Below are 112,724 nucleotides of genomic sequence, written 5' to 3'. Positions count from 1 at the left end.
GGCGTGGGGTTGTTTGACCAAAGAAGATGCGGTCGCCTATCGCAAAGACTTCGGGCAGCGTGAACTGATGCTGATCTGGCCGGACTTTGTCAGCTGGGATACGGCGACCAATGCTGAGGCCAGCATTCCCGCGGTCGCCTATGCACTGGGATTACGCGCCAAGATCGACCAGACCATCGGCTGGCATAAAACCTTGTCGAATATGCCGGTCAATGGCCCGACCGGGATTTCCAGCGATGTGTTCTGGGACTTGCAGGATCCGGCCACCGACGCCGGATACCTGAACGGCAAAGAAGTCACCACGCTGATCAACAATGGCGGCTTTCGCTTCTGGGGTTCGCGCACCTGTGAAGTGCCGGAATTCTTCTTTTTTGAAAACTACACCCGCACGGCCCAAGTGCTGGCCGACACGATAGCGGAAGCGCATTTTACGTATGTCGATAAACCGTTGCATCCGTCGCTCGTCAAAGACTTGATCGAAAGCATCAATGCCAAATTCCGCGACTTGAAAGCACAGGGCTACATCATCGACGGCAGTGCCTGGTACGACGAAGCGTTCAACAGCAAAGACACCTTAAAAGCCGGAAAGCTGGCGATTGATTACGACTACACACCCGTTCCCCCGCTAGAAAATCTGGTATTCCAGCAACGTATTACCGACCGCTATCTGGCCGATTTCGCGAGCCGCATCACCGCGTAATCAGCCACTACAGGCAACCCTTTATTTGGAGAAAGACCCATGGGCTTACCCAACAAACTCAAAGACTTTAATCTGTTCAACGATGGCGCATCCTACATGGGACTGGTGCCAGAATTAACGTTACCGAAACTCAGCCGCAAGATGGAGGAATACCGTGCCGGTGGCATGAGCGGCCCGATCATGGTCGATATGGGGAACGAAGCGCTCACCCTCGAATGGACCGCTGGCGGCTTAATTGTCGACGCCTTAAAACAGTACGCCGCCAAGGCCCACAACGCGGTGCAACTACGCTTTGCCGGTGGCTACCAAAATGACGATACCGGTGAGGTGGCAGCGGTCGAAGTCGTCGTGCGCGGACGCCATAAAGAAATCGATATGGGCTCCAGTAAAGTCGGCGACGACACCACCCACAAGTACAGCACCGCCGTCAGTTATTACAAACTCACCGTCGACAACGTGGACCTGATCGAACTCGATTTTATGAACTGTATCGAGAACATCAATGGCGTGAGTATGAACGATGCGTTGCGTGCAGCCATCGGTTTGTAAACACCAGGTCAACCGTATCAACCCTTTATTTATTTCATTTAAAAAGAGCACACCATGTCCACCGTCAAAACTTTCGCCGCACCTGTTTCCTCCAACCACGTCACCGTCATCCTGGACGAACCGCTACAGCGCGGCGACACCGTCATCACCGAGATCCAGTTACGCAAACCAAAAGCCGGAGAGTTGCGCGGCGTCTCACTGGTCGATGTTGCCAACCTCGATGTAATGGCCCTGCAAAAAGTATTACCGCGCATCACGCAACCAATTTTAACTATGCAGGATGTCAATAATCTCGACCTTGCCGATCTGATGGCGTTGGGGGCCGAGGTAGCGTATTTTTTAGCGAAGAAAGCGGATCGGAACATGGTCTCCCCGACCGCGTAGAAAACGCCATGGCCGATATCGCCGTGGTGTTCCACTGGGATCCGGCGGCGATGGCAGATTTTACGTTAAACGAACTGATGGACTGGCGCGAACGCGCACGCTTGCGCAGCACCGCAGAACAATAAATAAAGAAGTTATAGAAAGCAACCATGGCGGACCTCCGACTACAAGTGATCATGACCGCGCTCGACAAAGTCACCGGTCCGCTCAAAAAAATACAGGCTGCAGCATCGCCGACCGCCAAAGCCATCAAAGCCACCAGTGACCGCCTCAAAGAACTCGGTAGCCAGCAAAAGAAACTCAACGCATTTCTCGAATTGAAACGCGGCCTTAAAACCACGTCGGTCGAACTACGCAATGCGCAGCAGCACGCCAAAGCCATCGGCGATCAACTCGGCACGCTGACCACCCAAGCGACTCCGGCCGCTGCCGCAGTAAAAAAACTGAGCGCCGAATACAAGAAGTCACAAGCCGTCGTTGAAAAATTGAAGAGCACCTACCGCGCCAATCTGGAAACCAATAAGCAACTCAACACCGCGCTCACCGCCACCGGCATGAGTACCAAAAATTTAAGCAAGGCACAGGCGTGGCTCAAAGACAGCGTGGCCTATGCCAACGCCGAATTAGCGGCGCAACAAAAGAAGCTAACTAGCATTGCCCGTCAGCAAGAGCGCATGGGTGCGGCACGGCAGCGCCTGCACACGACCCGTGCCACAGCGGGCAATGTCGCCATGGCGGGCGCAGGCATGACCGCAGCAGGCGTGGCCAGCGGTATGCCTATCCTTAAAACAGTCAAGGACTTCATGCGCTATGAGGACAGCATGGTCGGGATCGCCAAACAGGTCGACGGGGCACGCGATGGCAATGGCAAGCTGACTGCCACCTATTACGACATGGGCAGCGCGATGCGCGAACTGGCCACCCGGATTCCGATGGCGACGACGGAACTGATCGACCTGACAGTCGCTGGTGCGCGCATGGGCATTCAGGGCAAAGACAATCTGCTGGCCTTCACCACCAACAATGCCAAGATGGCGACGGCGTTTGAGATGCCAGCGGGCGAGATCGGCGACCAGATGGGCAAGATCGCCGGAATTTTTAAGATTCCGATCCAGAGCCTCGACAAGCTCGGAGATGCGATCAATTATCTGGACGATAACGCGATCTCCAAAGGCGCCGATATCATTGGTGTGTTACAAGGCGATCTGGCTGGTGCCGCGTCCACCATCGGCCTGTCGGTAAAAAATGCCGCTGCCTTGGCGTCCACACTACTAACACTGGGCGAATCCCCTGAACGGGCCGATACCGCCTCGTCCGGCATGCTGCGCCAGTTGCAAATAGCGAAAATGAATCCTGAACGGTTTCAGGTCGGTGCCAGGATGATCGGCATGCGCAGTAAAGATTTACAACTTGGCATGATTACCGATGCGCAGAAGACCATCCTGACGGTGCTCGATAAAATCAACGCACTACCGACCGAATCCAAGATGGAAGCGGTGACCCGTTTATTCGGCAAAGACTGGGGCGGCGCGATTGCCAAGCTGGCCGGTGGCGTCGGCGAATACCGGCGACAGTTAGAACTGGCCAATGGTGAAGCCGCCAAGGGCAGTATGGACCGCGAGTTTCAGGCGCGGCTCGATACCCTATCGGCCAAATGGCAACTTTTACAAAACAAAGTGTTCGGCTTCTCGGCCATGACCGGTAGCACCTTAAAACCGGCACTGACCGACATCATGGAGACCATCGGGCGCGTGACCGAACGCCTGTCCTTCTGGATTGAGGCGAACCCGCAACTGACGGGTACGCTCCTCAAAATTGCCGCCGTGCTGGCCGTCATACTGGTGGTGCTGGGCGTGCTGGCGCTCGGTGTCGCCGCCATCCTCGGCCCGTTTGCGATCATGCGCTTTGTGCTGAGCGCCATCGGGTTACAAGGTGGGATCGTGATTCCGGTATTAAAAGGTATCGGCGCAGCCTTGCTGTTTGTCGGCGGTGCCATGAAAGGCGCGTTCCTCTTCCTGCTAACCAATCCCATCGGCTGGACCATCCTCGCGATTGTGGCAGCGCTGGCCACACTCGCTGGCGCGGGCTATTTGATCGTTAATAACTGGACGTCGATTAAGAGCGTGTTATCCGATGCGTGGGCAGGCATCACCACCGTGTTTAGCGGTGGTATCGGTGCCGTCAGCGCCCGGATTCTGAACTGGTCGCCACTCGGGCTGTTTTATACCGCCTTTGCGGGCGTGCTGCGCTGGTTCGGGATCGATCTGCCCGCCACCTTTACCGGTTTTGGTAGCAACATCATGCACGGCTTAGTCAACGGCATGTCCGGCGCACTGGGGGCAGTCAAAACGACGATCACCGGCGCGGGGGAAAACGTCATTGGCTGGTTCAAAGACAAGCTCGGCATCCGTAGCCCGAGTCGAGTCTTTGCCGCCTTCGGTGACGATACGATGCAAGGCCTCGCCCTCGGTCTGCAGCGCAGTGAAGACGCACCGGTCAGACAGGTCGGTACCATGGCAAAACGCCTCACGCAACTCGGCGCGGGTATTGCCATCGGTGCTGCCGCAATCCCCGCGATGGCGTTTGATACCCGCACACCAATGGCAGCGCGTGGCAGCAACAGCGGCACCGTGTTCCAGGGCGACACGATCCAGATCATCATCCAGACCACACCCACCATGGATGGCAACGCGATTGCGCAAGCGGTGGCAAAAGCACTCGACCAGCGCGACCGCGAAAAGCGCGCACGTCAGCGTTCCAGCCTCCATGACTATTAATTTACTATAAGGACTCACCGCATGATGATGGCCCTCGGCATGTTCGTCTTTAGCCTCCCCACGCTGGCCTATCAGGAACTGCAACGCCAGACCGAATGGAAGCACGTCAGCAACGCCCGTGTCGGGGCGCGTGACGCGTTTCAGTTCACCGGCAAGGGCGACGACACCATCACGCTCTCCGGCTGGATAGCGCCCGAACTGACCGGTTCGCTCTATGCGCTCGACGCATTACGACTGATGGCAGATACCGGCAAGTCATGGATACTGATTCAGGGAACCGGACGGATTTATGGCGCGTATATCATCACCAGCATGACCGAAGGTAAAACGCATCTCGGAGCCGACGGCAATCCGGGCCGCGTCGAGTTTGCGATCACCCTCAAATGCACCGATGACGATGTGCGCAATACGTTGCGTAACCTGGGCAACATCGGCACCCTGCGCGATATGCTCACCCTCGATGGGCTGGCCAACAATGTGAACGCGGTCAATGGGATAGGCGACATCGTCAACGGAATCGTCAACCGATGAACGACCTTATCCCCGACTTCCGTGTCACCTTAGATGGACGTGACCTGACCGATATCATCCGTCCACGCCTGATTAACCTCACGCTGACCGAATGCCGCAAGGAGTCCGCCGACCAGCTCGACCTTGCACTAGACGATACGGACGGTCAACTTGCCATTCCCTCCAAAGGCGCAAAGATCCATTTACACATCGGCTGGAAACATAGCGGCCTGGTCGACAAAGGCACGTTTACCGTCGATGAAGTCGAACACAGCGGCGCACCCGACACCATCACGTTACGCGCCCGGACTGCTAATCTGATCGACACCTTTCGGCAAGTCGAAGAACATAGCTTCCATGACACGACGCTCGGCGCGATCATTGAAGTCATTGCTTTTAGGCAGCAACTCACAGCCGGGATTGCCGATGGGTTACGTCACGTCGCGGTCAAACACATCGACCAGACGCGCGAGAGTGACGCGGCGTTTTTGCGACGACTCGGCAAGCAATACGATGCTGTTGCGACCGTTAAAAACGATACGCTGATTTTTATGCCCGCCAGCCGCAGCCAGACCGTCTCCGGCAAGCCATTACCCCCAATCGATATCACGCGGCAATTCGGTGACAGCCACCGCTATCACAGTGCCGAACGCGACAGCTATACCGGTGTGCGAGTGTTCTGGCAGGATGATAAGCAAGTCCTGCGTCGTAGCGTGGTGGCGGGGACAGCAGGCAACGCCAAACGCCTGCGCACCACCTATGCCAACGAAGCGGATGCCCGCACGGCAGCGGTCGCCGAATGGCTGCGCATCCAGCGCGGACTGGCGACGTTTGAACTAACACTGGCCGTAGGTAATCCCGAACTGATGCCGCAATCACCGGTCACGGTATCGGGCTTTAAAGCGGCGATAGACAATGTCGAATGGTTGACGGCGAAAGTCACGCATAGCATCGGCAGCAATGGCTTTACCACCGCTATCGAACTGGAAACCAAAACGGAGGAAGCGGAAGTGCAACGCGAAGAACAGACTGATCCGGACGAGGGAATCACTGGCGTCACGGCAGCGTGGCGCGATAAGGTCAGCAAGCGTCAAGGGGAGGAACTGGCGGGCGCTCGTGGCAATCCGAAGGCACTGCAACACCTCTACGTCAGTAAGCAAAGCGCCACCCGCGCCGCCCAACTCGAATGGGAAAAGATACGGGAGCGGCGGGAGATTATTAAAGAAAATAGCCTGCAATGACGGGTTCGTTGAATAGAGACGATACACTCATCGTCCGTTAACCTAGAAGTTGTAAATTCAATGCGAAGGTGGGAATCTAATAATATAGTCTTCGCCTTATAAAAAAAAGGTTATCCGTTTTTCAATATTTAAATGTACTGTCACTGGTACTGTCAAAAATAATTCCTTGAGGCTTGGCCATTCTCGTAATACATCGCACATTTTTGCGCCACTGCTGAATAAAACAAGAAAAGTTAAAATCTTTCAAGACGGCGTATATCGCATCGAATGTCCGTCATTTGAACACTCTACGTGGAGCTTAGCGAACCCACATCGTTCAAAAAATTTACGGCGCTTTGTGCCGTCACATCGCAAAACCATTGATTTACCGATTGCATGTTTGGCTATTAAATCCTGCACAAACGATTCTCCATTACCTTTTTCTCGGCACTCTTCAGAAATATAAAAATACCAGAGAATTATATGGTCGGACTTGTTGGAATCTCGGGGCGGACGTAAGATCGCAAAACCATGCGGGCGCTTCTCAATGAATGCTCCATCAGCCAATATTGCTTCAGTTATTTTCTGAGCCGTTGTTGGGTCAAATTCCTCACCAAAATCCTGAGAGTGATCTTGGACAAATTGTGCAAGTTTTTCGTCTGTCTGGTCGATAAACATCATTTATCTTTCTTTTCGCTTCACCTGTTGTGACGAAAAGATATGCCGAACCGTCTTGGTTCATTATTGCCAAAGAGCCGCAGCATACCAATAGTGTTTTATTTTTCCAATTATCGTGTCAGTTCGCATTAACGGGGAATACGTATTGGGAATCAGTCCATGACTGTCAATAACGGTGTAAGAAATAGCTCCGTTATCCATCCCAACGCCAGACTGAAGATCCAGCATGGATTTAGGAAGCGAACATTTCCAATTATCCTTATCCACAAAAATCAAAGAGCCCAAAGAATGATTTTCTACCTGACCTCGATCCTCATTGAAAATCGCGCAACCCCCAGTCAGAGGATTGGCCTTAACTAAAATTTTGCGAGTAACACCCTCTTCTGCACATGTATCTAGGGACCTAGTTGAGTATTTAATGCATCCAAATTCATCACCACTAAAAGATTCCGATGAAAATCCAGTGCTGGGCCATCCTGAAAATAAAATCAAAGAAAAAATAATCGCAGTTACATAATCAGTTGTATCCATTTGTCTACTTTATGTTTGTTTTTAAGTAATGCAACACCCCTTTGGAGGTTGCTGATGGGTAATTTCCTTTGTAGCAAGAGCTTGTCCCATATAAGGACAAATAACTTAACAAAATACACTATTGATTGCTGGAGGACAGCACTATTCCGAAGTATGACTTTTATGTTTAAAAAATAGTCCCTTACATTTTGGTCATCCTCATATTTATGCGCACCCTTAATGAACGCTTTTAAGCGTACTTGCATTGCCTATAGTCAATTTGGGGACTGTGAGTTATAGGTGGCATAGGGGCTTAGCTCAAACCAGAGTTGACATTCTAGAAGTGTCTGTACCAAAGCGATCCAGTACGACCACAAAAAATAGATTAGCTCCACGTCTGCAAAGCAGTCCGAATAGGATAGTGATTTGCTGTCGCGACCGACGGCAGTCGATCCACAAGAGTCTTTCACGTTTTTCGTACCATCGGCGGCAATGCAGCGATTGCTGTCGCTGGTCATCAATGAGGCGGCCATTAATGACTAATTGTATTCGGTTTCCTCATATAGGATTTCGGGATGCTACTCAAGGGTGCTTTACGGCCATTCGCCGCTTTAGGGGCAGCTCACGAAACGGGAAAAATTGTACGCCAAAGCTGATTGTTCTCGATTGATCAAGTTACGGTATTGATGCGCGAGTGCTGTGGAATAGGCAACAATCATAAAAATAGAAGAGAAATTGCCATTCATATTAATTGAAGCGTTATTTCTGCTGGTGCCAAAGAGACTAGCTTCCATTCCTGCTGCGAAGCGACCAGCAACGTCCTTGGCAGGAAATGCTGCGCGCTGCGTACGAGATGGTGGAATATACGTTCACCATGCTGCAATCTCGAGCATGCTGATGCGTGGCAATAAGTTATCGAGGAATAATGCCAAAATGACTATTTTAAAAATACAAGCGTTGCTTTTAAACAGTTACTATAAGGTAATAATTAAATTCTACGATATTGTCAATTTCACTAATTTTAAATCTTAGAGCAATGGCAAAATCAACAACACTTGTGTGCGTAACGGCGCCCATGCAGGAGACTGTCATTAAAGAACTCGCACTAGCGCGTCAGTGGGACAAATACGACGCCTCGACTAGCCTGTCCAACCTTAGCTCAATCCGAGAACGCATCGACTGCGCCTTGCACCGGTCACGCCGCACTAAATCGAGCGTGATATTGTTGCACATCGATATTGATGGCATCCAGCTGGTCAGCGAGACTCACGGTCAGGAAATCGGAAATCTGTTGCTGGAGACTATCGTCTGTCGCCTGCACGGGGAAATTCGAAAAGGCGAGAGCGCCGTAAGGCTGAGCGACCGTGAATACCTGATCCTGTGCGAGCAAGCCGGGCAAGCCGCTACGATGGCGATCTTGGCGCAACGTATCAATGACACATTGTGTCAACCGGTTTTTATCGCTGGATTGACGCTATCGGTTACAGCGAGCGTGGGTATCGCCATTGATAGCGATGGCGCCCAGACGGCAATCGACATGTTGCGTCATGCCGATGCAGCGATGAAAGTAGCCAAGGAACAGGGGCACAGCAACTGGCAGTTTTTTAGCGAGCAAGTTCAAGAGCAGGCCCAGCAACGCATGAGGATCGCCAGCGCTTTGTCCACTGCCTTGGCGCGCAATGAATTTTCACCTCACTTTCAGCCGATCGTCGTCGCCGATAGTGGGCGCATCGTCGGCGCCGAATTACTTTTACGCTGGAATCCTCCTCAAGGTCCTATCTCTCCAGCCGTCTTTATTCCTATCGCCGAGATGACGGGAGCCATCATTGAAATCGGCTCCTGGGTTTTTATGCAAGCATGCCGGGCCGAAGTCGATTGGCGTGGTCGCTGGGGTGAACAAGCGCCGTATGTGTCAGTAAATGTGTCTACCAGACAATTGAACGATGAGGCGCTGGTCGACGTGTTTGCGCTGGCGCTCCGGATCACGGGAGCGGACCCAGCACGTCTATTACTGGAAATTACCGAGACGGCGCTGATGGCCGATATTGAAAAAAATTTACTGATCTTGCGCGGCCTTGCTGACCTTGGCTTGCGCGTGGCCATCGATGATTTTGGTACCGGCTATTCATCGCTAGCGCAATTGACACGCTTGCCGGTCAATGTATTAAAGATCGATAAAGCATTAATCGACGACATCGACAAGAATCCGGAAAGCCGGGCCGTGATCCGCGCCGTGATTGGCTTGGGCCACACTTTGGGCTTGAAGCTGGTCGCTGAAGGAGTGGAAACTATGGACCAGCAAATTGAATTATGTGCCCAGGGTTGTGATTTCATTCAGGGTTATCGTTTTCATCGTCCGTTGCCGGAAGCGCTTTTTGTCGACGCTGTGGCGCGTGAAATTCGGGATGGTGCCTCAGTTGCAGCAGCGCCCTTGGAATTTTTGATTTATGTCAGCACTGCTACCGCGCCGATGCCGGGGTTAGCGCTTGATGCAATATTGAAGCAGTCGAGTTCGTACAATCGTACGAACGGCATCACGGGCTGCCTGCTTTATCAAGATGGCTATTTTATGCAAATGCTGGAAGGCAAACAGGAAGTCCTAGAAGGCCTAATGGAAAAAATAAAGAGTGACTCGCGTCATAGCGATGTGCTCACCGTCATTGAAGGTCGGGCGCCGCGCCGTATCTTTATTGATTGGAGTATGGATTTTAGGGACTTGATGCAGGGGGGAAATAAATCAGATTTCCAGCAATGGCAAAAGCGCACTATTAGCTTTGTCGAACTGGCTGAAGATGCGCGCACTTGCTATATGTACATCACATCGCATATGAGAAAAATAGCCGTCGCATAAAGTAAAAGTGACAGTATGTTGTATCTGCTGGGTGAATAATGTACCGGAAAGCGAACGAGTAAGAATTCGACTTAATACACGATTGATTTTGAGGAAAGTGATTCTGCGTTTTTACGCAGCCCTCTGTATATTGCAGATATTTACATGCTTTAAACGTGTTGCATCGACTGGTTCAATCCGCCCTGCATTGCCGCCCTTGGCAAGAAAAGCTGGGATGACTTTTTTGGGTCGAGATCTGCCTGTCAAGCTCTTCAAAACCAACCATTCGTTGAATAATCTCCGTCAACGGCCGATCCACCATCCTAAGCTGCCATTCGTTCAAATGCAGATGAAAACACATTTGCATAGAACTGGTTGATCTCTTATCGAAGCGCAATGACCGCACACAGTCTGAAGCGGCCGGTAAGCCGGGAATGGCCACCGGCCGTAATTGGCCGAAAGCTGCCAGTTGCTGTTGCCTGGTACTTATTTATAATGGGCAACGTTATCGGAAAAACTGACAGATGCTGAGTTTGTATAAATTAGTAATCATGGTCTTTGCGATGGCGACCAATCGCACTAAATTACGCACGTGTTTGATTAGATGTAGCGCTGAACGATAGCCAGAGCTACCGCACTACCGAATTCGCGATCTTTCAATCATGTGCCAACGCGGAGGGAGGTTCTTGCCGGGACTCAAACACTCTAAAATTTCGCCGGTCACCAGCACCTTGGCGCGCCCTACTGGATAGTCTTTACGCTCTACCGTGCAAACCAATAACGGCGGTATGACCCCTGCATCTGCGTCTGGCGCTATCTGATACATCGCCCAACTGCTGATCGCGACAAATACAATCAGGACGAAGGAAAGGGGCTTATCAAGGACGTGCGATTGATGTACATCACAGATAACTACTTGGCCAACATCCCCTTGGAATGCTGGCCTATCGCTGGCCAATAGACGGTCACTCTGGAATAGTATTTTTCTTTTTTTTCCGACCACCCATGTTAAACGTTTGGGGAGCGTTTATTCCGCCAACAATTTGTTGACCAACTTTTCCATGATTAATAAAGGCTGGTGATTCCGGCGGTTGTTTAGGATCGCTCAAACCATCAATCATACCGAGTACACCGGCTTTACCGCGAATGTCTAAAGCACGATAGCTTGCTACAAGCTCACTTTCTTCTGCTGCCAAAGTTGCTGCCCCGATCTTTCCGGTAAGCACGTATTGCACATCCACACCGGCCTCAGCAATCGCAGCCAAATAAGAAGAATCTGGATTTCGGGTACCGTTTTCATAATTAAACTGGGCACCTTTTTTAACTCCACCGATAGCTGCAAATTCGTCTTGGTTAAGGCCTAAGCGCTTCCGTTCAAGCCTTAATCTATCAAAAATATTACTCATTTAAATAATAAACCTATTAAATCACTCAAATGAGTGATATATTTGAGCCATTCCTAGCAATGACAAATTCTACACCATGAAAATACAACAAAAACTTAGTCGCTCACCAAAAGGCATTCTGGGCGGCCCGCTATACCTTCGTCTTAGGACCGAAGAGATGGCCCGCGTCGAGCAGCATGCCGCCGCTGACAATCGGTCACGTGCTAATTTTTTACGCATTGTGACGTTGCTCGGTCTGGACGCGTACGAGAAAGAAACTGCGCGTTTGTCCGATCTCTCCACCCAGTTGACCTCTTCAAGTCATCCATAAAGGACACGTCATGTATCCCGACACCAAGCGCATTCGCCATAACCGGCTGACCCTTCGTTTTGATGATTACGAGCATGACCTGATTCAGGCACTTGCCAATTATCAGGGCGAACAGCCGTCCACTTTGCTGCGCCAGATGGTATTGCGTGAAGCAGCGTTCGCATTAGGCCTTGGCGACAAGGACATAGTAGTCGGCAATGCGGCCTAAACCCAGACCGCAGTGCGCTAACAAAGAGCCGACGAAAAGATGCCAGATCAAGAAATTATCGTGACCGATGCAGAACATGACTTGTTGGAACGTGTGCGCCAGCAGCAAGGGCTGCACAGTGTGGAGCAAGCGGCAGAGTGGCTGGTGAAGTCGCGCATACGTAAGCAATCGAAGCAGATATCCGGCAGAGGCCGGGCGCTGTATGCGGTGGACAGGAAGCCATTATGAGAGTCATCAGTTTGCCTTGCCCCCATTGCGGCGAACGGGTGCGCGCCGCTAAAAGCCGCACGATGTCGAACCTGATGAAAGAGATCACGTACATGTGCCAGAACCCGGAATGTGGTCACACCTTTGTGGCGAGTCTCGAAGTATTGCGCACGTTATCGATGTCCGCGATTCCGAACCCAGATGTACGGATCCATTTGTCGCAGCACGTCCGCAACGCTTGCGCCAATCAACTGGCGTTATTTAAAAGTGAATGAGGCCGTCATGACTGCTCACCACCTTACTGCGCCTTCGTAATTATCCGCTAGCGAGCTTCCCTTTTTACGTTGTAGCCGGTCATGCCTGAATTCAGGCATGCGGGATTTTTTCGCCCTTAAATAAGGAAAACACGATGGAATATGTGAATACCCCAGTACTGCAGGATCAGGACAGCACGAAAAAAATGGCGTTAGCGTGCGCTAAATATAGCGTCATAACCATCCTGTGGGTGGTCCAGGGCTTCCAGCTCATCGATCATATTGAGTTCAACCAATTGATAGATGGCATCCATAAACAGCGTCAGTCCGGTGACGCCGATAACACGGTAGATCTCGCCCTGTTCGTTACGGATGCCGATGATCATTCGTTCTTTTCTGACGGCACTTATTTCCAGGGAATGCGGTTTAAGTTTGTTGAGAATTTCAGCGTCAAATTTCCCAATTTGTTGAGTGGCGATGAGGGTAGTTTTCAAGAGATACCTTCCGTTGTTTTAAAAGAGGTACCACGACCAGACTTGGCCAGGTACGCACGCAAGTATCTCCGCAAGGAAACTATGTTCAAGAAAACAGCTCACGTAATAGCTGACTCCCTATGAAAACCCATCTCAAAACTTTCGGTTCTGGTCTGTTATGTGGCTTCGTTATGTTTGCCCCAGCGTTGGCGGTCGCGCTCGGCTGGGTCAAAGGTTAAGCCATGTTCGCCAAAAACACCTATGCCCTCCTGATCGACAAACTAGACCTGCGCAATTGGTTCGTGTCACGGTCCCATTTATTAAGTGACACCCACCGCGTCGCGGTGTGCGAGGTGCTGGACGAACAGCTGGCGCATTTTGTAGCGCGGTTGGGTGGCATGGCGGCGGTTTGGTGATGGGCGTCTCGCTGATTGATCATCATCCGTCGTTTATGCCGGTCACTGATTTGTTTGCCGAATGGGATGGCGCCACGGCCACACTGACCACACCGGATCATGCACGGGCTAAGTTGTTAGCTGCGCGGCAGTTGATCAAGCCACGTCAGGATGCGTCGCGCTTGCAACGTCTGACGGCGCAATCGTGGGGGACGACACCGGAGCATGCACGCCGTTATGTGCTGTTTGTGGCGGGCTTGCCGATGACGCGGTGGCAGAGTCCGATTCATTCCTTTACACCATCGGAACGCGCCGCGATCAGGGCGGCGGTGGTGGCTTCGGTCGGTATGTTTGAACGGGTGATGCATGCAGTCTAGACACGTGGTTTTGCCTGCCCGTCAACGGCATTTGACCTTTTTACAATCGGAAGGATTTGCGCCGGAATTGGCGCGGTTACCTTACAAGTGGCGCAAGCGCGTCATCGGTCAGGCACTCGACAAAATGGCGTGGTCCTCCTGGTACAAAATTTATGAGTCGGTAGCCACGGACTTTGTGCGCGAGTTCGCTGACCGCTATGTTCCCGCTGGAGTAGATCTTTCGCAGCACGATGCCGACATTGTCGCGACGGCGAAGAAAGCAGCGACGCACGTAGTCGAGGCGTTATGGGGGGCGCAATCGGACCTGCATGCGTTACAGGTCATCCGCTGCGAATGTGCCGAATACGGGATCGATGCACCGGAGTTTGACGCGCTGAAAGATGTGATCGCACGGGCGGTGAATCCGCACTGGTGGCGCGGTCAGCTGCGCAAGCGCATCGGTCGGGCCTTTGAGGCGGGCAATATCCGGCTCGGCTATGTTCACTATCACGGCGAACCCTACGCCAGCCACGATACGGTGATCGCCCGGATGGCACAAAACCGCCGTAACGAACTGGCGCTGGACGGACAAAAATTAGAAAACGAACTGGGTCAGCAATTCACGCTGGCAGAACTGGCCGGTACCACCACGGCAAATAAAGCGATACGACGAGGAGAGTTGATGCTGCGATTAAATGGCTTTGAAACCATCGCGAAAGAACTGGGCGATGAAGGGTTGTTTGTGACGTGGACCTGTCCATCTCACTTTCATGCGACGTTACATAGTGGTAAGCCGAACCCAAAGTTTAGCGGGGCCACACCGCGTGAAGCGAATGCGTATCTGCAGAAAGTGACGGCGCGCTTCCGGTCGGCATTAGCACGACGCGGGATTGGGTTGTATGGCTTTCGGATTGCCGAACCGCATCACGATGCGACGCCCCATTGGCACATGCTGTTATTTGTGCGACCGACCGCCAGGTATAAAACGACGCACATTGTGGATGTGGCCAGTCGCGCCACGCGCCTGATGAAGCGCTACGCGTGGACCGCTGAACGGGGCGAACCGGGTGCGTTTGAGCGTCGGCTGGAAGTCGTCCGGATTGATTGGAACAAAGGTAGCGCAGCCGGATATATCGCGAAATATGTCGCCAAGAATATCGACGGCGCACATGTGGGCGACCATAAAACCAAGGATGGCTATGTTGTCGTGCCGGATTGCGTCGGCGACTTAGAGCTGGTCCCGTCGGCAAGGATTGAAGCATGGGCCGCATGTTGGGGCATCCGCCAGTTTCAGCAATGGGGGGGCGCACCTGTAACGGTCTGGCGTGAGTTGCGTCGCATCAAAGACGACATGCTGGTGGAAGCACCGGAACCGATGAAGCGTGCATGGAATGCGGTGCAAAAGATCGAAGGTGAAAAGCGCGCTGACTTTGCAGAATATATGCGCGTACAAGGCGGTCCCATTGTGCCACGTAAGAACCTTGTCATTACGCTGGCCAAAGATATCACGACCTGTATCGGACGCTATGGCGAGACGATTAAATCCACGCCATACGGCGTGCATTGTGCCGCGTTGTTTGGGGTGGTGTTTAAGTCGGTGCGCCATATCTGGACCCCGGTGCCATCGGACACCACCGCATGCGACGGGGCGGCAGTTGCCCTTCCTCGGACTCGTGTAAATAACTGTACGCACCTCGAACCCGGGCCGAGAGAAAAACAGCCGGACTGGATGACTCCTGATGTGAATCGACTCTCCCAGGACGCCAAATCCGCGCTCATTGATGCATGGGCAGCGCTGAAAGCCTGCCCGTATCCCCGAATTTTTGATGAAAGGAAGGAATGATGAAATTGCTTATGCAGACGTGCGTCTTTTTATTCATGGTGTTTGCGGCTTGGAGGATTTCTGACGTGCTGAGTTTGATCCTAGATCGATGGAAATTCGGGTTTCGTGCCTTGATCAATGTGGACTTGACGCTGACTCTGGTAAGTTCATTGTTGGCCGGGATGTTGTTGGGTGCCGTCAGTGGATAAGCAAATACCTGACATCGGTACCGTGGTCGAATTTGAGAATGACTACGGGCTCCAAACTGGCGAGGTGGTAGGGATCAAACGCGATATTTCGAACGGTAAACAATATGCGCTGGTAGAAATCGGTCCCCGTTCCTGGCAAATAGTAGAAACAAATTCTCTCAAAAGACTATTTCCACTGAGCAGACAAGGATCACCAATATGTTCCTGAGTAAAACTGAGATAACAACTTTAACGGGCCGAAAGATGAATACCTACCTCACTACGACTCAGCTAGCCGCGCTGATCGATTGTAGTCCCACGAGTTACACATGCATGAAAAAGTGGCTGGACAATAACGGCTGGCCGTATGCTGTTGGCAGAATCGGATACCCTAAAGTCAGCCTGGCGTATCATGACGCGAGACTGAGCGGGGCTGCCAACCCAGCACTTGAGGTCGAATTCGAGCCCAACTTCGGAGCACTGTAATGATCGGTAGACGCAACTCCCCTGATGGTCTGCCCTTTCGCTTATACAAGCGGGAGGGCAAGTTCAAGGTCAGCTACTGGTATAAATTACCCTCTGGATCATGGGCATTTTGCCTATCCGCCCAAGCCAATGATGCCGAAGCCGTGGCCGAGATCCGCAAGATTGCGATCCAGCAAGCCGAAGAACTCAACGGCAATACCGTAAAGTCCGGTACCGTCGCAGACCTGATCGGGCGATATTTTATTTGGCAGTTAGGATTAAAGCTTGGTGACGCCCGCCGCAAAGCGGAATCGACGCTTGATGAAAACCAAAATGAGGCAAAGAAACTGATTATAGCGTTTGGTGCTGCGCCCCCTACGTCGATAAAGCCCAAGCACATTTACGGTTATTTGGCTGCGCGGGCAGATAAAGGTGCACCCGCCAAAGCGAACAAAGAAATCGCCTTGTTATCGGCGATACTTGAATATGGTCGTACCCGGGGTGAATTGGAAATAAACCCATGTCGCGGCATCAAGTACAACCCGACAAAGCCCAGCGATAAATACGTTACATCGCATGATCTGGATTACGCGATGGCAGAAGCCCGGGTTCGGGGCGGCAGTTACCTAATCCTGGCGCTTTGCGTCTATACCGCCTATCTGACGGCCAGCCGCCCTGTCGAAGTGCGTGCACTGACACGCAGCGATATACGCGAAGGCGTCGGCTTGGAAATCACAGTTGGAAAGCGGCGGGCCACACAAGTCGTCAAGCGCAAGCTGATCGAGTGGTCGCCGAAACTGAAGGCCACAATAGATGAAGCGAAAGCATTGCAGAGGACTAGTTCGATGTTAATTTTTGGCAATACTGCAGGGCAACAGTACACCCGCAGCGGCTGGACGACCATCTGGACAAGGTTGATGGTCTACTGCGAAGCCAAGGCCAAACTGGAAGGCGTGACGTTTGAGCGGTTTGCGTTACGCGACATGCGACCGAAAGCAGTGACGGTGCGGAAAACTCGGGGGGATGTGAACATCATCGATGCAACAGGCCATGCGGACGAGCGGATGATCAATAAAGTGTACGATCGACGCACCGTTAAACGGTCCAAATCCACCGAATAGAGAGCATTTCAAAAAATGATCTTCCTAAATTAGGAACTTGATCTTCCTAAAAAAACAAAAAGCCCACTATAAAGTGGGCTAAGTGCTTGATTTCATTGGGGTGGCTGATGGGGCTCGAACCCACGACAACAGGAATCACAATCCTGGACTCTACCAACTGAGCTACAGCCACCACTGTCTTACTATTTCTATTTGATCTTGTGGACCAGAACAGCTCGCTATTATACAAACTAAAATTAGTACTGGCAATTCAAAAATACGAAAATGATGCGATTAATAGCGTTATTTTTTCATCATGGTACCGTCGGGACCTGAAACACCCTCGGTTGCCATCCCAGCAAACTAAAAAAGGTGTTTTTCAGCACAGTTGGCTTGCCAGTGGTGAACGCAGTCAAAGACCCACATTCGGGATTAGTTTGGCCCAAATCGTATTCCGCAAGTATCCGGATCAACTGTTTCGTTACCGCATCGCTGGTGTCGATGAGCGCAACCTGTGTGGAGGTAAGGCGTTTGACAATTTTTTCGATCATTGGCCGAACGAACGGGTAATGGGTGCAGCCGAGCACTAATGTATCAACGTTTTGTTCAATTAAAGGCGCCACATACCGAAATATCATGGAGTCCGTTGTTTCTGTATCCAGTTCGCCTTTTTCTATCTGATCTGCGAGGCCAACGCAGGCTTGCAACGTGAACTGGACGCCTGTTGCGGCTGAAATTTTTTGAGATAACATGTTAAAGCTAGCACTGGACAATGTGCCCTTCGTCGCTAAAACACCAATCTTCTTTGTCGTGGTTTGCAGCGCAGCAGGTTTCAGCCCGGGTTCGATACCAACCACGGCCAACGTGGGATAAGCGCTGCGAATCGCCTTAATTGCAGCGGCCGTTGCCGTGTTACAGGCGACTACTATCGCCTTTGCATTTTGTTCGAGCAGAAATTCAGCGATTGACAGCGACCGTTCCAGGATCGCTTGCTCCGTTTTATCGCCATAAGGCGCATGAGCGGAGTCTGCAAAATACAGCAAATTCTCTGACGGCATGGCGTCACGAATATGACGAAGAACCGATAAACCACCGATACCGGAATCAAAAATGCCAATGGGCCTCTCTTTTTCCATCGGCATTCTCGGAGTCATCATATTGTAAGACTATTAGTAAGGACTATTAACTAAGACTATATAAGAGGCGACAACGCGGCATCACTACGGCCAAATAAAACGCGCGTTCCTGCGTCCTTATAAGTAACATCAGGAAAGCGCTTACCAACCGCAATAAACCTCGTCAGGCAGCAGTAACCGGAATATTCGCCAGCGACGCCGATTGAATCTTCGCCTGCCATTCTTTCGGCCCGGTATTATGAACCGAAATACCATTCGAATCGACCGCGACTGTCACCGGCATATCTTTTACGTCAAACTCGTAAATTGCTTCCATACCCAAATCGGCGAAACCAAGAACGCGAGCGGATTTAATCGCTTTCGATACCAAATACGCAGCGCCACCAACCGCCATTAAATAGGCCGACTTGTGCTTCTTGATCGATGCGATTGTTTCCGGGCCACGTTCTGCTTTGCCGATCATCGAAATCAGACCGGTTTGCTCGAGCATCATGTCAGTAAATTTGTCCATCCGTGTCGCTGTCGTCGGACCAGCCGGACCAACCGCCTCGTCGCGCACCGGATCAACAGGACCAACGTAATAAATCACGCGGTTAGTGAAATCGACTGGTAATTTCTCACCTTTAGCCAGCATCTCCTGAATCCGCTTATGTGCTGCATCGCGACCGGTCAGCATCTTGCCGTTTAGCAGCAACGTTTGACCCGGCTTCCAGGATGCAACCTCTTCTTTAGTCAACGTATCAAGATTTACTGACAGCGATTTTTCGGTGTCCGGCATCCAATGCACTTCTGGCCAGTCGGACAAGGAAGGCGGCTCCATGAACGCAGGGCCAGAACCATCCAGAACAAAATGTCCATGGCGCGTGGCGGCACAGTTTGGAATCATCGCCACCGGTTTTGATGCTGCATGCGTCGGATGCATCATGATCTTGACATCCAGTACGGTGGTCAAACCACCCAAACCTTGCGCGCCAATACCAAGCGCATTTACTTTCTGGAACAATTCAATGCGTAATTCTTCCGTTTTGCTTTCCGGACCGCGCTTGAGCAAATCGTACATATTGATATCTTCCATCAACACTTGCTTCGCCATCAGCATCGCGCGCTCAGCCGTACCGCCGATACCGATACCCAGCATTCCCGGCGGACACCAGCCGGCGCCCATGGTCGGCACAGTCTTCATGACCCAGTCAACCAGTGAATCGGATGGATTGAGCATCACAAATTTGCTTTTATTCTCAGATCCGCCGCCCTTGGCCGCGATCTGAACGTCAATAGTATTACCCTGCACCAGCTCCATGTGCACCACGGCTGGCGTGTTGTCTTTGGTGTTTTTGCGCTCAAAATGCGGGTCCGCCACGATCGATGCGCGCAGCACGTTGTCTGGGTGAAGATAACCACGACGTACGCCTTCGTTGACCGCATCCGTGATGTCACCTTTAAAACCTTCAAAGCGCACGTCCATACCAATTTTTAGGAAAACGTTCACGATGCCGGTGTCCTGACAAATCGGGCGCTTACCCTCAGCACACATACGTGAATTGGTCAAAATCTGCGCGATGGCATCTTTGGCGGCTGGACTTTGCTCCGCCTCGTAAGCGCGTGCCAAATGCTGAATGTAATCCGCTGGATGGTAATAGCTGATGTATTGCAATGCTGCAGCTACCGATTCAATAAGGTCTTCTTGCTTAATTGTGGTCGTGGTCATGGCGTATCTCGGTAAAATCCTAGGTAAAACCCCGGGAAAGGTTTCTAAAATTAACAATCAATCGGTCAAGCGTGCGAATCGTTACGCACCGTATAGTCAGAATTGCGATATATCGACATCTTGCATCTCCATCAAGGCGTCCATCATCAGAATCAGTAATCAAATTTGGCGTATCGGTAAAGAGCGCAATTTATTCCGCATCCATTACCAGCATTTAATGTTCGCCACCGTTCATCCGCTGGCTTTGTTGGGTGGCGGTCATAATACGGTCGCACCACGCAATCGCCAATGCGGATAGCAAAAACGTTATATGAATACCGGTCTGCGCCAATAGCGTCTTAGTATCGTACGCATTGGCGTTAATAAAGGTTTTCAGCAAATGAATCGACGAAATGCCGATAATTGCCATCGCCAGTTTAACCTTCAACACCGACGCATTAACGTGCGAGAGCCACTCGGGCTGATCAGGATGATTCTCAAGATTCATGCGAGAAACAAAAGTTTCGTATCCGCCGACAATCACCATGATCAACAGATTCGAGATCATGACCACATCAATCAAGCCCAATGTCACCAACATAATGGTCGACTCGGTAAGCTTGGTCGGCCGTATCGCCCCGTCAATCGTAACGGCGTCAAGAATATGCTGGAGCGACGCCGCATTACCAAAAATAGCACCGATCAAATCGCTTAATTCGACCCAAAAATGGAATACATAAACGCATTGCGCCAGAATCAGGCCTAAATATAGTGGCAATTGAAGCCAACGACTCATGAAAATGACATTGGGGAGCATGCCAATCGGTTTTTTTGCTACAGGATTCAAGTCGTTGCTCATAGTGTTCTGAAGTGTTGAAAAGTGCGACTGCGCTATTTTACACGTCAAGCGTGGCCAGAATTGGCCGAAGAGGCGTTTGCCCGCGTTGCCACTAACAAACCCGTTTAAAATTGTTCAAATACGCTCGATCGTAGTCAACGATTAAGGTCATATTTAGCGTAATCTATTGGAATAAAGCCATGTAATGTTATCAAAAGTTGATATACAGAACGACTGTTTTCCTCGGGAAATTCCATAACCGCTCTATTAACAAACCAGAACCCCTGAATACCATGCAAATTTCACCAATGCGCTGACTGTAAGGCTTGAGTAAGTGTAAAAGCCTACTTTCTGGCATCAATAATTTCTAATAGCAGGAGACCACCGAATGGCCAACATCGAAACTTTGTCGCACGAAACGCGCGTTTTTCTTCCACCCGCAGACTTTGCCAAGAACGCGGCGATTTCTGGCATGGACGCCTATAACGCCTTATGCCAGGAGGCGGCAACCGACTATGACGGATTTTGGGGCAGACTAGCCCGTGAAAATCTGGAGTGGCATAAACCCTTCACCAAAGTGCTGGATGAAACCAACGCCCCCTTCTACAAATGGTTCGAAGACGGTCAACTCAATGTCTCCTACAACTGCCTTGACGTTCACCTGAAAAATGGCAACGCCGACAAAGTCGCTATCGTTTTTGAAAACGACGGCGGTGACGTAGTCAAAGTAACCTATCAACAGCTATACGAAAAAGTCTGCAAGTTCGCCAACGGCCTAAAATCGCTCGGTGTACAAAAGGGTGATCGCGTCGTTATCTACATGCCGATGTCAGTCGAAGGCGTCGTCGCCATGCAAGCGTGCGCCCGTATCGGCGCCACGCATTCAGTCGTATTTGGCGGCTTTTCTGCAAAATCGCTACAAGAACGCATTATTGACGCAGGCGCAGTAGCCGTCATCACCTCCGACGAGCAAGTCCGTGGCGGCAAACGTCTGCCACTAAAAGCCATCGTTGATGAAGCGCTCGCCCTCGGCGGTTGCGAATGCATCAAAAATGTCATCGTCTATCAGCGCACGGGCGGCGACATCAACTTTAACCCCGGCTTTGATCTCTGGATGCATAAATTGGTCTCCGACCAGCCTGAGCATTGCGAACCAGAATGGGTCAGCGCAGAACATCCACTGTTCATCCTCTACACATCCGGCTCAACCGGCACCCCAAAAGGCGTTCAGCATTCATCCGGCGGCTACCTCTTGTGGGCCGCGTTGACCATGAAATGGACCTTTGACATCAAACCCAATGATGTCTACTGGTGCACCGCCGATATCGGCTGGATCACAGGCCACACCTATATTGCCTACGGACCGACAGCAGTTGGCGCCACGCAGATCATTTTCGAAGGCATTCCGACTTACCCGAATGCAGGGCGCTTCTGGGACATGATTCAGCGTCACAAAGCCACCATTTTTTACACAGCACCGACAGCGATTCGCTCGCTGATCAAAGCCGCAGATGCCGATGAAAAGATCCATCCATCGCAATACGATTTAACCTCGTTGCGCTTGCTAGGCTCCGTCGGCGAACCGATCAACCCAGAAGCATGGATGTGGTATCACAAACACATCGGCGCAGAACGTTGCCCAATCGTCGACACATTTTGGCAAACCGAAACCGGCGGTCACATGATCACGCCACTACCGGGCGCGACGCCATTGGTACCGGGTTCATGCACCCTGCCATTGCCAGGCATTCAGGCAGCGATTGTCGATGAAACCGGCCATGATTTGCCAAACGGTCAAGGCGGCATCCTCGTGGTAAAACGTCCGTGGCCCGCCATGGTCCGTACCATCTGGAACAATCCAGAGCGCTTCAAAAGCACCTATTTCCCACCAGAGTTTGGCGGCAATTTGTACCTTGCTGGCGATGGCGCAGTCCGCAACAAAGATACTGGCTACTTCACCATCACGGGCCGTATCGATGACGTGCTGAATGTATCAGGCCATCGCATGGGCACCATGGAGATCGAATCAGCCTTAGTAGCCAACCCGATGGTGGCCGAAGCAGCCGTCGTCGGCAGACCCGATGACACCACAGGCGAAGCAATCTGCGCCTTCGTCGTCCTCAAACGCAGCCGCCCAACCGGCGAAGAAGCGAAACAAATCGCCAAAGAACTGCGTGACTGGGTAGCCAAAGAAATCGGCCCGATCGCCAAGCCAAAAGAAATCCGATTCGGTGACAACCTGCCAAAAACACGCTCAGGCAAAATCATGCGCCGTCTATTGAGAATCCTAGCCAAAGGCGAAGAAATCACGCAAGACATCTCCACTCTCGAAAATCCAGGCATTCTGGATCAGTTGAAAGAGGCGCAATAACGTCGTAAAAGGAACCGTTAAGGCGACTCAAGTAAGTTGTCACCCTGACGGTTTTGTGGATTTTGGCTACCTGATTCAGATTGTCGTTAGCTTCCCTTAACCTTTGGACCAAGCCGAAAAATTTGGTTTAAGTCCGCTTGAGGCTAGGTAAATCGTTAAAAGTGAACTGTTTAAAACCGAAAGTCGCCAGACCACCAAAAACATTGTTATAATCTGCGGCTTCGCGAAACACGGCTTCGGTAACATCGAGTCAGTTAGAGAAGAGTAGTAAAACAGGAGAGATGGATGAGTGGTTTAAGTCGCACGCCTGGAAAGCGTGTGTAGGTTCATAGCCTACCGGGGGTTCGAATCCCCCTTTCTCCGCCAGAACATAGCGCGTAAGTCTTTGATTTCAATGACTTACGCGCTTTTTTTATGGGCGCTCAATGGGGCTAAATAGGGTGATATTGGCATTGAAATGACAGCTTTTATGCCAGCATTTTTATTTGGTTAGTTGACAAACAATAACGCTAATAAAATTTAAATCTATAAAAGCAGATTAAGGGACGACGGAATGAAGCGTGATTAAGTTAATACGATTGTCATCCACTTGATAGACCACATTTGCTAATCTGTACAAAAGTCAGCGTCTGTCAGTTTTGGCACAATATCATCCGTTATGATCAAGCCAAGGTTTGACTTCACTTTGACAGGCGACCGTTGCGGCAACGCATACCAATTAACGGGAAATTTATATTTTTTACGACCGTCTCGTAACCACTTGACTTTCCGGTCAGCTAATTAACGTGACCGACAGCAGACGGCCAATTGCGGGCAAGCACCAAATCGATACTTTGTAGACAATTAAATTGTAACAAGATGCTCACTCAGTCCGATTTTCCAAGTAAAGGAAATAGGTATATTAGAGAATATAGCGGCACGGAATCCGGCCGGTGTAGCGAGAAAATTCAAGGAATTCAAGCGATAATGACGTTCCAGAATCAACTTCTAATTTAAATATGCGCGACATTATTGATGGCTTTCTCCGCTTTCAGCAGGACGTCTTTCCAGCACGCAAAGCGCTATTCAAGACTCTAGCGACTGGTCAAACGCCTAAAGCGTTATTCATTTCTTGCTCTGACAGCCGAATGGTGCCAGAGCTTGTCACACAGAGGGAGCCTGGAGAGCTGTTTGTCATTCGCAATGCTGGCAACATCGTGCCATCGTTCGGACCTGAACCAGGCGGTGTCAGCGCAACGGTTGAATATGCGGTGGCCCAATTGAAAGTAACGGATATTGTCATCTGCGGTCACTCCGATTGCGGTGCCATGACGGCAATCGCCACATGCGCATGCCTGGACCACATGCCAGCGGTCAAACACTGGCTGCATTATGCCGATGCTGCTCGGATGATTAATGATTCTAAGAACCATGCAAACGAGAATGACCGCATAGACGACATGGTTCGTGAGAACGTTATTGCACAGTTGAACAATATCCGCACACATCCGTCGGTAGCCTTGGCACTCGCCCAAGGTGGATTGACACTTCACGGGTGGGTCTACGATATCGAGAGTGGCTCGATAGAGGCATTTGACGCCACCACGAACAAATTCGTGTCCCTCGCTCAGCATCCCACAACTAAACTCTGAACATTTCTCGCGCCAACGAGGGTATTTTCCAGCCAAGCGGGCAGTAAAAGCCAAGAGCAACGTGCTGTTCATAAAGACCAGTACTACCTCGAGATAGACGCCAAGTTTTTTCTGGCAGCAGCAGCCGAGAGCGCAGTATCGGCAGGGTGCGTGCAGCTGTTTGTCATGGTCTAATAAAAACAGACAGCTTAATAGGTGATAATTCACTAAATTGAGAGGTCATAAAGAAATGAAGAAGCCGCGCAAAATATTTACTCCGGAATTCAAGTTAGAAGTTGTGAAGATGGTGCAAGAACAAGGGCTGAACATAGCACAAGTATGTCGCAGCACCGGCATAGGGCGCACTGCGGTACAACGTTGGCTTGATCAAGTGGGAGCCGAGCAAAAAGGTGAGTCTGGCATAGGTAAGCCGTTGACAGCGGATCAGCAGCGGATACGTCAACTAGAGCAAGAATTGAAACAACTCAAATCGGACAATGAATTATTAAAAAAAGCGTCAGCCTTCTTTGCCCGCGAACTGAGATGAACTATCAGCTCATCAACAATGTTGCAAAGAAGGCTTTTACGGTGGTGCAGTGCTGCCGTGTGTAGGAAGTGAGTCGCGCTGGATATTATCAGCATCAACAACGCAGCACACGGATAATTGATGGTACGTCCATGCTGCATGTGAAAGCGGTGTTTGCAGCCAGTGGTCGCACTTATGGCAGTCGTCGCATGCGTCACGCTTTGGCCGCGCAAGGGATAAAAATTGGGCGATATAAGATACGCAGTTTGATGCGCCAAGCGCAACTTCGTCCAGTGTGGAAGCGCAAGTTTATTCACACCACCGATAGCAAACATCACCTGCCGGTGGCCGACAATATTCTTAATCGCCAGTTTGATGTGATCGAAGCTGACGTGGCGTGGGTGTCAGACATCACGTATATCCGCACCAAACAAGGGTGGTTATATTTGGCTGTTGTGATGGATTTATATGAGCGCAAAATTGTCGGCTGGGCATGCGCTCCCAACATGCAGACGAGTTTGATTTCTAAAGCATTATTGATAGCCATGCAGTTGCGCCAGCCCGCACCAGGCTTAGTTCTGCACTCTGATCGTGGCAGCCAATATGCGAGCAATGAGTATCAAGCTTTGCTCAATAAACATGGCATCGTTTGCAGCATGAGTCGCCGTGCAAATTATTGGGACAACGCTGTGATGGAGAGGTTCTTTTTGAATCTTAAAATGGAACGTGTATGGCAAAAAGAGTATGCTAATCACGCAGAGGCTGAACGTGATATTACGGATTACATTGTTGGCGTTTATAACTGCGATAGATTGCATTCAACTTTGGGATATCTGTCGCCCGCTGCTTTTGAGCAGAAAAATTCAGAAAAACTTATGGAGCTGTCTGTTTTAACTTGACCACGACACAAATCATGCAAGAAATATACATTAGACGTTGTGAAGCTTCGGATGCTGAAGCGATAAAAAAAATTTATGAGTGTCCTCAAGCTTATGCAGGCACTCTTCAACTACCATTTCCTTCAGTGGACACGTGGGAAAAGCGCTTGAGTAGCTTACATCAGGAATGGTATAGCCTTGTCGCTGAAATAGACGGCGAGGTAGTGGGTCAGTTGGGCTTGGATGCAAATCAACGACCAAGGCGCAAACATGTGGCTTATGTAGGAATTGGGGTGAAAGACTCGTACCAAGGGCAAGGGGTTGGTAGTAAATTGTTAGCCGCCGCGCTTGATCTTGCAGATAATTGGCTAAATATAAGTCGGATTGAATTAACCGTTTTTATTGATAACGATGCGGCTATTGCGCTATACAAAAAACATGGCTTCGTCATTGAAGGTGAGGCAGCGAAATATGCTTTTCGGAATGGGGAATATATGAATGCTTACCACATGGCCCGATTGCGCTAATTGCCTCTGTAAACAAGATTATTTAATCTGTCTCCACATAATAAAAAAGTCTGCAATTGTAAACTTTTTTATTATGTAGTATGGAAGCAGCTGGTGTTTGAAATGGAGCGCGTATGGCAAAAAGAATATGCCAGCCACGTAGAAACCGAGCGCGATATTACGGATTATATTGTCGGCTTTTATAACTGCACTAGATTACATTCAATTTTGGAATATCTGTCGCCCGCTGCTTTTGAGCAGAAAAATTCAGAAATACCTAAAGAGCTGTCTGTTTTAACTTGACCACGACAGTCGTCGGCGGTCAGGTCAAAACAGCCAGCGTCTATACCGCCGGAGAGGCGTTTGATGCGCAAGATTTCCTGGCGTCGCTCGCTCCCGAGCATCTCACATTGAAAATGTGATGCACCTTTTCCTCGTTATCTAACGTCGGATGTCATGACGGATTGCCGTGGCTCGAACGCCCGCTTTGGAGAAATTTAATAGACCGCTTTGGGTCGAAAGCAGAAGGTTACTATTTTAACCTAAGCCGCTCCCTTTCCCGATTAACAGCCACTCAAAAAATCACCTTGACCGGCCGGTTTAATATTTTTTCAAGTCTGAGCTCACACTTCTACACTCAAAGTAACTAAAATCGTTTACGTTTTTCTAAATTTAGTTCGGAACCGACTTTCTAAACACAGCCAAACATCGCCACCGCCCTATTCCCGGCCTCCGGCATAGCATCCTTAATCCACCGCCCATACACCTTAGCGATCATCGTCCAATCTTTATGCCCCATCTGTTGCGCCACCCACATCGGCGACTCTTCAGCGGTCAGCATCATGCTGGCGTAAGTGTGACGCGTTTGGTACGGACGACGGTATCGCACCTTACTTAATATTACAGCGCGCTTCCATGCACCGCGAATCACTTGATCACCGCCCCATCGTTCGTTAGTCCTCGGGTTATTAAATATTTGTTCCCCGGCGACAAAGGTATGCAGTTTCTGCGCTAAAAGTGCTTCCATTGCCGGAGCCAAGATTTTGACTTCACGCCTGCCTGCATTCGTCTTCGGCGTCTCCCCTGCACTTTTTAGCTGAATCGCGGCGGTAGTCAGAGCACGGCGAACTTGAATGGTCCCACGATGCCAATCAATATCACCCCATTCAATACCGATTAGCTCCGACGTACGCATTCCAGACCAAAAAGCGAATTGAAAAAAATTGCGCTCTTGTCCAAACAAACAATTAAGAATCAATGCTTGCTCATCCGCAGTAAATGGGTCGACATCATCCACTTTATCTGGTGCCTCTTTACTCTTCCATTGCCATCCATACAGCGGATTGGTCTCTATTAAATCATCCTGCATCGCCTCCCCTAACGCAGCGCGTAAAACAGACAGCCTGTTTTTTATCGCTTTGTTGCTGATGGTAAGCTTCGCACACCAAATTTTGATTTGCATTCGCTTTAGATCGCTTAGCAAAATTTTTCCAAATTCTGGAATTAAGTGATTGTTGACTATCTTTTGATAGCCGCTATAAGTTGACGCTTTTAAATGTACTCTTTGACGCTCCAGCCAATCGTCCAGGTATTTGGTAACAGTGATTATTTCACCTTGGCGCTCAACAAAATGAATAACGTTTTTGCTGTCCGGGAACGTGACTCTATAATCAAAAGTCCCTTTTTGAATAGCATCGAGAATAGCGGCCCGATGTTGAAACGCACGTTTTAGATTCGGAGCGGTTGGGGCGAGTTTGAGACGTTCGCGGCAGCGCTTGCCACGATAGGTAAAGGTGATTTCAATTGACGTTTCACTTGCGGCGGTAACGCCCGAGCCTTCTCTACCCATTTGTAATATCCTTCAATGTCTATTAATCTTCTACCGTCTGGTGCCTTTACCCAGACGTCGCCTTCTATCCAAACGCCATCACGGATTTTGCTATTTATGGCATCGCCGGAATAGCCGGACTCAGAGGAGAACTTAATGATGGTCTGGTAACGTATCATATGGAATTTTCAATAGTCCAATTTGTTCACGGCGATGAGTTGGTCAATCATGGCATCCTCGACACTAATCGCGATCATTGCAAATAGTTGACCATTAGAGATATCGCGACGGATCGCGCAAACCGGGCCGAATTGCAGGCCATGATCATTTTCAAATTCGACCATTGCACCAATGTCAGGTATCCGCTTATCCACTGACGGCTCCCCACAACATCCCCGTCATCAAACTGAACCCCACGGCCACAGTCAGCACCACGTTAATCAGAACGTTAAAACGCAGTTTCCATCGCTCAAGAATCAAACTCAGTACGTCAGAAATCCCCCAAGCCGCAAACGCCATGAATAAAAAGACGCACATCTGCATAAGCAATTTCATCATTCCTTCCTTTCATCAAAAATTCGGGGATACGGGCAGGCTTTCAGCACTGCCCACGCATCAATGAGCGTGGATTTGGCGTCCTGGGAGAGTCGATTCACATCAGGAATCATCCAGTCCGGCTGTTTTTCTCTTGGAGCCGGTTCGGGGTGCGTACAGTTATTTACACGAGTCCGAGGAAGGGCAACTGCCGCCCCGTCGCATGCGGTGGTGGCCGATGGCACCGGGGTCCAGATATGGCGCACCGACTTAAACACCACCCCAAACAACGCGGCACAATGCACGCCGTATGGCGTGGATTTAATCGTCTCGCCATAGCGTCCGATACAGGTCGTGATATCTTTGGCCAGCGTAATGACAAGGTTCTTACGTGGCACAATGGGACCGCCTTGTACGCGCATATATTCTGCAAAGTCAGCGCGCTTTTCACCTTCGATCTTTTGCACCGCATTCCATGCACGCTTCATCGGTTCCGGTGCTTCGACCAACATGTCGTCTTTAATCCGGCGCAACTCACGCCAAACCGTCACCGGCGCGCCACCCCATTGCTGAAACTGGCGGATGCCCCAACACGCCGCCCATGCTTCGATCCGCGCCGAAGGCATTAACTCTAAATCACCAACGCAATCCGGCACCACGACATACCCATCCTTGGTTTTATGTTCACCCACATGCGCGCCGTCAATATTCTTGGCGACATACTTGGCGATATATCCGGCTGCGCTGCCCTTACTCCAGTCGATCCGCACGACTTTCAGGCGGCGTTCAAACGCACCCGGTTCGCCGCGTTCGGCGGTCCACGCGTAGCGCTTCATCAGGCGTGTGGCACGGCTGGCCACATCCACAATGTGCGGTGTTTTATAGTTAGTGGTCGGTCGCACAAATAACAGCATGTGCCAGTGGGGTGTCGCATCGTGATGCGGCTCGGCAATCCTGAAGCCATATAACCCAATCCCGCGCCGTGCCAGTGCCGATCGGAAACGCGCTGTGACTTTCTGCAGATACGCATTCGCTTCACGGGGTGTCGCCCCGCTGAATTTCGGGTTCGGCTTGCCACTATGCAAGGTTGCATGAAAGTGAGAAGGACAGGTCCACGTCACAAACAAGCCTTCATCGCCCAGTTCTTTTGCGATGGTCTCGAAACCATTTAATCGCAGCATTAACTCTCCTCGTCGTATCGCTTTATTTGCCGTGGTGGTACCGGCCAGTTCAGCCAGCGTGAATTGCTGACCGAGTTCGTTTTCTAATTTTTGGCCGTCCAGCGCCAGTTCGTTACGGCGGTTTTGCGCCAGTCGGGCGATCACCGTGTCGTGGCTGGCATAGGGTTCGCCGTGATAGTGGACATAGCCGAGGCGGATGTTGCCCGCCTCAAAGGCCCGACCGATGCGCTTACGTAACTGACCGCGCCACCAGTGCGGATTCACCGCCCGTGCGATCACATCTTTGAGTTCGTCAAATTCCGGTGCATCGATCCCGTACTCGGCACATTCACAGCGGATGACTTGCAACGCATGCAGGTCCGATTGCGCGCCCCATAGCGCCTCGACCACATGCGCCGCCGCTTTCTTGGCCGTTGCCACAATGTCCGCATCGTGCTGCGACAGATCGACGCCAGCAGGCACATAGCGGTCAGCAAACTCACGAACAAAGTCCGTCGCCACCGACTCATAAATTTTGTACCAGGAGGACCACGCCATTTTGTCGAGTGCCTGACCGATGACGCGCTTGCGCCACTTGTAAGGCAACCGCGCCAATTCCGGCGCAAAGCGCTCCGACTGTAAGAAAGTGAGATGGCGTTGACGGGCAGGCAAAACCACGCGTTTAGACTGCATGCATCACCCGTTCAAACATACCGACCGAAGCCACCACCGCCGCCCGGATCGCGGCCCGTTCCGATGGGTTAAAAGAATGGATCGGACTCTGCCACCGCGTCATCGGCAAGCCCGCCACAAACAGCACATAACGCCGTGCATGCTCCGGTGTCGTCCCCCACGATTGCGCCGTCAGACGTTGCAGGCGCGACGCATCCTGACGTGGCTTGATCAACTGACGCGCAGCTAATAATTTGGCCCTTGCATGATCTGGCGTGGTCAGTGTGGCCGTGGCGCCATCCCATTCGGCAAACAAATCAGTGACCGGCATAAACGACGGATGATGATCAATCAGCGAAACGCCCATCACCAAACCGCCGCCATGCCACCCAACCGCGCAATACAAAGGGCCAGCTGTTCATCCAGCACCTCGCACACCGCCACGCGATGGGTGTCACTTAATAAATGGGACCGTGACACGAACCAGTTACGCAGATCCAGTTTGTCGATCAGGAGGGCATAGGTGTTTTTGGCGAACATGGCTTAACCTTTGACCCAGCCGAGCGCGACCGCCAACGCTGGGGCAAACATAACGAAGCCACATAACAGACCAGAACCGAAAGTTTTGAGATGGGTTTTTTTCACTCCGACACCTTGTCATTCGTCACTATTTCGCCGATGGCGAATACGTGCATTCCGGCATCCAGATGGATAGACATGCTGTGCTTACTGCCATCATGAAAATGAAAAATGATCCTTTGGTAGGATATAAATCGGTCAATTAAACTCTCATCAGCAATGGTTTTGACGGGATTGACCGTGATACTTTTGAGTCCGATAATCGTTAGGTCTGTCGACATGGTCAGACTCCCTCTACCAACTGTCTAGCGAGCACCAGTTTGCGCGCATACTTCACGACATAACGCCCCAGATCGCCCCGAGGCGAATTCCCGACAAGCGCTGAAAGAGGTGGCAATACAATCGATAACGGCGGCACTGTGGAACTGTTTGATTGATCAGAGGACGAGGCGATAACTGTTTTTTTCATCGTACTTTCCTTATTTCAGGGCGAAAAAATCCCGCATGCCTGATGTCAGGCATGACCGGGTACAACGTAAAAAGGGAAGCGCGCTAGCGGAAGATTACGGCGGCGCGGTAAGGTGGTGAGCGGTCATGGCGGCCTCATTCACTTTTGAATAACGCCAGTTGATTGGCGCAAGCATTACGGACGTGCTGCGACAAATGGATCCGTACATCCGGGTTCGGAATAGCGGACATCGATAACGTGCGCAATACTTCGAGACTCGCCACAAAGGTGTGACCACATTCAGGGTTCTGGCACATGTACGTGATCTCTTTCATCAGGTTCGACATCGTGCGGCTTTTAGCGGCCCGCACCCGTTCGCCGCAATGGGGGCAAGGCAAACTGATGACTCTCATAATGGCTTCCTGTCCACCGCATACAGCGCCCGGCCTCTGCCGGATATCTGCTTCGATTGCTTACGTATGCGCGACTTCACCAGCCACTCTGCTGCTTGCTCCACACTGTGCAGCCCTTGCTGCTGGCGCACACGTTCCAACAAGTCATGTTCTGCATCGGTCACGATAATTTCTTGATCTGGCATCTTTTCGTCGGCTCTTTGTTAGCGCACTGCGGTCTGGGTTTAGGCCGCATTGCCGACTACTATGTCCTTGTCGCCAAGGCCTAATGCGAACGCCGCTTCGCGCAGTATCATCTGGCGTAGCAAGGTGGACGGCTGTTCGCCCTGATAATTGGCAAGTGCCTGAATCAGGTCATGCTCGTAATCATCAAAACGAAGAGTCAGCCGGTTGTGGCGAATGCGCTTGGTGTCGGGATACATGACGCGTCCTTTATGGATGACTGGAAGAGGTCAACTGGGTGGAGAGATCGGACAAACGAGCGGTTTCATTTTCATACGCGTCCAGACCGAGCAACGTCACAATGCGTAAAAAATTAGCACGTGACCGATTGTCAGCCGCGGCATGTTGCTCGACGCGGGCCATCTCTTCAGGCCGGAGACGAAGGTAGAGCGGGCCGCCAAGAACACCTTTTGGCGAGCGACTAAGTTTTTGTTGTATTTTCATGGTGTAATGATCGTCATTGCTAGGGATGGCGTAATTATGTGCATTTAAATGCACAGAGTCAAGGAAATATTGTGTCTTTTAACGCTAATTGTGGTGAGCGTCTGCGCGAAGAGCGGGATCGTCTTGAATTTACTCAGCAAGAAATGGCTGATCGTATGGGCGTGCGCAGGGAAATGTCGAGCAAGTATGAGCGCGGCCAAGCAGTACCCGGTGGGGATGCATTAAGTGCATTTGCTGCAGTAGGTGGGGACGTTCAATATGTCCTCACTGGTTTAAGGTCATCGAATGCTCTCGCACCTGACGAGGCGGAGTTACTTGCGGGTTATCGTGGCTTGGATATTCGCGCTAAAGCAAATATGCTCGGTATGTTGGATGTCGTCAGCACGACGTCCACAGCACAACCTATCGTATCAAGTAGGCATAACATTGGTAGCGTGCAATTTCACGGCAAGATTGCGCAGCACATTACCGGCGGAATAAACGCTCCCCAAACGATTAATATGGGTGGTCGGAAAAAAAAGAAAAATACTATTCCAGAGTGACCGTCTATTAACCAGCAACAGGCCAGCATTTCAAGGTGACGTTGGCCAAGTAGTGATGGGTGATTTGCATCAATCGCACCTCCTCGATAAACCCCTATCCATCGTCCTAGTTGTTTTAACCTTGCTCAGCAGTTGGGCGATGTATCAGATATCGCCAGACGCAGATGCAGGGGTCATGCCGCCGTTATTGGTTTGCACGGTAGAGCGCAAAGACTATCCCGTAGGGAGCGCCAAGGTGCTGGTCACCGGCCAAATTTTAGAATGTTTAAGTCCCGGCAAAAACCTTGCGCCGCAATGGCACAAGATTGAAAGATCGCGGATACGGTAGTGTGATAGACCTTATTGCCGTGCAACGCTACGTCTGATCAAACACGTGCGTAATTTAGTGCGATTGGCCCCCATCGTAAAGACCATGTTTGCTAATTTATACAAAGTCAGCATCTGTCAGTCTTCGCCACAATGTTGCCCGTTATGATCAAGTGACGGGCAACAGCAACTGACAGCTTTCGGCCAATAGCCGTCAATCAAGAATGTTCCCAAAAACTGACATTGGTTGGGATGTTATAGCAAGAAAATAAGGTGGGAGTTCTATGACAGAGTTTGATTTAACGCAGAGACTAGAGGAAGTTCTGCGGCGTACAACGCAGGTTGTGGCCGTAGTGCTTGTATTTAACTTTGTTGTTGTGTTTCCTATCTTTGGATACGATGTTTATCTGGTCCGAACCACCAGTCAATATATCTATCGCGGTTGCCGCACTGGGGTTAATAATGTGGACTTCCATGTACATAACGCTAATGCGCGCAATGCGCAAAATTGAAATGCCTAGGTGCGTATATTGTAAGGCGCTACTTACATGGAAAGACCGCACAAAAATCCTCGAAACTAAGGCGTGCCCTGTATGCAATCAACATCTTTTTTGACAGATGCCTGCCTGCGGTCGGCCGAGAGCTGACGACCAAGATACAGCGGTGTTAGCTGGTTAACTAGGGAGAAAAGCGCATGCAAATTTCACCTTTCGGCCTCATCGTCACGGGCATCATATTCGTGGCCTGCTGCCTAAACTGTGTTGCGATATGGAAGAGCTTCCATTCATCCTATTACAGCAGGGCGCAACGGTGGGGACATGTCGGAATTGTTTTGTTAGTTCCTGTTTTGGGAGCTTTTTTACTCTATATTTGTCACGCCAAGAAACACCCACTGTCCACTCTCACCCTGTCGACGGGTTGGAGGGGGTCGACAGTACTTGCAGCGATTTCGATTATGGTGGAGACCATTAGTAGATTTTCGCTTTATGCCGTATCTATGCAATCCAACGCATACTAAAAAGACCGGCTATCGAAATTTATGCGCGAAAGATGCATGAATTTGATTCAATAATCCGATAATAAAAGCTGAAGCTTTCATCAGAATGGGGGCCATTTTGACACTGGTAATAGCAGGGCATAACTACATCGAGAAATTTAAATACGAAATTCTTCATCAGGAAGAGCAACAGGTGGAGATCGAAATGGAGAGCGACGGGCTATTTGTTGTGGCGGACAGTGCGATTACGTCAATCACCCGAGGTGTCGAAAAAACTCTATTGAACGGGTTAAGAAAGATTTACGACGTCGAAATCAATGTCTGGAAACCATATTTCGGCCCAGGTGGCACTTTCTATGACTACAAAGAGGTCTATCAACGAGCAAGTTGTTTCATCGCGTTTGCGGGAAGTACATTAACTGCGCTACACGTACTAAATTCGATTACAGAACATTTGCGTAAGCTCAGAATTAGCCATGAGAGAACTAACGGGCAAATTAAGTACTGCATCATTCGGCACTGCGCACTGAATCCATTAGATGCGTCTTCCACCTATTACAGCGACGACACCTTTTTGAATGAGCACTTCACAAATTTGCTCACAGCAGATGTTGTATCAGATGTTATTGAGTATTCGATAAACGAAGCAATTCGTTCGGCGGCTAAATACAAATTAGATATTGATGAATTTAATGCAATGCGCACGGAGCTTATTGCAGGTATATGGTGCGAAGCTTCGAAGAAGCATAGATTGTATGCATTTAGGTGGCAAACAAAAACCGGCGTTGACGGAGTACTTTTCCCTTTTACAGAAAAGGAATTAGTTAAAGAGGATGAGATTGTTGTCCTCGGACTTAGGGAACTTGAAGATGATGCGCAGGCAGCGTTTAATAGTGCTCTAGACAACTTCAAGGAGTCTGGGCCAGTTCTTTTTGAGTTCCTAAATGTGGCAATTGACGATGCCCAAAAATTAGGCTCAAAGTACATTGACCGTCCATCTGTGTTGAAATCTTTCAATCGTGGTTCACTAAAAGTTGAGAAGCATAGCAGATAAAGTAGGAGGTTATCCTTTCACACCATTAGTAGCATGACCCCTCAACTGAGACAAGCATACGGAATCGCAAGGCAGCGAATTCACTACGCCAGCACGCAGTCGATCATGCCATGCGCGCCTTTCGTCACCTTATAGTCCGCTGATTTAAGCGGTGGATATTTTTGTGGCGGAGTCGTGTAGTTCTTGCTTGGATCAACGACAAACTTATTGTTCATCACCGTCAATGGGATCTCTGCGACCTGGGCTGCGACAATGTCGAAGTTGAGCCAGAATTCGTTGCCGCCGTTCGTTTTTTTCAAAGGCCCAACCTTTGTCCACAGAACTTGCTTGTTATTGCGTTTAGCTAGGTCGCCAATGTTGAAATTCGCGGGTGTGCCAAGGCGAACAACTTGTAATGCTGTGATCAGGTGGGAGATACCATAACCGGCAATGAGGTACATTTCAGGAGCGTCTTCGGATACGCAATCTGCCCACATGGCGATAGGCCCGCCCTGGCTGATCACTTTAAAGACAAAATTGCCGGAGACCGGTGGTTTCGCGTAGCGCACTAAAATCAATTCCCTCTGGCTCGGCATAGAGGGGTCGAGATCGATGAGGGGGACGGTATATGCTGCGGCGCGCGCTGCGATAGCAAGTTGATTATTGCTTTGTGCGACTAGCTCAACCATCGTAATCCTACAATAAATGTGAAGACAGGAATGATAGCAGAGTGGTCAAGACGCTCAGTAAGAATAAAAGACGCTCATTTCGATGGATGAGCGTTTTATTCATCCCCGGTTTCGTAGGCACGAGAAAACCTCGTACGGCTGAAAATCTGAGCGGCAGCTTTCAGGACGCCTATTTGACCGGTTTGGGTCGAAAGCCGCCAGTCGTGACAGCAAATCGCTATCCAACTCGCACTGCTTTGCAGACGCCGAGCTAATCTATTTTGTGTGGTCGTACCAGATCGTTTTCGTACAGACATTTCTAGGAATATCAGCTCTGGTTTGCAATGCGCCAAGTCGACCGTAGCTATACAAGTGCGCCTAAAAGCGTTCATTAAGGGTGCGCATAAATTTGAGCATGACCAAAATGTAAAAGGCTATTTTCTGAACGTAAAAATCATGTGGTTTTTTAGCTGTTCAAATACGGTCGTTTTCGAAAGTGTGACAGATCTATAAGATTGATGAGGATATGTTTTTGTCGGATTTTTTTACATAAAAAATAATTTCTAAAATAAATAGAAGTTAAGTATCTGATAAATATAAGGATATTTATCTGGTTCGATTTTTGCTTAGATAAAGCCTTCTCCAACCAATTCTGGATTTGCACCTACATTATGAAATTATCCAAGTCATCCCTTATTGCTTCGATTACCCTCGTGGCCGCCTTTTTCCCTTTGATGGCTCAAGCGAGCTTCATCGGAGACAGTGCAACGCTGACCTATAATAATTTTGCTTTTAATACACCTGTCGTGTTCTCTTCTCCAAGCACCGTTGGTAACAATGTTGAATTCAGTGGTCAGGGGACCGATGTTTTTGGTCAAATTTGGAATATGATGGGCGATGTTTTTGACGATGGAATCAAACTTTCTTGGACCGAAAGTACAAGAAACGGGAATGGCAACATTTCTGCCGGAAATGGAAGATTCGGTTTCGACTTAAGTTTTGCCTCGTCGGTAGTGCCCTTGCTTTCCCTCTCCTCCTATACAACAACATACCCAACTACCTCATCCAGCCTGGATAATATTACTTCGACTGGCCCTAACTCGGTACATTTTGGTTTTAATGGTCTTTATTCTGGCGACACTTATATCTTTTCAGGAGAGGTTCCAGAGCCAGCCACACTCGCATTGTTTGGTTTCGGATTGTTCGGATTTGCAGTATCCCGTCGTAAAGCCTCGAATAACAAAAACGCGTAAAATCACCACGGTTTGCTCTACGCCCGCTTTGTGCGGGTTTTTTGCTTTTTAAGGTTTAAGGAATTACTTTTGACAGTACCTTTGACGGTACATTTTAATATTGAAAATCATTGATCCTTTGTTTAAAATACTCTCAGAGTGTTGTTATATTCCACCTATCCCTTAAGACTCTCGTGAGGTTAGTGCCCCGGTTTCGGCGTCAGCTCCGATTTTCCAATCACGCTATCGCCGACTATTTTCTTCAATAATTTCCCGTCGTTCCCGTATCTTTTCCCATTCGAGTTGGGCGGCGCGGGTGGCGCTTTGTTTGCTGACGTAGAGGTGTTGAAGTAGTTTCGAATTGTCACGAGATCCCGCGAGTTCTTCCCCTTGGTGCTTGCTAACCTTATCGCGCCACGCTGCGGTGACGCCAGTGATCCCTTCGTCAGGATCAGTCTGCTCTTCGCGTTCCACTTCCGCTTCTTCCGTTTTGGTTTCCAGTTCGATGGCGGTGGTAAAGCCGTTGCTGCCGATGCTGTGCGTGACTTTCGCTGTCAGCCAGTCCACGCTATCGATGGTTGCTTTAAAGCCCGATACCGTCACTGGTGATTGTGGCATCAGTTCCGGATTGCCCACTGCAAGCGTCAGTTCAAACGTCGCCAGTCCGCGCTGGATGCGCAGCCATTCGGCGACCGCCGCGGTACGTGCATCCGCTTCGCTGGCATAGGTGGTGCGCAGCCGTTTGGCGTTGCCCGCTGTCCCTGCCACCACACTACGACGCAGGACCTGCTTCTCATCCTGCCAGAACACCCGCACGCCGGTATAGCTGTCGCGTTCGGCACTGTGATAGCGGTGGCCGTCACCGAGTTGGCGCGTGATATCGATTGCGGGTAATGGCCTGCCGGAGACGGTCTGGCTGCGACTGGCGGGCATAAAAATCAACGTTTCGTTTTTAACGGTCGCGACCGCATCGTATTGTTTGCCAAGTCGACGAAGGAAGGCGGCGTCACTCTCGCGGGTCTGGTCGATGTGTTTAACCGAGACGTGACGTAACCCGTCGGCAATACCGGCTATGAGTTGCTGCCTGAAAGCAATGACTTCAATGATCGCCCCGAGCGTGGTGTCGTGGAAGCTATGTTCTTCTACTGGCCGGAAGGTATCAATCAGGTTCACCGTGCGGGCGCGTAATGTGATGGTGTCGGGTGCGCCGCTGTGTTCGACTTCATCGACGGTAAACGTGCCTTTGTCGACCAGGCCGCTATGTTTCCAGCCGATATGTAGATGGATCTTTGCGCCTTTGGAGGGAATCGCTAGTTGACCGTCGGTGTCGTCGAGCGCAATGTCGAGCTGGTCGGCGGATTCGTTGCGGCATTCGGTCAGCGTGAGGCTGATCAGGCGCGGACGGATGATGGCGGTCAGGTCACGCCCATCTAAGGTGACACGGAAGTCAGGGATAAGGTCGTTCATCGGGTGACGAGTCCACTGAGCAAGCCGCCTATCCCATTGACCACGTTCACGTTGTTGGCCAGCCCATCAAGGGTGAGCATATCGCGCAGCGTGCCGATGTTGCCCAGATTGCGCAACGCATTGCGCACATCGTCGTCCGTGCATTTGAGCGTGATCGCAAACTCGACGCGGCCCGGATTGCCGTCGTTGCCAAGGTGGGTTTTACCCTCGGTCATGCTGGTGATGATATACGCGCCATAAATCCGGCCGGTTCCCTGAATCAGGATCCATGACTTGCCGGTATTGGCCATCAGTCGCAAGGCATCGAGCGCATAGAGTGAGCCGGTCAGTTCGGGCGCTATCCAGCCGGAGAGCGTGATGGTGTCGTCGCCCTTGCCGGTGAACTGAAACGCGTCACGCGTCCCGACACGGGCGTTGCTGACGTGTTTCCATTCGGTTTGGCGTTGGAGTTCCTGATAGGCCAGCGTGGGGAGGCTGAAGACGAACATGCCGAGGGCCATCATCATGGTGTGCTTCCTTGTAATGGGTTAGTAGTCATGCAGGCTGGAACGCTGGCGTGCGCGCTTTTCGCGGTCGCGCTGGTCGAGTGCTTTTGCCACCGCTTGCGCAATCGCGTTGCCATCCATGTTGGGTGTGGTCTGGATGATGATCTGGATCGTGTCGCCCTGGAACACGGTGCCGCTGTTGCTGCCACGCGCTGCCATCGGTGGGCGGGTATCAAACGCCATCGCGGGGATGGCGGCAGCACCGATGGCAATACCCGCGCCGAGTTGGGTTAGGCGTTTTGCCATAGTACCGATCTGCCTGACCGGTGCGTCTTCACTGCGCTGCAGACCGAGGGCGAGGCCTTGCATTGTGTCGTCACCCAATGCCGCAAAGACCCGACTCGGGCTGCGGATACCGAGCTTGTCTTTGAACCAGCCAATGACGTTTTCCCCCGCGCCGGTGATCGTCGTTTTGACTGCCCCTAGTGCGCCGGACATGCCGTTGACTAAGCCGTGCATGATGTTGCTACCAAAACCGGTAAAGGTGGCGGGCAGATCGATCCCGAACCAGCGCAGCACGCCCGCGAACGCCCGATAGAACAATCCGACCGGCGACCAGTTCAGAATGCGGGCGCTGATGGCACCGATACCACCGCTAAACACGGCGGCAATGCCTACCCACGCATCGGATAACACGCTCTTAATCGACGTCCAGTTGTTGACGATCAGATAGGCCGCTCCTGCGAGTGCCGCTAGCGCCGCCACAATCGCCAAGATGGTCAAGCCGATGGGATTGGTCAGTAGAAAGAGGAACGCGCCTTTCATGGTACCGCCGACGAACAGTAAGGCCGCACCGATGCCTTTTAATACCGGGATCACGATGCCGCCTTGTAACCCGATGGCGGTCAGCACAAAGCGCATGATCGCAAACGGGCCGAGGATGGCGGCGACACCGAGCGCCAGCACGCCCAGCACCACCAGTATGACGGCCAGCACGGCGGCAATTTTGAGGAGCGTACCCGTCAGTTGCGGGTTCGCTTCGATCCATATGGACAGGCGTTCGGTCACCCGTCCGACCGTCTCCATGATGTCGGTCAGTGCCGGTTTTAAGGTGCTGCCGGTCATGGCCGAGAAGCCAAATACTTTGTTTTGTAAAAGTTGCCATTTGGCCGACAGGGTATCGAGCCGCGCCTGAAACTCGCGGTCCATGCTGCCCTTGGCGGCTTCACCATTGGCCAGTTCTAACTGTCGCCGGTATTCGCCGACGCCACCGGCCAGCTTGGCAATCGCGCCGCCCCAGTCTTTGCCGAATAAACGGGTCACCGCTTCCATCTTGGATTCGGTCGGTAGTGCGTTGATCTTATCGAGCACCGTCAGGATGGTCTTCTGCGCATCGGTAATCATGCCAAGTTGTAAATCTTTACTGCGCATGCCGATCATCCTGGCACCGACCTGAAACCGTTCAGGATTCATTTTCGCTATTTGCAACTGGCGCAGCATCCCGGACGAGGCGGTATCGGCCCGTTCAGGGGATTCGCCCAGTGTTAGCAGCGTGGACGCCAAGGCAGCGGCGTTTTTTACCGACAAGCCGATGGTGGACGCGGCACCGGCCAGATCCCCTTGTAACACACCAATGATATCGGCCCCCTTGGAGATCGCGTTATCGTCCAGATAATTGATCGCATCTCCGAGCTTGTCGAGGCTCTGGATCGGGATTTTAAAAATCCCGGCGATCTTGCCCATCTGGTCGCCGATTTCACCCGCAGGCATCTCGAAGGCGGTGGCCATCTTGGCATTGTTGGTGGTGAAGGCCAGCAGATTGTCTTTGCCCTGAATGCCCATGCGCGCACCGGCCACGGTCAGGTCGATCAGTTCAGTCGTCGCCATCGGAATCCGGGTCGCCAGTTCGCGCATCGCGCTGCCCATGTCGTAATAGGTGGCAGTCAGCTTGCCATTGCCATCGCGTGCCCCGTCGACCTGTTTGGCGATCCCGACCATGCTGTCCTCATAGCGCATGAAGTCCTTGACCGTTTTAAGGATAGGCATACCGCTGGCCACGCCTGCGGCGGTCATGCCTGCGCCCGCCATGGCGACATTTCCTGCGGTGGCACGGGTCGTATGCAGGCGCTGCCGTGCTGCGCCCATGCGCTCTTGCTGTCGTGCAATGCTGGTCAGTTTCTTTTGTTGCGCCGCTAATTCGGCGTTGGCATAGCGCACGCTGTCTTTGAGCCATGCCTGTGCGTTGCTCAAATTTTTGGTACTCATGCCGGTGGCGGTGAGCGCGGTGTTGAGTTGCTTATTGGTTTCCAGATTGGCGCGGTAGGTATTTTTGAGTTTCTCCACCACCACCTGTGACTTCTTGTATTCGGTGCTGAGTTTCTTGACGGCCGCCGCTGCTGGGGACGTTTGGGCGGTCAGCGTGCCGAGTTGATCGCCGATGGCTTTGGCGTGCTGCTGCGCATTGCGCAGTTCGACCGACGTGGTTTTAAGGCCGCGCTTGAGTTCTAAAAATGCATTGAGTTTCTTTTGCTGGCCACCCAGTTCGTTGAGCCGGTCACTGGTCGCTTTGATGGCTTTCGCGGTCGGCGATGCTGCGGCCTGTATTTTTTTGAGCGGACCGGTGACTTTGTCGAGCGCGGTCATGATCACTTGTAGTCGGAGGTCCGCCATGGTTGCTTTCTATAACTTCTTTATTTATTGTTCTGCGGTGCTGCGCAATCGAGCGCGCTCGCGCCAGTCCATCAGTTCGTTTAACGTAAAATCCGCCATCGCCGCCGGGTCCCAATGGAACACCACGGCGATGTCGGCCATCGCGTTTTCTACGCGGTCGGGGAGACCATGTTCCGATCCGCTTTCTTCGCTAAAAAATAGGCCACCTCGGCCCCGATGGCCATCAGGTCGGCAAGATCCAGATTGTTGACATCCTGCATAGTCAAAATTGGTTGCGTGATGCGCGGTAATACTTTTTGCAGTGCCATGACATCGAGGTTGGCAACATCGACCAGTGAGACGCCGCGTAACTCTCCGGCTTTTGGTTTGCGTAACTGGATCTCGGTGATGACGGTGTCGCCGCGCTGCAATGGTTCGTCCAGGATGACGGTGACGTGATTGGTGGAAGGTGCGACGGAAGTTTTGACGGTGGACATAGTGTGCTCTTTTTAAATGAAATAAATAAAGGGTTGATACGGTTGACCTGGTGTTTACAAACCGATGGCTGCACGCAACGCATCGTTCATACTCACGCCATTGATGTTCTCGATACAATTCATAAAATCGAGTTCAATCAGATCGACGTTATCGACCGTCAGTTTGTAATAACTGACGGCGGTGCTGTACTTGTGGGTGGTGTCGTCGCCGACTTTACTGGAGCCCATATCGATTTCTTTATGGCGTCCGCGCACGACCACTTCGACCGCTGCCACTTCGCCGGTATCGTCATTTTGGTAGCCACCGGCGAAGCGTAGTTGCACCGCGTTGTGGGCCTTGGCGGCGTACTGTTTTAAGGCGTCGACAATTAAGCCGCCCGCAGTCCATTCGAGGGTGAGCGCTTCGTTCCCCATATCGACCATGATCGGACCGCTCATGCCACCGGCGCGGTATTCCTCCATCTTGCGGCTGAGTTTCGGTAACGTTAATTCTGGCACCAGTCCCATGTAGGATGCGCCATCGTTGAACAGATTAAAATCTTTGAGTTTGTTGGGTAAGCCCATGGGTCTTTCTCCAAATAAAGGGTTGCCTGTAGCGGCTGTTTACGCGGTGATGCGGCTCGCGAAATCGGCCAGATAGCGGTCGGTAATACGTTGCTGGAATACCAGATTTTCCAGTGGGGGTACTGGCGTGTAGTCGTAATCAATCGCCAGCTTTCCGGCTTTTAAGGTGTCTTTGCTGTTGAACGCTTCGTCGTACCAGGCACTGCCGTCGATGATGTAGCCCTGTGCTTTCAAGTCGCGGAATTTGGCATTGATGCTTTCGATCAAATCTTTTACCAGCGACGGATGCAGCGGTTTATCGACATACGTAAAATGCGCCTCCGCTATCGTGTCGGCCAGCACTTGGGCCGTGCGGGTGTAGTTTTCAAAAAAGAAGAATTCGGGCACTTCACAGGTGCGCGAACCCCAGAAGCGAAAGCCGCCATTGTTGATCAGCGTGGTGACTTCTTTGCCGTTCAGATATCCGGCGTCGGTAGCTGGATCCTGCAAGTCCCAGAACACATCGCTGGAAATACCGGTCGGGCCGTTGACCGGCATATTCGATAAGGTTTTATGCCAGCCGATGGTCTGGTCGATCTTGGCGCGTAATCCCAATGCATAGGCGACCGCGGGAATGCTGGCTTCGGCATTGGTCGCGGTATCCCAACTGATAAAGTCAGGCCAAATCAGCATCAGTTCACGCTGACCGAAGTCTTTACGATAGGCGACTGCATCTTCTTTGGTCATGCAACCCCAGGTCGATGCATACACAAAGCCGCGTAGTTGCTGGGCCACGCTAACCAGCGCATTGGTCACCGCCTGAGTGTCGAGACCCGGTGCGCCGAGGATGCGTGGCTTGATGCCGAGTTTTCCCTGGGCGGCCAGCAAGGCTTTGATGCCGGTGTATTTGCCGCTGGCCGTGACGGTACCGATGACGTTGGTGGTGGTCGCCGCTTCATCGTCGCCTTCGGCTACCCTGACAACGATGGTAAACGGTTTGGTTTGCGCGCCGATGGCCTCCAGTGTGCGGCGCAGTGTTCCTTTCTTTCCGGCTTTGCCGAGGGCCGCAATCACGTTGGTCAGTAACACTGGCGTGTCGAGCGGAAACGTCATTGGGTCGGCATCGTCGGCGGTGGCAATGAGGCCAATGACGGCGGTGCTGATGGTGCGGATCGGTCGCGTGCCGTCGTTGATTTCGAGGACGCGCACGCCATGGTGATAATCGTCTGCCATAACAACTCCTGTAAGTAATAAGTAATGCGTGATTAAAAAGAGATGACGTCGGGACACACCGGCCACGTCAGGCGATGCGGATAGTCGGGCTGGTCGATGATCCGATTGAGACCGACACGGTAGGTTTTCCACGCTTTGAGCAAGGCAATATCGGCTTCAGTGGCGTCGTCGATATCGACCCGGTCCTGATATTTGGTAATCGCCGGGGTGGCGACCCGTACGCCGTTGCCGATGCGTTCGATGGCGGTGGCGATCAGTTCGGCATCGCTCGGGTAATAATCCGGTACCGGTCCCCATTGACCGCTGTCACATTCGGCATAAATCGCGCGTCCATGCGGTTCGACATCGTCGGCGGTCGCAAGGAAAGACCAATAGTCGGTATTAGCATCAAATTTCACTTCGCACCGGATCCCGTTGGCCTGCCGCACTGGCGTGCGCACATCCGCGTAGGTAAAGCGGTCGACAGGCAGCGCCGGTGGCACGATGGACGCCGGTGGTGTCGCTTCGTCCGGCATGGCCGTTGCTATAGCGTTCTTGTTTGTTTTTATTACTTTGTTGCGCGTTGCCATCATCCGACCCTTTGCCATAGTGCTGCCCGTGTGCCGATACCACCATCGTTGCCGGTGCCGTTGTCATACGCCCAGCCGCGTAACTGCCATGCCCCGCCGACTTCCGGTGAGCCATGGTTTTTGTTTAAGCGGTAGGAGCCGATACTGTTTTCTTGCAGGCCCGCACCGACCAGCTGATGGGCATACGTCGCCACGCCTGCACTGTTGGCATAATTCGTACTATTGGCGTAATTGACATTGAAGGTGGCTGGGTTAAACAACGCGCAATCACTGGGATTGTCGTAACCGCCATGCACCCACGTCGGCTGACCGCCGCGTCCGTCCCATTGCAGCCGGATATTTGCGTTGCCGGTGACCTTGTAGCGCAATGCGTCGTTCAGCGCGCTCTGCAACACCAGCGTGCCAAGGTCGGAAACATCGACCGTCACCTTCAGACCGTCGTTTTCGCTCCAGCCAATCTTGACCGGGTTCTGCGTTTGTCCGATACCGGTGCCTTGCTGTACCGGCGTATAACCGAGCGTGTCCTGTTTAGTGGCAGGATCAAACGTCACGGTATCCCATAGTAGTTTCCATGCACGGCCCTTGAACGTCGGCTCCTGTCCGGTAAAGCCGGTGCGTTCCCAACTACGTTGCGTGATGCCGCCTTCGGTATAGAGCTGGCGTACAAACTGACCACCGACGAGTGTGACCAGCGTACCAAAGCCATCGCCGTCCAGCGGTAAATGGGTGGCCGCAAGGATGCCGCGGTCATTGGCCACCAGCACGTCGCGCACGCCGGTCGTCAGTAACGTGTCGCAATCGGTATCACTGTCGGTCACGGCGTCGAGGGTGCGGAAATACAGTGCGTCACCCCGTGCATCAGTGAGATAACCAGGATGCGGATCGATTTCTTCTTTGTGGTGATCGATAGCGTTGGCCAGCGCCGGTGTCAGTCCGGCTGGCGTCACCGCACGGGTCGGATCGCTTCCTGCCACGGTCTCAGTAAAAGTCGCCAGTTCGACCACGCCTTGGCGGGAGGTGGTGGCCGGTGGATTGGTAAAATTGGCGTTGCCAAAGGTTAAATTGGTGACATCAATCGTCGTAAAAATCGTGTCGGCCGACAACAGCAGCATCGACTGCGCGGACTTCTCCAGGATCGGGTCAGGCTGACCGTAGACACCAAGCAAGACACCATTACTCAACCAATAGCCGATCCCGCGCACCGTATAGGTGTCGGTGCCATCGTCGCGGATGGTGACGTGGATCGTGCCCGCACCCACGACTTCCCCTGAGAGCGTATCGAGCCGTTTGAATTCGCCGGGTAGATCAACCAGGTCGTCGTCGGGCGTGAACACGGCGGCGGTGAGACCGATATGCGTCACGGTCAATGGTGCGGTGCCGTTGTGTTCGGCGTTGACTAAGGCGGCGCGACCGACTTTGGTGGTGATGATGGGGATTCCGGACATAGGATTAGGGTGCTTCCGTAAGGTGTAGTCGGGCGTAGATCACAGGACGCAGCGCGGTCACGACCGCTATCGCAGCGAAAGTATTTAACCCTTGGGTGAACGTAAAATGACTGCGCACCGGCTTGGTCCGGTTGACTTCGGCGATCACGTCGTCGACAAAGGCAGCGGTCGCGGATGCGCCACCTGCACCACTCAATGTCATCAATAAATCAAAGGTATGCGGTTCACCCTTGGGCGATTGTTGCCACCACTCGTTGAGCAGGATCGCGCCGCCGAACGCGGCGACCACCTCCTTGACGGATTGGGCGGTGCCCTTCTGGCGGTGGATCGCCATCGCGCTACGCACGCGGGCACGCCGGACTTCTTCGCTCCAGTACGGTTTCCAGCTGTCGATGGACAATTGCCACGCCAGCCATGGCAATAAATTGATGGGGCAGGCGTCCGGTTGATACAACGACCGGAGCGGTACCGGGACAGCGGAGATGCGGGCGGTCGCGGCTTCCAGTGCGCGTTCCTGGGGCGTGGTGTTGGGTGGCAGTAACGACCGATATGATGAAGGAACCGGCTTATTCATACACACCGCCATAGTCGACTACGATATCGTCACAGAACGGTGCCTGACGGCGCGTCACCGGTAAGTCTTCGGTTGGCAATGTCAGTGCGACCCGTTCCACACCATCGACATGCAGCGCGGCATAAATGCCGGACAAGGTCGGCACGCGCCCGATGCGGTGGGTATCGAACACGTATTGCGTCATACGCTTCTGTGCTTCGAGGACGACGACGGTCGCATCCGGACCGGGAAACGTAAACAAGGTGGCACGAACCTGATAGCGCACAATCTCGACCGATTCGACCAGGACGTAATCGGTCAGCGGGCGCACGTTATCGGCCCCGAGTCGTGACGCAACAAGTTCTAGTAAATCGGGTGTAGCCGTTCCATCACCTTCGCGTGACAGGATGGTGACGATCACTTCGCCCGGAGACGGACTGGTCGCTGACGCATCGAGTACGCGACCATCGGCACCGAGTGCATGAAAGATATACGCGCCTTCCGGACCGGCGACCGAGAAGCCGTGGGGAGCCAGCTGGATGCGCTTACGCAGATCCGCATTCGATTCCATCACTGCGTCGGTTCCCTTGTCGGGATCGGCAGGCGTGACGACCAGACGCGGCACGTCCATCAATGCGCCCAGGTGATCCAGATCGCTATCCATTGCATACGCCAGCATCAGGGCGCGGGCCGCTTCGTTGACGCGCTGGCGTATGTGTAATTCGCGGTAAGCCGTGACTTGTAAAACCTTCATGGCCGGATCGGATTCCTGCAAGCCGTCGAAGGTCGCGTCCCGAACGATCAGGTCATCCAGCTGTTCAGCGAGTATAGTCTCGAAGTCCAGCGCTTCGACGATGTTCGGTACCGGTAAGCGCGAGAGGTCAATCGCCGAGGTACTCATGCGCCACCCTGACTAACCGGCACCGTCAGTTGCACACTTTGTTCAGCGGCCACGCCATCGAGCAGCAGGGTCGCTTTACCATCGGTGTCGCGCTGGAGTTGCAAGCCGGTCAGATTGATACGGGGTTCCCACAAACGCACCGCATGGGCAGTCGCCGCATAGATGCGTAAGGTCGTGGCGCCATGTAACGGCTGATCGATCAGATCCGGCACTTCCGACCCGTAACCACGGCGCATCACGCGGGATCCGATCGGTGTGGTCAGGATATCGGCCAGCGACTGCCGGATATGCGCGAGGCCGGTTAATGCACGGCCAGTGCTGCGATCCATGCCGCTCATTGCGGACCACCTGTCTGATCGCTGCCGCGCTCGACGCCACCATGCGCGTGCGTCATCAGACTGATGCCGCCAGCGACCACATCGTCGGTCGCCGTCAGCGTGCCGTTGATTACAGCAGCGGCACCGCCACCCGCGCCGGGGGTGACCGCCATGCCGCCGTTGAGTGAACTCATGCCGGTCACAATCAGATTTTTTAAGACGGTCAGGTTACCCGTGCAGATCGTGTCATCGGCGTTCGAGGTGACTTGGCCGGGTGCGACCGTCACGCTGGTGCCATCCGGCAAGGTGGCGCTTAGGAGGTGTGTGGCGCTGTCGTATTGGATCACCGCACCATCGCTGTAACGGATAGTGTGATGGTCGGGGTTCGTCGACGGTGGTATGTGCTGATCGGAGTACACCGCGGGCAAAATGATAGCGTGATCAAAGTTGCCTTCGGGCGAGAGCAAAACCACCTGTTCGCCTAACGACGGTGGCCACCACGTTTGCGCGTCCCCGGCCCGGGTCGTCGCCCATGGTCGCCAGTCGGTCAGATTGTTGCCACTCTGGACCCGTACGTGTTGCGCGTCGTGATCGATCTCGGCAATGGTGCCAACACGGATCAGGTTCAGGAGTAAGCGGAGGATTTCGGAAAGGTCGGCAGTCATGCGATGCATGGTGCCGTGTTGCGCTTCGGAATGCATCTGGCAGCGAGTTGCTAAGCCGCTTATCAGCTCAGAGACCCTATGGCACCGTGCGCACGCGTGAGAAAGTAGCGCCTAAGACGCGGCGACGTGGACAGTGCATCAACACTGACCACGCCACCGTACCGGCAGAGATACCTGCAAGTAAAGCCAAGGCCGCGCACCTGTACAGGCGGCGCAAGGCTAGCATATTTCGCAGGTTTACCCAAATGAACACGATACGCTGCGGGCATTGTGCTCGCAAACTCGGCGAGGGAGAGTACATTTCCCTTGCCATTAAATGTCCCCGTTGCGGCACGTTAAACCACTTTACGACCCCTTCTGTGAGAGCCACGCGCTCCGCACCAGCATGCCACCGAGCATCCGATAAAGAATCTGCATATGGATGCCATTCCGATCATTCCGTGGCTAGGCGGCAAGCGCCGACTGGCTGATAAACTCATCCCGCTATTTCCCCCGCACGAATGTTATATCGAGGTGTTTTGTGGCGGCGCTGCGCTGTATTTTCTGCGACCGGTACCGGCGCGTACCGAGGTCATCAACGATATCAATGGCGAACTGGTGAATTTGTACCGGGTCGTCCAGCATCACATGACCGAGTTTTTGCGCCAGTTTGACTGGGCAATGACGAGTCGGGCCATTTTTAAAGAACACCAGTTGGTGCGTCCGGAGACGCTGACCGATATCCAGCGGGCGGCACGGTTTTACTATCTGCAACAGCACGCCTTTAGCGGTCAGGTTACTGGGCAAAGTTTCGGGACCTCTACTACCGGTCCGGCGATTAATTTCTGCCGGATTGAAGAGAATCTACGCGCTGCGCAGGTGCGGCTGGCCGGCACCTATGTGGAGAACTTGCCGTGGCTGGAATGCATGACGCGCTATGACCGGGCGCATTCATTCTTTTATCTGGATCCACCGTATTGGAAAACCGAAGGTTATGGCGTGGAGTTCGGCTTCGACCAATATCAGCAGATGGCCAACTTTATGCGCACCTGCAAGGGCAAAGTCATGGTCAGTATTAACGACCATGCTGATATCCGGGCGGCATTTGACGGTTTTACGATGATGGGGCTGGATATTAAATATAGTCTGGGCAGTGTGCATGGCGAGCCGGGGGCAAGCCGGGAGCTCGTGATTACGAACTGGAGGGCTGATGTATTAACGCAACTTTTTTAAAAATTTAAATAATTAATGATCAAAAAGGCATTCTAGGCATCTGCGTGTTATTTTATGTTTAGGGCACTATTTTTCATAGAGTCGACAGCCATTTCAATGGCCTATTTAGCCAATCCTTCTTTGAAAATTTTATTTTTGAATTTTTATGCAACCAATTAATCAATCAGCAAGAGCATTTCAGGCTTGGACAGTACTTACAGAAGTGGCTAGAAGACGAACTACTATTACGTACGGCGACTTAGGCGAAGCAATAAGAGTACATCATCGGGCAATTAGGTACGTTCTGGGCCCGATTCAAAGTTATTGTCTAGAGGCCGGTCTTCCCCCTCTAACTATCTTGGTTGTAAATAAATTAGGACAACTGGGAGCGGGATTTACAGCAGTTGATACCGATCATCATGACCACGGACGAGAGTCTGTGTGGTCATGTGACTGGTTATCTGAAGAAAATCCCTTTGAATTTGCATCAACTGGTGATTCGATTGAAACCCTTTTAAGAGACCTTGTGAATGCGCCCGAAGACTCTGAAGAGATCACTCGGCTTGTCAAAACTAGAGGAATAAAACAGCTGTTGTTTAAAGCAGCGCTGGTGAAGGTCTATTCTGGTACATGTGCATTCACTGGATTTTCAATTGGTGGGGGACTTGAAGCCTGTCATATAGTGGCATGGGAAAATGCAAATTCCCAACAGAAAATGGACGTAAGGAACGGGATTTTGTTAAACGCTCTGCATCATAAGTTGTTTGATCGAGGGCACATCACGATTACTAAAAGTTATCAAATTATTTACGATGATCCAAAAAGTAAAAGCCGTGTGCATAATAAATTTGAAAGTAAATGCACGACCGCTTTACATGGGAAGCTAATGAGAATTCCACAAGATTTTAAGCACCGACCTCTCCCGGAGAATATAGATGAGCACCACTCATTAATAGGTTGGAATCTTTAAACAAACCATTATTCCTAAGTTTCTTATCCATGGTCTTGGTTATATAATCGAAACACTGTTTTCTTCCGTGAAAAATTAATTGTCAAACTGCATCAAGATGCCGTAACAGTGAGCTTCTTATCAACGTGTGATCTTCAGCACTAAACCCCAATAATGGCCGGGCCGCATAGCGGACTTCCGGCCCTTTCTTTGACACCTTGTCCGTCAATCCCTCCTGATGCACCCGCGCAATGCGCGCTACGCGTCCAAAGAAGCCCACCGATAATTGATCTGCATCTTGTTGAATGTTGAGACTTTTTTGTTTGCGTATCTTGGCAAACATCGCGGCCTTTTGCCGTTTGATGCGACCGCTTTTGCCCCGTAGGTTTTTGCGTTGTTTGCGCGCCGTATAGGCCTCGCCCTCCGGCGTTTGCTGGCTGGCGATGCGTTTGACCTGGCTACGGCGTAAATCCTGCGCGACTTTTTTATTGACGGCGCGGCGCTGGGCCGGTGCAAGTTTTAATAACAGCGCACTGGCCCATTCTTCTATCGCCTGCAAGTCGTTATTCATGCCAGTTGAACAGGCGTGTGCCATTCAGCCAGTAACGACTCGCCCTGGTACAAGGTCCAGAAGTCGTCGCTGTAGTCGGGCGTGGGTTGTGCCTCGGGTGTATGGCGGATAGCGAGCCTGCCGCCTTCGCGTTTGACGATGACGCGTTCGGTCAGGTCCAGCTTGATCGACAGATCAATCGTTTCATGATTATTAAAATCCACGTCAAAGCCGATACCGGTTTGTCGTAACGTCGGATTATTCAGTAAATCACGTTGATGCAGCGCAATCCACGCCAGCAGCGGCACTATGATCGCATCCGGATCGCCGCTGTAGTCGGTGAGGATGATGTTGAGCTTGTAACGGTATTCAAACGAGAGCGATGCGGATCCGGTAGCGACCACGTTACCCTCGTCGGCGAATACCAGCAGCTTGTCGGGGTTCTGACGCAAATCCGGATTGGCCGCGATCAGATGGTTTTGCAGGCTAGTGGGCTTGAGCATCATGTTCTTCTTGTTGGCATGCAACGATCATGTCGACTTGGGCGGCACACATGGCCCACGCGGCCTCGGTGCGTTCGAGCGCAAGGTGCAACGCGCCGTTAGTGGTCGGTGCCGTTGCTGGTAATTGGCAACGGGTGACGGGCGGACAGCCATTGACGATAAGCGTCGGCACCGGTGAGGGAGGGACGCTGGCGCAGCCCGGCAATAGCGTCAGGCAAAGTAGCAACAGCCCAAGGGCGAATGGAGAGGTCATGGTGGAGTTGGTCGATCAGGGCTTCACGTTCGGATAAAGTGACGGCCATGCTGGCCCGCGCCGCTTGTAGTTTGATGGTCGCCTGACGCTGTTTGACGTCGACGGCTTTTAGGGTGTCGATGATGCGGTTGCGGTCGGTCACCCCTCGCTCGGCGCGTGCAGCCTGATCCCTGACGGTGATCAGGCTGGCGCGTTGACTAACGATGACGGTTCCCATGCCACCCATTAACAGCACACCAACGAGGATTTTAACGATCAGCTCCATAACCCGGCCCGTGTCCCTTTGTGATCGATGGTCAATACCTGACGCCGTGGTGTCACCCCTTCGGCCGCAATACCCAGATGGACCCAGATTGCGGACCCGGCGCGTTCGTAGATCAGTTGATCGAACTGTAAATAGGAGTGTTCGAGCTTGCGACAGATCGCCAGCGGCGTGCCGAATTCGACTGCCGTAAAATCATTGGCTAACCCGTCCAGATGCGCGCTGTTGCGTGCGCCGCCGACCGCCCGGTTCAATGCCGTACAGCGAAATCCGCTTGAAATGCGCATCGCCGCACCGCCCAGTTCGAGCCGGACCAGCTCATCAAACTTGGCCAGACGTCGCAGGTTCACGGCGATGGCTGGCGGTGGCGTGTTGTCGATGCCGAGGGTGCGGGCGGTGTCGCTGCGCACGAATTCTGTCAGCGCAAAGTGTTCAGTCAGGTGGTCACTAGAGATAGCCATACGGATCTTTCAAAAGGTGGGCGACATTGCCCCTGGCACGGCAAACGATGACGCATAAGGCAAGCGCCAGTCCGGCTTGCGCCAGCGACACCGGCGCGTGACCGAGCAGAATATCCAGGGCACAACTACCGGTCAGGGCAATGAGCAACCATGCCAATGACGACAGGTGGATCCGGTAGTTCGCCAGACCGCGCCGGTAGCACAGCAGTTGCCCGCACGCCGCGCCATAACAGCACAACGCGATAGCAGTCACGACTTGTTGCACGGTATCAATCATGGCGTCCTCCCTTGCGCAACCATTCCGGCAACGCAATGGATTTGATCAGATCAATACCGTGCAGAGTCAGCGCGATCACCGCTGCCGAGGCTAAGAAGGCAGCGACCCCGGATTGTTTAAGTGGCGTGTTGTTCATGACTTCCGGCGCGGCCAGATAACCAATCGCCAGCGAAATGACCATATAGACCAGTCGCTGCAACAACGGCAAATTCTTGCTGGTAATAGCCACCAAGGTGGCACCGGCAAAGGCACCGATTAAGGCATTGCCATCGATCGCAGGAAAGATCGAGGACAGACCGATGCCTGCGGCGGTGGTCATGAATAAAGAGGTACTGCCGGGTTCGGCCATAGTGTTTCTCACTTATGAATCACGGATTAGTCCCACAGACTGATGGTCTGGCGGGAAGGTGTGGCGGTGGTAGCCGGTTCTGGCAAGGTAACGAGCCGACCGTGGGCGATAAACGGCCCGTCGTCGGCCAGACCGGGATTCAGTTCCAGCACGGCTTCGACCACGCTGGCGGTCGCGCCCAGATGCCGCCAGCACAGCAAATCAAGCGTGTCGTATTGTTGGGTGCGGACCAGCATGGTTATCCTTGTTAAATCAACTCGACCGTTAAATGATGCCGTTGCAAGATGTCGGCAATCGCCCAGTGCGCGTTACGCCGTTGTTCACCGGGACCGTCGTCCAAATACCCCATGGATTTCTTGTCGGCCATGGATGACGCGGTGGTGTCGTAATCGCGGTATTTTTCCAGCAGGTCGGCTTTGGCGATGCTGTAGACGGCACGCCGGTAATGAATCAATAACTTACTTTCACGGTTGATCTTTTTAGCGGGGACAACTTCCAAGGTGCTGAAGCCGTTCTCTAGCTGTTCGTCCTGCCATGCGTCCAGTTCACCATTCACGTATAGGATCGCTTCGGCCACGGCCTGGACTAACCGTGGCGTGGTGACCGTGCCGTCGAGCCGCATCGCGTCACGCATGTGATGCAGATCGATGGCAGGGAACCAGCCGTCGTTCTCGACGATGGTGGGATCCGTGGTCTCGTTAGTCGTGAATGGCACGGGGGACCTGGCGATAAAGCTCATGATGACTTTCATAGTAGACGGCGGTGGGCGGGCGTCAGAGGTGTCACATCAATGTGCAACTCATCGACCCGCGCCGCCGTGCGCCGTTGGGTGCGCGTTATGCCTTGACCGCTTTTTTAAGGCGCAGTGTCAGGCGTTCAATGTCTTTTTTAACCCCGACCCGGCTGTCGAGCGCGAGGGCGCGGGTCAGATGCGGTAAGGCCAGATGGATCGCCGCCGGTGCGGCATCGGCGACGTTATCGGCGGCGATGGCACTTTTATCCAGCAGCGCATAGGCCAATGCTTTATGCAATTTGGCACGCGCCTGATCCGGTGCATCGCGGCTTTCGGTCAGCGTCATGACTTCCGGCAAGATGGTGCGGCCGACAGCGGGTGTCATCTGGCCGGATAGGGCCGCTTCAGCAAACTCGTCCATTAGCATGGTCGGGATATCGCGGTTGTACTGATCCGGTAAGGTCAACTTATGGGTGATCGCATAGGCAGCGAGTCGTAGCGCCTGCGCATAATCGCCCACGTCGATGCACCAGACCAATAACGTCGTCAGCACGTCATCCTGTGCACCTTTCCCCGCGCTTAGCACCCCGTCGATCCAGTCCTGGTACTCGGGCAGGATTTCTGCTTTCAGCGCGATCTTTTGTTTCACGGACTGGATCTGCTTGAGGCGTCGACGGTCCTCGGCCAGCTTGTAGAGCATCAGCTCGTAGGCGCTGCCTGCGGTCAGGTGCCCTTCCGGGGCGTTCGCTGCGGCTTTCGCAGCCAGCGCCCGCGCCTTGTGCCGCAATGCGGGAGAAAGGTGGGCCATGATTATTCTTTCGGCGTCGTGGCGTCAACCAGCACAATGTTTTCTATCATGGCACCTAAGCCAAAATCTTCGACGACATACGCGTCATTCGACGACTCGTAGTTTTCAATGCGGTCGCGCTTGGCTTCATCGACCACGCGACGGCGGCGGGCCGACTCCTGCCAATAGATCGACAAGTTGTCAAAGCGGGTGATCAGGATCGCATTGTCCGGGAAATATGGGACGCTCACCGCTTGCAAGCCGCCTAAGCGCTTCTGGCTGACGATGATGTCGGCAGCGAGGGTTTCGGTCGGAGCCTGATTAATATTGATCAACGGAAAATATTTGTCGTGTAACAGCGCACGCCCGACGATGACCACCAGGCCGTTATCTTTCTGGTACCACGGATCGAGCAGGTTGATCGCGTCAAACACGGCCGCATCCAGATTCACATAGTCGCCAGTGATCTCGGCGTTGCTGCCAATGTACAGCTTGCCAGGCGTGTTGCCTTCCTGCATGACGCGCTCGGGTGCCTGTTCGCGGTAGTGTTGCAGCCAGCCTTTGTTGACGTCTTCCAGCATCGGATGGGCGACGATATCGGTATCGGCCGCGATGCTGACGCCGTTAAAGCCGATGACCATCCGGTCGAGCGCCTGACGGGTCAGGATGACGTTGGCAATGCGGCTCTGGAAGTCGGCAAACTTGGCCCACGCATCCAACGTTTGATACTTGATATGCGTATCAAAGTTAGTTTTTTCACAGCGGTATTTGTGGCCGTCGAGCGTGGTCAGGTCGCGGGTCTGGCGGTCCTTGTTGGCGGTGTTGGTGCGGCTGGCCACCGGTCCGGAGATGCCAAGACCGAGCTTTTCGCCTTCCTGTTCGGTGACACCGATGATGTTGATCTTGCCTAGAAACTCGCTCGACTCCTGCATCTTGGTTTCCAGCTTTTGCTGGATCGTCGGGGCAACGGCAAAGGTCGACGCGGCGCTCGCCGTGTCGTTCAATACCTGCAGGCGGGCGGTGTAATGGTCAAAGGCAACGCGGGTAATTTTTTTCATTTTATACACTCCGGCAATAATGTTTGGTTAAAGGGAACCTTGCGTTCACTAGCGATGCGCGCTTAAAACTCGGTCTGGTCCATGCCGCTGCCACCGGTCGCGGCTGGCCGTTTGGAGGGGTTACCGTCCTGGGACTCCATCTGCTGTTTGAACGTGTCGAACGCGCACGTTACGCCCGCCAGTTCCTCTTGCAGTGCGGCAATCTGCTTTTGTGCGGCGGTGAATTGGGTGGTGAACGATTGCGCCGTGTCGCTGGCATGCAGCGCGACGGCTTCTAAGGCTTCACTGACATCGTTAAAACGGGCATCGTCCCCGTTTTCTTTTTGGGTAAAACGTTTCAGGATATTGTTGATGGTCGTCGTAAATTTACTGGGTACCGGATTGGCGATCTCTTCAAATTCGAGCGTGACTTCGACCGCTTCAGAAAATACGTTATCGGCATGTTGTTTGCGTTCTGCAAACAGGTTAATGGCGCTGGTGGAAGCGAACGTCAGGACGCTGGTCCCGAGACTGGCCGGGCTGTCGGTGATGCCAAGACCCACCAGATAAGCCTCATTGCTGCCAGCAAACGTGGGATTGATCTCAATGCTGGTGTAAATCTTTTGCCGTTCTTTGCTCATGGCCACCAGCGACGGGGTCGGGTCGATCTGCGCAAATAGCGCCAGTTTGGTCACGCCATCGAGTTGAATTTCTTCGGCTTTGACGGCGGTCACGTCACCGTAGGCACGAAACGGACTATCGGGCAGCGCACTGCGGATATGCTCCATCCAGATCCGTGCACCGTACTTGTCGGGATTAAAGGTCTTCGCCATTTGCGCAATTTGCTGGCGCGTGATCTCGCGCCCGTCGGTGGTCGCACCTTCGATGGCGACACGGAAAAATGTGGATTTAGTAGGCATGGTGTGCGCTGGTCAGCGTAAAAGTGGTCAGATGTCGCCATGGTCAACGACAGCGCGCCCTGATTCAATGCGCAGGGGGTTAGTAAGACGCTTAGTGGCGCTTTGCTAGAAGCGTTCTACGCGCGTGACCCCTACGCTTGCGGCATGTCAGAAATCGCCCCTCTCTCCCTCATTGAAACTGATCCCAAAGCGGATCCGCGCCGACTCGCCAAATTTTTATATTGGCAGGGATGGCAAATTTCGGCCGTCGCCGATTACCTGAAACTGAAACGTTCCACCGTCGAAAGCTGGAAGCAGCGCGATAGCTGGGACAGTGCGCCCGTATTGGAAAAGGTGGAAGCGGCACTGGACGCCCGCTTAGTGCAGCTGATCGGCAAAGACGGCAAATCCGGCGGTGATTTTAAAGAGATCGATTTATTAATGCGTCAGGTGGTGCAGACTGCCCGCGTGCGCCGTTATGAAGCGCCGGGCGGGAACGAAGTGGATCTCAATCCGAAGCTGGCGAACCGCAACGCAGGACCCAAGAAGAAGCCTATCCGTAACGACTTCAGTGACGAACAGCGCATCCAATTGCTGGACGCATTCAAAGACTCATTGTTTGATTATCAGAAAGTCTGGCACCGCAACAGTGACCAGCGTACGCGGGTGATTCTCAAATCGCGGCAGATCGGCGCGACCTGGTATTTTGCCCGCGAGGCGCTGGCCGATGCGATTGAAACCGGGCGTAATCAGATTTTTTTATCCGCCTCCAAAGCGCAGGCACATGTGTTTAAGCAATACATCCTCCAGTTTGCGCGGGAGGCGGCGAACGTGGAATTAACAGGCGACCCGATCATCTTGCCGAACGGCGCTCACCTGTATTTCCTCGGCACCAATGCGCGCACCGCGCAGGGCTATCACGGCAACTTTTATTTCGATGAATTTTTCTGGACGCATAACTTTGCCGAGTTGAACAAAGTGGCGTCCGGCATGGCGCTGCATAAGCAATGGCGCAAGACCTACTTTTCGACACCGTCGTCGATTACGCATCAGGCCTATCCGTTCTGGAGCGGCGACGGATTCAATAAACGGCGCGCTGTGGCGAATCAAATCGCCATCGATCTGTCGCACAAACGGTTGGCGGCGGGCTTCACTGGCGAGGACAAAATCTGGCGCCAGATCGTCACCATTCTGGACGCCGAGCGCGGTGGCTGCAATCTATTCGATATCGACGAATTGCGTAATTTCGAATACAGCCCGGACCAGTTCGAAAACCTGCTGATGTGCAATTTTATCGATGATACGCAATCGATTTTTCCATTGATGGAATTGCAGCGCTGCATGGTCGATACCTGGGTCGAGTGGTCGGATTTTAAAGTGTTTGCGACACGTCCCTTTGGCAACCGGCCAGTCTGGATCGGTTACGACCCGTCATTGACGGGCGACAGCGCCGGATGCGTAGTGCTGGCCCCACCCTTGGTCGCTGGTGGCAAGTTTCGCATCCTGGAGCGCCATCAGTGGCGTGATATGGATTTCGAAGCACAGGCCGAAGCCATCCGGCAAATGACGCTCCGTTATAACGTGGAATACATCGGCATCGATACCACCGGCATGGGGATAGGCGTCTTTCCGCTGGTGCGCCAGTTTTTCCCTGCCGCCACCGCCATCACCTATTCGGTCGAGGTAAAGACCCGCATGGTGTTAAAGGCTAAAAACATCATCAGTAAAGCCCGGCTCGAATTCGACGCCGGATCGATCGATATCGCGCAGGCCTTTATGGCGATCCATAAAACGCTCACCGCCAGCGGTCGGCAAGCCACCTACGAAGCAAGTCGCACCGATGCCACCGGCCATGCCGATCTGGCGTGGGCGTGTATGCATGCACTTGACCACGAGCCGTTTGAAGGCGGTCATTCCAATACCCAATCCTTTATGGAGATTTATACCTCATGAGCAATAAGCAACGTGCGCGATCCCGCGCCGACAATATGGCAACTTCCATGGCGACGACAGACACAACCGAGCATGCGCCGCCCGCCGCATCCGGCTTCGAAGCCTTCACGTTTGGCGATCCGACGCCGGTACTCGATCACGCCGAGATCCTCGATAGTTTGGAATGCTGGTCGAACGGGCGCTGGTATGAGCCACCTGTCAATTATGCCGGGTTGACAAAATCGTTTAACTCCAGCGTCCACCACAGCAGCGCGATCTATTTCAAAGCCAACATCCTGACCTCGACGTTTGTGCCGACACCTCTACTGTCACGCGATGCGTTCAAACGGCTGACGCTGGATTTTTTAACCTTTGGCAATGCGTACCTGGAGAAACGGGTCAGCCGCAGCGGCAAGCTGTTGGCGCTGGCGCATGCGCTAGCCAAATACGTGCGGCGCGGGCGCGATCTGGACCAGTATTATTTCGTGCGCGGCTGGCAGGAAGAATACGCGTTTCGCACCGGCTCACTGTGCCACCTGATGGACCCCGACGTGAATCAGGAAGTCTACGGTGTGCCGCAATATCTGAGTGCCTTGCAGTCGGCATGGCTCAACGAAGCCGCGACGTTATTCCGGCGCAAGTATTACAAGAACGGCTCCCACGCCGGATTCATCTTTTACATGACCGACGCGGCGGCAAACAATGCGGACGTGGACAACCTGCGCCAGGCCATGCGCGACAGCAAGGGGCCGGGCAATTTTAGGAATCTGTTCATGTACGCACCGAACGGTAAGAAAGACGGTATTCAGATTCTGCCAGTCTCGGACGTGGCAGCGAAGGATGAATTCTTCAACATCAAAGGCGTGACCCGCGATGATGTGCTGGCCGCGCACCGCGTGCCACCCCAGCTGCTCGGCATCATGCCCAATAACACCGGTGGCTTCGGAGCCGTCGAACCAGCAGCGCGGGTGTTCGCCCGCAATGAACTGGTCCCGCTGCAATCGCAATTTTTAGCCATCAATGACTGGGCCGGACAGGAGGTTGTGAAGTTCGACGAATACATCCTTGTGACCGGTGAAGCAAAAACAACTGAAAGGGTCTCAGCATGAGCGACATTGCCGACCGCGCCGACTACGTGATAGAGCTCGCCATAAGGCAATCATTGGCGGCGGCACGAAAGAATAACGTGATGGTGGCGGATGGCCATTGTGCCTATTGCGATGAACCGGTGGCGTTATCAAGGTGCTTTTGTGGCGTGGATTGTCGTAATGACTACGATAGGGAACAAGCCGCTTTTTTACGCGCTGGAAAGCCTTTTTAACTTTATATTTTGCTTGATTGGATTTTTGAGATACAGTATATTTAATTGCATAAAATATAACTTTCTGTTTTTGGGAGAAGGCTGTGTGCGGACGTATTGCTCAGTCAAAGACTGCTAGCGTATATGCAAGAGCGATGGGCTGGGCAGAAGACGATATTGTTTTGCCGGAGTGGCAACCAAACTGGAATGTGCCCGCGCGCAGCTCACCATTATTGATGCATGAACTAGCTGGCAAGAGAAGTTTTGCATCCGTTCATTGGGGATATCACCCTAAGTGGACAATGGTGAAAAAAATGCCTATGCTAATCAATGCCTCGCTACATACGGTGTCCACTAGTCCGGCGTTACGCCCGTTATTTCAGTCTGGCCGCGCGATTATCCCTGCGGACGGCTGGTTTGAATGGGCTGGCGAGAAAGAGAACAAACAGCCGTGGTACGTCATGTTGAAAAACGATACTCCCATGTTTCTTGCTGCGATAACGGATTTTTGGCCAGTCAACTGCGCTATTGAAGACACAGGTTTTCTGATTGTCACTACCGCCCTTACTAAAAATAAATCTACTGGCACTGACCAACGACCTATCGTGCTGACTGCGGAAAACGCGTGGCTCTGGATGAACAACGATCTGTCTATGGCGCAGGCGGACGAGATAGCCCGAGAGACTCATTTGCGATCCGAGTACTTTGCGTGGTGTAAGGTATCTGAGCGTTAGAACAAGCAGATTAACTTTTGAACGGAACTAGCAAGTTAGCTAATCAAGTCTAAGACCCACCTAAACGCGTTTCAAGCCACTAATATCATTAAAATTCCTAGATTGCGGTCGATTAGATTTTTTTTGGAAAGCGTTAATTATTCGTCCCTAAAGATAGCCAAATCTTCCCCGATGGCAATAAGATCTATTTTACTTTCGCGTATTTGTGAAAATAACTGGCCTTCCTCTGTCTCAACGTGACCAAAGAAAATTGTCTCCAACATTCTTACTTTTTCATCATAAAGGGGGTCATTTGGATGCATGTGTTCTAAGTTGGTAATTAGCAATTTGGTGGCAGTGAGCTTTCCCAATACCTCATCTGCAAAGCGTTTATCGCTAATTTCGCTTGTGATAGCGGGATATAGAATTTCTTCCTCCATTTGGGCGTGCACGGCTACCGCACGGAAAATGGCAGCGATGAGCTTTATTTTCTCCTGCCGTTGGTCTTTGGTAAGCGCCCTAAATTGAGAAAACATCGATCCAATTTTCTTGTGATCGTCCGCTAATAAGGACAGTGCGTGGTTAATTTTGATCATGACTATTCTTGGGAAAACGAGAAAATAGTTGATTTCTGCCAGGAAACTTGGCGGCTGTCCGGTACTTTTTAGATGTCAAAATAATATCAAACTTACTTCGAATTTATATCGGGTAAACCCTCATTTTTTTTATGTAGGAATTGATTGGTAGGCCAATTGTCACAAATGCCTTTGATATTAATTTCGTTTTGCTCGTGGTGCTTACGTTATATTTGATATGTAAAGCCTAACCCTCAACCGGAGTAGAACAGCTATGTGCGGACGCATCACACAGACAAGAACGGCCGAATCCTACGCTAAAGAGCTGGGCTGGACGGACGCTGACTATCGCGAACATGATTGGCAATCTAACTGGAACGTGCCACCCGGCAGCGCCCCCCTGTTAGTTCATCAATTTGGCGGCACCCGCGCCGTTGATTCAGTGCCATGGGGCTTTCGTCCAAAGTGGGCGGTCGAAAGAAAGCTACCGATGATGATAAATGCGCGGCTGGAGAAAGCCGCGACCGGTCCGGCGTTTCGGGCGATGTTCAAATCAGGGCGCGCGATTATTCCCGGGGAAGGATGGTTTGAGTGGACTGGCGAAAAAGGACATAAGCAGCCTTGGTACATCAAACTGAAAAACGATGGCCCGATGTTCTTCGCGGCCATGACGGATTTTAGACCGGACCGAGAATTACAGGAAGGTTCGGGTTTTGTGATCGTTACCGCTGCAGCCGAAGGCGGATTGGTCGACGTACACGACCGGCGTCCGGTTGTGTTGGCGGCTAAGGATGCTTTGCTGTGGATGGACAACGGTTTGCCAGAAGAACAGGCGGAACGGATCGCCCGACTCCGCGCGCTCGGCCCAGATAGCTTTGAGTGGTTCATGGTGTCGACGGAGGTTAATCGAGCCGGGAGGAGTGATCCGTCTATGATTGAGCGGATTTCGTCGTGAATAAGCGGCGTGCAACGCTCCTGCGCGCACGTCCAGAAAGATGGGGCACTCCCCACCGACCAAATCTAATGGTGGACAAGCTTTGGTGAAAAGTCGTCCTTCATTTTAATTTTGGCAGCTCTCCCCAGTCAGTCGTGTACCTAGGGGTTTTATTGTCAAACCGCGCCGCCCAGCGCCCGAGACCTCCGGCAGAACCGAGTTGCACAGTATCTCGGCCGTATTGTGCATTTAGCGCATCGAGCGCAATCATGACCGCAGGGGAATGCTTTACGGTGTGGGAAGCATCAAACAAGTTTCCCTGTTTGATGTTTCCAGAATAAAGGTCCATCAGGACTACACCCGCTTTTTTGTATTTATAACCATCACGAAAGATGCGCTTCAATCCGTTGAGCGCGAAGCCGGTGAGTGTGCGCACATCATCTGACGAATCCGGTAACGGGATGGTAATGCCATTGTTGTATTGAGCGTCATCCAAGCGAAAACGGTCGGTCTCCACAAAAACGTGAATCGCTCCACACACGGATTTCTGTCCGCGAAGCTTTTCGGAAGCTCGCGCCATGTACATCGATATGGCTTCTTCCAATTCCTTGATCGTCATCACGGTTGCACCAAAGGAACGGGACGAGACAATCTGTTTGCGAGGCGGCGAAACTTCTTCTAGCGCCATGCAAGAGATGCCACGTAGTTCATTGCAGGTACGTTCCATCACGACACCGAATTGGTCGCGCAGGACTTTTGGGGAGGTCGTTCGTAATTTTTGCACTGTGTCGATGTGCATGTTACGCAGCCTATCGCTTATCTTACGACCGACTCCCCACACTTCACCGACATCAATGTGACTAAGGACTTCGTTAACATCATCGCTGTGCATACCCGCCAGATCACATACGCTATTGAATGGCGTTTGTTTCTTGGCGATATGGTTGGCCATCTTGGATAATGTTTTGGAAGGACCAATCCCGACGCAGACGGGCAGGCCTGTCCACTGCTTAACGTGATGCCGTATGGTCTGGCCCATGTCGGTCAATGTCGGCCAATGACCGGCCATACCATTGAGACTTAAGAATGACTCGTCGATGGAATACACTTCAACATCAGGACTGTAGTCGCGCAAAATGGTCATGACGCGGTTGCTCATGTCGGCATAAAGCGTGTAGTTCGATGATAGTGCAATGATGCCATGCTTGCGTGCCAAATCCTGCAATTGAAACCACGGCGCGGCCATCTTGACACCGAGCGCCTTCACTTCATTTGAGCGCGCCACCGCACAACCATCATTATTCGATAAGACGACAACCGGTTTGCCTTCCAACCGGGGATTAAAAACGCGCTCACAACTGACATAGAAATTGTTGACATCGACCAGGGCGAATAACTGGGAATGCGGTGCGCCCATGATCAGACAGCAAACTTCCGAACGACCCCTGCAACCACGCCCCATATTTGTAAATCATCGTCGTCACTAACGACAATGACCTTATAGGCTGGATTCTCTGGACGCAGTTCAACTACTCCACGGCGGCGATAAAGGCGTTTCAAGGTGAATTCGTTACTTATGACCGCCACAACAATATGGCCGTGCTTAGGTTCAATCGAGCGGTCCACCAATACCCGGTCGCCAGCGAGAATGCCCGCGCCAGTCATGCTATCGCCCTCAACTGTGAAGTAAAACGACGCCGCTTTATGCTTCACGAGGTATGTGTTGAGATCGAGACCTTCCTCCACGTAGTCGGCCGCGGGGGATGGGAAACCTGCAGGTATCTTAATAAGAAACAACGGAACAGGGCAAGCCTCGGGGGCGATGGCCGCCGCAAGGGCATATTGCGCGAGGCTAACTGGTGCGCACGCTTGCGTGCAGTCGAGGGGGCTCATGGGGCATTTAATTATACTGTATGAATATACAGCTATATTATCACCTTTGACCGCCGCCGCGCACTACCCACCACGCCTGCGGGCTTCTTTAGATGCACTTGAGTTAACGCACCCTGCTGCATCGCCAGAATCCCGCTCAGCGTGGGGCATGGAAGAATTCTGCCTACATCAGCGTGACGCAGTTTGATGCACCTGGGCCCATAAAGTGACAGGTTCAAACTCCCTCGTTATTAAATGTAGCTACAAATATTACTTGATTTGAATTACGTTCGTAACTACAATTAAACGATGGAAATAACATTTGACGCTATTAAAGATGTTGTAAATGTAGGCAAACACGGGGTCTCACTGGCAGATGCGGAAAAATTAGACTGGGAAATTGCATTAATATGGGCAGATAGGCGAAATAATTACGGCGAACCGCGTCAATTGTCAATGCTGTTTAGCAGAATTAAACGGTCAAACTTATAGTGCGGCATTTGTAGATCGGCCTGAAGGCCGCCGAATGATCAGCCTTAGAAAGGCAAATTTGCGAGAGGTGAAATTCTATGATGAACAAACGTAAAATTATTTATCCGACAGCGGAAGAAGATGCTGCAATCACCGCGGCCGCATTGACAGATCTAGATAACCTACCTTTGAATGACGCGCAATTATCGGAACTCAAACCTGTGCGAGGACGCGGTCGTCCTTTAGGGAGCGGCACGAAAGAACAAATAACAATGCGCTTAGATACTGATATTGTCGACGCGTTTAAGCGTGAAGGCGATGGCTGGCAAACCAGAATGAATGGCGCATTGCGTGAGTGGCTCCAGGCGCATCAATAGTGAGCAGTCGCCATAGATGGTATTTCTAACCGGGGATTCGAGTCCCCTCTCTAAAAACATTCATCAAAATAGGGAATTGACAGCATCTGGACAGCGTTTTTAAAAGAGCGTTATAGAGTAAGGTGATTGGGTATATTCGAATCCCCCTTTCTCCGCCAAGAACATAGCGCGTAAGTCTTTGATTTCAAAGACTTACGCGCTTTTTTTATGGGCGTTCGATAGGTATAAGGTTAAACGAGTTAAAACGGACATACACAGGCACTGACAAGGGGCGTACAAAGTTGCACATGCGGCGGGGTCAACAACTTTATGCGACGCCCGAATTTGGGTACTCACACCTCGGAATGCCGGGCGCACCTTCGACGCACTATCGCTTGGATAAGTGAAAAGCGGATGTGAACCAGGCATCTTGCGGATCCCCGCCTAATTTTACAATTTAGCGGTATTACCTCGAATTTGAAGGATGTATCAACTTTACTTCGCGCATTACCGAAGCAAAATACAAGCAAACCGCAGCTAAAACAGGCGTAATTGCTGCGAATTCAATGACTTCTGGCTTTCGTATTGTTTGCAGATTGACCTCAATTGAGGCAAGCCCTGGAGGATGTTGATTTGGTACACAACACGCCAGGAGTAACCCGCCAGGTTTTCCATTAAGAAATAGCAACTCTGACCGGTATCCCGCAGTGCGCCGTTCATTTGATCCGGTGGATCTGGTGTGTTTTGGCCATACCTTAGCTAAGGTCCAGGCTTACTGCTGGTTCAGCGATGCTGCCGATTTGCAGACACTTTCTATACTGCGCATCAAAATTGAGGGATGCACGTATTAAAATCCCAAAAATGCTATTTTTTTGGGACATCACTGCTTCTTGTAGCGCAACCACACACCGCCGCCTTCTTGGATATCTGCCGACTCTAATGTAAGGTAAGTTGGCTGCGACCAGACATCTTTGGCGATCTCAAACGATGCGGGATGCTCACCACGTCCATCAATCAGCGGCAAGATAAGAACACTGACCTCATCGACAAGCCCTGCGTTTACAAATGACCCGCTCACCGCGGGTCCGCCTTCGACGATAAGACGCTTAGTGCCAAGTTCATTTGCAAGGGTTGCAATGACATGGGCCAGATCAATTTCTGTCTTGCCACCAAAAATATAAGACACGTTGATGGATTTCAGATAGGCCAAATAATCATCCGACACCGCTTCTGTCACAACCGCGACGACATGCGAAGCGAGCGCTACGTTGCTCTTCCAAGCCACTTTGCCGTGAGGGTCAATTGAGATGGCATAGCAGTCCGCATTGCGGTTGGCAAAATAATGAATGCGTGGAACGGGTGCTTTGGCCAGGCCTCTCTGATAATCGTCACCGTGCGCGATTTCCTGCATTGTGACCCTACCGCAGATCCATGCATCGAACTTGAATTGCTGAGCAAGCTTCTCATACAGGTCGCCAGCATTTTTTTTAAAAGGGCGCGCCCAGCCGTCAGTGAGCGCGTGTCCATCAATGGAGGACAACATATGACAGATGACATATGGCTTCATGAAAAACTCCCAATAATCTTTGATGGTTTATAAATTCTTATCAAGTTGATCCACCTAATCGGCAGGCGGTCAGATTCGCGTAAGACTACCACATCTAATTTTTAGTATAGACGCCACCGTTTTAAGCGCGTCCGGATGAAGTCGGTAAAAATTGCACCCCGATATGAAGTCCCATCGCGTCGAGGATAGCCGACAAGCAGCGAGGGACGGGATTCCCATCTGATGACAACCTGCGGTAGAGCCGGGCCGTACTCAGGTGAGACGATTTAACCGTGAGTTTTACTGTCAGTTTTGATGTAAAACAGCGTCGGATACTTTCCATCAATCAGCGCTGCAGTCTTCGAATTCACTGGGCCAGACGCGCAGGTCGCTTAACAATCCCAACCGCACGCAGTTCACCAATCGGCTCATTCAACACATCAATCGTTCTTGGCGCTCTATATGCGCTCATGACCAGGTCGCGGGTGTGTTCCAGATGCGTGCGCCAAAACTTCTCGGCGGCGGCGGGCGTGCCGCTGCGCATCAGCTTCACCATTTTTTGGCGGTCTTTGATGCTGTCTTGACGTAGCTTGTCGACACTGGCTTTTTCGATTGTGCGTTCTGTTACATGCTCGTGCTGGCGGCGGATGATGTTGTAGATTAGTGAAGCGAGAAGATGGATCGTTTTGTTGCCGCAGTGGCGAGTAATAAGCATTGAGAACTCAGCGCTGAGATCGGCGTAGCGTATCAGATCAGACTGCGCGGCCTCGCGTGCTTCGGCGATGTTTGCCTCAAGCTCAGCTAAGGCGATGGGGTTGCGCGACGCCGCCAGCAATCCGGCGGCTGGTGGTTCAATGACGATGCGAGCGAGCCATATGTCTTCTAGTGTCGTGCCTTCGATTTGTAGAAACAGACCGACTTGGCGGGCCGCGGCACCGACATCGATTGAGTTCACACGTGCCCCACCGTGTCTGCCGCGGGCGATGGTGATGAGCGACTCAGATTCGAGAAGGCGCAACGCTTCGCGAAGCGTTGGACGCGAGATGCCGAATTCGATTTGTAGTACGTTCTCGGGATGTAACTTGTCGCCAGGTTTGAGCTTACCCGTGACAATTTGACGGCGTAATGCCTCTGCTACTGTAGCGGCGGCTTTTTGAGGTTTACGGGATACCGTAGTAGTGGTTTTGCGGGGCTTGGTTACAGTATTTGTCATGCAAATTATATTAGCACATGTCGTTATTAAACGATAAATGGAAAATCGTTTTAGGTAGATAAATTGGCCTGATTTTTTGACGATTTCAAACGTGAAAAAGCAAGCGTTTGTGTGCATTCCGTAAGCAGCGACGTTCACTACTTTTGAGATTAAATAATGACAATGACAAGGCGAAAAAAGATGGGAACAATTACCCGAAGGCCACCATTTTTAACAAAAGATAATCCTTCTTTGCAATCGTTGACATTCGAAATATCAGTTTTCTTTTACCTATCTGGTGACAACAATGGGAGAACGCAAATTTCGCCACCGAATCCAGCAAGGCTAGTTCGCCATAAGGCGTTTGCGCATGCACAGCTAAAACAAATCGATCACCTAAAATGCAGCACAAGTCACCTAAAGCGATGCAACATCACGACATTGATTAAACAAATGTCGCTAGTTGCATCACAACCCAAAAAAGCCCGAATTTTCAAGATGCAGATTTACGCAGCGCCGCCAATGGGTATCGTCTTGTCCGAGCCGGTATGACGCGAGATATCTTCCTGTGTTGCTTCTTTGATGGTGCCATCCTCCTGGAGTTTTGCGATCTCACCTTCCGAATAGTGCAGTTCACGCAAGATCGCTGCCGAATGTTGCCCGAGCGCTGGCGCGTCGAAGCGTGTGTGTCCCGGTTCGTCCGTGAATCGGATTGGATTGCCGATATGGTCCCAGCCACGTTCATCGGTTATGACAGCACCACGCTGCCTGAAGTGGGCGTCTTCGAGCATTTCAGGCAGCGTTTGCACGGGTGCGAAGGGTATATCTCGACCCTTGAAATAGGCCACCCACTCGCTCTTGGTTTTAGTGCGAAAGGTCTCTGCCAGAAAGTCACGCACAGGATGTTGCCCCTTACCTGGCGGCAGCTTGCATATATCGATCAGATCGGGCCGGCCCAGCATGGTGAGAAGATTGACAGCGAATTTCATCTCTTGCCCGCCGAGCGCGATCCAGTCGCCATCCTTGGTAGCGTAAATGGCGTAGAGCGCGTTGCCGCCGAGCGAGCGCGCCTCGGGGACGTTAGGTTGACGTCTCCCCGCCATCGCTGTGTCGAGGTTGTTGGGAATAGCGGCAAGCAAGCAATCAGCCATTGCCATGTCGATAAAATCCCCGCGGCCGGTTTCTTTGCGACGAAGCAGCGCCATCATCACGCCTGAGAGCGTGACCATCGACGCCAGCATGTCTGCTGCCGGCAATCCGGGAATTGCAGGCTCGCCATCCCTGCCCCGGTTCAGCGACAGCACACCGGCCATCGCCTCAATCGCGAGGTCGTGGGTGGCGAGGTCACGGTACGGACCGCTCTGCCCAAAGGCAGAGATTGATGCATATACGATGTGCGGCGCGCGCGCGCTGATCTGTTGATAGCCGACGCCGATGCGGCCGGCCACGCCGGGCCGAAACGCCTCAATGACGACGTCCGAGACCTCGATCAGCCGCATCAATGCCTCCAGTCCGGCCGGTTGCTTTAGATCTAGCGCCAGGCTCTTCTTGCCGCGGCTGGAGTTGGCAAAGAATACGCTGACCCCGTCGCGCATCTCGCCAACGGCGCGAGTCGGCTCGCCCTCGTCGACTGACTCAATCTTGATGACCTCGGCGCCGTGATCGGCCATGAACTGCGTCAACATTGGTCCGGGCAGAAAGCGCGACAGGTCAATGACACGGATGCCTTCGAGCTTCATAAGTACTCCCTCTTGCTGTTAGTCCCCGCCGTCATCACAGCATCCGATTGTGCGCGTGATCCCATCATCGGGCGGATTTCCATGCATTTATATTGCAATGTGGTGTTGGTTCAAAATGGGGCGAATTCTTTCCCGAGTATGTCACGCGCAATGATGCCCAGATGCACCTCACGCGGTCCGTCCGCAGACTCCATTCCCAGACAATCCCGAAGTCGTTGCTCGAACGGCAAATCTTTCGCCCAACCGTAATGGCCGTGCAAACGCATACACGTATAAAGGACTTCGTTGGCCGCCTTCACGCCCCACCACTTGGCCATCGACGATTCTTTATCATGGCGCAGTCCCTTGTCCTTCAATGACAAAGCGCGGTAACACAACATACGTGCCGCCTCCAGCTTCGTTGCCTCCATTGCCAGTTCGTTTGCCACGCCTTGCCATTTTGAAAGTGAACGCCCCATAACTTGTCTGATCTTGACGTACTCGATTGTTTCGTCGAGGGATTTTTGGGCAGCGCCGATACAAGCCAATGGAACGAAATTGCGGTTGTAACCGATGATCGTCATCGCCCAGATGAAACCTTGGTTCTCCTCGCCGATCATATTACGTGCTGGTATCCGCACATTGTCAAAGAAGAAGCTACCCGCACGATCAATCCGTTGTCCCATGCGCTCGAAAGGCGTGGCGGTAACGCCAGGCGTGTCGGTTGGAACCAGAAAGAATGAAAGTCCCCGAGGTCCGGGTCCGCCGGTCCGAGCCGAGACGAACACCACCTTCGAGACCCCACAAAAGGTGATGCTGGTTTTCTCGCCGGTGATGATGTAATGATCGCCATCCTTAACTGCCTTAGTTGTGATGTTGCCTGCATCGGCACCACCGCCGGGTTCGGTGAAGGCCAGCGACATCATTTCGCCGTTGGCAATACGTGGAATCCACTCTTCTTGCAACTCTGGCGCCATGGACGAAGCCATTTCACCGAGGTGAATGGCGTTGCTGATGATGTACCGGATGTTATGGTCACAACGACCAATCTCCTCACACACGATCCCGCAGTCGACGAACGAATAACCCTGACCACCGTACTTTTCTGGAAGGCGCAACCGCAACAATCCCATATTGATCAGCTTGTCCATGAAATCCTTGGTCAGCCACTCACCGGTTCTGTCCCATCGCTTGTATTGGGTAAGAAGTTCCGCCTCAGCGTATTTCCTCACCGAATCGCGGATCATCTCTTGATCATCAGAATAACTAAAGTCCATTTGTCTTCTCCTTATGTCCATCATTTATAGATTCTCGCGGCCCTTGATAGTAAGGACCAGAGATAGGATGCTTCCACGGGGTGTAACCCTCTTTTTGGTATGCTTGCGGCCCCAACTTAAAATGCTTGGCCGCTTCCAGACTTTCTAAACCCGGAATGTTCGGATCGTAAAATGCATCCGGATGCATTGGTCTTGGGCCAGCCTTAGCCACGTGACCAAATACGGCGCGACCAATAATTTTCTCCAGCATCCATACGCAGTCGATGATCTTATCCAGATCCACGCCGGTATCGATGCCCAGTCCTTCCAGCATATGGATGACATCCTCGGTCGCCGCCATTCCCGATGCACGACCGTTCCCGCCGAATTGCCCGCCTCCGATTCCTCCGAGCGTTCCCTCAATGATCACAGTGTCGTCTTTATCCAGAGTGCGCAAGGCGGTATAAATCGCAGGCAGCGCCATGCCGCGCGCGTTATGCATATGCAGATTGAACTGTTTGACCTCGGGCCAACGAAGTTTGATTTTTTTGAGATCCTCCTCCATCTCGGGAGGCAAGCACCAACTCTGCGAATCGTGCAGTGCGATCTCAACGACGGCTATTCCGGCCGCATTTAACAAGGCCATTTGCCGCTCGAGAAAAGAAAAGCGATAATCCTGAGAAAACTTTCCCAAGAAGTTGGAACCCCACGCGGAGCCGATTCCAATGCGGGCTTTGCTGATGCCACGTTCCTTTGCATCCTGAATGACCTCTGGCCAACCTTCCATCATCTGCTCGACCGAGCGATTGACGTTTCTGCGCTGATGAACGTCGCAGATATCGAGAAACAGCGTACAGAACTCCTCTTCGATTGTCAGAGGGGGAGAATATTGCTCAGCGCGCTTCTTGGCCTTCTGATTGTGAATAAAGGTCAAGTACGTCACGCCCTCTTTCGGGTGGAATGCGCGCAACAGTTCCTCAAAGCAAGCCATCTGTGGAACGAAGAGCGGGCTGACAAAAGCGCCGACTGTTATCCGTTTCAAGCCGGTCTCGGAGAGTGCATCTAAAAACGCCACTTTGGCTTCCAGAGGAATGCACACGTCTTCTATTCCGAAACCTTCTCTCATCACCTCTTCGTTGTAAATCACGGTTGGCCAATTCACAGATGCGCTCCCAGTTTTCAGTCGTTTAATTTTCAGTCGTTTAACTTACTCCAGCGGCCACAGTTGTCGCATCTGCGCAATGGTCGGGGAGCGGATAATCAATCATCAAATCTAATTGTATAACTATTTAGATTATTGTGCGTTAAATCGTCTAACCTTATTTTCTAATATTTTTCACATAAGAAAATTAAGCTATTCAAATAGGCCAACTAGCGTCGCGCACTTTTCACCATATCACCATTTCGAAATGGTTTTTCGAGTGTGGCGCAATGAAATTTTTTTCTCAATTACCTCCCATCATGCTGTCATTCTTTAAACAACATTTGTCCCTTGATCAACTCCTCAATATAGATTGAGCATTCAGAGACAATTAATAACGATAGCCACCGGGGCCTAATTTTTAGAGACCTTTCTTTAGCGCCATCACCCCTACCAGCTTAGCTTACAGAGCTATTACCGTATTTTTTTACACGATGTGTGACTTCCAAAGAGATTGGAAACAGCGTCAAAAAAACAGGTACTTTGATCCACTCGCATGAAAACGATCAATCCATGACGTGATTGGATAATTGATCGGACACTATTTTTTTATATAAAGATTCTTTCGATGAAGAGAAAGAAATAGCCCGACAAACTGATAGGGCGTTTGCACAATTAAGTCCCAGTAACGCCTGTCATTTTGGCGTGTCGGACAACCTATCAAAAGGTAACAACATCATAAAATTGACTTTTTAAAAGTCCGCGGCTTCGGACCGAATCGGTTTATTATTACATCAGAAAGTTAAATAGTTATACAATAAAAAAATACCGCAGACCCGCAAAGGGCGCGGCGTTAATCAAGTTCAAGTTGATTTTTGAGGAGACAGCAATGGATTCATGGAATATCGGAAGAACAAACCGCAAGATTAAATTAGGAAAGGTATTGTCGTTGGCGTTGGCACTATCGCTGGCGAGCGCAGCGATCATCGCCCACGCCAGCCCCTATCCAAATCAGACAATCAAGATTATCGTGCCGTATTCGCCGGGTACCGGGAGCGACGTCATGGCCCGCACGATCGGCGAGAGCATATCCAGGAAATCACATGTATCAGTGATTGTCGAGAACCGGGATGGTGGAGGTGGTTTGATCGGCTCCCTGACTGCGTTGCAATCGGCACCCGACGGATACACAATTCTCATCGCCGCGAATCCATTCGTGATCGCACCGATCCAAAAATCTACACCGCCTTACGATCCGGTCAAAGACTTCGTTCCCATCGCAAAAGTGGCTACCATCCCTCTGGTGCTGGCTCTCTCCCCTGCTTTGCCGATCAATAATATAAAAGAGCTAGTGGCCTATGCCAAGGCAAACCCGGGTAAATTGAGCTATGCTTCCTCCGGTCCCGGCACAATCAGTGAACAGGAGATGGAGATTTTTAAACAGGCCACTGGCATTGATGTCGTTGAGATTCCGTACAAGAGCACTGCACAGGCTATGACCGACCTGCTCGGGGGCCACATTGCGTTGTTTCCCGTCGTGGTGCCTTTGGTGCAGCAGCATCTGCGCGCAGGAAAGGTGCGTGGGCTGGCTGTGTTTGACACCCATCGCTCGGCGCTTTTTCCAGATATCCCTCCCATTGCGGAAGGACTCGGCTTACCGACATATCTCCCGACGCCTGTCTGGTACGGTTTTGTAGCACCGGCGGGAACGCCAAAAGAAGTCGTAGCGACCCTGAGCGCCCTTATTAACGGCGCCATGCAGGATCCCGAAGTCAAAGAGCGTTTGGTCACAATGGGTGCGCAGTCGATCACCCCAACCAATGCGCAATTCACGGTCGACCTCAAAGCGGAATCCGAAAAGGCGAAGCAGCTCGCCAAGAGACTTGGCATCATACAATGACCAAGATTGGTTATCCCTCTCGGCACAGCAATAGCAATGCTAATTCATCACGTAGATATCTAATGAAATCACGCTCTTTGCCATGACACAACCTATACTCCACAAAGACACGCCCCTCAAACCAGCGCTAAAAGGAATACGCGTAATCGAGCTTGGCACCTTCATTTCTGCTCCGTTTGCCGCCACTCTATTGGCAGACTTTGGCGCTGATGTCATCAAGATAGAATTGCCAGAAGTGGGTGATCCTATGCGTACACTGGGCGCCTTTCCTTCCGACGGTGAAAGCGATAGCGGCTATTGGTGGTCAACAATCGGACGCAATAAACGGTCCGTCGCGCTCGATATTCGTACACCAGAAGGTCGCACCATCCTAGGCCAACTTCTTAAAACGACTGAACTTCTCATCGAAAACTTCCGGCCCGGAACGCTTGATCGATGGGGAATTACTTCGGCCTGGATGAAAGAGCAACGTCCCGACATTACCATCGTGCGTATTAGCGGCTACGGCCAAGACGGACCTTGGCGCGACACGCCCGGCTTCGACCGCAACGCCCAAGCCTTTTCAGGGCTGGTGTACGTCACGGGCGAAAAGGACACGGCACCGCAGCAAGCCGGATTGCCTGTTTGCGATTTCACCGCCGGATTATGGGCAGCCTTTGGCGCGGTCACCGCATTACTAGGCAAACATCTGCACAAAGAGAATGTTGGCGACGAAGTGGATCTGGCGCTCTATGAGACCATGATTCCCTTCCTGAAAGACATCCCGATGAAATACCGACATCAGGGAAAGGTGACGGAGCGCACCGGCAATACGCCCGACTACGTGTCTCCAGGTGGCGCTTACTTAACCGGCGACAATGAATGGATCTTCGTCAGCGGAACAGGTGACCGCGTCTTTGGTCGGCTCATGACCGTTGTCGGTCATCCCGAAATGCCGGAACAACCGATGTTTAAACTCAACAAGGATAGAGTCACGCATCGGCCGTTGCTCGACGCCGCCATCAACGCATGGTTGAAAACTCGCACAACCGAAGAAGCACTCGCCGCTTTTCAACTGGCAGATGTTCCTGCGGTAAAAATTCAAAGTATTGATGATTTGATGCATCACCCGCAAGTGATCTCACGCGGCAACTTTATCGACGTGCCAGATCATGACCGTGGCGAAGTATGCCTTACGTCACCGGTTCCCAGACTGTCACGCATGCCCGGCACCATCCGCTGGGCCGGCCAGCATTTGGGTGAGTCAAACCAAGAGGTTCTGCAGGGTGAATTGAATTTGTCCGAAGACACCTTGGCTGATCTGCGCGAGCGTAAGATAATTGGTCGTTAGGTTCAACATATTAGGAATTACTAATAAATGCTGAATATTAGGTATTACTAATATTCAGCGAAATATTTGCTATCCACTTTTTATGTTGCATGGCCCCTACGTGAACGTTTTTTTGACGCTTCACTTCAAGCAAGCCGTACTGAATCATTAATCTGCACATGAAAGAAATACGTCATGCGCGTTTTGACTTATACCCAAACGCGTAACAATCTTAAAAGCGTTAAAAGCGTTAAAAGCCTATTAGATAGCGCAATCGATAACACACACGTTATTGTCATACAAAGGCGCGGGGTGAGGACGCAGTCCTTACTCATTAAATTTCCCCCAAGCTACATACCAATATAACTCCCAAGACTCCCCCTCCGTCGCGTAGAATTAAGCTTCATTTATGCCAAGTAAGGGATGTCGCGGATGCACAACCTTCACACCAATTTGGATGCTTTTCCTCCGGCCGGTGGCATCAAACTGTCGGAATTGATCGGTTCGCTTAGCTATGCACTTGACATCACGGAAGGTCAACCGCCCGGGCATTGTATGCGTTGCTGCTGGATTGGAATGCACATTGGGCGTGAGCTGGGGCTTTCTGAGGACCAGCTATGGGATCTTTACTACACCTTGCTGCTGAAGGACTTGGGCTGCAGCAGCAACGCCGCACGCATCTGCGAGCTGTATCTCACCGACGACATTAACTTCAAGCGTGACTTTAAAACTGTCGGTGAAAGTCTACCGCAGGTGCTTAAATTCGTTCTCAACCATACCGGCCTTAAGGCTGGACTAGCCGACCGTTTTCGTAGTGTATTGACGATCTTGCGCGACGGTAGTCAAATTGCGCGCGAATTGATTGCCACCCGCTGCCAGCGCGGTGCCGAAATCGCACGGCTGTTGCGATTTTCGGAGGCTGTCGCTGGCGGTATTTATAGCCTGGATGAACACTACAACGGACAAGGTAAACCTGATGGATTGGCGGGCGATGCCATACCTGTTTTTGCCCGTATTGCACTGATGGCGCAGGTCATTGATGTCTTTCTTACAGCCGATGGCATTGAGGCAGCAATCAACGAAGTACGCCTACGCTCAGGTCGCTGGTTCGATCCACAGTTAGTCCAAGCCTTTGAACGCGCAGCCCAAGCCAGTGAATTCTGGTCTACCCTGATCGCGCCAGATATCGCGCCAGCAGTTCTTGCGCTTGAGCCCAGCAGCTATGAAGTGCCAGTTGACGATGATTACCTTGATGATATTGCCGCCGCTTTTGGTCAGGTCGTCGATTCTAAAAGTCCCTACACTAGTGGTCACAGCACACGGGTAGCGTTTTATACGGATTTGATTGCCGAAGCGCTCGGGCTCTCCCTCGCCAGGCGCCGATGGCTGAAGCGTGGCGCGTTGCTGCATGATGTAGGAAAGCTGGGTGTCAGTAACAGTGTGCTGGATAAGGCAGGCAAACTTAATGCAGAAGAGTGGGTAGCAGTGAAGCTTCATGCCAACTACACCGAAACCATCTTATCGCGCATTGGCGCTTTTGCCGAACTGGCGCGGGTCGCCGGAGCGCATCATGAGCGACTGGACGGGCGCGGCTATCCTCGCGGAATCAATGCCGACGAGATCAGCCTTGAAACACGCATCATTACAACCGCCGATATTTTTGATGCCATTACCGCCGATCGCCCTTATCGCGGGCCAATCCCAGTACCGCAAGCACTAGAGATGATGGCCGCAATGGTCGGTAGCGCAATCGACAAGCAATGCTTTGACGGACTGAAAGCTGCACTGAAAAACTTATCCACCCAGCCCGACGTTCCCGACACTACCGAATTAATAGTCTAAAGCCAGCCAACCAAGTCGCTCTTCAATCGTCATCGCTTCATTATTAAACACGATGCTGACAAATCTAGTGCGTGCAGACATGTAAAGCTGATAGGTGAGATTAGTACAAACTGAATCACATCAACCATGACGGCTGTTGATGTTGCGGTTGCGGTTGCGGTTGCGGTTGTTTTTGAATTTGCTTTTGCTTTTGCTTTTGACGTACCCCTACATAGATGCTGCCAAGTTTTTCGGCTGTTAGTCGGGAATTGTTGGAAGACATGTTTGAGCGAAGCGAGTTGGTCTTTCAACCCGACTGACGGTCGAAAAACTTGGGGACCCGAAGGGCGGCGTCTCTGCGGTCGCCTTTTCTTTGGTTACTGTTCATTTGGCGAAGCAAAAGAAAGTAACTGGCTGTCGGGCCACCCCCGACAAGCATCCACGGAGCGCCAGCCGTTCAAGTTATCAACGACATTGAAATAATCATTTGCCAAACAATGCGCCATCGGCGCGTAGAAAAACAAAGCCTAATTTGTTGGGCAAATCGGCAAACAGCAAAAGCTAGAAAATCGAGACTTCAAAAAAAAGCGATGATGCTTTATACTCATTTCGTCCCTAAAAAAAAGGGACCGGGTTGGTAGCCCGATTCAACAAAGGCGTACAAACGGCGTAAAGCCGTTTTTCTGTGTGCGTTTGCCATTGTGCGCCCTCACGGGGCGGCAGTGGTAGAGAGGCTTCGGCCTGCCGCTTGCCTTTGTTGACGGTCTACCAACTCTGCCATTTGCCGCCCACCCGCTTGGTAGCGAGTAGCGGTATAACCAACAAAGGAACCGTCGATATGCTTAGCAGAACCTCGTTTACACATTCCCGTTCGCAAACGATCCCACACCCTTCCCCTTCACCAATCCCAACAGCACCCTCATCATTCACCTCCAAGGTGCAATCATGAGCAAGCCTGAATTCAACCCATCCTCCTCCAAACCACCAATCGAATCATTCCACAAGTCATTCTCATGGCTAACCCCAACATTAAAAGGCGACCGAGAAGCCGAATTTTACGCCCTGACGTTAGACATCTGCCAAGGCATAAAAACCTGCATCAACCTAGCCCACTTAAGCAACACAGATCGCGACGACAACACAATGCCGACCCTCGACATCTTGGACACGGAAACCTTACTGCGCCTTGCATTGTCCTCATCTCATCTGCTATCAGAACTGGCAGCACGTCGTATCGACGCACTAAATGATCACGCCCTGACAAAGCCCGAATAACATCACCGTATCCGAATACCGACGTAAAAGATAACTGATATCCATCAGCGAGCTGGCGAATGCCCAGCTCGGCTAACGCCCCCTTTTCCATCACGCCACCAAGCGGCCGAAGACGACGCCGCTTGAAACCTAACCATCCGTCCCTAAATGTGGAATCAGATGCAGATAAGGACCCAGATCGTGAGTTTTACCGAGGTGTAGTTTTCTACCGCGTTGCAGTAACGCTGTCATTTCTGCCACAGGCAATGGGCGACTGAAATAAAACCCTTGTATCGCATCGCACTCATTTTCATACAAAAAATTAAGTTGCTCGACCGTCTCCACGCCTTCCGCGACGGTTTTAAGACCAAGCGCCTTTGCCAGTGCGATGATCGCCAGTGTAATGGATGCCGCCTCCGGTTTGATAGCAAGACCAGCAACGAACGTCTGATCGATTTTGATAATATCTATAGGGAATCGACTCAGATAACTCAAGCTTGAAAAGCCGGTTCCAAAATCGTCAATCGATAGCTGAACCCCAAGGACTTTTAGATCATCCAGAATTTGAATCGTCGCTTCGGAGTCGTTCATCAACATACTTTCGGTCAACTCCAACTCAAGATAGTTTGCCTTCAAGTCGGCTGCCTCGATCGCGTCCTGCACCAAATGCAGGAAGTTTTTTTGCTTAAGCTGACGACCCGACACATTCACTGCCACGGTCAGCGGATAACCCGCTTGATGCCAGATGCTGGCTTGCGCGCAAGCCGTTTTCAGTACCCATTCGCCGATCTGAACGATAAGGCCGGTTTCTTCCGCGATCTGAATGAAACGTCCGGGCGCTACGAACCCAAGTTTTGGATTTCGCCAGCGGATCAACGCTTCGATGCTTTTTACATGTCCGTTTTCCAAATCGATCTGGGGCTGGTAATGCAGCTCGAATTCATTGTTTTCTAACGCGTGATGTAGAGCATCTTCAAGATGCCCCCTTTCCACTGCCTTAGCACCCATTTCCACCGTATAACACTGGAAGCAATTGCGACCTTGATCTTTAGCCCGATACATCGCCAGGTCTGCGTGCTTGAGTAAAGTGTCAGCGCTATCGGCATCTTCGGGATAGACGCTGACGCCGATGCTGGCGCTCATATGTAGTTCACGTCCATCCGCTGACACTGGCTCCGCAAACGCGGTCAGTATTTTCAAAGCGACACTGGCGGCGTCTTCTGACTCTCTGATGTGATCTAAAAGGATGACGAACTCGTCACCTGCAAAACGGGCGAGTGTGTCTTCGTCGCGCAGGACTGATTTAATCCTGAAGGCAAACTCCTTAAGCACGCTGTCACCGAATGCGTGGCCAAAGCTGTCATTGAAGTATTTAAAACGATCGATATCGAGAAACAGTAATCCAACTCTGGACCGTGCACGACGTGCATGACGTAATGATTGTTCGAGACGGTTGACGAAGAGATTCCGGTTGGGCAGCCCGGTCAGTGGATCAAAATTAGCGAGGGATTCGATTCGTGCAGTGCGTAACCTGCGCTCGGAAATATCAGTTGCCACACCATTAAGCCTGAGTGGATTGCCATGCGCATCGCGAGCCGTTCTGGCGCGATCTTCAAGCCAGCGCACCTCGCCATCCGGCCGCACGATGCGATATTCCAGCGTTTGTGGGTCCCCGATTAATACTTGCGCCAGCCACTGCCTGAACCTGGTGCGGTCATCGGGGTGCACGATTTTGGTCCACAAAGTAGGGTCCGCGGTAAACTCTGCCACCGACCGTCCGTAAATGACGTGCGACGCCGGGTTTATATACAGCAGCGCATATTCAGCGGAAATAGACCACACCACCATCGGGATGGAATCCAGGATGCCCGACAGTTTTTCTTCAACTTGCTCATGCTCGTGGATGCGTTGCTGGAGTTTGAAGTGCGCAGTGGTGACTTCGTGCTGCGCATGACGCAACCCTTCGCGGGCACCGTCGAGCCCAGTGGCTACGTTGGCAACTTCATACTGTAGCAAATTGAAACTTGCGGCCATCTCGCCGACTTCGTCGCGTGAACGTGCCCGCACGGGGGTAAATGAAACACTAGCATGGGCCGCGTTAATATCACCGCGTCCAAGCGCCTGCATGGCACGCGAAAGCTCTGTCAGCGTGCCGCTGGCAAGCTGTTTTGCGGCTTCGGAAATCTCGACTGCTGAATGGGCGATCATGCCAGGCAACACTAACCCAACGGCAATGGTGAGCATGGCGACGGCGACGAAAATATCCGCCAGTGCCGTCATCAAGACGCCCTCGGGGCGTGGAATGTTGGCGACTGCCAGAAGATAACCGGTGCCGTCCAACACCATAACCAGTATCATCGCGCCGGTTAGCTTAAGGTGCAGCGTGCGTGCAATGCCCGGCAAACCGGAATCGCGCCGGTCCGCAATCCTGCGCCACATGTACAGCAACGAGCCAGAATAGGCAAAGGCCAAACCGATTAGTACGGTCGGCAATCCGAACTGCTCGAATCCTAATAACGCGGACACCGCCCACATGACGGCGGCAGCCAGTCCGAGCATGATGGTGCCACGAGGAGCGCGGTAAGGCCGCGCCATCGCGGGCGCATCACGCCGCAGCAGCCAGACCGCAACACTGGGCAATGCAATACTGATCAAGTAAGTAAAATTGGCAGCGGCAATTAGCCAGATCGGGTCGCCGATTAACAGGAACAAGATCGCCATCCCAGCCGTCAGCAACGTCGCCACCCAAGGTGTGTCGGTGCGCGAACGCAATGCGAGAGCGCGTGGTAACAAGCCGTCTTCCGATAATTGGGACAACGTGCGCGAGGCACCGGCGAGCGGCTGCAAGGTGCCGGAAAACATGCTTAACATCATGAACCAGACCGCGATTGCCTTGCCAGCATTGCCAAACAACGGGGCAAAGGTGGGGCCCAACTCCAGCGCCAAATCTTTGCCCATTGCATCCGCTCCAAGCGTGCCGAGCCACACGATTGGGAGCATTATGAAGAACAGACCGGCTATCGCAGCGCTGGCGAGCATGGCGCGCGGCAACGTTTTCTTAGGATCAACCATTTCGCCGACATGACAGGCCGCCGCCTCAAACGCGGGCGCGGCGAATCCAATGAGATACAACCCGGCCATGAGGCTGGTCAATTCGCCGAACCAGCCGGGAAAAGGCGTGGTCAGATGGAAGGTGGTGGCCTGTTGCCAATCGACTTCTCCGGCCAGCATCGGCGCTAATCCAGAAACGAACGCCAGTAACGCCGACAGGCTGGCAATCGGAATCGCCAGCCGACTTACCCATTTGATACCGCACAGACTGATACCGGTAAAAAAGACCACCAGCGACACTGCCATCACATTGACTGGCACGCCCGGCAAATACCATTCGTGTATTGCCGATGCCGATAGTATGGCGGTCAACCCGCAGGTGGGAACCCATCCCCACCAGTAGCAGACGCCAGTCAGATTGGCGAGTACCGGACTATATGGCCGAAAAGCCTCGACGCAACTTGCGGAAATGCCGCCCACACGGTTTGGAAACATCAATACCAGTTCAACCCAGCCAGGCGCTGCGGCCCAGGCAAGCAACAGGCCAGCGATCAGCAGGGGAATTGTCGCGCTACCTTGTCCCGATATGGTTTCCTGTCCGATAAAGAGCGCCGACAGCAGGAACAGGATTTGATTGCTGCCGCCTATTGCCAGTGCAGTGGCGCCAAACCAGCCGATTGTGCGAGGGTGGGTTTGAAGTGGCCCGTGCGTTTGGGGAATCGAATATCCGGGATTCTGCATACCCGTTTTTTTAACAAGGTGTTTGCGCATCTATCCTCCGATTTTGTTATTGCTTTTAGCAATACGCATACACACAACTGGCAGAAACAAGCGTCGCACCAGTGACTAGAAACATAACATCTGTTCCACGCTAAGATTCAGCGATCCGTTCGACAATATACGTGGATGTAGCGTTGTTGTGCAATTAAGGTACGGTATAACGGGCCGATTTCCGTTATTGATACGTTTGACCACGCTTGATGGCGTTTGGTGGCGTTTGACTATGTCAGCGGCTAACTTTGTGATCGGAGATCAAGTTAAGAACAAGCGACAGATGCGCTACATTCCAACTGCCGCAAAGGCTGGGCTGCGCATCCGCATTGCAGATATGAATGACCAGCTTGCGGCTTTTTTTGAGAGAGCGCCATACATATTAGATTGTGCAAAGGCGACAAAAATTCGTGAGAAATTTCAATATCAATAATCGTAAAAATACCGTTTTTTATTTTTCATCATTGCAAATAAGCGGATCAGTTCTTCACATTTTCCTTGACCATACTATTTTATACTTTTGCTAAACTTTTCAACAGTTCGGGATCTGCACCGCCATCTGTTGCTCGCTGAATAAATAATATGTTCCCACAAGCAAAAGCGATGTGGAGAGGCGTTTTTCCTTGTAAGTCTCTCGTATCCAAAGTAGGCAGAGTAGAAAACATCATGCGTAACGTAACGTCATCATTGATACTTGCAGCATAGTGCAGCGCAGTCTTTCCACCGGAATCCGGGATACTCAGATTAGCATCATCGGAGTGGACCAAGCGATCAAGAATGGCGTAGCGCGCACGCAACCAGTGCGGACCAAATTCCAGTCGGCGAGAAGCATCTTCCATTAATTCTTCAGAAATCTTTAACAGGTTCAACATCAATGGTGTTTCACCACGACGAGTTGTCGCAGATACTTCTGCGCCGGCTTTGATCAGCATCTCAACCCGCTCCGCGTCGCCGATGAGAACAGCATTGTGTAGGAGTGAATTACCTGCCCCGATTTTTTCGCTCACGTTCGCACCCGCGTTGATGAGTGCTTCGGTACAATAACCGCCGCGTGCCGCATCCAGATGAATTAACGATAATCCAAATGGCTCTTTGAGATGCACGTTTGCACCGTTGGCGATCAGGAAATCGACGAACGCTGTTTCGCCATTACCAACCGCTATCGCAAGCGCGGCGCCGTTGAAACAATTCACATTTACGCCTAGATCAAGCAACGTCTGCGCTTTGGCAAAATCGGTTTCTTCGGTCGCTAATATAAAATCATGATTCAGCGTTTCCTGCGTGCTTTTTACGATCGCGTTAATCACAGAATGCTCCTATCATTGAAATACTTTGCAGGATTATATTGTTATTTGACGTTAAGCGCATAGAACGTATTACGACCAACCCTGGGCCTTTCTCACGCGTGGACCTCAAGCTTGATTTGCCACTTGTTAATAAGTATTTCCACTCAACGCTATAAAATTTCTCTTGAGAAATGCCACATCCGGTGTTTTATCAAACGTCTCCAGCGCATGTTTTGATATTGCAAGAAACTACACAAGCTAATATAAATCGAAAAAACACCCCTTCAAGGCTGCTTCAGCTCTGGATACAACGTCATCAGCTGCATCGCAACGCCGTTGGTCCAGCCGAAGCCATCCTGCAAAGCATACTCACCGCCGCCAGCGTGGGCACTGGTGCCAATGACATTATATTTTTCCACCAGCTTGCCGCTAGCAGCGTAGACTTGCTGCACTTTGCCCATCCAGCGCGTGGCGATATCGCGTGCCAGGGCATGCTGACCATAACGATTGAGGCCGTCGACCGCTATCCATTGCAGCGGCGCCCAGCCATTAGGCGCATCCCATTGCTGCCCGCTGTCGACCGTCGTGGTGACGATACCCGAGGGCCGCAACAACGACTTGCCAACCCACTGTGCCACCCGGACAGCCTGCGCGGGTTCGGCGATGCCGACGAATAGCGGGTATAACGTGGCAGCACTGGGACGGGCGGTTGATCGCCGCCTGATCCATTGATAATCAACATAATTTCCAGCGGTGTCGTCCCAAAAATACTTTTGCACCGCTGCACGGCGGCGGTCGGCGCGCTGCTTGAAATCCTTACTACACGCCACATCGTGCACGCGCTCGCAACCGAGGTGGATCGCATTTTCTAAGCCAAACATCAAACTGTTGAGATCAACCGGCAGAATGGCGGTGGTTTCAATAGTAGTCAGTGACTTTCCGTCAGCGAACCAGCGACTGCTGTAATCCCAGCCACTTTCCGCACCGGCACGCAGATCGCGATAAACCTCCGCTGCCGGGCGCTTGCTCTGCTGCGCCGCCTTGACGTCTTCTGCATACGACTCGTCGCGCGGCACGTCGCGGTCATCATAGTAACGGTTCAGCAAACCGCCATCAGGCAGCGCCACAACGCGTCGGTACGCAGTGCCGGGCTTGAGGCCACTTGCACCATCCATCCAGAAAGCATACTCCCTTCGCAATTGCGGCAAATAGCGCGCATAAGCGCTGGCCTCATCCTCAGTAGATAACAAACCCACCATCTTGTAATAGAAAGGCGGCTGCGAACGGCTTAGGTAATAACTACGGTTGCCGTTCGGGATGTGGCCGTAGCGATCAATCAGGCTGGCAAAATTATCGACCATGGCACTGATTAGCTGCGGCTTGCCATTTTGCAGAAGGCCCAACATGGTGAAATAAGAATCCCAATAGTAAACCTCGCGGAAGCGGCCACCTGGCACCACATACGGTTGCGGCAACGGTAGCAGTGAAGAACCGCGGCGCACTTGGGCAGGCTGCTGAGTCAGGTGCGGCCAAAGGCCAGCGATGTGTTGTTGTAACGATTGAGTTCGATCGCTGACATACACATCCGTGCTGTCTTGTGGCAAATCAAAGTGCTGTTGCACAAAGTCGGCCAGCTTGAATCCCAGGCGATTTTTTTCTCTCTGGTAAAGCGCCGCAATGATGGACGGTGGGTCTTTCGGTATCGCGTCAGCAAAGGTTTTGCCGTCGGTGAAAACATGTGCCATCTGCACCGTAGCAAAAAGCGCCGGATATAGCTCGGATGGTGGCGCGGAAGATAGCGCCGAAATTTCAGCGCTGGGAACTGGCCTGAACGCTAGCGTATCGGCTAGCGCGACGCCGCTGGAAGTACCAAATATAAGGCACGCTGCAGCGGCGATGATGCTTATGCGGACGCTGCGAGTGTGCGTCGAGGTGAGAAAAAAACGCATAGGTGTTCTCCGTTAGCGTTAGTACTTAGATGAAATCCGAGTGGTAAATTCCCGCCGCCTCGTAACCTACTCCGCCTGCTCGTGCATGGAACCCGTGAGGGGAGTGTTAATGAACCGTGATCTCCAACCCATCCGGGCGGGTTGTCTTTCCATCACATCATCACTAATACTTCTCTACAGACCGACTATTTGACGCTGATGACAGGCTCCATGGATATCCTTTCTCCATCATAGGTTCTAGTGATTCAGTGCAAGTAGGCACGTTGTAATGTCAGCTTGCATCGTCCTCTCATTTGCTGGCTGAACTTGCAGCCAGTCGGATTGACAGACTCAATATCCGCGCCCACTTAAAGCCTGAATAACATCCCATAACGGTGACTGATCCCCAGCAAGAATATGCATTCTTGCTGGGGACGCCTTTCCTCTAACTCAAAGACGCGGCAAGACTATGTGCGTATCCTCGTATTGGTTTTTTACCGCGACGAGGTTGGCGGCAGTAGCTAGCTCGGGACCACTGCGTGCTGCCACTACGCGTGCTAAGCTACGTCGTCCATCGACACTGATGGGCACGTCACCTGCGATGGACAAACGCCGGACGATAGGATGCTGATCACCGTAATCGTTGATGGTGTAGTGCTGCGTTGCGCGGTTGTCCCATATCGCCACATCACCGACAGCCCAGCGCCAGCGCATAGTATTTTCGAGACGAGTCACATGGCTTTGAAGTATGGACAAGAGACGTTCCGAATCGCCCGCAGTGAAATCCAGCAGTTTTTTCACAAACTGACCCAACACCAATGTCCGCTCTCCGGTTTCGGGATGCACGCGCACGATGGGATGTTCGGTTTCATAGATGATTGAAGTAAATACATCCCGATAATGACGCAAGCTTTCATCCGTTGGATCAAGTCGGGTAGCGGCATGGCCATAATCATTGGTGTGTAATGCCCATAATGTATCTGCAAGCTTGCGCAAGCCCTCGGGTAAATCGGTATAGGCCGTAGCGGTGTTGGCCCATACGGTGTCGCCCCCTACCGCTGGGATCGCAACCACACGCAAGACAGAGGCTTGCGGATAGGCCACGTCAAAGGTCACGTCGCTATGCCATGCATTCGCGCCGCCATTATAGTTGGAATCCAGTTCCATCAAAAAGTCGGCGTCGTCGCGCAACGGGGCGGCTGTAGGCGGGGCCAGCTCGCCCCAGCGGCGTGCAAAGCCTTCTTGCGCTTGGTCATCTATATGATATTGGTTGCGAAAAAATAATACTTTGTGTTTAAACAGCGCTTGCCGAAGTGACTCAAATGTATCGCCATGAATGACGCCCGATAGGTTAATACTACGTACTTCGGCACCAATACGAGCGGTTACAGGAAGGAGATCTAGATTGACTATGCTCATGGTAAGTGGTCCTCGATTTGCAATACTATGTTAACTGGCTAATTACCAAATCTCACACGCTTATAATGGGTACCAACAACCGCTCAACGCCGAAAGCAGACAGATCTTTACGCTGGCGAATAATTCGCTGCGTATGGTCAGCAGCATCTGCAATCGACTAAGTTTTTAAACACTTCGGATTATTCCTTGGCATTCCTTTATTTAAGTGGAGGGACGACACTGTTTATAGGCGTCGCTGCGAATATTTGCCCCTGTTTAAAAAAATATTGACCACGTCTTGTCGAGTATCGAATAACGTTTTCAGGTCGTAAAGAGGTAACTTTCAGGGCTTGGGCTGAAAGCAGGTTGCTCTGCGAGAGTTGGGACGAGAAGAGATATGTTGATGGGCGTCGACATGCCAGAAGACGGGACGTGCTGCCGTCAAATCGCCACACTGCGAGCTACATGCGACATGCTGCGTAAAGGTCAGAAATTGTGCGCGGAAAAATATCATCGCCCAACGAAGCAACGCCGCGCACATCTCGGCGACTTGCAGTCCCGGCAACGATCCCCTTATATTGATGCCGTCAATCTTGGCACCGATATGCGCTGATAACGAGGTTACCCAAAGCGATTTGGCTTGCGGTAATACGTATGCGTTCACAGAACACCCCTAAATGATGGAACGTCGACTCTCGGCTCAAATATATCTTGCGAAAGATGTAACGCACTCCAAAAATTATCTGATGGGTAGATTTTTTTAACTTTCATAAGTCGTAAAACACTGGCTGCAATGACACCCTGTTTTCGACGATTTTATTATAAGCAACATCTCATCCAAAAACAACGAAATATTTCTCACATTCAATATTTAAAATTTTTCATTTTATTTTTTATAAAACGAATAACATACGCTCGTTTTATTTCGGAAATTTTGCCAGCCTCGCGGTCCACACCACTGGCCTTTAAGACTCACCGTTCTTATTTCTCCGGTTAAATTGGCCCTAAAGGCGATCAACCATAGATTTTTTATGTAACCCCAATGTTACGTAATGATACTTACCTGTAAACACGAATATCTATAGATTAACTTTTGCCCCAACCTTCGAAATAGAAGGAGAAACACGCATGTTAAGAAATTTTCCTTTTAAAAAATGACGGCTTAGATCCGTTTGCAGAGACATTAGTTACGACCGTTTTTTAATTAAAATCATTAGTTTTTTCTTCTCCTCTTAATGGCACATTTAAAAGTTTTAGGTATGACGTTTCCGCTTCACTGATCGACAGATTTGGCATGTCCGGCTCATGCAATGAACACAAAGGAAAGTAAACAATATGGCTAAGAATATTATTTTATGCACAGATGGCACATGGAATGGTCCCGGCAAAGATGTTGATGGCGATCCTGTTCCCACGCTGCCTAGCAATGTTCTCAAGCTGTACCACTGGCTTTCTGGTCGAGATTCAATCGCGTCAACAAGTTATGCCGGTGAAGCCGAGCGCTCACTGTTCGATTCCGACGGTAACCTGCTCCAAATCTCGAAATACCTTGATGGTGTCGGGGATGATGCGAATGCGCTGGTGAAGTTATTAGGTGGTGTATTTGGGGCCGGGCTGGTCACTCGAATCGTACGTGGTTATACGTTCATCTCTCGCAACTATGTTCCTGGTGACCGAATTTTTCTGGTGGGGTTCAGTCGCGGCGCGTACACCGCACGCGCTTTGGCAGGACTGATTCTCAGCCAGGGATTGCTCGATGCACGTAAAATTAATCTCGATGATAAAGAGCAGGCGTATAAGCTCGGTTGTGCCTTGTGGAACCAAAAACAAAAGGATGACGATCGCATTAATAAAGTCGAATTTATTCATCGGCTTGAAAAGACAATATACGATTTACCTGGTTTTTTTTCATCACCGCCTCAAGCAAGCATGCTAATTGAGGATGTTGAGATTCAAGCCATTGGCGTATGGGACACGGTAGGGGCATTAGGTATTCCACAATACGAGAACGAAGATCAGCGGTTAGATGTTTTTCGCTTTGCGGAACTCGCTCTGAATGAGCGCGTTGAATATGGGTTCCATGCAATATCACTGGACGAACAACGGACCGACTTTACTCCGACGTTATGGGATGTGCGAACAAATCTTACCCAATGGTTGTCGCCAGGGGCGCATGCCGATGTAGGCGGTAGCTATCCGACTGGTATTGAAAGTGGATTGTCTGATCGCGCCTTATTCGCAATGCAAAAGTATCTTGCCGAGCTTCCCGGAGGGAATGCTGCGCTGTTCGGGGCGCCTCCACACGATGCCAACCCTGACGTTTTGGGAGATGCGCACCAACCCTGGATCAGCTCTCCCTATAAGGAAATGCCTGCTGAGCGTAGGCAGTCAAGATTATTCAATACCGAGCAAGGACTTTTAAAAGATACTTATATTGATCAGAGAAAGGCGGGAAGAGCAGTAAAAGCAGATCCTTCAAAATCACCCGAAAAATATACGCCAGAAAATATTCCAATGTGATGACAGCACTATCGCGGCTTTTCATTTATTTCAACTTAAGTGTAGAAACTGCGAGTGCGTCGATGACAACCAAGCTAAGTCAATTGGCTTAGCTTGGTTTTAATGGGACAAACTTCCTAAAACGATCTGGCTGCAACGAATACGATAGTTGGGGCGATACTGATGACGTTTTGGTGTTTGCTCTCTCTCTTCAATTCAATATATTTCAGCGCGGTTGAGACACCGAAGGTGTCATGAATCAGGGCATCATTTGATGAGCGTAGAATTTAATCTTCCCCAATGTCCTCATCCCAAAGCGCTGGTTGGGCTTGGATAAAATCCCGCATGAGGGTGACGCATTCGTCGTTATCTACTATTTCCAAGGTCACGCCACGCGACCGCATGTAGGCTTCCGGTCCCTGGAAAGTCTGGTTCTCTCCAATGACAATTTTTGGAATTTTGTATAGCAGCGCCGCGCCGCTGCACATGTCGCAACAAGATAGCGTGGAATACATGACCGCCCGTTGATAATCGCTGGCTTTAAGTCGACCCGCGTTTTCGAGGCAATCCATTTCAGCATGCAAAATAGCGCTGCCGTTTTGCACGCGCCGATTGTGCCCTCTTCCCACGATTTTATCGTCAATCACCAGCACCGAACCAATAGGAATACCACCTTCAGCGAGTCCTTTTTTCGCTTCTTCGATGGCTGCTTGCATGAATTTTTCTGTCAACTGAACCTCCTGATTGATGCGCTAATGGCGTAGCGAAATGGAACTGCCGCCGAGGAACGTGAAAACCAAGTTAACGCCATGTAGTAAGCGACCTGACGCTAAATACTCTGCGGCACCGTTAGATACCTTGTTACACCAGCTTAACACTGGCTTGACTGCGGCTTGACACAGAGTGTAATGCATTGCAATCACCGGTTCATTTACAAAACGATGGCAGTGAATCGAGGATGACGTCAAGCACAGAAATTACTCTGGAAAGCGGCTCAGTCTTTTTCCATTTGCGGGCATTTGATATTGCGCCACATTGAGTTGCATCGCCAATAAAGTGTAATAGGCATTGATACCGGTAAGGTCGACTATCCCTTTGCTGCCAAATCGTTTTTCGGCCCGATTGTAGGTGGTATCTGATACACGTTTGTTTTTGTGCAGCTCGGTCGAAAAATTGTAGACGATTTCCTCGTCGTCGGTCATGCCGGTTGGACGGCGCCCATCAGCGATGGCATCAGCGACTTCTGGTTTGATACCGGCTTTTAACGCAATCGGATGATGTACATACCATTCATAATCCTGGCCCCACTCCCGTGCAGTGATCAAAATGACGAATTCGCTCAGTGTGTTGCCAAGGGCCGAGTTATACCGCAAATAATCCCCCATCGCCCGCGCCTGACTCATGACTTGCGGGCTATACATCAACGGCTCAAAGGGGCCAAAAACCGGGACCTTGCGGGAAGCAAGAAATGCGTCCGCGGCTTGCTTTTGCTCGTCGGTGTATTTCTCCGGTGAAATTGTCGGAAGTCGGCTAGCCGCTTGTGCGGTAATGTTGCATGAGATTGCCATCGTAATCGCGATCATGGTTGACTTGGTGATTGCCTTCATTTTGTCCCTTGTTGGTTATTTGGTTTTTGTAGCGAGATAGTACGTTCTTTTTGGTTTTGTTGGAGCGACTAAACCAAGCCGTCTGTTGCGGCCTTCCGAAAGGCAACAAACCCTTCGAACCGACCGTATACCAAATTCGACGCAACACAATAATAATTCCGTCTGCAAACAAAATGTCAGAAAATATAGTAATTGATAGTATTGCTGACACCCTTTTGTTGGCACGATAAGCTTTCATAACAGAGTTGCCGCGTCGAATAGATACAGCAGCACGGAATCAGGTAGATCTTCACGAATACCAATAATTCAATCTTTAATCATTACTCTCCCGCACAAAAACTAAACCGCTCGACCCAAGTCGCAGTAGCGAAATTAAACCTCTGAACGCCAAAAAAATATGGAGACTGCGCTCATCTCAAGCAACATCAGTAAAGAAGCTCACCGGGTTCACATGAAAACTGATCCCATCTTTTCTCTCGAACATTTGAATGCCGCACTTTTACCGCCTGATGCCGAACTGAGCCTTCAGAGAAATAACGTATTTTTACCAAGCGACGTACAGTCAGCTCTCAACCTTGTATTAGCCAGTAAAGCATTCTTCAAAGCGAAGAGAACGAGTCGCCTGCTAGGCTTTTTGGTGGAAAAATCCTTATCCGGTGAAGTCCGGGAAACCAGTGAATATGCTATCGGGATTGGCGTATTTGATCGTGATCCGGCTACCTATCGCACTGATCATGATCCCATCGTGCGCGTTCAAATCGGTCGGTTACGAGAAAAACTGAAAGCGCATTACGCGGCCGAGGGAGTGCACACGGATCTGATGTTCGTTATCCCGCTTGGTAGTTATATGCCATTGATCCACAAACATTCAATCCCAGACGCTATTTTTCAGTCAGACTCCTTGCTGACCGTGGTACCAATGCTGCACCTTTCCGACAGTACCCAAGGTGCTGCTTTCACCTCTGGATTTACCGAGGAACTGACGTTCCAATTATTTAAAATATTTGGCACAAGAATCATGTCGCATACGTTTCTCGACACCACTGCGCCGATGTCGCCGAAAATTCACTATCGGCTGGAAGGAAGTATTCGATTTCAAGACGGTTTTATACGTGCCGCGTTAAGACTAATAGATACTCCGGGTTGCATTGCTTGGTCTGAGCAGTTTGATCGTTGTGGACCGCTCTTGATTGCCGTACAAGAGGAACTTGCGTTGGAGATTTGCCATGCTTTAAAGCGCCACTTCCTGAAAGATTGAGAGCACCGGTAACAATACCGGGCATGCAAAAAAGTGCTACTCTCCGGTATACTCATGTTTAAGTCGTTGCTATCAGCGTGGCAAACGATCATTTAAGAGGTTGCTTGAGGTCTCATTTTTGCCATTACCGTGATCAAACCAAGAACAAAAACATGACTTATTAGCACCCCGCATTGACATAACCTCACTGCACTTGATGTAAAATCAGGTGCATACCAAAAGCAAAAAGCGTAGACAGATAACTATCAACCAGCGTTCTTTACCGGCGCGGTTTGACTTCATTAACACTTCATTCCGGAGACTAATCATTATGGCTAACACAAGAGAAGTAGTAATCGTCGGCGCAGCGCGTACAGCAATCGGTACTTACGGCGGTTCGTTGAAGGATCTTGCACCAAGTGAACTAGGCGCCATTGCCGTCAAGGAAGCTTTTGCCCGCGCCAAAGTTGATCCAGCCCACGCAGGTCAAATCGTGTTCGGTCACGTGATCCATACTGAAACCCGTGACATGTACGTATCGCGCGTGGTGGGTATCAACGCCGGAATGAGCAAGGAATCTACTGCGTTGACACTTAACCGTCTATGCGGCTCTGGACTTCAGGCGATTGTTTCGGCGGCAAACGCGATTCAACTCAATGAGACCGATATCGCTGTTGGTGGTGGCGTTGAAAATATGAGCCGGGCGATGTATTCAACCCAAGCGGCGCGTTTTGGCGCACGTATGGGTGACATCAAAATGGTCGATATGATGGTTGGTGCTTTATCCGATCCTTTTGGCGGCGGTCACATGGGTATCACTGCTGAAAACGTGGCAGAGAAATATAGCATCTCGCGTGAAGAGCAAGATGCGTTCGCTGTTGAAAGCCAAAAGCGTGCGACGGCGGCGATTGCAGCCGGTCACTTTGCTTCGCAAATCGTGCCGGTTGAGCTGAAAACACGCAAGGGTGTTGTTCTGTTTGACACGGATGAATATCCAAAAGCCGACACCACGATCGAATCATTGGCTAAACTGAAGCCAGCGTTCAAAAAAGACGGTGGTACTGTCACAGCCGGTAATTCGTCCGGCATTAACGATGGCGCAGCTGCTTGTGTGCTCATGGAAGCGGGTGCGGCTGAGCGTGCTGGCCTGACACCACTCGCCCGTTTGGTGTCTTACGCCGTAGCCGGTGTTGATCCATCGATCATGGGAACCGGCCCGATCCCAGCCGTTCAATTAGCGTTGAAACGTGCCGGTCTTAACTTGAACGACATGCATGTCATTGAGTCGAACGAAGCTTTTGCTGCGCAATCTTTAGGCGTCTGCAAAGGTCTCGGTCTGGACCCGGCAATTACCAACGTCAATGGCGGCGCCATTGCACTTGGTCATCCGCTGGGCGCAAGCGGTGCAATCATCACGATCAAATGTTTGTATGAATTGATCCGCACGAACAAACGCTATGGTTTGATCACAATGTGTATCGGTGGCGGTCAAGGTATTGCGGCGATCATTGAACGCATTTAAGTAACGCTTGACGGTTGGGCACTTCCATTTAGAAGTCCCCGATCCATTGCAAGCATCGGCAATCAACTGATGTACAGTTGGTTGCCGATGCGAACGGTTTCTCCATCATCTCGGCGATAACACCGATATCATTTTTTCAGCAGCGGGCAGCTCGATTGTGACAAAGGGCGGAATGCCTCGTTACCCGGAACGACTCCCACCACGTTGTAATAGTCCCAAGGCGTCTTCGACTCGGCAGGTTTTTTGACTTGCAGCAGTAACATGTCGTGCACCACGCGACCATCTTCTCGCAACGTTCCCTTTGGTATCACCACGTCAGCGATGGGCAACTCATGCATTTTTTTCAGTACGGCGGTGGTTTCATCCGTGCCTGCGGCTTTCACTGATTTTAAGTAATGCATGACCGCTGAGTACATACCGGCTTGCGCCATGGTTGGCATGCGTTTTTGAACGTCGAAGAAGCGTTTGGACCAGGCACGGCTGTCCTTGTTGTAATCCCAGTAGAAGCCTTCCGTGAGATACATGCCCTGCGCGATATTGAGGCCCATCGCATGCACGTCGCTGATAAACATCAGCAAAGGGGCGACGATCTGGCCCTTGGCAGCAATACCAAATTCAGTCGCTTGTTTGACTGAGTTGACGGTGTCGCCACCGGCATTCGCCAAGCCGACCACTTTTGCTTTAGAGCTTTGCGCCTGCAGCAGGAAAGAGGAGAAGTCACGGGAATTGAGTGGATGCCTGACAGAACCCAGCACTTTGCCGCCACCAGCGATCACAACGTCCGACACGTCTTTTTCCAGCGACTTGCCAAAGGCGTAATCAGCAGTTAAAAAGAACCAGCTATCGGCACCGCGTTTGACCAATGCTTTGCCGGTCCCAACTGAGCTGGAATAGGTGTCATACATCCAATGTATGCCAGTCGACGTACATTTTTCATTGGTAATAGTGCTTGATGCCGAGCCAACCACGATCGCAATTTTGTTCTTTTTCTGTGCCACGTCCAGGACGGCTAACGCCACATTAGTCGGCACTAAATCCATCAAAACATCGACGTTTTGCTCATCGATCCATTCGCGTGCTTTGAGTGCAGCGACGTCGGCCTTGTTTTGACTATCCGCACTAATGAGTTCGATAGGCTTGCCTAGAACAGTGCCACCAAAGTCAGCAATCGCCATTTTGGCAGCAACGATTGAACCCTGACCCGACAGGTCTGAATACAGGCCAGAAAGATCGGTCAGTACACCGATCTTGACGACGTTATTGCTGATCTGGGCGAAGGCGGATGTGATGCTTGCGCCCAGCAGAACAGCCGCTAGTGTAAGTTTTTTTATTGTCGTCTTCATGCTTTTTGTCTCCCAAAAAAAGCATTTCGAGTTCAACGTTGTGAGATAAGCCGCTAGTACCAATTGCTCAGGAATAACGCAGGTTAAGTATGAATAGGTTTTCCAACCCAGCCTGACCCGCATTGGTTTATCAGCCCTTACCATTGATGCCAACACCAACCAACACTACGCTCAAATCGAAGTGCCCGGCCGCCATCTGTTCTGTTGTCAGATGTTCAGCCCGATTAAATGATTGCTCCTCCGGCGGTTGAAAGCCCGAAAAACAGACGCCACCAACGAATACCAAAACCGCTCTACTTTAAATAGGTATCACCCGCGCTCTGCGGACGATCCGATGTGCTTGCGCAATATCGGACCCCATTCCCATAGTCCCAAACATACTTCCCCAACTGCCGCTCAAACCCGAGAGCCGACTCGATATAAAGGTATCCGAAGTATCCTGGGTTGAATGATGAATCAACTCAGCACCTTGTAAAGCCCTTGCCATCGCCTCGGTCGCGGGGCGAGCCAGATACTCGTTCTCGCATGCGGCATCCATCAATTGCGCAGTTTGATCAATGTACACGTCAAAACGTCGATCCGCACCTTTTGCCTTGGATATTTCTGCAACAAAGGCATCTCTGGTCGTCCGGTCCTTGATCATCGCTCGCCGCACGTCCATGCACATCATATTGCCCGTACCTTCCCAGACGCTATTGAGAGGTGCTTCGCGATATAGTCGCGCCATGGGGCTTTCTTCAATAAATCCATTTCCTCCATGACATTGCAATGCTTCATACGCAATTGCGGGGGCGCGCGAGCAATTGAAATATTTTGCCATCGGTGTCGCAATCCGGGCAAATGCACGTTCATGCTCGTCGTCATCGAGATGATCTGTGGCACGGGCCACGCGCAACGCCATCAGGGTGGCTGACTCTACTTCGATCGCCATGTCTGCCAGTACATTAGCCATCATTGGCTGTTCGGCAAGCGGTAGCTTGAAACCACGTCGAGTCGTTGTGTGGTTGAGCGCAAGATTGAGGGATTGACGCATGAGCCCAGCGGAACCCACCGCAAAATCAAGTCTGGTCAAATGCGCATGGGACAGAATCTCACGTATGCCGTGGCCTTCTTGCCCCACCAGAATCGCCAGCGATCCCGCATATTCGATTTCGCTCGATGCATTGGAGCGGTTTCCACACTTGTCTTTCAGGCGCTGGATGAAGAATCGGTTGAAACTGCCATCCGGCAAGGTACGCGGGAGAAAAAAGCAGGTCACGCTACCGCTCACTTTTGCGAGCGTAAAGAAGCCATCTGCCACCGGGACGGAGCAAAACCATTTGTGTCCAGTCAGCGAATACCAACTGGCTTGCCCGCCATGATAGGCCTCGGTATGCGAAAAGACGGCGGTGGTTTGCGTCTCTCGCAGATCGGAGCCGCCCTGTTTTTCGGTCATAGCGTAGCCTAAGACGACGCTGGATTTCTGGCTCACTTCTTTGCGACCGAAATCGTATTGATTGCCCGTTGCTTTTTCGGCCCAGAGCTTCAAGGCCGGTTCTGCCACCAATCCTGCGTAGGCGGCATACGCCATGCCCGTGGGACAGCCTGTCCCTTGCTCGACCTGATTCCACAAAAACGACAACACCGCGCGGGCAAAATGACCGTGAGGTTCTTTAACGGTCCATGCGAGTGAATGGACCTCGTGATGCCAGGCTAACGTCATCAGTTGGTGCCAGGCTGGATGGAACTCAACCCAGTCGATACGATTGCCGAATCGATCATGTGTGCGTAATTCGGGCGAATATTTATTGGCGAGGCGTGCTGCTTCCTGCACCGCGGCATCACCGGCGACGGCGCCAAGTTCTGTGCAACGTGCAGCCGCCCACGGCGCGTCTCGGGCAATTGCGGCTGACACTACGGCGTCGCCTAGAAAAGCGTTAAACCCTTCTAATGGCGCGGCCTGATTGCGTACCTCATGCGTTGCATAGCGATCGGTGAGGCTCGCCAGTTGATCATGAATCGGGGCATTCATCGCATCTTCTCCTTTGGTGTAATGATTTTTATTGTGTAGACATGGGGCGAATTTATATGTGTGTCGTCGGATGGGCTGTGCAAACGGACGCGCAGCAAATAACGGCGATTTCGTCGGCCAAACCCGCAGCGACCGGGGATTCTGTGTCAAGGTGGGGCGACAAAGGTGATAGCGGACCGACCAGTGCCTCCATAAAGCCGCCTACGATAATGGCGGCAGCGACGTTTGCTCTCAAGCCGCTGCGAAATTCGCCACTGCGCTGGCCCTCCTCTATGATCCCGACAATTTCTTGCCCGATGGCAAAGCGCCATACCAAACGGGCCTCGTCAATTTCACGATCACAGGGTTCGGCAATCAGTGCAAATGCCAGGCGGCGATTACGCATGGCGCGCTTTACAAACGTGCGCACGGCACACTGCAAACGCTCGGTTGGACTGCCATCTCCATTGATGATCTCAGCAATCACAGCCACCTCACGCTGACTAACAATGGCGAGCACTTCTGCGAATAATTCGGCTTTAGATGAAAAGTAGCGGTATACAGTGCCAGTGGCCAATCCGGCGGCGGCGGCCACGCTGGCGACTTGACCCTCTTGCCAGCCGCCCTCGCTCACCAGACGACGGGCAGCAGCCAGAATGCGCGCACGATTTTGGGCAAGATGGGTTTCCACCTGTTCACTACGTCGATAAACCATGGGAAATGTCGCATTAATTACAATGAAATGAATCATAGTTCATTTCTTAAAAAGTCACAATCGATAGCAAATACGCCTATGATGTCCATCGTCAGCGTCTTATCCCGTGCCACAATCGATCAATTAATATTCCTCAAGGAAACGGAATGACACGTCATCAATGGAACGTACGCTATTCGGTAGTGGGGGCTTTAGTCAGTTGGATCGGAATAGGCCTTGAATTTTTTATAACGCTCGGGCGGATATTGTCACAGGGCCGCCACTTTCAAGACGCGCTCATTTTGTTTTTTAGCTTCTTCACGATTCTCACCAATATTCTCGTGGCATGTGCCTTCACCGCGGTTGCGTTGGTACACGGTAAACGTACAGATGGCATTAAAAAATCGAGAGTGTGGAATTTTCTGGCACGCCCCTTTATTCTTGGCGGTATCGCACCCAGCATTGCGCTGGTGGGGATCGTCTATAACCTGGTATTGCGACAGCTTTGGCACCCAACCGGATGGGCACGCGTCGCTGACGAATTACTTCACGTCGTTGTGCCGATTGGTTTCGTTATCTATTGGTGCTTGTATGTAGCCAAGACGGGACTCCGGTGGAGGGACGCACTGACGTGGGCGATCTATCCGATCTTATACCTTGTTTATGCATTGGTTCACGGAGCGCTATCAGGAGTTTATGACTATCCATTTATAGATGTCACTACACTCGGATATGGTGCTGTACTGATAAATAGCCTCGGTATACTCATTGGATTCTTAGTTATGGCGCTCATATTTATCGCCTTTGACAGGCGCAAGGCTGCGACGGTCTCCAATAGTAGTGCATAGTAAATAATGTCATTAGGCTCTTCTGCTAGATGCTTCTGATTCCCTCGGTAAATTTGGACCAGAATAAGCCTTGGTATCCCCGCCGTCGCTATGACCTTCGATGGCGAGTGAAGCCAGCCAATATTAATAAAGCAGGTTTGTATTGATTTAACAACATCGAACAGAAGGCAACCTCCCCATTTGCGTTACGAAAAATGACATGACAAAAATTGTGATACAACTAAAGAGTAACGCTCGTTATTTAATACTTAATAAGAAAAACGCCAAATGTCACCTATTCGTGTCACCCAGTCAAACGCGTCAGCAGCGAGCGGTAAATGCGTGGAATGCAAAGATTTAAAGGAATTAGACTTCGATTTTGTGTTTGCTTATCAGCCCATCGTCAATCTCGACACACGATCGATTTACGCACATGAAGCGTTGGTTCGAGGGCCGAACGGGGAATCTGCCTTCTCTATACTCTCGCAAGTCACGGAGGCCAACCGCTATCGGTTTGATCAGGCTTGCAGAGTCAAGGCAATCCGCGGGGCTTCAGAGCTTGGGATGAATGAATTGCTCTCGATTAATTTTTTGCCCAACGCCGTCTACCGCCCTGAAGCGTGCATCAGGAGCACTTTCGAGGCAGCGCAACGATATCATTTTCCAATTGAACAAATTATCTTCGAAGTGACTGAGGGTGAGCAAATACATGATCGTGCTCATCTGGTGAATATCTTCCGAGAGTACCGCCGTTTTGGCTTTCGCACCGCTATTGACGACTTTGGCGCGGGCTATGCTGGGCTAGGTTTATTGGCTCAATATCAGCCGGATATTATAAAAATCGATATGGCGCTGGTACGTGATATTGATACCAGCAAGCCAAAACAGGCTATCGTCAATGGTATTGTTTCAATCTGTGCTGCGTTAGATGTACGCGTTTTAGCAGAAGGTATTGAAACTATCGCTGAGCGCGACTATCTGCATAATGCGGGGATCGATTTGATGCAAGGCTATCTTTTTTGCAAGCCCGCATTTCAGGCAATCGGAATTGTCGATCCAACATCCTGGTTATAAATTACAGCCATACGTCCAATAATTGGGGTTCGCTACAGACACTACATCACTTGCTTAAGTATAAAGAAGGCAGCAATTTTGCGGCACTGCTGAACTCTTAAAGAGCTTACGCAAACTCTCCCCGCAAAGCTTATCCGGGAGTTTCGGGCAGCGTAAGTGGTTGGGAGAGCGCAACGCCGATAGGTCGGTTTTGCGTGAGAATCATACTATTGATCGGGTGATCCGGCTCTAATCACTGTAATCCTGTCAATAAAAAATTCGCCATCAATACATTTTCTATGCGGTACGCCGGTAACTACAAACCCGTGATTACATTCCTCCGCCCATAGTTTGGCGACGGTATCGAATTCTTCAGGTTCGAGGCCTAGCATAGCGCCGGAAATAACAAATTTAGCGCCTTCTTTTTGCTTTTTTACAATATCGTCAATTTTCGCCATACGGTTTCCATCATCTTATTATCTGTGACGCATCATAACGCGACTTGGATGCACGTTGAGGTCGAAAACGCACAAAGCAAGACGATGCGGCTAAGAGGCATCTCATGTTGCTAAATGCGATTGCTCGAAACGGGCTATCAACACGTCCGATCAATAGCTTCGAGACATGATAAGCAACCATCGCCGAAATAGCAGTATCTGAAGATGGCCTGGCTGGACGCCCGCCGTACACTCCATTATCAGATTGCTTCTATACAGGCGTTTGTAATAATCGCGACAGATAAACAGCTCGCGCTTACCAAGCCGCAACAAGATTGAGTAAGGCGTGGACTCTACGCCAAATCGGGAGCCCGAAGTGATAGATGTATTGTTCATTTTATTAGCACCGACGCGTTACAGGAGCTAATACCTTACCACAACTACTGTATATACATACAGCAACATGGATCGTAGTTGTATTTTTGCGAAAATTAAAATAGCCGGAATTTGTGCAATTTCGGCTATATTTTTTTCAAATTAACGATCATATTCTCTGCGCCATTCGTGTTCGCGCCACTCCCGTTCACGCCATCCGTAGCCATGGCGATAATAGCCGGGGTTCCGATAATAAGGACGGGGATACGACTCAACGTATACTGGCGGCGGTTGAACATACACAGGGCGCGGCGCGTAATAAACAGGTGGCGGTGGCGCGTAATATACAGGCGGTGGCGGCGGATAATATTCTGGGCCAGGCACACCTACATTGACCGACCAATCGACTTGTGTTCGCGCGATCGCCGGTGTTGCGGACCAAAGCAAACTAGCAGTAGCTAGTAAGCTAATTGCTGCAATGCGTAAGGCTTTTTTCATGATTATTCCAAATGAATTAAATGAGGTAAGGCACAACCTCATTTAACCTAAAAATTCGCCATCCTTCCATGCTGAAGTCGTAAGGCATGTAACAAACTGTATCGTAGCGTTGTACCCTTTAGCTGACGCATCAAGTGACAGACTATTTTGAAAACGATAGCGGCATCGAAGTTCCAGGCGCTTGTGCCAAGGCGGGCTAAATAAACCCCTGGTAGCCATCAGAACGACATGAAGAATTCACAATCGTATTCAATTCATTAACATGAATGCATACAGTAATAAAATGTGACCCCGTTCCGCAAGTGCCGCATCTCACTTAAGGCGAGACCAAAATAGAATGTGAAGAGCTATCCTGATTTTCATCAGGATAGCTCACTTTTCTTGTGCTATTCGATGCACAAAATAGCGTAGTAATCGTCACATCAATTACAGTCATTACTAAGCTGTAGGCTGCAGATACTGACCAAAAATCCAAGAAAAACAGGAAAACGTTCAAGTTAAAAAGGGGCCAGATAGCAAAACAATCTGATCATAGATGGAGTGGATATCATGTGGAATAATTATGTGAATCTTGCTGTGATGCATTGGCTGGGCCAATTCACATCAATGTCGGCGCCTTTCAATCAAATTATTCACTTTATTGCCGGCTCAAATCTATTCAAAGGCGTTCCTATCATGGGGATGCTTTGGTACTTTTGGTTCAGGGATAGCGACTCAACATCCAACACACGTCAAAGTATTATCGCGAGTCTGCTCGGCTGCGTCGTGGCCGTTTTCATTGCCAGAATTGCCAACAATATCGGGCCATTTCAACCGCGCCCCTTCGCCAATTTGGCACTCGCCTATCCTGAACATATCGGGTTACCGGCAGCGGACAGTCAGGCTTTATATATATGGAGCTCCTTCCCTAGCGATCATGCCACTTTGTTTTTTGGTCTCGCCACTGGCATTTTCCTCATTTCGAGGTTGACCGGTTTTATGCTTTATCTATATGTTTTTATCTTTATTGCCCTGCCACGTATTTATCTCGGTTTGCATTACCCTACTGATATTTTGGCTGGTGGACTTTTAGGATTCGGATGTGTGGTGTTGAGCAACCGTGCAAGCGTGATAAAACTATATGGGCCGCGCTGCAGTCTGGTGTTAAATCGTTATCCTGCCGCCTTTCAGGCAACCCTGTTCATCATTACAGTTGAAATAGGTACGCTGTTCGGCGATTTTCGTATGCTCCTTGAAGGAATCGTCAAATACTTTCCACGTTAAGAATGGCGCCTCCTTGATTATTCCGTTGCCAAAAGTATTATTTTTTTTCAATCTTGTTCCAGCTAAAGAGAAAATTCTTTTTGTGAATGCGATGAGATTGCGGGATTTATTTGCTGTTATCCGAGCCAAGCTAGCTAAAATTTAGCTGCAAAAAGCCAAAGCCCTTGTCGGCGTTGACGTGAAAAATTCTGCTTTTGCGTATTGATTTGCGGTGATCGGAGTGTCAAGATATGGACTCTTTTCAAGGAGATCCGATGAGCACCGTAATCCGACATGATTTCAGAAGCGATACTGTCACTCGGCCCAGCCCTTCAATGCGCGCTGTTATGGCCGCTGCAGAAGTCGGTGATGACGTATTTGGTGACGATCCGACAGTCAATCGACTTGAAAGCGCTACCGCAGAGATGCTAGACAAAGAAGCTGCGTTGTTTCTACCATCAGGTACGCAAGCCAACCTCATCGCGCTGATGTCCCACTGCGAGCGCGGAGATGAGTATATCGTCGGTCAGAAAGCACATTGCTACCGTTGGGAAGCAGGTGGTGCGGCGGTGTTGGGAAGTATTCAACCTCAACCCTTGAACAATCAGTCAGACGGTACGATGCTCCTTGCGGAAATTGAAGAGGCGATCAAGCCGGACGATTCGCACTTCGCACGGACGCGACTTCTTGCTCTGGAAAACACCACCGGCGGGAAGGTTTTGCCCGTGGCCTACGTCAATGCTGCCACGGCCTTGGCGCGACGTCATGGGCTTGCTTGTCATCTGGACGGAGCACGTTTGTTTAATGCAGCTGTAATGCTGCGCGTTTCTGTAGCATCACTAGCAACGCCGTTCGACTCCATCTCGGTCTGCCTGTCAAAAGGACTGGGCGCGCCGATCGGTTCTGTGCTGGTAGGTTCTGCTCCGTTTATTGCCAAGGCGCGACGATTGAGGAAGATGCTTGGCGGTGGAATGCGGCAGGCGGGCATTATCGCGGCGGCGGGCTTGTATGCTCTGGAACACAACGTGGAGCGGTTAATCGAGGATCACGCCAACGCTACACTTCTTGCCACCGGTCTATCAAGTTTCTCGGGACTGACGGTAGCCATGCCGGATACCAATATGGTCTTCGTCAATGTCGCTGCGGATATTGCAGTGCCGTTTTCGACCCATTTGGCCTTGCACGGCATCGGCGTGACATCGGCATACACCGCGACCCAGCAACGCTGGGTTACCCATTTGGACGCGTCCAAAGAAGCGGTCGAGGCCGCACTATCGGTAACACGAGATTTTTTCTTGAAACGATAAAGCTTTAATGAGATTGCTGATTGACGGAAAAAACCGCGACAGGATTAGAGCGAAATTCACGTTTTCCACGCATCATATCGGCACCAATCTTATTTGAATTGTCGACAATGTGATCCACCTCCACGTATTGTGAATCTTATACATTAGCGGGGGTATCGATCTTGGGTTTCGTGCAGTAAGTATTTAGACAAACTACATTTATTCAACCCACAACACTCAAAGAAATGGAGTGGATCATAAATGTAGTAGTGGACCTCATGTCGATGAAGTATTGCAAGTGAACCGTGGAAAATTTCAGCTTTACATTTCAGCCTTAAATCACCTTCAATTCCGCAACTTCAATTCAGCTTCAATTCGGTGCTGGGTTATGCGTCGAATTGGATACGGACAACATTCGCTCGACATATCGGGCAATCAGATCAACCTCCAGATTAACCCGTTTACCGACCGCCAAATGTCGTAATGTCGTGACTTGAATTGTGTGCGGAATCAGGTTAATCGAAAACAGACACGCGTCCGCTGTATCTTCAATTCGATTGACCGTGAGCGATACACCGTTGACCACGATCGAGCCCTTGTAAGCGAAGTATTTCGCGAGATCACGCGAGGCTTGTATAACCAGTTCCCACGATTCGCCGACTGGCTCAAACTTCGTCACCAAACCCAGTCCATCGACGTGACCGGACACTAAATGTCCTCCCAAACGTTCTGCCAATGTTAATGCTTTCTCCAGATTAACCTCGCCCACAGCATCCAGACCAACGGTGCAATTGAGACTTTCTCGCGAGACATCAACGCTGAAAGTGGTGGCGGATTTTCCTGTCACGGTCATGCAGGCACCGTTCAGTGAAATCGAATCGCCAAGTGCGACATCGCCCATCGGCAAATCTGCTGCATCAATGTCCAGCCGAACGCCGTCTTCCGGGCCGTCGCCCTGTGTGTGTACTGAAGTAATTTTGCCGACTGCTGCGACGATGCCTGTAAACATAAGTGGAGGAATAAAAAGTTAAGTGAATCTGGCAAGGATACGCAAATCCTCGCCTATTTGCTTGATCTCGTGAAATTTCAACAAAAATTTATCCTGCAAGTTATCTAGACCAGGAAGATCAAACATACCCCGTGCATCCCCCAAAATCGTCGGTGCAAGGTAAACAAGTAGTTCGTCGACGCATCCTTCCCTGATTAATGACGCATTTAACTTAGCACCCGCTTCGACGTGTATTTCATTAATTTGGCGTTTGCCCAGCGCCAAAATGACTTGTGGCAAGTCGACTTTGCCTTGCGCGTTGGGGATTACAACGACTTCTGCCCCTCTTTCTTGAAGAAGTGCTTCCTTTTCGGTATTGCCGACGGCGGAGAAAATTAATGTCGGCTCACCGCTTAAAATGCGCGCTTTCGGGTCAATACCCAGTTTGCTGTCGATGATGACACGCAATGGTTGCCGTACCACCGAAATGGCCCGTACGGTCAGTTGCGGATCATCTTGCTTTACCGTCCCGATTCCGGTCAAAATTACACCAGCGCGGGCGCGCCAGAGATGCCCGTCGTCACGTGCTTGAGAAGAGGTAATCCACTGACTTTGTCCATTATAGAGCGCCGTTCTACCGTCCAGACTCGCGGCGACCTTGAGTCTGACCCATGGCTTCCCACTCTGCATACGAGAGAAAAAACCAATGTTCAGCTCCCGTGCCTGTTCTGCCAGAACGTCAGTTTCTACGACAATTCCTGCAGCCCTGAGTCGTTCAAAACCCTTACCGGCAACCAAAGGATTAGGATCGGCCATTGCTGCCACCACTTTTGCCAGGCCAGCGCTCACCAATGCGTCCGCGCAAGGCGGTGTGCGCCCGAAGTGACTACAAGGTTCAAGAGTCACATAAGCGGTTGCACCCTGCACATCATGCCCTTTGGAACGCGCATCGTTAAGCGCTTCAACTTCAGCATGATTGCCGCCAGGCGATTGTGTATGCCCTTCGCCAATAATCAAACCATCTTTGACGATGACACAACCGATGGCTGGATTTGGCGCACTGGTGAACAATCCCTGTTCTGCCAGTCGCAATGCGTGGGCCATAAATACATCAGCGTGCGTCATATAGTGAACCTGTTGAAAGTAATAAGAAGTAGCAAGTTGTTATTAAGCAGCAGATAAGTTATGAGCCGCATAAGCCGCTTCATTGCGCTAACTTGGCCAAGTTGGCTCAGACTGCGTAGTAGCCGCATTATTACGTAGTGTAACAATACTCGTCATAACAGTCCGCAATTTACCGTCCGTCGCCATCTGCTCCACGCCATCGCAATCAACGTAACGCTGCGGCGTGCTGGCATTGCGCTCACTGGCATGTAATTGCAAACACAATTTGACGCGGACCACCCTTTTCCAATTTTGATGCTGGTCTGGCGATAATCCATCAACTTGTGTCGCGGTCAAAAACTGTTTCACAGAAAATCCATCAATCGCCGCCACACCAAAAACAAGCCGCATATTCTCTACGTTATTAAGTATGGGCTGCGCAATACTACGGCCATTGCCGCTATTACCTTGGCAATACAAGGATGTCGTTTTTCGACCTGACGGCGTGGCAACAAAAAATCTATTGCTGGCTATCGCCACAGCCTTACTAGCGCTGTAGCCGGGGTGACTCTCAGGCAAAGCAACTACACCAGCCTGAGAACCGTTGCAATCAGCGCCTGCACCATTATCAAAATCAAACGTATCTGCCACGCGATAGGCGACTTCAAATGCAGCCGCTCCCTCATCACTGCTGTTGCAAACAAATCCGTGCGACAACGGTTTAGTAAACCCAGAGTCACAGCCTCGCAAGCCCTGTCCGGGTTTACCGTTTAGGCCAACAAAATCTGTTTTATCGACTTCAGCAGCGTTGACACTAGCAGACGTCAAATGCCCAAAACCGGCTTGCCGCAAGTTTAACTCCATCAATTACATGGCATAGCGACCATCTTGCTGCAACCGAAGCTGGTTTTGATTCATCCGGTAACTCGTCTTACTACCAAAATACAAACTGCCTACCGCTGCGATTAATCCAACGCTAATCATCATCGTCACCATCAATTCAACAATGGTGACGCCGCCTTCACGCGCCTTGCAAACCTTACGATATAAATCGGGGGCGCGCGCCAGTCTTTGTCGCCTGAAAAATATTATCCGCATTCTGAGGTGCCTACCAGTACGTTCATGCGACCACTTCGGCTCAAACAAATAACCCGCTCAAATTTACCCTCGTGACGCAATACCAGCTTGGTAAAACTCGCTCCGGGACGCCCCAAACCGTCGTACTTGATCACTTTATTCTGACCGATGACGCTGGTATTGCGGTGTAATGCGGCATGTCGGAGCAAGGCCACCTTTTCACCTGGTACCATCACAATCCAACCGCTACCCCAATCGTCATCGGGACGTCCCTCGCTGGCGCTGGAGATGCATAATACCGGTTTCGATTCAGCATGAACACTACGACAAATCACCACTGAACGGCCGCGCTTGATGGCCTCCGTGCGTGCCAGCGTTGCTGCGGCAACAAATTGATTCACGTATATGCTCATCCGCGTTTCGATAATAAAAGCACGCATCGATGGCGCACCAATGGCGAGCAATATGATCACGACTAGCATCGCGATCATTATCTCAATCAGGGTAAAACCATAACGCAATGTGAATGCTGGAAAGGACAATGGAACAGAAACAACGGCAGAATGCGGTATCAAAGACAGCCTCGCATCGAATGAAGGAGGAGCGAATACTATCGTCTTTTATTACAACTGAACCACTTTCGACGAGGAAAATGGACCAACTTAAGCCTAGGATTAATCGCGGACTTAATCCTGCGCCGGGCAGAGTGCAGAACTTAGGAAGTTGAGTGCTATTTTTTTCGGGTCGGCCCTGAAAATTCTTCGATCATATTTTGAAATTCTGCCACGTCCTCAAAGCTTTTATACACTGACGCAAAGCGAATATACGCAATTTTATCAAGTTGCTTCAGCTCATGCATGACCAGTTCTCCCACACGACCGGTGATGACTTCACGCTCACCGCTGGCAAGCAATTTTTCTTTTATTTTTTGCAATGCCTCATCCACCGATTCTGCAGAGACTGGGCGCTTACGTAGCGCGAGCATCAAACTTGCACGCAATTTTTCAGGATCAAATTCGGTACGACTGCCATTTTTTTTGACGATCACCGGCATCACCAACTCAATCCGTTCGTGAGTCGTAAATCGCTTATCGCATTTAGTACAACGGCGACGACGACGGATGGCATCCCCTTCTTCTGAAACACGCGTGTCCAGAACCTGGGTTTCTTCATGGTGGCAGAATGGACATTTCATGATGGCAGCAATCTAAATAACGGTTGATCGACGCTCTGTTGGCTAGCACATTATTTTTCTTTTGCTATCGCCATATTATAGGGGCCCATTTTAGTTAAAAACCAGAATGGACCCGGACTTAATGCTTACGCTTAGGACTGATGATGCTTAATGCCTAGACCTGATCCTGGTATCGAGTATCGGTATAAATGCTGATAGTGAATGCCGAGAACGGAGGCGCAAATAAAATCGCCTTAACCGCCGCTAATACCGTTCAAGTATTAGCGGGGTCAAAAAAATAATCTATTGCATACCGGCAAACAAATACATCAAACTAAAGGATCAGCCATACACAGGAAATGCGTCAGTCAATTTCTTGACTTCAACTTTAACGCGCTCAATCGTCGCCGCATCGTGCGGGTTATCCAGCACATCGGCGATCAAATGTCCGATCTTGGTCGCTTCCGCCTCCTTAAATCCGCGCGTTGTCAGCGCTGGACTACCGACACGAATACCGGAAGTGACGAATGGTTTTTCCGGATCATTTGGAATAGCATTTTTATTACAAGTCATGTGCGCGGAGCCGAGAATGGCTTCCGCTTCTTTACCTGTAATATTTTTAGCGCGCAAATCAACCAGCATGACGTGCGACTCGGTACGACCGGAAACAATGCGCAAACCACGAGAAATCAACGCTTTAGCCAATGCATCGGCGTTCTTCACGACTTGTTGTTGATAGGTTTTGAATTCTGGTGTCAGCGCTTCCTTAAAGGCAACAGCTTTTCCCGCAATCACGTGCATCAGCGGACCGCCCTGGATACCAGGGAAAATCGCCGAGTTGATGATCTTTTCGTATTCCGCTTTCATCAAAATAATACCGCCGCGTGGTCCACGTAAAGACTTGTGCGTTGTCGAGGTAACGAAGTCAGCGTAAGGCACCGGGTTCGGATACTCGCCCGCCGCGATCAAGCCAGCGTAATGCGCCATGTCGACCATAAAATAAGCACCAACCGCTTTAGCGACTTTGGAAATTCGCTCAAAATCGATTCGCAACGCATAGGCGGAAGCACCGGCGATGATCAGCTTTGGTTTACTTTCGTGTGCGAGGCGCTCCAGCGCCTCGTAATCGATTTCTTCTTTTTCATTGAGACCGTACGAAACCACATTAAACCATTTGCCAGACATGTTTAACGCCATGCCGTGTGTCAAGTGACCGCCTTCAGCCAGTGACATGCCCATGATTGTGTCGCCGGGTTTCAATACTGCAAAGAAAACGCCCTGATTTGCTTGCGAGCCCGAATTGGGCTGCACGTTAGCTGCTTCTGCCCCGAACAGCGCTTTTACGCGATCAATGGCCAGTTGCTCAACCACGTCGACAAATTCACAGCCGCCGTAGTAGCGCTTGCCCGGATAACCTTCGGCGTACTTATTAGTGAGTTGTGTCCCTTGCGCTTCCATTACTGCTGGCGAACAATAGTTTTCCGACGCGATCAGTTCGATATGTTCTTGCTGACGATGATTTTCATTCTGAATGGCGGTCCACAATTCTGGATCGACGTTAGAGATGGTATGGTTTTTTTCAAACATGATGATTCCAATCGATAGAGGTTAACCTTTTCAGGTTCTGCATCGAATGAGGGCCAAAAAGAAGGGGGAATGCGGCAGCCTCAGTCGTACGTTCCATTCGGGCTGCCCAGGCGCACGGCGGTAAAATCTCACGCTTCCCGATGGTTGCCCATCTTTCCCGGAGTCGAAGCAGATTGCATCGGTCCGGTTTTCGCCAGTTACGTGAGACGAAATGGTAGACGTATTGTAAGTGAAGGGCATCGATAGAGCAAGATTGTCAAAAGCCGACAAAGGCGGTCGGAGCACCATCTCATGGGCGATACTAGTTTTTAAAACCACGGGTTTGGGCTACAATTTCTACTTATTTTGCACCGCAGCACGGGAATGATCACTCACACGGTCAGTTTCATTGCTAAAAAATAAGATTAAAGATGCACTTTCATCGACAGTCTTAAACCTTAGTCTTAATACTTAGCTAGTCATGCATGCTTTTTAAGCATTAAATTTACCCATTTCGGTTCACTGTAACCATACAGAGCACATCAGCCAACACACCATGAACGCAGTATTATCTGAGACAGCAAAAGACTTCAACTGGTCCATCCGCGTGTACTACGAAGACACTGACGCCGGCGGAGTTGTTTTTTATGCAAACTATTTGAAATTTTTCGAGCGCGCACGCACTGAATGGTTGCGCACGGCGGGAATTGAACAGAGCCAGTTGGTCAAAACCGATGAAGTCATGTTTGTTGTCAAAAGCACCGCACTCGATTATCACGCCCCAGCGCGTCTTGACGATGAACTTAATTTGACCGTCATTGTCGAAAAAATTGGCCGTGTTGCCGTTGATTTCATACAACAGGCTTGGCGTTATGACGAAGAGACGCCAAAATTATTAGCAACTGGTCGCATTAAAGTGGTGTGTGTTAATACCCATACATTTCGACCTGCGGCAATTCCACAAAGAGTATTAGACCAAATTCGTCCCACACAAATTTCCATCAATGACATAACGAACGCACCTTTTTAATTGCGCTCCAGACACGACAATCCAATCTATCAATGCTGCTAAATGCTGATCAGAAACTGAAAGCACCTGGTAACGATTACAATCACTCTTTACGCACCTCAGTGCTCTCAAGAAATTTAATCATCATTTAGCGCTAATATAAAACCACAGATCGTTTTGCTAACACTTTGAATGGCGTTAGTTAAGACAGCTGCCCAAGACCATTTATCCAGACTGCCTACATGACCGTCACTCAAGATCTTTCGTTTCTCACTCTCATCACCAATGCTTCTGTGCTTGTGCAACTTGTCATGCTGCTATTGTTAGCAGTCTCTGTGATGAGTTGGACATACATATTCCGCAAGATGTTCGCCATCAGAAGCGCGCGCGCCCAAACAGAAGAGTTCGAACGGGCCTTCTGGTCAGGCGGAAATCTCACCGAGTTGTATCAGGGAACGACCTCAAATCGTCGCCGTGGCGCAGGTGCAACAGGTGCGATGGAACGTATTTTTGCCGCTGGAATGGATGAATTCAGCAAAATCAAAGCATCCGCCGGACATAAAGCCAGTACTGATTCTGCTGCGTTGCTAGATGGTTCGCGCCGAGCGATGCGTGCCGCGTATCAACGTGAAATGGATGCGCTAGAATCTCATCTGGCGTTCCTGGCTTCAGTCGGCTCGGTCTCGCCTTACGTTGGTTTGTTCGGCACCGTGTGGGGCATTATGAATGCGTTCCGTGGCCTGGCAAATGTCCAGCAAGCAACATTGGCGGCCGTTGCTCCGGGTATTGCCGAAGCGTTGATCGCCACCGCGATTGGTCTTTTTGCCGCGATTCCGGCGGTTGTTGCTTACAACCGTTTTGCGCATGATGTAGACCGTTTGGCGATCCGCTTTGAAAGTTTCATCGAAGAATTCTCTAACATCTTGCAACGGCAGGCACGCTAATGACGGGCTTCTCATCCATGCGCGGAGGACGTCCGCGCAAATTCAAAGCAGAAATCAACGTCGTGCCGTATATCGACGTCATGATGGTTTTGCTGGTGATTTTTATGGTTTCGGCCCCGATGGTCAATCCCAATGTCATCAACTTACCCACCGCTGCTAAGTCTGTCGCGCCGCCTACGGAATACATCGAAATCGCACTGAAAGCCAATGGCGATTCAAGCGTGCGTATCAATGGCAAGAAAACTGGTGGCAGCCAAGCGGAAACAGTCGAAAAAAATAAACTGAAAGCCAAATTGCAATCGCTTCACGATGACAATCCTGATATGCCAGTGATGATCTCGGCAGAAAAAGATATTAAGTATGATGAGGTCATACAGGTTATTTCTGAAGCCAAAATAATGGGTATCAACCGTGTTGGATTGGCGACCAAGTGACGAACTGCCGCAAATTGACAGTCTGCTCATGACAGATCGTATCCCTTACTCAATACCAAAAGAACCGGGTCGATGGCGCGCTATCGCTCTGGCAGCAGCAGTGCATGCGGCGTTGATCGTATTCCTGTGGATCGGCGTCCATTGGCAAAGCCAAGTACCCGTAGCCGTTGAGGCAGAAGTATGGAGCCCGGAGGTACGGGAAGCGGCACCGCCGCCGCCAACACCAACACCAACGCCGCCGCCAGAACCGATAGAAAAACCAGTCCCGCAACCCGTGCAGAAACCCGTTGTAACGGAAGCACCACCGCCACCAAAAGTGGTTCAGCCGGTCGTGCCTGATCCCGAAATTGCATTAGAAAAAGAGCGAAAGCGGAAAGTACAAGAGAAGAAGGATCGAGATCATGCCGAGCAGGTTCTTGAGGATAAAGAACGCCAGCGTAAAGCCGACGAACAGGAAAAAGCGCAGGAGAAAAAAGATGCCGCAAAATTAGCCGATAAGCTGGCTGCGAAGCAGAAAGCGGCTGACGATAAGAAAAAAGCGGATGCT

Annotated in this window: 123 protein-coding genes, 2 tRNA genes, 1 pseudogene and 1 riboswitch (2 of these 127 only partly in view); of the genes and pseudogenes, 52 read left to right on the top strand and 74 right to left on the bottom strand. The window is 51.3% G+C overall.

Annotation, left to right across the window (positions count from 1 at the left end; translation table 11 throughout):
* The 7 genes in view from ACXX82_RS17465 to ACXX82_RS17435 are tightly spaced (at most 54 nt apart) and all read left to right on the top strand, a layout consistent with a single transcriptional unit that may run on beyond the window.
* Positions 1-700: the 3' portion of a phage tail sheath protein gene (locus tag ACXX82_RS17465; RefSeq protein WP_458564020.1), read on the top strand. It extends 473 nt beyond the left edge of the window; the window shows 700 of its 1,173 coding nt (coding positions 474-1,173); its start codon lies off the left edge, out of view; the stop codon is at positions 698-700.
* 39 nt (positions 701-739) lie between these two features.
* Complete coding sequence (locus tag ACXX82_RS17460) at positions 740-1,249, top strand: phage major tail tube protein (RefSeq protein ID WP_323507249.1); 510 nt, start codon at positions 740-742, stop codon at positions 1,247-1,249.
* Between the two features lie 54 nt (positions 1,250-1,303).
* The gene (locus tag ACXX82_RS17455) at positions 1,304-1,633 is read left to right on the top strand and encodes a phage tail assembly protein (RefSeq protein ID WP_458563367.1); all 330 of its coding nucleotides are present in this window, start codon (positions 1,304-1,306) and stop codon (positions 1,631-1,633) included.
* Between the two features lie 8 nt (positions 1,634-1,641).
* Entirely contained in the window at positions 1,642-1,758 is a 117-nt protein-coding gene (locus tag ACXX82_RS17450) for a GpE family phage tail protein (protein WP_458563338.1), read from the top strand.
* 24 nt (positions 1,759-1,782) lie between these two features.
* Positions 1,783-4,410: a phage tail tape measure protein gene (locus tag ACXX82_RS17445; protein WP_458563366.1), complete on the top strand. Its 2,628-nt coding sequence runs from the start codon at positions 1,783-1,785 to the stop codon at positions 4,408-4,410.
* A 21-nt stretch (positions 4,411-4,431) separates the two neighbouring features.
* Positions 4,432-4,941, top strand: a complete 510-nt coding sequence (locus ACXX82_RS17440; RefSeq protein WP_458563365.1) for a phage tail protein — start codon at positions 4,432-4,434, stop codon at positions 4,939-4,941.
* The gene (locus ACXX82_RS17435) at positions 4,938-6,161 is read left to right on the top strand and encodes a phage late control D family protein (protein ID WP_458563364.1); all 1,224 of its coding nucleotides are present in this window, start codon (positions 4,938-4,940) and stop codon (positions 6,159-6,161) included. Before ACXX82_RS17440 ends, ACXX82_RS17435 begins: the two co-directional genes overlap by 4 nt.
* Positions 6,162-6,404: 243 nt before the next feature.
* Here the strand turns inward: ACXX82_RS17435 and ACXX82_RS17430 are convergent, their stop codons facing one another.
* Complete coding sequence (locus ACXX82_RS17430) at positions 6,405-6,821, bottom strand: GNAT family N-acetyltransferase (RefSeq protein WP_458563363.1); 417 nt, start codon at positions 6,819-6,821, stop codon at positions 6,405-6,407.
* 60 nt (positions 6,822-6,881) lie between these two features.
* Positions 6,882-7,349: a hypothetical protein gene (locus ACXX82_RS17425; protein WP_458563362.1), complete on the bottom strand. Its 468-nt coding sequence runs from the start codon at positions 7,347-7,349 to the stop codon at positions 6,882-6,884.
* A gap of 1,054 nt (positions 7,350-8,403) precedes the next feature.
* Between ACXX82_RS17425 and ACXX82_RS17420 the strand changes: the two genes are divergently transcribed.
* Entirely contained in the window at positions 8,404-10,179 is a 1,776-nt protein-coding gene (locus tag ACXX82_RS17420; RefSeq protein WP_458563361.1) for an EAL domain-containing protein, read from the top strand.
* A 944-nt stretch (positions 10,180-11,123) separates the two neighbouring features.
* On the opposite strand, the gene ACXX82_RS17415 is transcribed toward ACXX82_RS17420, so the two are convergent.
* Entirely contained in the window at positions 11,124-11,564 is a 441-nt protein-coding gene (locus tag ACXX82_RS17415) for a helix-turn-helix domain-containing protein (protein WP_322236734.1), read from the bottom strand.
* 76 nt (positions 11,565-11,640) lie between these two features.
* On the opposite strand from ACXX82_RS17415, the gene ACXX82_RS17410 reads away from it, so the two are divergent.
* The 4 genes from ACXX82_RS17410 to ACXX82_RS17395 are packed head-to-tail and all read left to right on the top strand — an operon-like array spanning position 11,641 to position 12,564.
* Positions 11,641-11,874 (top strand): hypothetical protein, encoded by a 234-nt coding sequence (locus ACXX82_RS17410; RefSeq protein ID WP_458563360.1) that lies wholly within the window; start codon positions 11,641-11,643, stop codon positions 11,872-11,874.
* Positions 11,875-11,884: 10 nt separating this feature from the next.
* Positions 11,885-12,082, top strand: coding sequence for a hypothetical protein (locus ACXX82_RS17405; RefSeq protein ID WP_323507260.1), 198 nt, complete (start codon positions 11,885-11,887; stop codon positions 12,080-12,082).
* 39 nt (positions 12,083-12,121) lie between these two features.
* Positions 12,122-12,310 (top strand): hypothetical protein, encoded by a 189-nt coding sequence (locus ACXX82_RS17400; RefSeq protein ID WP_323507261.1) that lies wholly within the window; start codon positions 12,122-12,124, stop codon positions 12,308-12,310.
* Positions 12,307-12,564, top strand: a complete 258-nt coding sequence (locus ACXX82_RS17395; protein WP_322236725.1) for an Ogr/Delta-like zinc finger protein — start codon at positions 12,307-12,309, stop codon at positions 12,562-12,564. The genes ACXX82_RS17400 and ACXX82_RS17395 overlap by 4 nt, the downstream gene beginning before the upstream one ends.
* A gap of 191 nt (positions 12,565-12,755) precedes the next feature.
* Here ACXX82_RS17395 and ACXX82_RS17390 read toward each other — a convergent pair whose 3' ends face one another.
* Positions 12,756-13,037 carry a hypothetical protein gene (locus tag ACXX82_RS17390; protein ID WP_323507262.1) on the bottom strand — a complete coding sequence of 94 codons (282 nt, stop codon included), beginning with the start codon at positions 13,035-13,037 and terminating at the stop codon, positions 12,756-12,758.
* Between the two features lie 221 nt (positions 13,038-13,258).
* Between ACXX82_RS17390 and ACXX82_RS17385 the strand changes: the two genes are divergently transcribed.
* From ACXX82_RS17385 to ACXX82_RS17370, 4 genes are all read left to right on the top strand, one after another.
* Positions 13,259-13,432 carry a hypothetical protein gene (locus tag ACXX82_RS17385; protein ID WP_458563359.1) on the top strand — a complete coding sequence of 58 codons (174 nt, stop codon included), beginning with the start codon at positions 13,259-13,261 and terminating at the stop codon, positions 13,430-13,432.
* The gene (locus ACXX82_RS17380) at positions 13,432-13,788 is read left to right on the top strand and encodes a hypothetical protein (RefSeq protein WP_205323537.1); all 357 of its coding nucleotides are present in this window, start codon (positions 13,432-13,434) and stop codon (positions 13,786-13,788) included. The genes ACXX82_RS17385 and ACXX82_RS17380 overlap by 1 nt, the downstream gene beginning before the upstream one ends.
* Entirely contained in the window at positions 13,778-15,610 is a 1,833-nt protein-coding gene (locus ACXX82_RS17375; RefSeq protein ID WP_458563358.1) for a replication endonuclease, read from the top strand. The genes ACXX82_RS17380 and ACXX82_RS17375 overlap by 11 nt, the downstream gene beginning before the upstream one ends.
* Before the next feature lie 652 nt (positions 15,611-16,262).
* Entirely contained in the window at positions 16,263-17,363 is a 1,101-nt protein-coding gene (locus ACXX82_RS17370; protein ID WP_323507266.1) for a site-specific integrase, read from the top strand.
* Positions 17,364-17,459: 96 nt separating this feature from the next.
* On the opposite strand, the gene ACXX82_RS17365 is transcribed toward ACXX82_RS17370, so the two are convergent.
* The 4 genes from ACXX82_RS17365 to ACXX82_RS17350 form a co-directional block, all read right to left on the bottom strand.
* Positions 17,460-17,535, bottom strand: a tRNA-His gene (locus ACXX82_RS17365).
* Between the two features lie 121 nt (positions 17,536-17,656).
* A complete protein-coding gene (gene murI / locus ACXX82_RS17360) occupies positions 17,657-18,499 on the bottom strand; it encodes a glutamate racemase (protein ID WP_322236959.1) in 843 nt (280 codons plus the stop codon).
* A 142-nt stretch (positions 18,500-18,641) separates the two neighbouring features.
* Complete coding sequence (locus ACXX82_RS17355; protein WP_322236957.1) at positions 18,642-20,186, bottom strand: fumarate hydratase; 1,545 nt, start codon at positions 20,184-20,186, stop codon at positions 18,642-18,644.
* A gap of 214 nt (positions 20,187-20,400) precedes the next feature.
* Positions 20,401-21,024 carry a YqhA family protein gene (locus ACXX82_RS17350; protein ID WP_322236956.1) on the bottom strand — a complete coding sequence of 208 codons (624 nt, stop codon included), beginning with the start codon at positions 21,022-21,024 and terminating at the stop codon, positions 20,401-20,403.
* A 367-nt stretch (positions 21,025-21,391) separates the two neighbouring features.
* On the opposite strand from ACXX82_RS17350, the gene acs reads away from it, so the two are divergent.
* The 7 genes and pseudogenes from acs to ACXX82_RS17315 all read left to right on the top strand — a co-directional run bounded on the left by acs (position 21,392) and on the right by ACXX82_RS17315 (position 27,316).
* Positions 21,392-23,374, top strand: a complete 1,983-nt coding sequence (gene acs, locus ACXX82_RS17345; RefSeq protein ID WP_323507267.1) for an acetate--CoA ligase — start codon at positions 21,392-21,394, stop codon at positions 23,372-23,374.
* 275 nt (positions 23,375-23,649) lie between these two features.
* Positions 23,650-23,740: transfer RNA gene (locus ACXX82_RS17340), tRNA-Ser, on the top strand.
* A 632-nt stretch (positions 23,741-24,372) separates the two neighbouring features.
* Entirely contained in the window at positions 24,373-25,005 is a 633-nt protein-coding gene (locus tag ACXX82_RS17335; protein ID WP_458563357.1) for a carbonic anhydrase, read from the top strand.
* A gap of 229 nt (positions 25,006-25,234) precedes the next feature.
* Positions 25,235-26,409: pseudogene (locus ACXX82_RS17330) on the top strand (IS3 family transposase).
* Positions 26,410-26,423: 14 nt separating this feature from the next.
* Positions 26,424-26,915 (top strand): GNAT family N-acetyltransferase, encoded by a 492-nt coding sequence (locus ACXX82_RS17325; RefSeq protein ID WP_458563356.1) that lies wholly within the window; start codon positions 26,424-26,426, stop codon positions 26,913-26,915.
* Positions 26,916-27,017: 102 nt separating this feature from the next.
* Positions 27,018-27,197 (top strand): IS3 family transposase, encoded by a 180-nt coding sequence (locus tag ACXX82_RS17320; protein ID WP_458564019.1) that lies wholly within the window; start codon positions 27,018-27,020, stop codon positions 27,195-27,197.
* Positions 27,194-27,316 (top strand): hypothetical protein, encoded by a 123-nt coding sequence (locus ACXX82_RS17315; RefSeq protein ID WP_458563355.1) that lies wholly within the window; start codon positions 27,194-27,196, stop codon positions 27,314-27,316. The genes ACXX82_RS17320 and ACXX82_RS17315 overlap by 4 nt, the downstream gene beginning before the upstream one ends.
* Positions 27,317-27,585: 269 nt before the next feature.
* Here the strand turns inward: ACXX82_RS17315 and ACXX82_RS17310 are convergent, their stop codons facing one another.
* The 12 genes from ACXX82_RS17310 to ACXX82_RS17255 form a co-directional block, all read right to left on the bottom strand.
* The gene (locus tag ACXX82_RS17310) at positions 27,586-28,743 is read right to left on the bottom strand and encodes an Arm DNA-binding domain-containing protein (protein WP_458563354.1); all 1,158 of its coding nucleotides are present in this window, start codon (positions 28,741-28,743) and stop codon (positions 27,586-27,588) included.
* 167 nt (positions 28,744-28,910) lie between these two features.
* Complete coding sequence (locus ACXX82_RS17305) at positions 28,911-29,096, bottom strand: hypothetical protein (protein ID WP_458563353.1); 186 nt, start codon at positions 29,094-29,096, stop codon at positions 28,911-28,913.
* A complete protein-coding gene (locus tag ACXX82_RS17300) occupies positions 29,089-29,280 on the bottom strand; it encodes a hypothetical protein (RefSeq protein WP_458563352.1) in 192 nt (63 codons plus the stop codon). The genes ACXX82_RS17305 and ACXX82_RS17300 overlap by 8 nt, the downstream gene beginning before the upstream one ends.
* On the bottom strand, positions 29,277-31,109 hold the full coding sequence (locus ACXX82_RS17295; RefSeq protein WP_458563351.1) for a replication endonuclease: 1,833 nt from the start codon (positions 31,107-31,109) through the stop codon (positions 29,277-29,279). Before ACXX82_RS17295 ends, ACXX82_RS17300 begins: the two co-directional genes overlap by 4 nt.
* Entirely contained in the window at positions 31,099-31,455 is a 357-nt protein-coding gene (locus ACXX82_RS17290) for a hypothetical protein (protein ID WP_458563350.1), read from the bottom strand. Before ACXX82_RS17290 ends, ACXX82_RS17295 begins: the two co-directional genes overlap by 11 nt.
* The gene (locus ACXX82_RS17285; RefSeq protein ID WP_458563349.1) at positions 31,455-31,628 is read right to left on the bottom strand and encodes a hypothetical protein; all 174 of its coding nucleotides are present in this window, start codon (positions 31,626-31,628) and stop codon (positions 31,455-31,457) included. The genes ACXX82_RS17290 and ACXX82_RS17285 overlap by 1 nt, the downstream gene beginning before the upstream one ends.
* Positions 31,629-31,729: 101 nt before the next feature.
* Positions 31,730-31,948, bottom strand: coding sequence for a hypothetical protein (locus ACXX82_RS17280; RefSeq protein WP_458563348.1), 219 nt, complete (start codon positions 31,946-31,948; stop codon positions 31,730-31,732).
* A 2-nt stretch (positions 31,949-31,950) separates the two neighbouring features.
* Complete coding sequence (locus ACXX82_RS17275; RefSeq protein WP_458563347.1) at positions 31,951-32,136, bottom strand: hypothetical protein; 186 nt, start codon at positions 32,134-32,136, stop codon at positions 31,951-31,953.
* A gap of 134 nt (positions 32,137-32,270) precedes the next feature.
* The gene (locus ACXX82_RS17270; RefSeq protein WP_322236725.1) at positions 32,271-32,528 is read right to left on the bottom strand and encodes an Ogr/Delta-like zinc finger protein; all 258 of its coding nucleotides are present in this window, start codon (positions 32,526-32,528) and stop codon (positions 32,271-32,273) included.
* Positions 32,525-32,713, bottom strand: coding sequence for a hypothetical protein (locus tag ACXX82_RS17265; protein ID WP_323507261.1), 189 nt, complete (start codon positions 32,711-32,713; stop codon positions 32,525-32,527). The genes ACXX82_RS17270 and ACXX82_RS17265 overlap by 4 nt, the downstream gene beginning before the upstream one ends.
* A gap of 39 nt (positions 32,714-32,752) precedes the next feature.
* Positions 32,753-32,950 carry a hypothetical protein gene (locus tag ACXX82_RS17260; protein ID WP_322236730.1) on the bottom strand — a complete coding sequence of 66 codons (198 nt, stop codon included), beginning with the start codon at positions 32,948-32,950 and terminating at the stop codon, positions 32,753-32,755.
* A 10-nt stretch (positions 32,951-32,960) separates the two neighbouring features.
* Positions 32,961-33,194 carry a hypothetical protein gene (locus ACXX82_RS17255; protein WP_458563346.1) on the bottom strand — a complete coding sequence of 78 codons (234 nt, stop codon included), beginning with the start codon at positions 33,192-33,194 and terminating at the stop codon, positions 32,961-32,963.
* Positions 33,195-33,265: 71 nt separating this feature from the next.
* Between ACXX82_RS17255 and ACXX82_RS17250 the strand changes: the two genes are divergently transcribed.
* The 3 genes from ACXX82_RS17250 (at position 33,266) to ACXX82_RS17240 (ending at position 36,093) form a co-directional block, all read left to right on the top strand.
* Positions 33,266-33,736 carry a helix-turn-helix domain-containing protein gene (locus ACXX82_RS17250; protein ID WP_458563345.1) on the top strand — a complete coding sequence of 157 codons (471 nt, stop codon included), beginning with the start codon at positions 33,266-33,268 and terminating at the stop codon, positions 33,734-33,736.
* A gap of 55 nt (positions 33,737-33,791) precedes the next feature.
* Entirely contained in the window at positions 33,792-34,064 is a 273-nt protein-coding gene (locus tag ACXX82_RS17245) for a hypothetical protein (RefSeq protein ID WP_458563344.1), read from the top strand.
* A 1,081-nt stretch (positions 34,065-35,145) separates the two neighbouring features.
* Complete coding sequence (locus tag ACXX82_RS17240) at positions 35,146-36,093, top strand: hypothetical protein (protein ID WP_458563343.1); 948 nt, start codon at positions 35,146-35,148, stop codon at positions 36,091-36,093.
* An 83-nt stretch (positions 36,094-36,176) separates the two neighbouring features.
* Here the strand turns inward: ACXX82_RS17240 and ACXX82_RS17235 are convergent, their stop codons facing one another.
* Positions 36,177-36,761, bottom strand: coding sequence for a hypothetical protein (locus tag ACXX82_RS17235; RefSeq protein ID WP_458563342.1), 585 nt, complete (start codon positions 36,759-36,761; stop codon positions 36,177-36,179).
* A gap of 650 nt (positions 36,762-37,411) precedes the next feature.
* On the opposite strand from ACXX82_RS17235, the gene ACXX82_RS17230 reads away from it, so the two are divergent.
* Positions 37,412-37,993, top strand: a complete 582-nt coding sequence (locus ACXX82_RS17230) for a PEP-CTERM sorting domain-containing protein (RefSeq protein ID WP_323507255.1) — start codon at positions 37,412-37,414, stop codon at positions 37,991-37,993.
* A gap of 222 nt (positions 37,994-38,215) precedes the next feature.
* On the opposite strand, the gene ACXX82_RS17225 is transcribed toward ACXX82_RS17230, so the two are convergent.
* Genes ACXX82_RS17225 through ACXX82_RS17165 form a run of 13 tightly spaced genes read right to left on the bottom strand, consistent with a single transcriptional unit; the run spans position 38,216 to position 49,332 of the window.
* A complete protein-coding gene (locus ACXX82_RS17225; protein ID WP_458563341.1) occupies positions 38,216-39,439 on the bottom strand; it encodes a contractile injection system protein, VgrG/Pvc8 family in 1,224 nt (407 codons plus the stop codon).
* Entirely contained in the window at positions 39,436-39,945 is a 510-nt protein-coding gene (locus ACXX82_RS17220) for a phage tail protein (protein ID WP_458563340.1), read from the bottom strand. Before ACXX82_RS17220 ends, ACXX82_RS17225 begins: the two co-directional genes overlap by 4 nt.
* A gap of 21 nt (positions 39,946-39,966) precedes the next feature.
* A complete protein-coding gene (locus tag ACXX82_RS17215; RefSeq protein WP_458563339.1) occupies positions 39,967-42,567 on the bottom strand; it encodes a phage tail tape measure protein in 2,601 nt (866 codons plus the stop codon).
* Between the two features lie 51 nt (positions 42,568-42,618).
* Complete coding sequence (locus ACXX82_RS17210; protein WP_458563338.1) at positions 42,619-42,735, bottom strand: GpE family phage tail protein; 117 nt, start codon at positions 42,733-42,735, stop codon at positions 42,619-42,621.
* A gap of 8 nt (positions 42,736-42,743) precedes the next feature.
* Positions 42,744-43,070, bottom strand: a complete 327-nt coding sequence (locus ACXX82_RS17205) for a phage tail assembly protein (protein WP_458563337.1) — start codon at positions 43,068-43,070, stop codon at positions 42,744-42,746.
* 54 nt (positions 43,071-43,124) lie between these two features.
* Positions 43,125-43,634, bottom strand: a complete 510-nt coding sequence (locus ACXX82_RS17200; protein WP_323507249.1) for a phage major tail tube protein — start codon at positions 43,632-43,634, stop codon at positions 43,125-43,127.
* 39 nt (positions 43,635-43,673) lie between these two features.
* Positions 43,674-44,846: a phage tail sheath protein gene (locus ACXX82_RS17195; RefSeq protein WP_458563336.1), complete on the bottom strand. Its 1,173-nt coding sequence runs from the start codon at positions 44,844-44,846 to the stop codon at positions 43,674-43,676.
* Positions 44,847-44,878: 32 nt separating this feature from the next.
* Positions 44,879-45,433: a tail fiber assembly protein gene (locus tag ACXX82_RS17190; RefSeq protein WP_458563335.1), complete on the bottom strand. Its 555-nt coding sequence runs from the start codon at positions 45,431-45,433 to the stop codon at positions 44,879-44,881.
* Entirely contained in the window at positions 45,415-46,860 is a 1,446-nt protein-coding gene (locus tag ACXX82_RS17185; RefSeq protein WP_458563334.1) for a hypothetical protein, read from the bottom strand. Before ACXX82_RS17185 ends, ACXX82_RS17190 begins: the two co-directional genes overlap by 19 nt.
* A gap of 4 nt (positions 46,861-46,864) precedes the next feature.
* The gene (locus ACXX82_RS17180; protein ID WP_458564018.1) at positions 46,865-47,434 is read right to left on the bottom strand and encodes a phage tail protein I; all 570 of its coding nucleotides are present in this window, start codon (positions 47,432-47,434) and stop codon (positions 46,865-46,867) included.
* The gene (locus tag ACXX82_RS17175; protein ID WP_458563333.1) at positions 47,427-48,314 is read right to left on the bottom strand and encodes a baseplate assembly protein; all 888 of its coding nucleotides are present in this window, start codon (positions 48,312-48,314) and stop codon (positions 47,427-47,429) included. The genes ACXX82_RS17180 and ACXX82_RS17175 overlap by 8 nt, the downstream gene beginning before the upstream one ends.
* The gene (locus tag ACXX82_RS17170; RefSeq protein ID WP_458563332.1) at positions 48,311-48,652 is read right to left on the bottom strand and encodes a GPW/gp25 family protein; all 342 of its coding nucleotides are present in this window, start codon (positions 48,650-48,652) and stop codon (positions 48,311-48,313) included. Before ACXX82_RS17170 ends, ACXX82_RS17175 begins: the two co-directional genes overlap by 4 nt.
* Complete coding sequence (locus ACXX82_RS17165) at positions 48,649-49,332, bottom strand: phage baseplate assembly protein V (protein WP_458563331.1); 684 nt, start codon at positions 49,330-49,332, stop codon at positions 48,649-48,651. Before ACXX82_RS17165 ends, ACXX82_RS17170 begins: the two co-directional genes overlap by 4 nt.
* A gap of 209 nt (positions 49,333-49,541) precedes the next feature.
* Here ACXX82_RS17165 and ACXX82_RS17160 point away from each other — a divergent pair, with 209 nt between their 5' ends.
* From ACXX82_RS17160 to ACXX82_RS17150, 3 genes are all read left to right on the top strand, one after another.
* On the top strand, positions 49,542-49,766 hold the full coding sequence (locus tag ACXX82_RS17160) for a Com family DNA-binding transcriptional regulator (protein WP_458563330.1): 225 nt from the start codon (positions 49,542-49,544) through the stop codon (positions 49,764-49,766).
* Positions 49,714-50,508 carry a DNA adenine methylase gene (locus ACXX82_RS17155; protein WP_458563329.1) on the top strand — a complete coding sequence of 265 codons (795 nt, stop codon included), beginning with the start codon at positions 49,714-49,716 and terminating at the stop codon, positions 50,506-50,508. Before ACXX82_RS17160 ends, ACXX82_RS17155 begins: the two co-directional genes overlap by 53 nt.
* 145 nt (positions 50,509-50,653) lie before the next feature.
* A complete protein-coding gene (locus tag ACXX82_RS17150; RefSeq protein ID WP_458563328.1) occupies positions 50,654-51,457 on the top strand; it encodes an HNH endonuclease in 804 nt (267 codons plus the stop codon).
* Positions 51,458-51,539: 82 nt separating this feature from the next.
* On the opposite strand, the gene ACXX82_RS17145 is transcribed toward ACXX82_RS17150, so the two are convergent.
* From ACXX82_RS17145 to ACXX82_RS17090, 12 genes are all read right to left on the bottom strand, one after another.
* Positions 51,540-52,007 carry a phage virion morphogenesis protein gene (locus ACXX82_RS17145; protein WP_458563327.1) on the bottom strand — a complete coding sequence of 156 codons (468 nt, stop codon included), beginning with the start codon at positions 52,005-52,007 and terminating at the stop codon, positions 51,540-51,542.
* On the bottom strand, positions 52,004-52,489 hold the full coding sequence (locus ACXX82_RS17140) for a phage tail protein (RefSeq protein WP_458564017.1): 486 nt from the start codon (positions 52,487-52,489) through the stop codon (positions 52,004-52,006). Before ACXX82_RS17140 ends, ACXX82_RS17145 begins: the two co-directional genes overlap by 4 nt.
* Positions 52,473-52,694 carry an Rz1-like lysis system protein LysC gene (lysC, locus tag ACXX82_RS17135; protein WP_458564016.1) on the bottom strand — a complete coding sequence of 74 codons (222 nt, stop codon included), beginning with the start codon at positions 52,692-52,694 and terminating at the stop codon, positions 52,473-52,475. The genes ACXX82_RS17140 and lysC overlap by 17 nt, the downstream gene beginning before the upstream one ends.
* Positions 52,588-53,007 carry a hypothetical protein gene (locus tag ACXX82_RS17130; RefSeq protein WP_458564058.1) on the bottom strand — a complete coding sequence of 140 codons (420 nt, stop codon included), beginning with the start codon at positions 53,005-53,007 and terminating at the stop codon, positions 52,588-52,590. Before ACXX82_RS17130 ends, lysC begins: the two co-directional genes overlap by 107 nt.
* Positions 52,998-53,465 carry a D-Ala-D-Ala carboxypeptidase family metallohydrolase gene (locus tag ACXX82_RS17125; RefSeq protein WP_458563326.1) on the bottom strand — a complete coding sequence of 156 codons (468 nt, stop codon included), beginning with the start codon at positions 53,463-53,465 and terminating at the stop codon, positions 52,998-53,000. The genes ACXX82_RS17130 and ACXX82_RS17125 overlap by 10 nt, the downstream gene beginning before the upstream one ends.
* Positions 53,452-53,742, bottom strand: a complete 291-nt coding sequence (locus ACXX82_RS17120) for a phage holin family protein (protein ID WP_458563325.1) — start codon at positions 53,740-53,742, stop codon at positions 53,452-53,454. Before ACXX82_RS17120 ends, ACXX82_RS17125 begins: the two co-directional genes overlap by 14 nt.
* The gene (locus ACXX82_RS17115; protein ID WP_458563324.1) at positions 53,735-54,091 is read right to left on the bottom strand and encodes a putative holin; all 357 of its coding nucleotides are present in this window, start codon (positions 54,089-54,091) and stop codon (positions 53,735-53,737) included. The genes ACXX82_RS17120 and ACXX82_RS17115 overlap by 8 nt, the downstream gene beginning before the upstream one ends.
* A gap of 26 nt (positions 54,092-54,117) precedes the next feature.
* Positions 54,118-54,327: a tail protein X gene (locus ACXX82_RS17110; RefSeq protein WP_322235763.1), complete on the bottom strand. Its 210-nt coding sequence runs from the start codon at positions 54,325-54,327 to the stop codon at positions 54,118-54,120.
* 11 nt (positions 54,328-54,338) lie between these two features.
* Positions 54,339-54,806 (bottom strand): head completion/stabilization protein, encoded by a 468-nt coding sequence (locus tag ACXX82_RS17105; RefSeq protein WP_458563323.1) that lies wholly within the window; start codon positions 54,804-54,806, stop codon positions 54,339-54,341.
* Between the two features lie 121 nt (positions 54,807-54,927).
* Positions 54,928-55,632: a phage terminase small subunit gene (gpM, locus tag ACXX82_RS17100; RefSeq protein ID WP_458563322.1), complete on the bottom strand. Its 705-nt coding sequence runs from the start codon at positions 55,630-55,632 to the stop codon at positions 54,928-54,930.
* A gap of 2 nt (positions 55,633-55,634) precedes the next feature.
* On the bottom strand, positions 55,635-56,669 hold the full coding sequence (locus ACXX82_RS17095) for a phage major capsid protein, P2 family (protein WP_458563321.1): 1,035 nt from the start codon (positions 56,667-56,669) through the stop codon (positions 55,635-55,637).
* A 62-nt stretch (positions 56,670-56,731) separates the two neighbouring features.
* Positions 56,732-57,568 (bottom strand): GPO family capsid scaffolding protein, encoded by an 837-nt coding sequence (locus tag ACXX82_RS17090; RefSeq protein WP_458563320.1) that lies wholly within the window; start codon positions 57,566-57,568, stop codon positions 56,732-56,734.
* A 144-nt stretch (positions 57,569-57,712) separates the two neighbouring features.
* On the opposite strand from ACXX82_RS17090, the gene ACXX82_RS17085 reads away from it, so the two are divergent.
* The 4 genes from ACXX82_RS17085 to ACXX82_RS17070 all read left to right on the top strand — a co-directional run bounded on the left by ACXX82_RS17085 (position 57,713) and on the right by ACXX82_RS17070 (position 61,513).
* Positions 57,713-59,500, top strand: a complete 1,788-nt coding sequence (locus ACXX82_RS17085; protein ID WP_458564015.1) for a terminase ATPase subunit family protein — start codon at positions 57,713-57,715, stop codon at positions 59,498-59,500.
* The gene (locus ACXX82_RS17080) at positions 59,497-60,588 is read left to right on the top strand and encodes a phage portal protein (protein ID WP_458563319.1); all 1,092 of its coding nucleotides are present in this window, start codon (positions 59,497-59,499) and stop codon (positions 60,586-60,588) included. The genes ACXX82_RS17085 and ACXX82_RS17080 overlap by 4 nt, the downstream gene beginning before the upstream one ends.
* Complete coding sequence (locus ACXX82_RS17075) at positions 60,585-60,800, top strand: hypothetical protein (RefSeq protein WP_458563318.1); 216 nt, start codon at positions 60,585-60,587, stop codon at positions 60,798-60,800. The genes ACXX82_RS17080 and ACXX82_RS17075 overlap by 4 nt, the downstream gene beginning before the upstream one ends.
* A gap of 83 nt (positions 60,801-60,883) precedes the next feature.
* On the top strand, positions 60,884-61,513 hold the full coding sequence (locus ACXX82_RS17070) for an SOS response-associated peptidase family protein (RefSeq protein WP_458563317.1): 630 nt from the start codon (positions 60,884-60,886) through the stop codon (positions 61,511-61,513).
* 137 nt (positions 61,514-61,650) lie between these two features.
* Here ACXX82_RS17070 and ACXX82_RS17065 read toward each other — a convergent pair whose 3' ends face one another.
* On the bottom strand, positions 61,651-62,088 hold the full coding sequence (locus ACXX82_RS17065; protein ID WP_458563316.1) for a hemerythrin domain-containing protein: 438 nt from the start codon (positions 62,086-62,088) through the stop codon (positions 61,651-61,653).
* Positions 62,089-62,341: 253 nt separating this feature from the next.
* Here ACXX82_RS17065 and ACXX82_RS17060 point away from each other — a divergent pair, with 253 nt between their 5' ends.
* The gene (locus ACXX82_RS17060) at positions 62,342-63,022 is read left to right on the top strand and encodes an SOS response-associated peptidase (protein WP_458563315.1); all 681 of its coding nucleotides are present in this window, start codon (positions 62,342-62,344) and stop codon (positions 63,020-63,022) included.
* Positions 63,023-63,122: 100 nt separating this feature from the next.
* Here the strand turns inward: ACXX82_RS17060 and ACXX82_RS17055 are convergent, their stop codons facing one another.
* Complete coding sequence (locus ACXX82_RS17055; protein ID WP_458563314.1) at positions 63,123-64,418, bottom strand: Y-family DNA polymerase; 1,296 nt, start codon at positions 64,416-64,418, stop codon at positions 63,123-63,125.
* Positions 64,419-64,420: 2 nt separating this feature from the next.
* Complete coding sequence (locus ACXX82_RS17050; RefSeq protein ID WP_458563313.1) at positions 64,421-64,894, bottom strand: LexA family protein; 474 nt, start codon at positions 64,892-64,894, stop codon at positions 64,421-64,423.
* A gap of 548 nt (positions 64,895-65,442) precedes the next feature.
* On the opposite strand from ACXX82_RS17050, the gene ACXX82_RS17045 reads away from it, so the two are divergent.
* Complete coding sequence (locus ACXX82_RS17045; RefSeq protein ID WP_458563312.1) at positions 65,443-65,721, top strand: BrnA antitoxin family protein; 279 nt, start codon at positions 65,443-65,445, stop codon at positions 65,719-65,721.
* Positions 65,722-66,580: 859 nt separating this feature from the next.
* Here the strand turns inward: ACXX82_RS17045 and ACXX82_RS17040 are convergent.
* The 5 genes from ACXX82_RS17040 to ACXX82_RS17020 all read right to left on the bottom strand — a co-directional run bounded on the left by ACXX82_RS17040 (position 66,581) and on the right by ACXX82_RS17020 (position 72,574).
* Entirely contained in the window at positions 66,581-67,267 is a 687-nt protein-coding gene (locus tag ACXX82_RS17040) for a RibD family protein (RefSeq protein ID WP_322236951.1), read from the bottom strand.
* Between the two features lie 346 nt (positions 67,268-67,613).
* Positions 67,614-68,459, bottom strand: a complete 846-nt coding sequence (locus tag ACXX82_RS17035) for a FadR/GntR family transcriptional regulator (RefSeq protein WP_322236948.1) — start codon at positions 68,457-68,459, stop codon at positions 67,614-67,616.
* 485 nt (positions 68,460-68,944) lie between these two features.
* Positions 68,945-70,177, bottom strand: coding sequence for a CaiB/BaiF CoA transferase family protein (locus tag ACXX82_RS17030; RefSeq protein WP_323507268.1), 1,233 nt, complete (start codon positions 70,175-70,177; stop codon positions 68,945-68,947).
* A 110-nt stretch (positions 70,178-70,287) separates the two neighbouring features.
* Positions 70,288-71,433 (bottom strand): acyl-CoA dehydrogenase family protein, encoded by a 1,146-nt coding sequence (locus ACXX82_RS17025; protein WP_322236942.1) that lies wholly within the window; start codon positions 71,431-71,433, stop codon positions 70,288-70,290.
* The gene (locus tag ACXX82_RS17020) at positions 71,423-72,574 is read right to left on the bottom strand and encodes a hydroxymethylglutaryl-CoA lyase-like TIM-barrel protein (protein ID WP_322236940.1); all 1,152 of its coding nucleotides are present in this window, start codon (positions 72,572-72,574) and stop codon (positions 71,423-71,425) included. The genes ACXX82_RS17025 and ACXX82_RS17020 overlap by 11 nt, the downstream gene beginning before the upstream one ends.
* Positions 72,575-73,442: 868 nt before the next feature.
* Here ACXX82_RS17020 and ACXX82_RS17015 point away from each other — a divergent pair.
* The 4 genes from ACXX82_RS17015 (at position 73,443) to ACXX82_RS17000 (ending at position 78,858) form a co-directional block, all read left to right on the top strand.
* Positions 73,443-74,453: a Bug family tripartite tricarboxylate transporter substrate binding protein gene (locus tag ACXX82_RS17015; RefSeq protein ID WP_322236938.1), complete on the top strand. Its 1,011-nt coding sequence runs from the start codon at positions 73,443-73,445 to the stop codon at positions 74,451-74,453.
* 82 nt (positions 74,454-74,535) lie between these two features.
* Positions 74,536-75,783 (top strand): CaiB/BaiF CoA transferase family protein, encoded by a 1,248-nt coding sequence (locus tag ACXX82_RS17010; protein ID WP_458563311.1) that lies wholly within the window; start codon positions 74,536-74,538, stop codon positions 75,781-75,783.
* 411 nt (positions 75,784-76,194) lie between these two features.
* Positions 76,195-77,604, top strand: coding sequence for an HD-GYP domain-containing protein (locus ACXX82_RS17005; protein WP_458563310.1), 1,410 nt, complete (start codon positions 76,195-76,197; stop codon positions 77,602-77,604).
* Positions 77,605-78,528: 924 nt separating this feature from the next.
* Positions 78,529-78,858 carry a hypothetical protein gene (locus ACXX82_RS17000; protein ID WP_458563309.1) on the top strand — a complete coding sequence of 110 codons (330 nt, stop codon included), beginning with the start codon at positions 78,529-78,531 and terminating at the stop codon, positions 78,856-78,858.
* Positions 78,859-78,987: 129 nt separating this feature from the next.
* Here the strand turns inward: ACXX82_RS17000 and ACXX82_RS16995 are convergent, their stop codons facing one another.
* A complete protein-coding gene (locus ACXX82_RS16995) occupies positions 78,988-82,659 on the bottom strand; it encodes an amino acid permease (protein WP_323506861.1) in 3,672 nt (1,223 codons plus the stop codon).
* A 232-nt stretch (positions 82,660-82,891) separates the two neighbouring features.
* Here ACXX82_RS16995 and ACXX82_RS16990 point away from each other — a divergent pair, with 232 nt between their 5' ends.
* Positions 82,892-83,092, top strand: coding sequence for a hypothetical protein (locus tag ACXX82_RS16990; RefSeq protein WP_458563308.1), 201 nt, complete (start codon positions 82,892-82,894; stop codon positions 83,090-83,092).
* 79 nt (positions 83,093-83,171) lie between these two features.
* Here ACXX82_RS16990 and ACXX82_RS16985 read toward each other — a convergent pair whose 3' ends face one another.
* The 4 genes from ACXX82_RS16985 to ACXX82_RS16970 all read right to left on the bottom strand — a co-directional run bounded on the left by ACXX82_RS16985 (position 83,172) and on the right by ACXX82_RS16970 (position 87,935).
* Positions 83,172-83,966, bottom strand: coding sequence for an ankyrin repeat domain-containing protein (locus tag ACXX82_RS16985; RefSeq protein WP_458563307.1), 795 nt, complete (start codon positions 83,964-83,966; stop codon positions 83,172-83,174).
* Positions 83,967-84,229: 263 nt separating this feature from the next.
* Positions 84,230-85,894: an alpha,alpha-trehalase TreF gene (treF, locus tag ACXX82_RS16980; protein ID WP_458563306.1), complete on the bottom strand. Its 1,665-nt coding sequence runs from the start codon at positions 85,892-85,894 to the stop codon at positions 84,230-84,232.
* Between the two features lie 429 nt (positions 85,895-86,323).
* Positions 86,324-87,292 carry a TauD/TfdA dioxygenase family protein gene (locus tag ACXX82_RS16975; RefSeq protein WP_323506858.1) on the bottom strand — a complete coding sequence of 323 codons (969 nt, stop codon included), beginning with the start codon at positions 87,290-87,292 and terminating at the stop codon, positions 86,324-86,326.
* Between the two features lie 322 nt (positions 87,293-87,614).
* Positions 87,615-87,935: a TauD/TfdA dioxygenase family protein gene (locus tag ACXX82_RS16970; protein ID WP_322236918.1), complete on the bottom strand. Its 321-nt coding sequence runs from the start codon at positions 87,933-87,935 to the stop codon at positions 87,615-87,617.
* A 671-nt stretch (positions 87,936-88,606) separates the two neighbouring features.
* Between ACXX82_RS16970 and ACXX82_RS16965 the strand changes: the two genes are divergently transcribed.
* Entirely contained in the window at positions 88,607-89,791 is a 1,185-nt protein-coding gene (locus ACXX82_RS16965; protein ID WP_458563305.1) for a T6SS phospholipase effector Tle1-like catalytic domain-containing protein, read from the top strand.
* Between the two features lie 266 nt (positions 89,792-90,057).
* On the opposite strand, the gene ACXX82_RS16960 is transcribed toward ACXX82_RS16965, so the two are convergent.
* Positions 90,058-90,501, bottom strand: coding sequence for a nucleoside deaminase (locus ACXX82_RS16960; protein ID WP_458563304.1), 444 nt, complete (start codon positions 90,499-90,501; stop codon positions 90,058-90,060).
* 246 nt (positions 90,502-90,747) lie between these two features.
* The gene (locus ACXX82_RS16955; protein ID WP_458563303.1) at positions 90,748-91,377 is read right to left on the bottom strand and encodes a carboxymuconolactone decarboxylase family protein; all 630 of its coding nucleotides are present in this window, start codon (positions 91,375-91,377) and stop codon (positions 90,748-90,750) included.
* A 451-nt stretch (positions 91,378-91,828) separates the two neighbouring features.
* On the opposite strand from ACXX82_RS16955, the gene ACXX82_RS16950 reads away from it, so the two are divergent.
* Together ACXX82_RS16950 and ACXX82_RS16945 are read left to right on the top strand one after the other, a co-directional pair.
* Positions 91,829-92,635: a hypothetical protein gene (locus tag ACXX82_RS16950; protein ID WP_322236909.1), complete on the top strand. Its 807-nt coding sequence runs from the start codon at positions 91,829-91,831 to the stop codon at positions 92,633-92,635.
* A gap of 310 nt (positions 92,636-92,945) precedes the next feature.
* On the top strand, positions 92,946-94,136 hold the full coding sequence (locus ACXX82_RS16945) for an acetyl-CoA C-acyltransferase family protein (protein WP_458563302.1): 1,191 nt from the start codon (positions 92,946-92,948) through the stop codon (positions 94,134-94,136).
* Positions 94,137-94,264: 128 nt separating this feature from the next.
* Here ACXX82_RS16945 and ACXX82_RS16940 read toward each other — a convergent pair whose 3' ends face one another.
* The 4 genes from ACXX82_RS16940 to ACXX82_RS16925 form a co-directional block, all read right to left on the bottom strand.
* Positions 94,265-95,479 (bottom strand): ABC transporter substrate-binding protein, encoded by a 1,215-nt coding sequence (locus ACXX82_RS16940; RefSeq protein ID WP_458563301.1) that lies wholly within the window; start codon positions 95,477-95,479, stop codon positions 94,265-94,267.
* Positions 95,480-95,609: 130 nt separating this feature from the next.
* A complete protein-coding gene (locus tag ACXX82_RS16935) occupies positions 95,610-95,765 on the bottom strand; it encodes a hypothetical protein (protein ID WP_323506854.1) in 156 nt (51 codons plus the stop codon).
* Positions 95,766-95,777: 12 nt separating this feature from the next.
* A complete protein-coding gene (locus tag ACXX82_RS16930; protein ID WP_322236903.1) occupies positions 95,778-97,490 on the bottom strand; it encodes an acyl-CoA dehydrogenase family protein in 1,713 nt (570 codons plus the stop codon).
* Between the two features lie 52 nt (positions 97,491-97,542).
* Positions 97,543-98,220 (bottom strand): TetR/AcrR family transcriptional regulator, encoded by a 678-nt coding sequence (locus ACXX82_RS16925; RefSeq protein WP_458563300.1) that lies wholly within the window; start codon positions 98,218-98,220, stop codon positions 97,543-97,545.
* A gap of 110 nt (positions 98,221-98,330) precedes the next feature.
* On the opposite strand from ACXX82_RS16925, the gene ACXX82_RS16920 reads away from it, so the two are divergent.
* Both ACXX82_RS16920 and ACXX82_RS16915 read left to right on the top strand, forming a co-directional pair.
* Positions 98,331-99,011 (top strand): Pr6Pr family membrane protein, encoded by a 681-nt coding sequence (locus ACXX82_RS16920; protein ID WP_458563299.1) that lies wholly within the window; start codon positions 98,331-98,333, stop codon positions 99,009-99,011.
* A 267-nt stretch (positions 99,012-99,278) separates the two neighbouring features.
* Positions 99,279-100,064: an EAL domain-containing protein gene (locus ACXX82_RS16915; RefSeq protein ID WP_458563298.1), complete on the top strand. Its 786-nt coding sequence runs from the start codon at positions 99,279-99,281 to the stop codon at positions 100,062-100,064.
* Between the two features lie 206 nt (positions 100,065-100,270).
* Here ACXX82_RS16915 and ACXX82_RS16910 read toward each other — a convergent pair whose 3' ends face one another.
* Together ACXX82_RS16910 and ACXX82_RS16905 are read right to left on the bottom strand one after the other, a co-directional pair.
* Positions 100,271-100,501, bottom strand: a complete 231-nt coding sequence (locus tag ACXX82_RS16910; protein WP_322236895.1) for a hypothetical protein — start codon at positions 100,499-100,501, stop codon at positions 100,271-100,273.
* A 516-nt stretch (positions 100,502-101,017) separates the two neighbouring features.
* Positions 101,018-101,353 (bottom strand): hypothetical protein, encoded by a 336-nt coding sequence (locus ACXX82_RS16905; RefSeq protein ID WP_458563297.1) that lies wholly within the window; start codon positions 101,351-101,353, stop codon positions 101,018-101,020.
* Positions 101,354-101,902: 549 nt separating this feature from the next.
* Between ACXX82_RS16905 and ACXX82_RS16900 the strand changes: the two genes are divergently transcribed.
* The gene (locus ACXX82_RS16900) at positions 101,903-102,616 is read left to right on the top strand and encodes a phosphatase PAP2 family protein (protein ID WP_458563296.1); all 714 of its coding nucleotides are present in this window, start codon (positions 101,903-101,905) and stop codon (positions 102,614-102,616) included.
* 254 nt (positions 102,617-102,870) lie between these two features.
* Entirely contained in the window at positions 102,871-103,902 is a 1,032-nt protein-coding gene (ltaE, locus tag ACXX82_RS16895; protein ID WP_322236889.1) for a low-specificity L-threonine aldolase, read from the top strand.
* Between the two features lie 349 nt (positions 103,903-104,251).
* Here the strand turns inward: ltaE and ACXX82_RS16890 are convergent, their stop codons facing one another.
* From ACXX82_RS16890 to glyA, 7 genes are all read right to left on the bottom strand, one after another.
* Positions 104,252-104,890: a riboflavin synthase gene (locus ACXX82_RS16890; RefSeq protein ID WP_322236887.1), complete on the bottom strand. Its 639-nt coding sequence runs from the start codon at positions 104,888-104,890 to the stop codon at positions 104,252-104,254.
* An 18-nt stretch (positions 104,891-104,908) separates the two neighbouring features.
* Entirely contained in the window at positions 104,909-105,994 is a 1,086-nt protein-coding gene (gene ribD, locus ACXX82_RS16885; protein ID WP_458563295.1) for a bifunctional diaminohydroxyphosphoribosylaminopyrimidine deaminase/5-amino-6-(5-phosphoribosylamino)uracil reductase RibD, read from the bottom strand.
* An 87-nt stretch (positions 105,995-106,081) separates the two neighbouring features.
* Positions 106,082-106,837 (bottom strand): PilW family protein, encoded by a 756-nt coding sequence (locus tag ACXX82_RS16880; RefSeq protein ID WP_458564014.1) that lies wholly within the window; start codon positions 106,835-106,837, stop codon positions 106,082-106,084.
* Between the two features lie 3 nt (positions 106,838-106,840).
* Positions 106,841-107,071 carry a PilW family protein gene (locus tag ACXX82_RS16875; protein WP_458563294.1) on the bottom strand — a complete coding sequence of 77 codons (231 nt, stop codon included), beginning with the start codon at positions 107,069-107,071 and terminating at the stop codon, positions 106,841-106,843.
* Entirely contained in the window at positions 107,062-107,571 is a 510-nt protein-coding gene (locus tag ACXX82_RS16870) for a GspH/FimT family pseudopilin (protein WP_458564013.1), read from the bottom strand. The genes ACXX82_RS16875 and ACXX82_RS16870 overlap by 10 nt, the downstream gene beginning before the upstream one ends.
* Before the next feature lie 209 nt (positions 107,572-107,780).
* Positions 107,781-108,245 (bottom strand): transcriptional regulator NrdR, encoded by a 465-nt coding sequence (gene nrdR, locus ACXX82_RS16865; protein WP_322236879.1) that lies wholly within the window; start codon positions 108,243-108,245, stop codon positions 107,781-107,783.
* A 321-nt stretch (positions 108,246-108,566) separates the two neighbouring features.
* On the bottom strand, positions 108,567-109,811 hold the full coding sequence (gene glyA, locus ACXX82_RS16860) for a serine hydroxymethyltransferase (RefSeq protein WP_322236877.1): 1,245 nt from the start codon (positions 109,809-109,811) through the stop codon (positions 108,567-108,569).
* 97 nt (positions 109,812-109,908) lie between these two features.
* A riboswitch (ZMP/ZTP riboswitch) is annotated at positions 109,909-110,022 on the bottom strand.
* A gap of 324 nt (positions 110,023-110,346) precedes the next feature.
* Here glyA and ybgC point away from each other — a divergent pair.
* The 4 genes from ybgC to tolA form a co-directional block, all read left to right on the top strand.
* The gene (gene ybgC / locus ACXX82_RS16855; RefSeq protein WP_323506848.1) at positions 110,347-110,820 is read left to right on the top strand and encodes a tol-pal system-associated acyl-CoA thioesterase; all 474 of its coding nucleotides are present in this window, start codon (positions 110,347-110,349) and stop codon (positions 110,818-110,820) included.
* A gap of 221 nt (positions 110,821-111,041) precedes the next feature.
* Positions 111,042-111,743 carry a protein TolQ gene (gene tolQ / locus ACXX82_RS16850; RefSeq protein WP_322236875.1) on the top strand — a complete coding sequence of 234 codons (702 nt, stop codon included), beginning with the start codon at positions 111,042-111,044 and terminating at the stop codon, positions 111,741-111,743.
* Positions 111,743-112,177, top strand: coding sequence for an ExbD/TolR family protein (locus tag ACXX82_RS16845; protein WP_322236873.1), 435 nt, complete (start codon positions 111,743-111,745; stop codon positions 112,175-112,177). Before tolQ ends, ACXX82_RS16845 begins: the two co-directional genes overlap by 1 nt.
* Positions 112,178-112,205: 28 nt before the next feature.
* Positions 112,206-112,724: the 5' portion of a cell envelope integrity protein TolA gene (tolA, locus tag ACXX82_RS16840; protein WP_458563293.1), read on the top strand. It continues 498 nt past the right edge of the window; only the first 519 of its 1,017 coding nucleotides appear in the window; it begins with the start codon at positions 112,206-112,208; its stop codon lies off the right edge, out of view.

The sequence above is a fragment of the Glaciimonas sp. GNP009 genome (assembly GCF_054343755.1).
This window is presented reverse-complemented; position numbering and strand designations above follow the sequence as displayed.

Excerpts from the sequence above, each read along its gene's own strand:
- ACXX82_RS17455 (WP_458563367.1), top strand. The coding sequence starts at position 1,304 with ATGTCCACCGTCAAAACTTTCGCCGCACCTGTTTCCTCCAACCACGTC.
- ACXX82_RS17130 (WP_458564058.1), bottom strand. The coding sequence starts at position 53,007 with ATGGAGCTGATCGTTAAAATCCTCGTTGGTGTGCTGTTAATGGGTGGC.
- ACXX82_RS17125 (WP_458563326.1), bottom strand. The coding sequence starts at position 53,465 with ATGGCTATCTCTAGTGACCACCTGACTGAACACTTTGCGCTGACAGAA.
- ACXX82_RS16975 (WP_323506858.1), bottom strand. The coding sequence starts at position 87,292 with ATGAGCATAGTCAATCTAGATCTCCTTCCTGTAACCGCTCGTATTGGT.
- ACXX82_RS16955 (WP_458563303.1), bottom strand. The coding sequence starts at position 91,377 with ATGAAGGCAATCACCAAGTCAACCATGATCGCGATTACGATGGCAATC.
- ACXX82_RS17030 (WP_323507268.1), bottom strand. The coding sequence starts at position 70,177 with ATGAAGCTCGAAGGCATCCGTGTCATTGACCTGTCGCGCTTTCTGCCC.
- ACXX82_RS16890 (WP_322236887.1), bottom strand. The coding sequence starts at position 104,890 with ATGTTTACAGGCATCGTCGCAGCAGTCGGCAAAATTACTTCAGTACAC.
- ACXX82_RS17320 (WP_458564019.1), top strand. The coding sequence starts at position 27,018 with ATGGAGCGCGTATGGCAAAAAGAATATGCCAGCCACGTAGAAACCGAG.
- ltaE (WP_322236889.1), top strand. The coding sequence starts at position 102,871 with ATGAGCACCGTAATCCGACATGATTTCAGAAGCGATACTGTCACTCGG.
- ACXX82_RS17435 (WP_458563364.1), top strand. The coding sequence starts at position 4,938 with ATGAACGACCTTATCCCCGACTTCCGTGTCACCTTAGATGGACGTGAC.
- ACXX82_RS17405 (WP_323507260.1), top strand. The coding sequence starts at position 11,885 with ATGTATCCCGACACCAAGCGCATTCGCCATAACCGGCTGACCCTTCGT.
- ACXX82_RS17350 (WP_322236956.1), bottom strand. The coding sequence starts at position 21,024 with ATGAGCAACGACTTGAATCCTGTAGCAAAAAAACCGATTGGCATGCTC.
- ACXX82_RS16875 (WP_458563294.1), bottom strand. The coding sequence starts at position 107,071 with ATGCGGATAATATTTTTCAGGCGACAAAGACTGGCGCGCGCCCCCGAT.
- ACXX82_RS17090 (WP_458563320.1), bottom strand. The coding sequence starts at position 57,568 with ATGCCTACTAAATCCACATTTTTCCGTGTCGCCATCGAAGGTGCGACC.
- ACXX82_RS17385 (WP_458563359.1), top strand. The coding sequence starts at position 13,259 with ATGTTCGCCAAAAACACCTATGCCCTCCTGATCGACAAACTAGACCTG.
- ACXX82_RS17095 (WP_458563321.1), bottom strand. The coding sequence starts at position 56,669 with ATGAAAAAAATTACCCGCGTTGCCTTTGACCATTACACCGCCCGCCTG.
- ACXX82_RS17285 (WP_458563349.1), bottom strand. The coding sequence starts at position 31,628 with ATGTTCGCCAAAAACACCTATGCCCTCCTGATCGACAAACTGGATCTG.
- ACXX82_RS17175 (WP_458563333.1), bottom strand. The coding sequence starts at position 48,314 with ATGAGTACCTCGGCGATTGACCTCTCGCGCTTACCGGTACCGAACATC.
- ACXX82_RS16845 (WP_322236873.1), top strand. The coding sequence starts at position 111,743 with ATGACGGGCTTCTCATCCATGCGCGGAGGACGTCCGCGCAAATTCAAA.
- ACXX82_RS17425 (WP_458563362.1), bottom strand. The coding sequence starts at position 7,349 with ATGGATACAACTGATTATGTAACTGCGATTATTTTTTCTTTGATTTTA.
- ACXX82_RS17380 (WP_205323537.1), top strand. The coding sequence starts at position 13,432 with ATGGGCGTCTCGCTGATTGATCATCATCCGTCGTTTATGCCGGTCACT.
- ACXX82_RS17445 (WP_458563366.1), top strand. The coding sequence starts at position 1,783 with ATGGCGGACCTCCGACTACAAGTGATCATGACCGCGCTCGACAAAGTC.
- ACXX82_RS16910 (WP_322236895.1), bottom strand. The coding sequence starts at position 100,501 with ATGGCGAAAATTGACGATATTGTAAAAAAGCAAAAAGAAGGCGCTAAA.
- ACXX82_RS16920 (WP_458563299.1), top strand. The coding sequence starts at position 98,331 with ATGACACGTCATCAATGGAACGTACGCTATTCGGTAGTGGGGGCTTTA.
- glyA (WP_322236877.1), bottom strand. The coding sequence starts at position 109,811 with ATGTTTGAAAAAAACCATACCATCTCTAACGTCGATCCAGAATTGTGG.
- ACXX82_RS17375 (WP_458563358.1), top strand. The coding sequence starts at position 13,778 with ATGCAGTCTAGACACGTGGTTTTGCCTGCCCGTCAACGGCATTTGACC.
- ACXX82_RS16900 (WP_458563296.1), top strand. The coding sequence starts at position 101,903 with ATGTGGAATAATTATGTGAATCTTGCTGTGATGCATTGGCTGGGCCAA.
- ACXX82_RS17205 (WP_458563337.1), bottom strand. The coding sequence starts at position 43,070 with ATGTCCACCGTCAAAACTTCCGTCGCACCTTCCACCAATCACGTCACC.
- murI (WP_322236959.1), bottom strand. The coding sequence starts at position 18,499 with ATGATGACTCCGAGAATGCCGATGGAAAAAGAGAGGCCCATTGGCATT.
- ACXX82_RS17210 (WP_458563338.1), bottom strand. The coding sequence starts at position 42,735 with ATGGCCGACATCGCCGTGGTGTTCCATTGGGACCCGGCGGCGATGGCG.
- ACXX82_RS17165 (WP_458563331.1), bottom strand. The coding sequence starts at position 49,332 with ATGCATTCCGAAGCGCAACACGGCACCATGCATCGCATGACTGCCGAC.
- ACXX82_RS17140 (WP_458564017.1), bottom strand. The coding sequence starts at position 52,489 with ATGCTCAAGCCCACTAGCCTGCAAAACCATCTGATCGCGGCCAATCCG.
- ACXX82_RS17035 (WP_322236948.1), bottom strand. The coding sequence starts at position 68,459 with ATGACAAATACTGTAACCAAGCCCCGCAAAACCACTACTACGGTATCC.
- ACXX82_RS17300 (WP_458563352.1), bottom strand. The coding sequence starts at position 29,280 with ATGATGAAATTGCTTATGCAGATGTGCGTCTTTTTATTCATGGCGTTT.
- ACXX82_RS17290 (WP_458563350.1), bottom strand. The coding sequence starts at position 31,455 with ATGGGCGTTTCGCTGATTGATCATCATCCGTCGTTTATGCCGGTCACT.
- ACXX82_RS17200 (WP_323507249.1), bottom strand. The coding sequence starts at position 43,634 with ATGGGCTTACCCAACAAACTCAAAGATTTTAATCTGTTCAACGATGGC.
- ACXX82_RS17295 (WP_458563351.1), bottom strand. The coding sequence starts at position 31,109 with ATGCAGTCTAAACGCGTGGTTTTGCCTGCCCGTCAACGCCATCTCACT.
- ACXX82_RS17195 (WP_458563336.1), bottom strand. The coding sequence starts at position 44,846 with ATGGCAGACGATTATCACCATGGCGTGCGCGTCCTCGAAATCAACGAC.
- ACXX82_RS17280 (WP_458563348.1), bottom strand. The coding sequence starts at position 31,948 with ATGTCGACAGACCTAACGATTATCGGACTCAAAAGTATCACGGTCAAT.
- ACXX82_RS17430 (WP_458563363.1), bottom strand. The coding sequence starts at position 6,821 with ATGATGTTTATCGACCAGACAGACGAAAAACTTGCACAATTTGTCCAA.
- ACXX82_RS16925 (WP_458563300.1), bottom strand. The coding sequence starts at position 98,220 with ATGATTCATTTCATTGTAATTAATGCGACATTTCCCATGGTTTATCGA.
- ACXX82_RS17025 (WP_322236942.1), bottom strand. The coding sequence starts at position 71,433 with ATGGACTTTAGTTATTCTGATGATCAAGAGATGATCCGCGATTCGGTG.
- ACXX82_RS17310 (WP_458563354.1), bottom strand. The coding sequence starts at position 28,743 with ATGGGTAGAGAAGGCTCGGGCGTTACCGCCGCAAGTGAAACGTCAATT.
- nrdR (WP_322236879.1), bottom strand. The coding sequence starts at position 108,245 with ATGAAATGTCCATTCTGCCACCATGAAGAAACCCAGGTTCTGGACACG.
- ACXX82_RS17410 (WP_458563360.1), top strand. The coding sequence starts at position 11,641 with ATGAAAATACAACAAAAACTTAGTCGCTCACCAAAAGGCATTCTGGGC.
- ACXX82_RS16880 (WP_458564014.1), bottom strand. The coding sequence starts at position 106,837 with ATGGAGTTAAACTTGCGGCAAGCCGGTTTTGGGCATTTGACGTCTGCT.
- ACXX82_RS17000 (WP_458563309.1), top strand. The coding sequence starts at position 78,529 with ATGAGCAAGCCTGAATTCAACCCATCCTCCTCCAAACCACCAATCGAA.
- ACXX82_RS17050 (WP_458563313.1), bottom strand. The coding sequence starts at position 64,894 with ATGAGCCCCCTCGACTGCACGCAAGCGTGCGCACCAGTTAGCCTCGCG.
- ACXX82_RS16945 (WP_458563302.1), top strand. The coding sequence starts at position 92,946 with ATGGCTAACACAAGAGAAGTAGTAATCGTCGGCGCAGCGCGTACAGCA.
- ACXX82_RS16950 (WP_322236909.1), top strand. The coding sequence starts at position 91,829 with ATGAAAACTGATCCCATCTTTTCTCTCGAACATTTGAATGCCGCACTT.
- ACXX82_RS17010 (WP_458563311.1), top strand. The coding sequence starts at position 74,536 with ATGACACAACCTATACTCCACAAAGACACGCCCCTCAAACCAGCGCTA.
- ACXX82_RS17120 (WP_458563325.1), bottom strand. The coding sequence starts at position 53,742 with ATGATTGATACCGTGCAACAAGTCGTGACTGCTATCGCGTTGTGCTGT.
- ACXX82_RS16990 (WP_458563308.1), top strand. The coding sequence starts at position 82,892 with ATGTCAGCGGCTAACTTTGTGATCGGAGATCAAGTTAAGAACAAGCGA.
- ACXX82_RS17110 (WP_322235763.1), bottom strand. The coding sequence starts at position 54,327 with ATGCTGGTCCGCACCCAACAATACGACACGCTTGATTTGCTGTGCTGG.
- ACXX82_RS17230 (WP_323507255.1), top strand. The coding sequence starts at position 37,412 with ATGAAATTATCCAAGTCATCCCTTATTGCTTCGATTACCCTCGTGGCC.
- ACXX82_RS17145 (WP_458563327.1), bottom strand. The coding sequence starts at position 52,007 with ATGAATAACGACTTGCAGGCGATAGAAGAATGGGCCAGTGCGCTGTTA.
- ACXX82_RS17015 (WP_322236938.1), top strand. The coding sequence starts at position 73,443 with ATGGATTCATGGAATATCGGAAGAACAAACCGCAAGATTAAATTAGGA.
- ACXX82_RS17370 (WP_323507266.1), top strand. The coding sequence starts at position 16,263 with ATGATCGGTAGACGCAACTCCCCTGATGGTCTGCCCTTTCGCTTATAC.
- ACXX82_RS17085 (WP_458564015.1), top strand. The coding sequence starts at position 57,713 with ATGTCAGAAATCGCCCCTCTCTCCCTCATTGAAACTGATCCCAAAGCG.
- ACXX82_RS17265 (WP_323507261.1), bottom strand. The coding sequence starts at position 32,713 with ATGCCAGATCAAGAAATTATCGTGACCGATGCAGAACATGACTTGTTG.
- acs (WP_323507267.1), top strand. The coding sequence starts at position 21,392 with ATGGCCAACATCGAAACTTTGTCGCACGAAACGCGCGTTTTTCTTCCA.
- ACXX82_RS16965 (WP_458563305.1), top strand. The coding sequence starts at position 88,607 with ATGGCTAAGAATATTATTTTATGCACAGATGGCACATGGAATGGTCCC.
- ACXX82_RS17150 (WP_458563328.1), top strand. The coding sequence starts at position 50,654 with ATGCAACCAATTAATCAATCAGCAAGAGCATTTCAGGCTTGGACAGTA.
- ACXX82_RS17260 (WP_322236730.1), bottom strand. The coding sequence starts at position 32,950 with ATGTATCCCGACACCAAGCGCATTCGCCACAACCGGCTGACTCTTCGT.
- ACXX82_RS17440 (WP_458563365.1), top strand. The coding sequence starts at position 4,432 with ATGATGATGGCCCTCGGCATGTTCGTCTTTAGCCTCCCCACGCTGGCC.
- ACXX82_RS17335 (WP_458563357.1), top strand. The coding sequence starts at position 24,373 with ATGCGCGACATTATTGATGGCTTTCTCCGCTTTCAGCAGGACGTCTTT.
- ACXX82_RS17235 (WP_458563342.1), bottom strand. The coding sequence starts at position 36,761 with ATGGTTGAGCTAGTCGCACAAAGCAATAATCAACTTGCTATCGCAGCG.
- ACXX82_RS17415 (WP_322236734.1), bottom strand. The coding sequence starts at position 11,564 with ATGAGTAATATTTTTGATAGATTAAGGCTTGAACGGAAGCGCTTAGGC.
- ACXX82_RS17115 (WP_458563324.1), bottom strand. The coding sequence starts at position 54,091 with ATGGCCGAACCCGGCAGTACCTCTTTATTCATGACCACCGCCGCAGGC.
- ACXX82_RS16930 (WP_322236903.1), bottom strand. The coding sequence starts at position 97,490 with ATGAATGCCCCGATTCATGATCAACTGGCGAGCCTCACCGATCGCTAT.
- ACXX82_RS17220 (WP_458563340.1), bottom strand. The coding sequence starts at position 39,945 with ATGATGATGGCCCTCGGCATGTTCGTCTTCAGCCTCCCCACGCTGGCC.
- ACXX82_RS17005 (WP_458563310.1), top strand. The coding sequence starts at position 76,195 with ATGCACAACCTTCACACCAATTTGGATGCTTTTCCTCCGGCCGGTGGC.
- ACXX82_RS17215 (WP_458563339.1), bottom strand. The coding sequence starts at position 42,567 with ATGACCGCGCTCGACAAAGTCACCGGTCCGCTCAAAAAAATACAGGCC.
- ACXX82_RS17185 (WP_458563334.1), bottom strand. The coding sequence starts at position 46,860 with ATGTCCGGAATCCCCATCATCACCACCAAAGTCGGTCGCGCCGCCTTA.
- ACXX82_RS17060 (WP_458563315.1), top strand. The coding sequence starts at position 62,342 with ATGTGCGGACGCATCACACAGACAAGAACGGCCGAATCCTACGCTAAA.
- ACXX82_RS17045 (WP_458563312.1), top strand. The coding sequence starts at position 65,443 with ATGATGAACAAACGTAAAATTATTTATCCGACAGCGGAAGAAGATGCT.
- gpM (WP_458563322.1), bottom strand. The coding sequence starts at position 55,632 with ATGGCCCACCTTTCTCCCGCATTGCGGCACAAGGCGCGGGCGCTGGCT.
- ACXX82_RS17225 (WP_458563341.1), bottom strand. The coding sequence starts at position 39,439 with ATGAACGACCTTATCCCTGACTTCCGTGTCACCTTAGATGGGCGTGAC.
- ACXX82_RS17450 (WP_458563338.1), top strand. The coding sequence starts at position 1,642 with ATGGCCGATATCGCCGTGGTGTTCCACTGGGATCCGGCGGCGATGGCA.
- ribD (WP_458563295.1), bottom strand. The coding sequence starts at position 105,994 with ATGACGCACGCTGATGTATTTATGGCCCACGCATTGCGACTGGCAGAA.
- ACXX82_RS16995 (WP_323506861.1), bottom strand. The coding sequence starts at position 82,659 with ATGCGCAAACACCTTGTTAAAAAAACGGGTATGCAGAATCCCGGATAT.
- ACXX82_RS17255 (WP_458563346.1), bottom strand. The coding sequence starts at position 33,194 with ATGAAAATACAACAAAAACTTAGTCGCTCGCCAAAAGGTGTTCTTGGC.
- ACXX82_RS17460 (WP_323507249.1), top strand. The coding sequence starts at position 740 with ATGGGCTTACCCAACAAACTCAAAGACTTTAATCTGTTCAACGATGGC.
- ACXX82_RS17270 (WP_322236725.1), bottom strand. The coding sequence starts at position 32,528 with ATGAGAGTCATCAGTTTGCCTTGCCCCCATTGCGGCGAACGGGTGCGG.
- ACXX82_RS17080 (WP_458563319.1), top strand. The coding sequence starts at position 59,497 with ATGAGCAATAAGCAACGTGCGCGATCCCGCGCCGACAATATGGCAACT.
- ACXX82_RS17040 (WP_322236951.1), bottom strand. The coding sequence starts at position 67,267 with ATGAAGCCATATGTCATCTGTCATATGTTGTCCTCCATTGATGGACAC.
- ACXX82_RS17325 (WP_458563356.1), top strand. The coding sequence starts at position 26,424 with ATGCAAGAAATATACATTAGACGTTGTGAAGCTTCGGATGCTGAAGCG.
- ACXX82_RS17170 (WP_458563332.1), bottom strand. The coding sequence starts at position 48,652 with ATGAGCGGCATGGATCGCAGCACTGGCCGTGCATTAACCGGCCTCGCG.
- ACXX82_RS17245 (WP_458563344.1), top strand. The coding sequence starts at position 33,792 with ATGGGTGATTTGCATCAATCGCACCTCCTCGATAAACCCCTATCCATC.
- ACXX82_RS17160 (WP_458563330.1), top strand. The coding sequence starts at position 49,542 with ATGAACACGATACGCTGCGGGCATTGTGCTCGCAAACTCGGCGAGGGA.
- ACXX82_RS17355 (WP_322236957.1), bottom strand. The coding sequence starts at position 20,186 with ATGACCACGACCACAATTAAGCAAGAAGACCTTATTGAATCGGTAGCT.
- ACXX82_RS17055 (WP_458563314.1), bottom strand. The coding sequence starts at position 64,418 with ATGGGCGCACCGCATTCCCAGTTATTCGCCCTGGTCGATGTCAACAAT.
- ybgC (WP_323506848.1), top strand. The coding sequence starts at position 110,347 with ATGAACGCAGTATTATCTGAGACAGCAAAAGACTTCAACTGGTCCATC.
- ACXX82_RS16940 (WP_458563301.1), bottom strand. The coding sequence starts at position 95,479 with ATGAAGACGACAATAAAAAAACTTACACTAGCGGCTGTTCTGCTGGGC.
- ACXX82_RS17420 (WP_458563361.1), top strand. The coding sequence starts at position 8,404 with ATGCAGGAGACTGTCATTAAAGAACTCGCACTAGCGCGTCAGTGGGAC.
- ACXX82_RS17240 (WP_458563343.1), top strand. The coding sequence starts at position 35,146 with ATGGGGGCCATTTTGACACTGGTAATAGCAGGGCATAACTACATCGAG.
- ACXX82_RS17400 (WP_323507261.1), top strand. The coding sequence starts at position 12,122 with ATGCCAGATCAAGAAATTATCGTGACCGATGCAGAACATGACTTGTTG.
- treF (WP_458563306.1), bottom strand. The coding sequence starts at position 85,894 with ATGCGTTTTTTTCTCACCTCGACGCACACTCGCAGCGTCCGCATAAGC.
- ACXX82_RS17155 (WP_458563329.1), top strand. The coding sequence starts at position 49,714 with ATGGATGCCATTCCGATCATTCCGTGGCTAGGCGGCAAGCGCCGACTG.
- ACXX82_RS16915 (WP_458563298.1), top strand. The coding sequence starts at position 99,279 with ATGTCACCTATTCGTGTCACCCAGTCAAACGCGTCAGCAGCGAGCGGT.
- ACXX82_RS17075 (WP_458563318.1), top strand. The coding sequence starts at position 60,585 with ATGAGCGACATTGCCGACCGCGCCGACTACGTGATAGAGCTCGCCATA.
- ACXX82_RS17065 (WP_458563316.1), bottom strand. The coding sequence starts at position 62,088 with ATGATCAAAATTAACCACGCACTGTCCTTATTAGCGGACGATCACAAG.
- ACXX82_RS17190 (WP_458563335.1), bottom strand. The coding sequence starts at position 45,433 with ATGGCAAAGGGTCGGATGATGGCAACGCGCAACAAAGTAATAAAAACA.
- ACXX82_RS16905 (WP_458563297.1), bottom strand. The coding sequence starts at position 101,353 with ATGAAAAAAGCCTTACGCATTGCAGCAATTAGCTTACTAGCTACTGCT.
- ACXX82_RS17275 (WP_458563347.1), bottom strand. The coding sequence starts at position 32,136 with ATGAAAAAAACAGTTATCGCCTCGTCCTCTGATCAATCAAACAGTTCC.
- ACXX82_RS17395 (WP_322236725.1), top strand. The coding sequence starts at position 12,307 with ATGAGAGTCATCAGTTTGCCTTGCCCCCATTGCGGCGAACGGGTGCGC.
- ACXX82_RS17180 (WP_458564018.1), bottom strand. The coding sequence starts at position 47,434 with ATGAATAAGCCGGTTCCTTCATCATATCGGTCGTTACTGCCACCCAAC.
- tolQ (WP_322236875.1), top strand. The coding sequence starts at position 111,042 with ATGACCGTCACTCAAGATCTTTCGTTTCTCACTCTCATCACCAATGCT.